The sequence below is a fragment of the Streptacidiphilus jeojiense genome (assembly GCF_000719095.1).
Classification (GTDB): domain Bacteria; phylum Actinomycetota; class Actinomycetes; order Streptomycetales; family Streptomycetaceae; genus Streptacidiphilus; species Streptacidiphilus jeojiensis.
The window spans coordinates 1-110,819 of sequence record NZ_JOEH01000027.1; the positions used below are offsets into that span (position 1 = coordinate 1).

The 110,819-nt window shown below is 72.3% G+C and carries 108 protein-coding genes and 1 pseudogene (1 of these 109 running past the window's edge); 50 read left to right on the forward strand and 59 right to left on the reverse strand.

Annotated elements, in window-relative coordinates:
* Positions 1-3,016: hypothetical protein (locus tag IF29_RS0131350; protein WP_030261906.1), on the reverse strand; the 3,016-nt coding region annotated here is incomplete at its 3' end.
* Between the two features lie 223 nt (positions 3,017-3,239).
* On the opposite strand from IF29_RS0131350, the gene IF29_RS0131355 reads away from it, so the two are divergent.
* Complete coding sequence (locus IF29_RS0131355) at positions 3,240-4,121, forward strand: sterol desaturase family protein (RefSeq protein WP_030261909.1); 882 nt, start codon at positions 3,240-3,242, stop codon at positions 4,119-4,121.
* Positions 4,118-4,798: a lysoplasmalogenase gene (locus IF29_RS42535; protein WP_037597299.1), complete on the forward strand. Its 681-nt coding sequence runs from the start codon at positions 4,118-4,120 to the stop codon at positions 4,796-4,798. Before IF29_RS0131355 ends, IF29_RS42535 begins: the two co-directional genes overlap by 4 nt.
* Here the strand turns inward: IF29_RS42535 and IF29_RS0131365 are convergent.
* Both IF29_RS0131365 and ggt read right to left on the reverse strand, forming a co-directional pair.
* Positions 4,723-5,553 carry an exodeoxyribonuclease III gene (locus IF29_RS0131365; RefSeq protein ID WP_030261912.1) on the reverse strand — a complete coding sequence of 277 codons (831 nt, stop codon included), beginning with the start codon at positions 5,551-5,553 and terminating at the stop codon, positions 4,723-4,725. The genes IF29_RS42535 and IF29_RS0131365 overlap by 76 nt on opposite strands.
* 104 nt (positions 5,554-5,657) lie before the next feature.
* Complete coding sequence (gene ggt / locus IF29_RS0131370) at positions 5,658-7,490, reverse strand: gamma-glutamyltransferase (RefSeq protein WP_051726269.1); 1,833 nt, start codon at positions 7,488-7,490, stop codon at positions 5,658-5,660.
* Between the two features lie 191 nt (positions 7,491-7,681).
* Between ggt and IF29_RS0131375 the strand changes: the two genes are divergently transcribed.
* Positions 7,682-8,686, forward strand: coding sequence for a cytochrome c oxidase assembly protein (locus IF29_RS0131375; protein WP_030261917.1), 1,005 nt, complete (start codon positions 7,682-7,684; stop codon positions 8,684-8,686).
* Positions 8,687-8,774: 88 nt separating this feature from the next.
* Here IF29_RS0131375 and IF29_RS0131380 read toward each other — a convergent pair whose 3' ends face one another.
* From IF29_RS0131380 to IF29_RS0131405, 6 genes are all read right to left on the reverse strand, one after another.
* A complete protein-coding gene (locus IF29_RS0131380) occupies positions 8,775-9,557 on the reverse strand; it encodes an ABC transporter ATP-binding protein (protein WP_030261919.1) in 783 nt (260 codons plus the stop codon).
* A complete protein-coding gene (locus IF29_RS0131385; RefSeq protein WP_030261920.1) occupies positions 9,550-10,443 on the reverse strand; it encodes an ABC transporter permease in 894 nt (297 codons plus the stop codon). Before IF29_RS0131385 ends, IF29_RS0131380 begins: the two co-directional genes overlap by 8 nt.
* Positions 10,444-10,538: 95 nt before the next feature.
* A complete protein-coding gene (locus tag IF29_RS0131390) occupies positions 10,539-11,432 on the reverse strand; it encodes a glycosyltransferase family 2 protein (protein WP_030261922.1) in 894 nt (297 codons plus the stop codon).
* A gap of 50 nt (positions 11,433-11,482) precedes the next feature.
* Entirely contained in the window at positions 11,483-12,214 is a 732-nt protein-coding gene (locus IF29_RS0131395) for a CDP-alcohol phosphatidyltransferase family protein (RefSeq protein ID WP_030261925.1), read from the reverse strand.
* A 91-nt stretch (positions 12,215-12,305) separates the two neighbouring features.
* A complete protein-coding gene (locus IF29_RS0131400; protein WP_030261928.1) occupies positions 12,306-13,373 on the reverse strand; it encodes an iron-containing alcohol dehydrogenase family protein in 1,068 nt (355 codons plus the stop codon).
* The gene (locus IF29_RS0131405) at positions 13,361-14,116 is read right to left on the reverse strand and encodes a phosphocholine cytidylyltransferase family protein (protein ID WP_030261931.1); all 756 of its coding nucleotides are present in this window, start codon (positions 14,114-14,116) and stop codon (positions 13,361-13,363) included. Before IF29_RS0131405 ends, IF29_RS0131400 begins: the two co-directional genes overlap by 13 nt.
* Before the next feature lie 277 nt (positions 14,117-14,393).
* Between IF29_RS0131405 and idi the strand changes: the two genes are divergently transcribed.
* Entirely contained in the window at positions 14,394-14,966 is a 573-nt protein-coding gene (idi, locus tag IF29_RS0131410; protein WP_030261933.1) for an isopentenyl-diphosphate Delta-isomerase, read from the forward strand.
* A 147-nt stretch (positions 14,967-15,113) separates the two neighbouring features.
* Here the strand turns inward: idi and IF29_RS0131415 are convergent, their stop codons facing one another.
* Positions 15,114-17,225, reverse strand: coding sequence for a beta-galactosidase (locus tag IF29_RS0131415; protein ID WP_030261936.1), 2,112 nt, complete (start codon positions 17,223-17,225; stop codon positions 15,114-15,116).
* Between the two features lie 61 nt (positions 17,226-17,286).
* Positions 17,287-18,711: a GH1 family beta-glucosidase gene (locus IF29_RS0131420; protein WP_030261939.1), complete on the reverse strand. Its 1,425-nt coding sequence runs from the start codon at positions 18,709-18,711 to the stop codon at positions 17,287-17,289.
* A gap of 374 nt (positions 18,712-19,085) precedes the next feature.
* Between IF29_RS0131420 and IF29_RS0131425 the strand changes: the two genes are divergently transcribed.
* The 6 genes from IF29_RS0131425 (at position 19,086) to IF29_RS0131450 (ending at position 26,362) form a co-directional block, all read left to right on the forward strand.
* Complete coding sequence (locus IF29_RS0131425) at positions 19,086-20,090, forward strand: LacI family DNA-binding transcriptional regulator (RefSeq protein WP_030261941.1); 1,005 nt, start codon at positions 19,086-19,088, stop codon at positions 20,088-20,090.
* Positions 20,091-20,262: 172 nt separating this feature from the next.
* On the forward strand, positions 20,263-21,945 hold the full coding sequence (locus tag IF29_RS0131430) for an ABC transporter substrate-binding protein (RefSeq protein WP_030261944.1): 1,683 nt from the start codon (positions 20,263-20,265) through the stop codon (positions 21,943-21,945).
* 114 nt (positions 21,946-22,059) lie between these two features.
* The gene (locus tag IF29_RS49100) at positions 22,060-23,283 is read left to right on the forward strand and encodes an ABC transporter ATP-binding protein (protein WP_030261946.1); all 1,224 of its coding nucleotides are present in this window, start codon (positions 22,060-22,062) and stop codon (positions 23,281-23,283) included.
* A complete protein-coding gene (locus IF29_RS0131440) occupies positions 23,280-24,260 on the forward strand; it encodes an ABC transporter permease (RefSeq protein WP_030261949.1) in 981 nt (326 codons plus the stop codon). The genes IF29_RS49100 and IF29_RS0131440 overlap by 4 nt, the downstream gene beginning before the upstream one ends.
* Positions 24,261-24,263: 3 nt before the next feature.
* The gene (locus IF29_RS0131445) at positions 24,264-25,337 is read left to right on the forward strand and encodes an ABC transporter permease (RefSeq protein WP_030261952.1); all 1,074 of its coding nucleotides are present in this window, start codon (positions 24,264-24,266) and stop codon (positions 25,335-25,337) included.
* Positions 25,334-26,362: an ABC transporter ATP-binding protein gene (locus tag IF29_RS0131450; RefSeq protein WP_232242683.1), complete on the forward strand. Its 1,029-nt coding sequence runs from the start codon at positions 25,334-25,336 to the stop codon at positions 26,360-26,362. The genes IF29_RS0131445 and IF29_RS0131450 overlap by 4 nt, the downstream gene beginning before the upstream one ends.
* A 116-nt stretch (positions 26,363-26,478) precedes the next feature.
* On the opposite strand, the gene IF29_RS0131455 is transcribed toward IF29_RS0131450, so the two are convergent.
* From IF29_RS0131455 to IF29_RS0131465, 3 genes are all read right to left on the reverse strand, one after another.
* A complete protein-coding gene (locus tag IF29_RS0131455; RefSeq protein ID WP_157624021.1) occupies positions 26,479-26,715 on the reverse strand; it encodes a hypothetical protein in 237 nt (78 codons plus the stop codon).
* Positions 26,716-26,891: 176 nt separating this feature from the next.
* Entirely contained in the window at positions 26,892-27,572 is a 681-nt protein-coding gene (locus IF29_RS0131460; protein WP_063757660.1) for a DedA family protein, read from the reverse strand.
* Complete coding sequence (locus IF29_RS0131465) at positions 27,569-27,781, reverse strand: hypothetical protein (protein WP_157624022.1); 213 nt, start codon at positions 27,779-27,781, stop codon at positions 27,569-27,571. The genes IF29_RS0131460 and IF29_RS0131465 overlap by 4 nt, the downstream gene beginning before the upstream one ends.
* 154 nt (positions 27,782-27,935) lie before the next feature.
* Between IF29_RS0131465 and IF29_RS0131470 the strand changes: the two genes are divergently transcribed.
* Entirely contained in the window at positions 27,936-29,075 is a 1,140-nt protein-coding gene (locus IF29_RS0131470) for an NAD(P)-binding domain-containing protein (protein ID WP_051726270.1), read from the forward strand.
* Here IF29_RS0131470 and IF29_RS0131475 read toward each other — a convergent pair.
* The gene (locus IF29_RS0131475) at positions 29,065-29,919 is read right to left on the reverse strand and encodes an SAM-dependent methyltransferase (RefSeq protein WP_030261970.1); all 855 of its coding nucleotides are present in this window, start codon (positions 29,917-29,919) and stop codon (positions 29,065-29,067) included. The two genes, IF29_RS0131470 and IF29_RS0131475, sit on opposite strands and share 11 nt — an antisense overlap.
* Before the next feature lie 394 nt (positions 29,920-30,313).
* Here IF29_RS0131475 and IF29_RS0131480 point away from each other — a divergent pair, with 394 nt between their 5' ends.
* The 4 genes from IF29_RS0131480 (at position 30,314) to IF29_RS0131490 (ending at position 34,923) form a co-directional block, all read left to right on the forward strand.
* Positions 30,314-31,480 (forward strand): DUF5925 domain-containing protein, encoded by a 1,167-nt coding sequence (locus tag IF29_RS0131480; RefSeq protein ID WP_051726271.1) that lies wholly within the window; start codon positions 30,314-30,316, stop codon positions 31,478-31,480.
* A 282-nt stretch (positions 31,481-31,762) separates the two neighbouring features.
* Positions 31,763-31,942 carry a hypothetical protein gene (locus IF29_RS46375; RefSeq protein ID WP_157624023.1) on the forward strand — a complete coding sequence of 60 codons (180 nt, stop codon included), beginning with the start codon at positions 31,763-31,765 and terminating at the stop codon, positions 31,940-31,942.
* Positions 31,943-32,068: 126 nt separating this feature from the next.
* Positions 32,069-33,130, forward strand: coding sequence for a methyltransferase domain-containing protein (locus IF29_RS0131485; protein ID WP_030261976.1), 1,062 nt, complete (start codon positions 32,069-32,071; stop codon positions 33,128-33,130).
* Between the two features lie 83 nt (positions 33,131-33,213).
* Positions 33,214-34,923 (forward strand): ATP-binding cassette domain-containing protein, encoded by a 1,710-nt coding sequence (locus tag IF29_RS0131490; RefSeq protein ID WP_084715284.1) that lies wholly within the window; start codon positions 33,214-33,216, stop codon positions 34,921-34,923.
* A gap of 15 nt (positions 34,924-34,938) precedes the next feature.
* On the opposite strand, the gene IF29_RS0131495 is transcribed toward IF29_RS0131490, so the two are convergent.
* The gene (locus IF29_RS0131495) at positions 34,939-36,411 is read right to left on the reverse strand and encodes an aminotransferase class V-fold PLP-dependent enzyme (RefSeq protein WP_084715286.1); all 1,473 of its coding nucleotides are present in this window, start codon (positions 36,409-36,411) and stop codon (positions 34,939-34,941) included.
* 77 nt (positions 36,412-36,488) lie between these two features.
* Positions 36,489-38,435: a sigma-70 family RNA polymerase sigma factor gene (locus IF29_RS0131500; RefSeq protein WP_051726272.1), complete on the reverse strand. Its 1,947-nt coding sequence runs from the start codon at positions 38,433-38,435 to the stop codon at positions 36,489-36,491.
* A 245-nt stretch (positions 38,436-38,680) separates the two neighbouring features.
* Here IF29_RS0131500 and IF29_RS0131505 point away from each other — a divergent pair, with 245 nt between their 5' ends.
* The 4 genes from IF29_RS0131505 to IF29_RS0131520 all read left to right on the forward strand — a co-directional run bounded on the left by IF29_RS0131505 (position 38,681) and on the right by IF29_RS0131520 (position 42,207).
* Positions 38,681-39,685 carry a thaumatin family protein gene (locus IF29_RS0131505; protein WP_051726273.1) on the forward strand — a complete coding sequence of 335 codons (1,005 nt, stop codon included), beginning with the start codon at positions 38,681-38,683 and terminating at the stop codon, positions 39,683-39,685.
* A gap of 108 nt (positions 39,686-39,793) precedes the next feature.
* A complete protein-coding gene (locus tag IF29_RS0131510; protein WP_030261989.1) occupies positions 39,794-40,276 on the forward strand; it encodes a peroxiredoxin in 483 nt (160 codons plus the stop codon).
* Between the two features lie 109 nt (positions 40,277-40,385).
* Positions 40,386-41,468, forward strand: coding sequence for an aminotransferase class V-fold PLP-dependent enzyme (locus IF29_RS0131515; protein WP_030261991.1), 1,083 nt, complete (start codon positions 40,386-40,388; stop codon positions 41,466-41,468).
* 34 nt (positions 41,469-41,502) lie between these two features.
* The gene (locus IF29_RS0131520; protein WP_030261994.1) at positions 41,503-42,207 is read left to right on the forward strand and encodes an MBL fold metallo-hydrolase; all 705 of its coding nucleotides are present in this window, start codon (positions 41,503-41,505) and stop codon (positions 42,205-42,207) included.
* A 12-nt stretch (positions 42,208-42,219) separates the two neighbouring features.
* Here the strand turns inward: IF29_RS0131520 and IF29_RS0131525 are convergent, their stop codons facing one another.
* The gene (locus IF29_RS0131525; protein ID WP_157624024.1) at positions 42,220-44,610 is read right to left on the reverse strand and encodes a terpene synthase family protein; all 2,391 of its coding nucleotides are present in this window, start codon (positions 44,608-44,610) and stop codon (positions 42,220-42,222) included.
* Positions 44,611-44,914: 304 nt separating this feature from the next.
* On the opposite strand from IF29_RS0131525, the gene IF29_RS0131530 reads away from it, so the two are divergent.
* On the forward strand, positions 44,915-46,117 hold the full coding sequence (locus IF29_RS0131530) for a hypothetical protein (RefSeq protein WP_232242684.1): 1,203 nt from the start codon (positions 44,915-44,917) through the stop codon (positions 46,115-46,117).
* A 30-nt stretch (positions 46,118-46,147) separates the two neighbouring features.
* Here the strand turns inward: IF29_RS0131530 and IF29_RS0131535 are convergent, their stop codons facing one another.
* From IF29_RS0131535 to IF29_RS0131545, 3 genes are read right to left on the reverse strand one after another with little or no spacing between them, the layout of a single operon-like run.
* Positions 46,148-46,372, reverse strand: a complete 225-nt coding sequence (locus tag IF29_RS0131535) for a hypothetical protein (protein WP_030262002.1) — start codon at positions 46,370-46,372, stop codon at positions 46,148-46,150.
* 28 nt (positions 46,373-46,400) lie between these two features.
* Positions 46,401-46,703, reverse strand: a complete 303-nt coding sequence (locus tag IF29_RS0131540; RefSeq protein WP_051726275.1) for a hypothetical protein — start codon at positions 46,701-46,703, stop codon at positions 46,401-46,403.
* 56 nt (positions 46,704-46,759) lie between these two features.
* A complete protein-coding gene (locus IF29_RS0131545; protein ID WP_030262007.1) occupies positions 46,760-47,131 on the reverse strand; it encodes a VOC family protein in 372 nt (123 codons plus the stop codon).
* An 81-nt stretch (positions 47,132-47,212) separates the two neighbouring features.
* Between IF29_RS0131545 and IF29_RS0131550 the strand changes: the two genes are divergently transcribed.
* Positions 47,213-47,842, forward strand: a complete 630-nt coding sequence (locus IF29_RS0131550) for a LysE family translocator (protein WP_030262010.1) — start codon at positions 47,213-47,215, stop codon at positions 47,840-47,842.
* Positions 47,843-47,876: 34 nt separating this feature from the next.
* On the opposite strand, the gene IF29_RS0131555 is transcribed toward IF29_RS0131550, so the two are convergent.
* The 5 genes from IF29_RS0131555 to IF29_RS42545 form a co-directional block, all read right to left on the reverse strand.
* Positions 47,877-48,620, reverse strand: coding sequence for an ABC transporter permease (locus tag IF29_RS0131555; protein WP_030262013.1), 744 nt, complete (start codon positions 48,618-48,620; stop codon positions 47,877-47,879).
* 71 nt (positions 48,621-48,691) lie between these two features.
* Positions 48,692-49,666 carry an ABC transporter ATP-binding protein gene (locus tag IF29_RS0131560; protein ID WP_084715288.1) on the reverse strand — a complete coding sequence of 325 codons (975 nt, stop codon included), beginning with the start codon at positions 49,664-49,666 and terminating at the stop codon, positions 48,692-48,694.
* A gap of 194 nt (positions 49,667-49,860) precedes the next feature.
* Positions 49,861-50,853, reverse strand: coding sequence for an ABC transporter permease subunit (locus IF29_RS0131565; protein ID WP_030262016.1), 993 nt, complete (start codon positions 50,851-50,853; stop codon positions 49,861-49,863).
* On the reverse strand, positions 50,850-51,788 hold the full coding sequence (locus IF29_RS42540; RefSeq protein ID WP_051726276.1) for an ABC transporter ATP-binding protein: 939 nt from the start codon (positions 51,786-51,788) through the stop codon (positions 50,850-50,852). The genes IF29_RS0131565 and IF29_RS42540 overlap by 4 nt, the downstream gene beginning before the upstream one ends.
* Complete coding sequence (locus IF29_RS42545) at positions 51,788-51,985, reverse strand: hypothetical protein (protein ID WP_037597307.1); 198 nt, start codon at positions 51,983-51,985, stop codon at positions 51,788-51,790. The genes IF29_RS42540 and IF29_RS42545 overlap by 1 nt, the downstream gene beginning before the upstream one ends.
* 118 nt (positions 51,986-52,103) lie before the next feature.
* Here IF29_RS42545 and IF29_RS0131580 point away from each other — a divergent pair, with 118 nt between their 5' ends.
* The 4 genes from IF29_RS0131580 to IF29_RS46380 all read left to right on the forward strand — a co-directional run bounded on the left by IF29_RS0131580 (position 52,104) and on the right by IF29_RS46380 (position 54,628).
* Positions 52,104-53,273 carry a sensor histidine kinase gene (locus tag IF29_RS0131580; protein ID WP_198037603.1) on the forward strand — a complete coding sequence of 390 codons (1,170 nt, stop codon included), beginning with the start codon at positions 52,104-52,106 and terminating at the stop codon, positions 53,271-53,273.
* Positions 53,270-53,953 carry a response regulator gene (locus IF29_RS0131585; RefSeq protein WP_030262021.1) on the forward strand — a complete coding sequence of 228 codons (684 nt, stop codon included), beginning with the start codon at positions 53,270-53,272 and terminating at the stop codon, positions 53,951-53,953. Before IF29_RS0131580 ends, IF29_RS0131585 begins: the two co-directional genes overlap by 4 nt.
* 86 nt (positions 53,954-54,039) lie before the next feature.
* Positions 54,040-54,246, forward strand: coding sequence for a hypothetical protein (locus tag IF29_RS0131590; RefSeq protein ID WP_030262023.1), 207 nt, complete (start codon positions 54,040-54,042; stop codon positions 54,244-54,246).
* A gap of 208 nt (positions 54,247-54,454) precedes the next feature.
* Positions 54,455-54,628, forward strand: coding sequence for a hypothetical protein (locus IF29_RS46380; RefSeq protein WP_157624025.1), 174 nt, complete (start codon positions 54,455-54,457; stop codon positions 54,626-54,628).
* Between the two features lie 62 nt (positions 54,629-54,690).
* Here IF29_RS46380 and IF29_RS0131600 read toward each other — a convergent pair whose 3' ends face one another.
* A complete protein-coding gene (locus IF29_RS0131600; protein ID WP_030262024.1) occupies positions 54,691-55,557 on the reverse strand; it encodes an ABC transporter permease in 867 nt (288 codons plus the stop codon).
* Positions 55,554-56,465, reverse strand: coding sequence for an ABC transporter ATP-binding protein (locus tag IF29_RS0131605; protein WP_030262027.1), 912 nt, complete (start codon positions 56,463-56,465; stop codon positions 55,554-55,556). Before IF29_RS0131605 ends, IF29_RS0131600 begins: the two co-directional genes overlap by 4 nt.
* 132 nt (positions 56,466-56,597) lie before the next feature.
* Here IF29_RS0131605 and IF29_RS0131610 point away from each other — a divergent pair, with 132 nt between their 5' ends.
* Positions 56,598-57,818 (forward strand): sensor histidine kinase, encoded by a 1,221-nt coding sequence (locus IF29_RS0131610; RefSeq protein WP_030262029.1) that lies wholly within the window; start codon positions 56,598-56,600, stop codon positions 57,816-57,818.
* Positions 57,815-58,504, forward strand: a complete 690-nt coding sequence (locus IF29_RS0131615) for a response regulator (protein WP_030262032.1) — start codon at positions 57,815-57,817, stop codon at positions 58,502-58,504. The genes IF29_RS0131610 and IF29_RS0131615 overlap by 4 nt, the downstream gene beginning before the upstream one ends.
* A 16-nt stretch (positions 58,505-58,520) precedes the next feature.
* On the opposite strand, the gene IF29_RS0131620 is transcribed toward IF29_RS0131615, so the two are convergent.
* Entirely contained in the window at positions 58,521-59,135 is a 615-nt protein-coding gene (locus IF29_RS0131620; RefSeq protein WP_030262034.1) for a DUF4865 family protein, read from the reverse strand.
* Between the two features lie 23 nt (positions 59,136-59,158).
* A complete protein-coding gene (locus IF29_RS0131625) occupies positions 59,159-59,710 on the reverse strand; it encodes a GNAT family N-acetyltransferase (RefSeq protein ID WP_030262038.1) in 552 nt (183 codons plus the stop codon).
* A gap of 442 nt (positions 59,711-60,152) precedes the next feature.
* Here IF29_RS0131625 and IF29_RS0131630 point away from each other — a divergent pair, with 442 nt between their 5' ends.
* The 3 genes and pseudogenes from IF29_RS0131630 to IF29_RS0131640 form a co-directional block, all read left to right on the forward strand.
* Positions 60,153-60,995, forward strand: coding sequence for a class I SAM-dependent methyltransferase (locus IF29_RS0131630; RefSeq protein ID WP_030262042.1), 843 nt, complete (start codon positions 60,153-60,155; stop codon positions 60,993-60,995).
* A gap of 172 nt (positions 60,996-61,167) precedes the next feature.
* The gene (locus IF29_RS0131635; protein WP_030262045.1) at positions 61,168-63,090 is read left to right on the forward strand and encodes an RICIN domain-containing protein; all 1,923 of its coding nucleotides are present in this window, start codon (positions 61,168-61,170) and stop codon (positions 63,088-63,090) included.
* A gap of 51 nt (positions 63,091-63,141) precedes the next feature.
* Positions 63,142-63,576 (forward strand): annotated as a pseudogene (locus tag IF29_RS0131640) (RpiB/LacA/LacB family sugar-phosphate isomerase); the annotation flags it as partial.
* Positions 63,577-63,760: 184 nt separating this feature from the next.
* On the opposite strand, the gene ppk2 reads toward IF29_RS0131640, so the two are convergent.
* Positions 63,761-64,567, reverse strand: a complete 807-nt coding sequence (gene ppk2, locus IF29_RS0131645; RefSeq protein ID WP_030262050.1) for a polyphosphate kinase 2 — start codon at positions 64,565-64,567, stop codon at positions 63,761-63,763.
* Positions 64,568-64,706: 139 nt separating this feature from the next.
* Here ppk2 and IF29_RS0131650 point away from each other — a divergent pair, with 139 nt between their 5' ends.
* Positions 64,707-64,988 (forward strand): DUF3099 domain-containing protein, encoded by a 282-nt coding sequence (locus IF29_RS0131650; protein WP_037597310.1) that lies wholly within the window; start codon positions 64,707-64,709, stop codon positions 64,986-64,988.
* 17 nt (positions 64,989-65,005) lie between these two features.
* Here IF29_RS0131650 and IF29_RS0131655 read toward each other — a convergent pair whose 3' ends face one another.
* Genes IF29_RS0131655 through IF29_RS0131665 form a run of 3 tightly spaced genes read right to left on the reverse strand, consistent with a single transcriptional unit; the run spans position 65,006 to position 67,219 of the window.
* Positions 65,006-65,905 carry an ABC transporter permease gene (locus IF29_RS0131655; RefSeq protein WP_030262056.1) on the reverse strand — a complete coding sequence of 300 codons (900 nt, stop codon included), beginning with the start codon at positions 65,903-65,905 and terminating at the stop codon, positions 65,006-65,008.
* Positions 65,865-66,749 (reverse strand): ABC transporter ATP-binding protein, encoded by an 885-nt coding sequence (locus IF29_RS0131660; protein ID WP_030262059.1) that lies wholly within the window; start codon positions 66,747-66,749, stop codon positions 65,865-65,867. The genes IF29_RS0131655 and IF29_RS0131660 overlap by 41 nt, the downstream gene beginning before the upstream one ends.
* The gene (locus IF29_RS0131665; protein ID WP_030262063.1) at positions 66,746-67,219 is read right to left on the reverse strand and encodes a MarR family winged helix-turn-helix transcriptional regulator; all 474 of its coding nucleotides are present in this window, start codon (positions 67,217-67,219) and stop codon (positions 66,746-66,748) included. The genes IF29_RS0131660 and IF29_RS0131665 overlap by 4 nt, the downstream gene beginning before the upstream one ends.
* Before the next feature lie 175 nt (positions 67,220-67,394).
* On the opposite strand from IF29_RS0131665, the gene IF29_RS0131670 reads away from it, so the two are divergent.
* Positions 67,395-68,462, forward strand: a complete 1,068-nt coding sequence (locus IF29_RS0131670; protein ID WP_084715294.1) for a trypsin-like serine peptidase — start codon at positions 67,395-67,397, stop codon at positions 68,460-68,462.
* Positions 68,463-68,490: 28 nt separating this feature from the next.
* On the opposite strand, the gene IF29_RS0131675 is transcribed toward IF29_RS0131670, so the two are convergent.
* Both IF29_RS0131675 and IF29_RS0131680 read right to left on the reverse strand, forming a co-directional pair.
* On the reverse strand, positions 68,491-69,069 hold the full coding sequence (locus IF29_RS0131675) for a PadR family transcriptional regulator (RefSeq protein WP_051726279.1): 579 nt from the start codon (positions 69,067-69,069) through the stop codon (positions 68,491-68,493).
* A 44-nt stretch (positions 69,070-69,113) separates the two neighbouring features.
* Complete coding sequence (locus tag IF29_RS0131680; protein WP_030262073.1) at positions 69,114-71,120, reverse strand: NADPH-dependent 2,4-dienoyl-CoA reductase; 2,007 nt, start codon at positions 71,118-71,120, stop codon at positions 69,114-69,116.
* Between the two features lie 154 nt (positions 71,121-71,274).
* Between IF29_RS0131680 and IF29_RS0131685 the strand changes: the two genes are divergently transcribed.
* Complete coding sequence (locus tag IF29_RS0131685) at positions 71,275-72,186, forward strand: SDR family oxidoreductase (protein ID WP_030262076.1); 912 nt, start codon at positions 71,275-71,277, stop codon at positions 72,184-72,186.
* Positions 72,187-72,345: 159 nt separating this feature from the next.
* Positions 72,346-72,654, forward strand: coding sequence for a hypothetical protein (locus IF29_RS0131690; RefSeq protein WP_030262080.1), 309 nt, complete (start codon positions 72,346-72,348; stop codon positions 72,652-72,654).
* A gap of 15 nt (positions 72,655-72,669) precedes the next feature.
* Here IF29_RS0131690 and IF29_RS0131695 read toward each other — a convergent pair whose 3' ends face one another.
* The 7 genes from IF29_RS0131695 to IF29_RS0131725 form a co-directional block, all read right to left on the reverse strand.
* Positions 72,670-73,188 (reverse strand): NUDIX domain-containing protein, encoded by a 519-nt coding sequence (locus IF29_RS0131695; protein WP_051726280.1) that lies wholly within the window; start codon positions 73,186-73,188, stop codon positions 72,670-72,672.
* Complete coding sequence (locus IF29_RS0131700; protein ID WP_030262085.1) at positions 73,188-73,970, reverse strand: urease accessory protein UreD; 783 nt, start codon at positions 73,968-73,970, stop codon at positions 73,188-73,190. Before IF29_RS0131700 ends, IF29_RS0131695 begins: the two co-directional genes overlap by 1 nt.
* On the reverse strand, positions 73,967-74,641 hold the full coding sequence (ureG, locus tag IF29_RS0131705; protein WP_030262088.1) for an urease accessory protein UreG: 675 nt from the start codon (positions 74,639-74,641) through the stop codon (positions 73,967-73,969). The genes IF29_RS0131700 and ureG overlap by 4 nt, the downstream gene beginning before the upstream one ends.
* A gap of 25 nt (positions 74,642-74,666) precedes the next feature.
* Positions 74,667-75,347 carry an urease accessory protein UreF gene (locus IF29_RS0131710; protein ID WP_030262091.1) on the reverse strand — a complete coding sequence of 227 codons (681 nt, stop codon included), beginning with the start codon at positions 75,345-75,347 and terminating at the stop codon, positions 74,667-74,669.
* Between the two features lie 24 nt (positions 75,348-75,371).
* On the reverse strand, positions 75,372-77,126 hold the full coding sequence (locus IF29_RS0131715) for an urease subunit alpha (protein WP_051726281.1): 1,755 nt from the start codon (positions 77,124-77,126) through the stop codon (positions 75,372-75,374).
* A complete protein-coding gene (locus tag IF29_RS0131720) occupies positions 77,119-77,430 on the reverse strand; it encodes an urease subunit beta (RefSeq protein ID WP_030262095.1) in 312 nt (103 codons plus the stop codon). Before IF29_RS0131720 ends, IF29_RS0131715 begins: the two co-directional genes overlap by 8 nt.
* A gap of 74 nt (positions 77,431-77,504) precedes the next feature.
* Entirely contained in the window at positions 77,505-77,807 is a 303-nt protein-coding gene (locus IF29_RS0131725) for an urease subunit gamma (protein WP_030262098.1), read from the reverse strand.
* An 851-nt stretch (positions 77,808-78,658) separates the two neighbouring features.
* On the opposite strand from IF29_RS0131725, the gene IF29_RS0131730 reads away from it, so the two are divergent.
* On the forward strand, positions 78,659-79,132 hold the full coding sequence (locus tag IF29_RS0131730; RefSeq protein WP_030262101.1) for a C40 family peptidase: 474 nt from the start codon (positions 78,659-78,661) through the stop codon (positions 79,130-79,132).
* Positions 79,133-79,171: 39 nt separating this feature from the next.
* Here IF29_RS0131730 and IF29_RS0131735 read toward each other — a convergent pair whose 3' ends face one another.
* The gene (locus tag IF29_RS0131735) at positions 79,172-80,164 is read right to left on the reverse strand and encodes a Gfo/Idh/MocA family protein (RefSeq protein WP_030262103.1); all 993 of its coding nucleotides are present in this window, start codon (positions 80,162-80,164) and stop codon (positions 79,172-79,174) included.
* A 91-nt stretch (positions 80,165-80,255) separates the two neighbouring features.
* Between IF29_RS0131735 and IF29_RS44010 the strand changes: the two genes are divergently transcribed.
* On the forward strand, positions 80,256-81,200 hold the full coding sequence (locus IF29_RS44010) for a hypothetical protein (protein ID WP_051726282.1): 945 nt from the start codon (positions 80,256-80,258) through the stop codon (positions 81,198-81,200).
* Here the strand turns inward: IF29_RS44010 and IF29_RS0131745 are convergent.
* The 3 genes from IF29_RS0131745 to IF29_RS0131755 are packed head-to-tail and all read right to left on the reverse strand — an operon-like array spanning position 81,178 to position 83,602.
* A complete protein-coding gene (locus IF29_RS0131745) occupies positions 81,178-82,386 on the reverse strand; it encodes an 8-amino-7-oxononanoate synthase (RefSeq protein WP_084715296.1) in 1,209 nt (402 codons plus the stop codon). The two genes, IF29_RS44010 and IF29_RS0131745, sit on opposite strands and share 23 nt — an antisense overlap.
* Complete coding sequence (locus IF29_RS0131750; protein ID WP_030262111.1) at positions 82,383-82,613, reverse strand: hypothetical protein; 231 nt, start codon at positions 82,611-82,613, stop codon at positions 82,383-82,385. The genes IF29_RS0131745 and IF29_RS0131750 overlap by 4 nt, the downstream gene beginning before the upstream one ends.
* Before the next feature lie 32 nt (positions 82,614-82,645).
* Positions 82,646-83,602 carry a hypothetical protein gene (locus tag IF29_RS0131755; RefSeq protein WP_157624026.1) on the reverse strand — a complete coding sequence of 319 codons (957 nt, stop codon included), beginning with the start codon at positions 83,600-83,602 and terminating at the stop codon, positions 82,646-82,648.
* A 177-nt stretch (positions 83,603-83,779) separates the two neighbouring features.
* Here IF29_RS0131755 and bioB point away from each other — a divergent pair, with 177 nt between their 5' ends.
* From bioB to bioD, 3 genes are all read left to right on the forward strand, one after another.
* The gene (gene bioB / locus IF29_RS0131760) at positions 83,780-84,946 is read left to right on the forward strand and encodes a biotin synthase BioB (RefSeq protein ID WP_030262117.1); all 1,167 of its coding nucleotides are present in this window, start codon (positions 83,780-83,782) and stop codon (positions 84,944-84,946) included.
* A 74-nt stretch (positions 84,947-85,020) separates the two neighbouring features.
* Positions 85,021-86,253 carry an adenosylmethionine--8-amino-7-oxononanoate transaminase gene (locus tag IF29_RS0131765; RefSeq protein WP_380522177.1) on the forward strand — a complete coding sequence of 411 codons (1,233 nt, stop codon included), beginning with the start codon at positions 85,021-85,023 and terminating at the stop codon, positions 86,251-86,253.
* A gap of 6 nt (positions 86,254-86,259) precedes the next feature.
* Entirely contained in the window at positions 86,260-87,000 is a 741-nt protein-coding gene (gene bioD / locus IF29_RS0131770; protein WP_030262122.1) for a dethiobiotin synthase, read from the forward strand.
* On the opposite strand, the gene IF29_RS0131775 is transcribed toward bioD, so the two are convergent.
* The gene (locus tag IF29_RS0131775; protein WP_051726283.1) at positions 86,990-87,931 is read right to left on the reverse strand and encodes a chitinase; all 942 of its coding nucleotides are present in this window, start codon (positions 87,929-87,931) and stop codon (positions 86,990-86,992) included. The two genes, bioD and IF29_RS0131775, sit on opposite strands and share 11 nt — an antisense overlap.
* A 247-nt stretch (positions 87,932-88,178) precedes the next feature.
* On the opposite strand from IF29_RS0131775, the gene IF29_RS0131780 reads away from it, so the two are divergent.
* Together IF29_RS0131780 and IF29_RS0131785 are read left to right on the forward strand one after the other, a co-directional pair.
* A complete protein-coding gene (locus IF29_RS0131780) occupies positions 88,179-89,012 on the forward strand; it encodes an ABC transporter ATP-binding protein (protein WP_084715298.1) in 834 nt (277 codons plus the stop codon).
* A gap of 7 nt (positions 89,013-89,019) precedes the next feature.
* Positions 89,020-91,587 carry an ABC transporter permease gene (locus tag IF29_RS0131785; protein ID WP_030262127.1) on the forward strand — a complete coding sequence of 856 codons (2,568 nt, stop codon included), beginning with the start codon at positions 89,020-89,022 and terminating at the stop codon, positions 91,585-91,587.
* A 31-nt stretch (positions 91,588-91,618) separates the two neighbouring features.
* On the opposite strand, the gene IF29_RS0131790 is transcribed toward IF29_RS0131785, so the two are convergent.
* The 3 genes from IF29_RS0131790 to IF29_RS0131800 are packed head-to-tail and all read right to left on the reverse strand — an operon-like array spanning position 91,619 to position 93,998.
* A complete protein-coding gene (locus tag IF29_RS0131790; protein WP_030262128.1) occupies positions 91,619-92,038 on the reverse strand; it encodes a GNAT family N-acetyltransferase in 420 nt (139 codons plus the stop codon).
* 53 nt (positions 92,039-92,091) lie between these two features.
* On the reverse strand, positions 92,092-93,030 hold the full coding sequence (locus tag IF29_RS0131795; RefSeq protein ID WP_157624027.1) for a hypothetical protein: 939 nt from the start codon (positions 93,028-93,030) through the stop codon (positions 92,092-92,094).
* Between the two features lie 5 nt (positions 93,031-93,035).
* A complete protein-coding gene (locus tag IF29_RS0131800; RefSeq protein ID WP_157624028.1) occupies positions 93,036-93,998 on the reverse strand; it encodes a hypothetical protein in 963 nt (320 codons plus the stop codon).
* A 139-nt stretch (positions 93,999-94,137) separates the two neighbouring features.
* On the opposite strand from IF29_RS0131800, the gene IF29_RS46385 reads away from it, so the two are divergent.
* The gene (locus tag IF29_RS46385; protein ID WP_232242685.1) at positions 94,138-95,370 is read left to right on the forward strand and encodes a type ISP restriction/modification enzyme; all 1,233 of its coding nucleotides are present in this window, start codon (positions 94,138-94,140) and stop codon (positions 95,368-95,370) included.
* Between the two features lie 45 nt (positions 95,371-95,415).
* Positions 95,416-96,408 (forward strand): MerR family transcriptional regulator, encoded by a 993-nt coding sequence (locus IF29_RS0131810; protein WP_030262140.1) that lies wholly within the window; start codon positions 95,416-95,418, stop codon positions 96,406-96,408.
* Here the strand turns inward: IF29_RS0131810 and IF29_RS0131815 are convergent.
* Positions 96,354-97,391, reverse strand: coding sequence for an EamA family transporter (locus IF29_RS0131815; protein ID WP_051726284.1), 1,038 nt, complete (start codon positions 97,389-97,391; stop codon positions 96,354-96,356). The genes IF29_RS0131810 and IF29_RS0131815 overlap by 55 nt on opposite strands.
* A 46-nt stretch (positions 97,392-97,437) precedes the next feature.
* Between IF29_RS0131815 and pdxR the strand changes: the two genes are divergently transcribed.
* Both pdxR and IF29_RS0131825 read left to right on the forward strand, forming a co-directional pair.
* The gene (gene pdxR, locus IF29_RS0131820; RefSeq protein WP_030262146.1) at positions 97,438-98,937 is read left to right on the forward strand and encodes a MocR-like pyridoxine biosynthesis transcription factor PdxR; all 1,500 of its coding nucleotides are present in this window, start codon (positions 97,438-97,440) and stop codon (positions 98,935-98,937) included.
* Positions 98,938-99,038: 101 nt separating this feature from the next.
* Positions 99,039-100,283: an ROK family transcriptional regulator gene (locus IF29_RS0131825; protein WP_084715304.1), complete on the forward strand. Its 1,245-nt coding sequence runs from the start codon at positions 99,039-99,041 to the stop codon at positions 100,281-100,283.
* Here IF29_RS0131825 and IF29_RS45410 read toward each other — a convergent pair.
* Positions 100,187-100,975, reverse strand: coding sequence for a GntR family transcriptional regulator (locus tag IF29_RS45410; RefSeq protein ID WP_084715306.1), 789 nt, complete (start codon positions 100,973-100,975; stop codon positions 100,187-100,189). The two genes, IF29_RS0131825 and IF29_RS45410, sit on opposite strands and share 97 nt — an antisense overlap.
* Before the next feature lie 91 nt (positions 100,976-101,066).
* The gene (locus tag IF29_RS0131840; protein ID WP_030262157.1) at positions 101,067-101,555 is read right to left on the reverse strand and encodes an SRPBCC family protein; all 489 of its coding nucleotides are present in this window, start codon (positions 101,553-101,555) and stop codon (positions 101,067-101,069) included.
* 124 nt (positions 101,556-101,679) lie between these two features.
* Between IF29_RS0131840 and IF29_RS0131845 the strand changes: the two genes are divergently transcribed.
* Entirely contained in the window at positions 101,680-102,219 is a 540-nt protein-coding gene (locus IF29_RS0131845; protein ID WP_030262160.1) for a gamma carbonic anhydrase family protein, read from the forward strand.
* A gap of 30 nt (positions 102,220-102,249) precedes the next feature.
* Here IF29_RS0131845 and IF29_RS42555 read toward each other — a convergent pair whose 3' ends face one another.
* Together IF29_RS42555 and IF29_RS0131855 are read right to left on the reverse strand one after the other, a co-directional pair.
* Positions 102,250-102,552 carry a Nif11-like leader peptide family natural product precursor gene (locus tag IF29_RS42555; RefSeq protein WP_037597317.1) on the reverse strand — a complete coding sequence of 101 codons (303 nt, stop codon included), beginning with the start codon at positions 102,550-102,552 and terminating at the stop codon, positions 102,250-102,252.
* The gene (locus IF29_RS0131855) at positions 102,549-102,884 is read right to left on the reverse strand and encodes a hypothetical protein (RefSeq protein ID WP_030262166.1); all 336 of its coding nucleotides are present in this window, start codon (positions 102,882-102,884) and stop codon (positions 102,549-102,551) included. Before IF29_RS0131855 ends, IF29_RS42555 begins: the two co-directional genes overlap by 4 nt.
* A 583-nt stretch (positions 102,885-103,467) precedes the next feature.
* Here IF29_RS0131855 and IF29_RS0131860 point away from each other — a divergent pair.
* The 4 genes from IF29_RS0131860 to IF29_RS0131875 all read left to right on the forward strand — a co-directional run bounded on the left by IF29_RS0131860 (position 103,468) and on the right by IF29_RS0131875 (position 109,076).
* Positions 103,468-104,955, forward strand: a complete 1,488-nt coding sequence (locus IF29_RS0131860; RefSeq protein WP_030262169.1) for an aldehyde dehydrogenase family protein — start codon at positions 103,468-103,470, stop codon at positions 104,953-104,955.
* A 3-nt stretch (positions 104,956-104,958) separates the two neighbouring features.
* Complete coding sequence (locus IF29_RS0131865; protein ID WP_232242686.1) at positions 104,959-106,224, forward strand: low temperature requirement protein A; 1,266 nt, start codon at positions 104,959-104,961, stop codon at positions 106,222-106,224.
* Between the two features lie 157 nt (positions 106,225-106,381).
* Positions 106,382-107,395 (forward strand): alpha/beta fold hydrolase, encoded by a 1,014-nt coding sequence (locus tag IF29_RS0131870; protein WP_030262175.1) that lies wholly within the window; start codon positions 106,382-106,384, stop codon positions 107,393-107,395.
* A 49-nt stretch (positions 107,396-107,444) separates the two neighbouring features.
* Positions 107,445-109,076: an FAD-binding oxidoreductase gene (locus IF29_RS0131875; RefSeq protein ID WP_030262179.1), complete on the forward strand. Its 1,632-nt coding sequence runs from the start codon at positions 107,445-107,447 to the stop codon at positions 109,074-109,076.
* 77 nt (positions 109,077-109,153) lie between these two features.
* Here IF29_RS0131875 and IF29_RS0131880 read toward each other — a convergent pair whose 3' ends face one another.
* From IF29_RS0131880 to IF29_RS0131895, 3 genes are all read right to left on the reverse strand, one after another.
* The gene (locus tag IF29_RS0131880) at positions 109,154-109,540 is read right to left on the reverse strand and encodes a hypothetical protein (RefSeq protein WP_157624029.1); all 387 of its coding nucleotides are present in this window, start codon (positions 109,538-109,540) and stop codon (positions 109,154-109,156) included.
* 199 nt (positions 109,541-109,739) lie between these two features.
* Complete coding sequence (locus IF29_RS0131890) at positions 109,740-110,414, reverse strand: class F sortase (RefSeq protein ID WP_051726286.1); 675 nt, start codon at positions 110,412-110,414, stop codon at positions 109,740-109,742.
* Positions 110,401-110,819 carry the 3' portion of a hypothetical protein gene (locus IF29_RS0131895; protein ID WP_157624030.1) on the reverse strand. Its footprint extends 142 nt past the window's final position, so 419 of the gene's 561 nt are visible here — the last part of the coding sequence; its start codon lies off the right edge, out of view — the gene reads right to left on this strand; it ends in the stop codon at positions 110,401-110,403. Before IF29_RS0131895 ends, IF29_RS0131890 begins: the two co-directional genes overlap by 14 nt.

A 110,819-nucleotide genomic window follows, 5' to 3' on the forward strand; every position in this document is an offset into this window, starting at 1 on the left:
CACCCGCCACCTGCAACCGCACCGTCCCACCCGCGACAACCCGCGCCTTCGACGCACCCCTACCCGACCGCGTGTCCAGGATCCGCGAAGGACCAACCGGAACCAGCCGGCTGCCGGGCGGAACGGTCGGTGCGGCCGTGACCCGGAAGGCCGCCGGCAGGTAGCCCGGCGACGGCGTCCCCGGGACGTAGCTCGCGCCGTCCAGCACCAGGTCATAGCTGCCCGGACTGACGCCGTAGGTGATCAGCTGTCCGGTCAGCGCGGTACCTGACGAGTTGACGGACACCGGCCGGTAGTTGCCCGCGCTGATGCCGCCGGTGGCGAGTGACACCGCGGTGCCCATGCTCAGACCGGTGCCGTGCAGCACCACCTGGTCGACGCTCCCGGCCGGCCCGACGGCCGGCGAGACCGAGCTCAGCGTCGCGGCCGGGGGACGGGTGCAGCCGCTCCGGCAGACGCCCTGGAGGTAGTAGGAGAACGGGGTCGCTGACGTGTAGGGAGTGACCAGCAGAACCTCCTGCCCGGCCGGGTCGGTCGACTGGGTGCCGCAGCTGTAACTGAAGCTGCCCACGTTGTCGCCGTGGCAGAGCCCGATGGGGTCGGTCCAGGAACCGCTGGCGGAAACGCTCACCCACGGAAGGCCCGAGCCCGATCCGTACACCCCGATCGTCTGCGAGGGCTTCATCTGGACCACCGCGCAGTAGGCGGTCGTGGTCTCGGTGAGGGTGCCGCTCTGCGGGCCGAAGCCGTTCACGGACAACGGGTGCGCGGTGCACTGCGGAGCCCATCCGGCCGCGGTGCCCACCCGCCAGGTGTCCACATGGGCGGAGATCCCGATCCCCGAGTAGTTCTCGGCGGTCACGATGACCTGGTACGAGGTCGATCCGGTGACCTGGCAGGAGACACCCCACTGGCGGCAGACGATGGCGCCCTTGGCGTCCGCGACCTGCAGCACCGCACCAGCCGGGTGCGGAGCAGTGGCGCGCACGTCGATCCAGAGCTTGTCGGCGGCCGCCGCGGTGACCCGCTCGCAGACGGTGTCCAGGGCGGAAATCAGCACATGCGCGGTGGACGGTCCGCCGACCGTGGTGGAGACCGGCGCGGAGCACGAGGCCGTCTGCGAGACGTCGCGGCGCACCACCCGGTAGGTGTCACCGCTGCCGACGGTTGACACCAGCGCGGTGTAGGCGACTCCCGGGGTGTAGGAGCAGATGCCTGTGCTGTTGCCGAAGCAGATCTGCTTGCCGGTGGGGTCGTAGACGTTGATCGACCCGTTCACCTGGTTCGCGGTGTTGGTGTAGTCGATCATCTCCCCGGTGGAGTGCTGGTTCGCCGGGATGCTCAGGCATCCGACCTTGTTCGAGGCCGTCAGCGTGACCTGGGCACCCCAGGAGCCGCCGTAGCCGGACTGGGGCCAGACCGCGCATCCGGCTGCGGAGTCGGTCCGCTGCACCAGCAGCCGGTAGGAGGTGTTGAACGCCTGCGCCGACAGGACCGCCCGGAACGGCGCGGTACCGCTCAACGTGCAGATCGCGTAGCTGAAGTCGGCGTTCGGGCACTGCGGTACACCGGTCGCGTCGACGACCTGCGTCGGCACGGTGTTCCCGTCGGCGGCGGGCTCGTCGAACATGTAGTCCGCCCGCCCGGAGGCCGTCGGCAGGGTCAGGCAGACCTCCTCGCCGACGCCCTGGAAGCCGCCCGTGGCGGCACCGCTCGCGAAGTCGGTGTCACCGGTCGTCGTGCAGCCGCGACTCTCGTTCGCCGCGATGAAGACCGTGCCGACGTGCGCGGTGACGGCCGGGTCCACGCTCACCACGAGGTTGTAGTCACCGACGGCGAGTTGGCAGAACGGGCCGGAGTTGCTGCAGGTCGGTGTGCCGCCGGGGAGGTAGAGGGTGCTGCCGACGCCGGCGTCGTCCGGGGTCACCGCATGGATCTGGTACTGCCCCGCGGTGCTGACGTGCAGTGCGCTGCAGCGCACCGTGGACGTGGTGTCCGGCACGGTTCCGTAGGTCTGCTGAGCCACCGTCAGACAGCCCTGCGGCTGGGTGACGCTGTTGAGCTGCAGGGAGAGGGTGTCGGCGTTGCCGTAGGTGTCACCGGCCAGCACCCGGTAGGGGGCCGTGCCGGTCAGGGTGCAGTCACCCAGGTCGTCGATGCAGACCTGGGCGCCGGTGGCGTCGAAGACGGCCACGATCGGCTGGAGGAACTGCGCCGACGCCACGGCGGCGTGCAGCACACTGCCGCTGGCCATGGCCAGCGTGTAGCAGGCGCCGGTGGCCCCCGCGGCGAGCGGGGAGTGCAGTGCCGGAGCGGCGAACGAGGGGTCGGCGACGGCGCAGGTGGTGTCGGAGAGCAGCGCGGTCAACGCCAGCGTGTAGGAGGCGACGCCCTGGTTCTGGACCTGCACGGTGTAGCTGCCGGCCTGGGCGGTCGGGCACTGCGGGATCTGGAACCAGTTGGGCTGCCGGCAGCCGACGGCGCTGCCGTCGGGCCCGATGACGCTGATCGGCAGCATGTTGCCGTCGGTCCCTGCGGCGCGCACCAGCAGCAGGTCGGTCGCCGAGGGGAGGGTCAGCGTGTAGCTGTCGGTGCCTGCGGCCGCGGGCGAGGTGCAGGGGTACACGGTGTCCGTCACGACGGTGCCGGAGCAGGTGTCCGGGACGGCGGCGGTGTGCGCGAGGGCGCTGTGCACCGCGGCCGCGCGGAGCTTCTGCTCGTCCGCGGGCCGGGCCGGGAGCTGTGCCTTGGCCGGTGCCGTCGGCTTGACCGCCGCCGTGGCCTTGGCCGCCTTGGCCGCCTTCGCGGGCCCGGCCTGACCTGTGGTCTTCGCCGTCGCACTACCGCCGGCGGCTGCCGGTGCGGCAGCGGCAGCCGTACTGCTGGTGCCCCCGGCGGGCTGGGTCGCGGCCCCGTAGGCGACTCCGGTCGGACCGATGAGTGCGGCGAGGACGCACAGCAGCAGGACACAGAGCCCGGGCAGGCGCCTGGCTCCGCGGGTCGTGGACGGTGGCATGATGGCGCCTTCCCCCTGGATACCGCTCACCCCGCTCCTGTGACAGCCACAGGAGCCGCATAGGGCAGCGGGATCCTAGCAAGGCCGTTCGAGTACCGAGCGGGCACCCCAGCCCATCCGGGAGCGGGGACGGCCGCTGACCGCCGAGCCCGACCCGGTCCGGCGCCTACGCGTCGGTAACAACCCCTGTACAGGGGTTCTCTGCGGCTCTACGCTCCCGTTCATGCCGAACCTGCCCGATGCCGTGCTCTGGTCCGTGCCCGCCTTCGTCCTGTTGACCATCGTCGAGATGGTGTCGTTCCTGGTCCATCCGGACGAGGACGAGCAGGGGTACGCCGGGAAGGACACCGCCACCAGTCTGACCATGGGGCTGGGGAGTCTGGTGACCAATCTGGGGTGGAAGATCCCGGCGTTCGCGCTGTACAACCTGGTGTACGCGCTGACGCCGCTGCGGGTGCCGGTGCTGTGGTGGACCACGGTGCCGTTGATGCTGCTCGGGCAGGACCTCTGCTACTACTGGTCGCACCGGAGCACGCACCGGGTGCGGCTGCTCTGGGCGCAGCACGTGGTGCACCACTCCAGCAGGCACTACAACCTGTCCACCGCGCTGCGGCAGCCGTGGACGGACCTGACCTTCGGGATCTTCTACTTGCCGCTGGTGGTGCTCGGGGTCTCCCCCGCCGCCGTGGCGTTCTGTTCCTCCGTCAATCTGGTGTACCAGTTCTGGATCCACACCGAGCGGATCGACAAGCTGCCCCGCCCGGTGGAGTTCGTGTTGAACACCCCCTCGCACCACCGGGTTCACCATGCCTCGCAGGGCGGCTACCTGGACCGCAACTTCGGCGGGATCCTGATCGTCTGGGACCGGCTGTTCGGCAGCTTCACCGCCGAGGGCGACCGGCCCGTGTACGGGCTGACCAAGAACATCAGCACCTTCAACCCGCTGCGGGTGGCCACCCACGAGTACGCCGCGATCGGCCGCGACCTGGCCGCCGCGCGCAACTGGCGCGAGCGGGCCGGGTACCTGTTCCGGGGCCCCGGCTGGCAGCCGGCCGACCTGACAGAGCGGCAGGCGTCCGCGCAGGAAGCCAAGGTCGCCGCGTGAGGCTGCGTGCGTACGCGGCGCTGTCCCTCGCCCACCTCGTGTTCGTCCTGCTCGGCTGGGGTCTGGCCCGGGACATCAGCAAGCCGCTGCTGATGCCGGTGCTGGCCGCCGCCGTGGTCACCGCGGCGCCCCGGTTGCTGCTCGGCGCGCTGGTCGCGTCCTGCGCCGGGGACACCTTCCTGATCTTCGGCGGCAACTGGTTCCTGCTCGGCATGGGCGGCTTCGCGGTGGCCCACGCCTGCTACGTCACCCACTTCGTCCGCACCGGCGCGCTGCGCGACCGCCGCCGGCTGCTGCGCACCGCGGCGCCCTACGCGGTGGCCTGGGCCGTGCTGATCACGCTGCTGTGGCCGGACCTGGACGCGGGGCTGCGCATCCCGCTGGCCTGCTACAGCCTGCTGCTCACCGGCACCGCCGTGACCTCCGCCTGCGCCGGTCCGCGCACCGGCCTCGGCGGCGGGCTGTTCCTGCTCTCCGACTCCCTGATCGCGAGCGGCCTGGCCCACTGGCCGCAGCCGCCGGCCGCGGACTTCTGGGTGATGCTGACCTATCTGACGGGCCAGTACCTGCTCGCGACCGGCATCGCCGGCCGGTCCGGGCGCTACAGCGCCAGGTCGACGACGACCGGGGCGTGGTCGGAGGTGCCCTTGCCCTTGCGGGCCTCGCGGTCCACGTAGGAGTCGGTGACCGCCTCCACGAAGGGCTTGTTGGCGTAGGTGAAGTCGATCCGCATGCCGTAGTTCTTGGGGAAGGCCAGCCCCCGGTAGTCCCAGAAGGTGTAGGGGTGGTCGTACTTGAGGGCGCGCGGGAAGACGTCCGCGAGGCCGACGTCGCGGAGGTCGGCCAGGGCCTGCCGCTCCGGGGCGGTGACATGGGTCTGGCCCTCGAACTTGGAGACGTCCCAGACGTCCTGGTCGGTGGGCGCCACGTTGAAGTCGCCGAGGACGGCGAACGGGCGGGGGCCGGCGGTGTCGTCACGCACCGCGTCGCGCAGCGCGGCCAGCCACTCCAGCTTGTAGGCGTAGTGGGCGTGGCCCACCTCGCGGCCGTTGGGCACGTACACCGACCAGACCCGGACCGGGCCGCAGGTCGCGGCGATGGCCCGGGGCTCCTGCTCGGGCTCGGGCTCCAGCAGCGAGGGCTCGGCGTCGGGGGCGGGATCGGCCAGGTAGCCGGGCTGGTCGGGCAGGCCGCGCACCACGTCCTCGATGCCCAGCTTGGAGAGGATCGCCACGCCGTTCCAGCGGCCGGTGCCGTGCGCGGCGGCCTCGTAGCCGAGCTCGCGCACCGCCTCGTAGGGGAAGGCGTCGGTGGCGCACTTCAGCTCCTGCAGGCAGAGCACGTCGGGCGCGGCCGAGCCCAGCCATTCGAGCAGCTTGGGCAGCCGGGCGTTGACCGAGTTGATGTTCCAGGTGGCGACGCGGACGGTCATCGGTGGTAGCTCTGCTTCCTTGCGTTGGAACGGCGGGCAGTGGGCGGTGGAACGGCGGGCGGTGGGCCGCTATCAACCTACCGCCCGCCACTGACAGCGGCCCGCTACTGCGCTCCGACCGGCCACACCACCGCGGCCGCGCCACCGCCCCGGCGCACCGGTTCGGCCGCGGCCTGGAGCCGTCCGTCCGGGAGCGCCTGGATGCCGGTCGCCGCGCCGATCTCGGCCGGGCTGGACGAGAACGCCTCACCGAGCGCGGTCAGTGCCGCCGCGTCCGGCGTGGCCAGGAAGGCCGGCTCCACGTCCGAGACGGCCGCGTTGCGCTGGCTGACCCGGGGCGCGGCGATGGCCTGCTCCAGGGTCAGGCCGCGGTCGACGTGGCCGAGCAGGGTCTGCAGCACGGTGGTGATGATGGTGGAGCCGCCCGGCGAACCCAGCGCGAAGTCGAAGCGCCCGTTCTTCAGGACGATGGTCGGCGACATGGACGAGCGCGGCCGCTTGCCCGCCGCCGGCAGGTTGGGGTCGGGCACCCCGGCGACCGGGGCGGTGAAGTCGAAGTCGGTGAGCTCGTTGTTGAGCAGGAAGCCGCGACCCGGGACGGTCATGGCGCTGCCGCCGGTCTGCTCGATCGTCAGGGTGTACGAGACCACGTTGCCCCAGCGGTCGGCGACCGTCAGATGGGTGGTGTTGGTGCCCTCGTAGGTGGTCGGCGCCGGGGTGCCGGCGGTGGAGCAGCCGCTCGACGGGTGCCGGGGGTCGGCCGGGGCCAGCGGGCTGGTGAGGCTGGAGTCCGGCTTGATCAGGCAGGCGCGGGAGTCCGCGAACCGCTGCGAGAGCAGGGCCCGGGTCGGTACGTCGACCTGGCTGGGGTCGCCCACCCAGCGGTTGCGGTCCGCGAAGGCGATCCGGGAGGCCTCCAGGTAGTCGTGCAGGTACTGGGCGGACGAGGCGTCCTTGAGGTCGAAGTTCTCCAGGATGTTCAGCGCCTCGCCGACGGTGGTCCCGCCGCTGGAGGAGGGGGCGATGGAGTAGACGTCCAGGCCCCGGTAGCCGACCTCGGTCGGCGCCTGCTGCTTGACCCGGTAGGCCGCCAGGTCGGCGGCGGACAGCTGCCCCGGCCGGGCGTTCCAGCCCGAGGCCGGGTCCACCTGCGGCTTCTGCACCAGCGAGGTGATGTCCCGGCCGATGTCGCCCTGGTAGAGCGCGGCGGTGCCCTTGGCCTCCAGCTCGCGGTAGGTGGCGGCCAGGTCCGGGTTGCGGAACACGCTGCCCACCGCCGGGGGCTTGCCGCCGGGCAGGAACAGGGCGCGGGTGGCCGGGAAGGCGGCGAAGCGGGTGGCGTTGGCGGCGGTCTGCTGGGCGAAGGTGGCGTCGACGACGAACCCCTTGTCGGCGAGCTTCTCGGCCGGCTTCAGCGAGTCGGCGAAGGAGCGGGTGCCCCACAGCTGCAGCGCCCGGGCCCAGGTCTGCGCCGTCCCGGGGGTACCGACGGACAGCCCGCTGCTGACGGCGTCGGCGAAGGCCAGCGGTTTGCCGTCGGAGCCGATGAAGAGGTTCTGGTCGGCGGTCCGGGGTGCGGTCTCCCGGCCGTCCAGGGTGCTGACCTTGTGGGTGCGGGCGTCGTAGTAGACGAAGTACCCGCCGCCGCCGATCCCGGAGGAGTAGGGCTCGGTGACGCCCAGTGCGGCGGCGGCCGCGACGGCCGCGTCCACGGCGTTGCCGCCCTTGCGGAGCACCGCGATCCCGATGTCGGTCGCCTCCGCCGAGACGCTGGAGACCGCGCCGCCGTACCCGGCCGCCTCCGGCTGCTTGGCCGCCGGAGCAGCGGAAGGGGCGGCGGCTGACGGCGCGGCGGCGGTGGACGGGACCGTGCCCGCCGTCGCGACCAGGGCGACGGCGACGAGCAGGGGTGAGGCCAGGCGTAACGCTGAACTCATGCGTACCTCCGGTGAGGGTGGGAGCGGAGCCTGATGACGGTGTACAGACCATTGCGTCACAGTCCACAGCGATCCCACAAGAACTCCCACGGGTGACAGCACCGGGTCGGTGCGGGCGCCCCGGAGGCCGTCGGTCATGATGGTGGACGGCCGCCCGACGGCGGACGGCAGCACTGAGGAGGGCGACGGCGATGGCGGTACTGGCGGGAGTCGGCTACTCCGGGCCGCCGGCCTGGACGCTGGGCCGGGTGTTCAGCGACTGGCAGGTCGAGCCGGTGGTGCTGGCCCTGGCGGTGCTCGGGACCGTCGGCTACCTGGTCGGTGTCGCCCGGATCCGGCGCGGCGGCGGTACCTGGTCCTTCGGCCGCGGCTTCGCCTACCTGCTGGGCATGGCGCTGTGGGTGTTCACCACCTGCTCCGGACTCGGCGTCTACGAGAAGGTGCTGTTCACCGACCGCGCGGTGCAGGCCGTGGTGCTGCTGATGGTGGTGCCGCTGCTGCTGGCCATGGGCGCGCCGGTGACCGTACTGGTCGAGGCGGCGCCCGAGCGGATGCGGGAGCGGCTGCGGGCCGCGCTGCGCGGCAGGGCCGCGCAGGTGCTGATGTTCCCGCTGGTGTCGACGGTGCTGCTGATCGTGCCGCCGTGGCTGCTGTACTTCAGCCCCTGGTACCGGCTGTCCCTGACCAGCACCGGTTTCAACATCCTCTTCCACGTCGGCTTCGTGCTGTTCGGCCTCGCCTACTTCTGGCCGCGGCTGCAGATCGACCCGGTGGCCCGGCACTACCACCCGCTGCTCGGGATCACCATCACGGTGGCCGAGGTGATCTTCGACGCCGCGCTGGGCTTCATCCTGGTGTTCGGCTCGCATCTGCTGCTGCCGCACTACTGGCAGACCCTGGACCGGCCCTGGGGCATGTCGGCGCGCACCGACCAGTCCTGGGGCGGGGCGGTGCTGTGGGGGCTCGGCGACATCGCCGGGGTGCCCTTCCTGATCGCCCTGATCATCCGGGTGATCAGGGAGGAGCGGGTCCGCACCGCAGAGGTGGACGCCCAACTGGACCAGGAGGCCGAGGCCAGGCACGAACGCCAGCGCACCGAGGGCGTGCTCGCCGAACCCGAGGACATGATGCGGCCCTGGTGGCTGGACGACCCCAACCTCGCGCACCGCTACGGTCAGCAGGAACAGCGGGGGTAGCGCTTTCGGCTGCGGACCGTAGCGGGCTTGTCGCGCAGTTCCCCGCGCCCCTGGGGTGCTGCAACTGAGCCTCCGCGATCCGAACCGCTCAGCGGCGGTCCTTCATGTACTTCTCGTACTCGGCGAGGATCTCCTCGGTGGGACCGTCCGCGCGGATCACCCCGGCCTCCAGCCAGATGGTGCGCTCGCAGGTGTCCCGGATCGAGTTGTTGTTGTGCGACACCAGGAACACCGTGCCCGCCGACTCCCGCAGCTCCTTGATCCGCTGCTCGCTGCGCCGCTGGAAGGCCGTGTCGCCAGTGGACAGCGCCTCGTCGATCAGCAGCACGTCATGGGTCTTGGCCGCGGCGATGGAGAACCGCAGCCGCGCCGCCATACCCGACGAGTAGGTCCGCATCGGCAGCGAGACGAAGTCCCCGCGCTCGTTGATCCCGGAGAAGTCCACGATGCCCTGGTACTTCTCCCGCACCTCGGCGTAGGACATGCCCATCGCCAGGCAGCCCAGCACCACGTTCCGCTCGCCGGTCAGGTCGTTCATCATCGCCGCATTCACGCCCAGCAGCGAGGGCTGCCCGTCGGTGTAGATCGACCCCGAGGCGGTCGGCAGCAGTCCGGCCACCGCCGCCAGCGTGGTCGACTTCCCTGACCCGTTGGAACCGATCAGACCGACCGCCTCGCCCTTGTAGGCGATGAAGCTGATGCCGCGGACCGCGTGCACCTCGGAAATGGCCGGCGACGCCTTCCGCCGCACCATCCGCGACAGCGCCGAGGTCGCCGAACCACGACCGGCACCGGCACCGTAGATCTTGTAGACGATGTGGACCTGGTCCGCGATGACGGTCGGGATCCGCTCGCCCCCGCCGTCAGCCACGGCCGTACTCCTCCTCCGCCTTCCAGAAGAAGAAGTAGCCGCCCAGGCCCACCACCAGGGACCAGGCCAGGCTGGACAGCCAGACGTGGCGCGGCAGGCTGGTCGAGGACACCGAGTCCATCAGCGCGTAGCGCATCAGGTTGTTGAAGATCAGCGCGGGATTGGCGTTCAGCACGTCGGCCACCCACTTGGGGGCGTGGGCGGTGAAGGTGGTGACGCTCCAGAAGACACCCGAGGTGTACATCCAGGTACGCATCAGAAAGGGCATCAGCTGGGCCATGTCGGTGGTCTTGGCCCCGATCCGGGCCATGAACATCGCCAGTCCGGCGTTGAACACCGATTGCAGGAACAGGATCGGCAGGATCAGCAGCCAGCGCAGCGTCAGCGGCTCCCCGGTGACCAGGATGATCACGCCGAGCACGCCCATCGAGAACAGCAGTTCCTGCAGCTGGATCACGGTGAAGGCGATCGGCAGGCAGGCCCGGGGGAAGTGCAGCGCCCGGATCAGACCCAGATTGTCGGCGATCGAACGGGTGCCCGAAAGCACTGCCGACTGGGTGAACTGGAACACGAACACACCAGTGCACAGATACGCGATGAAGTTCGGGATTCCCCGGTTGGTGCCCAGCAGCAGACCGAAGATCAGGTAGTAGACAGCCGCGTTGAGCAGCGGAGTCATCACCTGCCAGACCTGTCCCAGCCGGGCCGCCGTGTAGGTCGCGGTCAGCCGGGCGGTGGCGAAGGCCACGATGAAATGGCGCCGGCCCCAGAGTCTCCGGGTGTACTCCAGCAGCGGGGGCCGCCGCCCGCTGACGGCCAGTCCGTAGCGCTCCGCCAGTGCCGCGCTGCTCAGGGCGGTGTCCGCGCTGCCGTGGTACTCAGTCACCCTCAGACGTTCTCATGCAGTCGGAGGCTCAGCAGCACGGACGCAGCAACGAACACCGAATGGCGCAGTAGTGGACACCTCAGGTTCACCTACCGTCAGACCACCGGCGGGCGCCCCAGCCTGGTCATCCGCCAGACCGTGCGCCAGCGGATCGGCCGGCGCGGGCCGCAGGGGGTGCGCCAGCCCTCGGTGAAGCCGGAGAACCAGGCCCTGAGCGCGGGCCCGGAGGGGCGCCGGGCCAGGGTGAGCAGCAGCCAGACCCCGGTGTACACCGGTACCAGCAGCGCGGGCAGGTTGCGCCGGGCCAGCCAGACCCGGTTCCGGGCGATGTTGTGGTTGTAGACGGCGTGCCTGCTCGGCGGGGTCTTCGGATGGTGCAGCAGGATGTCGGCCCGGTACTCGATGTCCCAGCCCGCGTCCAGGGCGCGCCAGGCCAGGTCGGTCTCCTCGTGGCCGTAGAAGAACTCGCCGGGGAGCTGGCCGGAGGTCGCGAAGACGTCGCTGCGGACGGCGCTGGCGCCGCCCAGGAAGGTGGTGACCTTGGAGGAGTGCATCGGGTCGGCGGCGCGCAGCCGGGGCACGTGCCGGCGCTGGGTCTCGCCGCTCTCCGGGTCGGCGATGCGGAAGCTGACGATGCCCAGCCGCGGCTCGGCGGTGAAGGCGGCGCGGATCCGCTCGGCGTCGTCGTCCTGCGGCAGCAGCCCGTCGTCGTCCAGGAAGAGCACCACGTCGACGTCGGAGCCGTTGCTGCCGAATGCCTCGATCCCGACGTTGCGCCCGCCGGGGATGCCGAGGTTCTCCGCGGTCTCCACGCCCCGGACGCCCTCCGGCAGTTCGGGCAGGTCCGCCAGCGGGACGCCGTTGGCGACCACCACGCTCTGCACGGCGGGGCCGCGCTGGGCGGCGACGGAGTCCAGCAGCGCCTTGAGCTCCACCGGGCGGGTGCCCTGGGTGAGGATGACCGCCCCCAGCCGCAGCGGCGCGCCCATCTCCGCCGGGGCGCTCGCCTGAGCCGGGGCGCCCGCCCGGGCCCGCGCGCTCACTTGAGCCTGCTTGACAGCACAATGCTAACCAAGTGCAGTACGGTCTGGAGCATCGCGATCCCGGCCAGGATCGCGACCGCGAGCCTGGTGAAGAACAGGTCTCCGTGCGCGAAGTCGGCGATCCCGGCTGCCAGGAGCACCAGCGACGCCTCGACCCCGCCGATCAGCCGGTGGAACTTCAGCCCGGCGGCCAGCTTCCGGGCCGTGGCGACACCGGAGACGCGCGGGACCGAGGCGGAGTCCTTGACCGCGGTCAGCCCGCGGCGGATCCGGGCGACGTCGACCAGGTCCGTCTCGGCCTTGATCATGATCGCCCCGAGCGCGGCCAGCGTGCCGAGGAAGGCCCACATCCAGTTGACGGCGCCGACGTGCTTGAACAGGTCGGCGGCCCGCAGTCCGGCGCCGGTGAGCAGCGCGGCCTCGGACATGTAGTGGCCGACCCGGTCCAGGTAGACCCCGGTGGTCGAGGTCTGCTTGCGCCAGCGGGCCAGCTCGCCGTCGACGCAGTCCAGGCAGAGGTAGGCCTGGATCAGCAGCGCGGCGAGCACCGCCCCGGTCAGGCCCGGGACCAGCAGCGCGGCGCCGCCGATGATGCCGGTGAGCATCATCAGCCAGGTCAGCTGGTTGGGGCTGACCGGCGCGTCGATCAGGTGCCGGGTGATCCGGGACGAGATCTTGCGCATGTAGAGGCGCCCGGCCCAGTGCTCGTCGGAGCGGCGCTGGAGCATCCCCTCGGGATGCGCCACGGCGCGGAACTCCGCCAGGGTCGGCTTGCCGCCCTTGGCGCCCTTGCCGTCGCGGTCGCCGTGCTCGCCGTGGTTACGCGGAGGTGCTGACGTGTTTGACATAGTCGGTGTACGCGTCCCGGATGGCAGTGGGGTCGAGGTCGAGGTGCTCCAGGATGGTGAAGCGTCCTGGGCGTGTCTGCGGAGCGTAGTGCACCGCGGCGATGAACTCCTCGTCGGTGAAGCCGATCTGGTCGGCCGTCACCGGCAGGTCGTGCCGGGACAGCACCGTCGCCATCTGCGCGCAGAGGTCCAGATCCCCGCGCAGGAAGGTGGCGAAGGCGCCGCCGAGTCCGACCTGTTCGCCGTGCTGGGCGGAGCGGGTCGGGTAGAGCAGGTCCAGCGCGTGGCTGATCTCGTGGCAGCCGCCGCTGGCGGGACGGCTGCTGCCGGCCACGTTCATGGAGATGCCGGTGAGCACCAGCGCCTCGGCGAGGGCGCCGAGGAAGTCGTCGTCGGCCAGGCTGCCCGGGTGGCGCAGCATCATGTTGCCCGAGGTGCGGGACATGGCGGCGGCCAGGCCGTCGACGGCCTCGCCGGTCTCCCGGTAGGACAGCTCCCAGTCGGCGATGCAGGAGATGTTGGAGACCGCCTCGCCGATCCCGGCGGCGACGAAGCGCGGCGGGGCCTGCCGGATGACGTCCAGGTCGACGATGATGCCGATCGGGCTGGGCACCCCGTAGGAGCCCCGGCCCGCGTCGTTGTCCAGGGTGGACACCGGCGAGCAGAGGCCGTCGTGGGCCAGGTTGGTGGCCACCGCGACCATCGGCAGGCCGACCCGGGCCGCGGCGTACTTGGCCGCGTCGATGATCTTGCCGCCGCCCAGGCCCACCACCGCGTCGTAGTGGCCCGAGCGCATCTGGTCGGCCAGCAGCACGGCCGAGTCCAGGGTGCCGCCGGCCACCGGGAACCAGTCGGCGCCGGGCAGCTGCGGTGCCAGCCGCTCGCGCAGCGCCGCGCCGGAGCCGCCGCTGACGGTGACCGCCAGCCGGCCCGAGGCCGAGATGCGCTGGTCGGCCAGGATCGTGCCGAGGTCGTCCAGGGCCCCCGCCCTGATGTCGACGACCAGCGGGGAGGGGACGAGTCGGGTCAGTACCGGCACGCGATCTCCCGCCCCTTGGCCAGGTCCTCGTGGTTGTCGATCTCGACCCAGGACACCTCGCCGATGGGCTGCACGTCGACGCGCTGCCCCCGGTTCACCATCTCCTGGTAGCCGTCCTCGTAGTACAGCTGCGGGTCGCGCTCGAAGGTGGCCTGCAGCGCGGACGCCAGGTCGTCGGCGGCGTGCGGGTTGATCACGGTGAGACCGATGTACTCGCCGGTGGCCTCGGCCGGGTCCATCAGCTTGGTGATCCGGCGCACCCCCGTGGCCGGGTCGACGACGACCTTCATCTCCTCGTCGGCGAGCTTCTTCACGGTGTCCAGCGCCAGCAGGATGCCCGGGGCGGCGCCGGCCGCGGTGAGCCGCTCGTTGGCGTCCAGCATGGTGCGCTGCACCGAGGCGGGGTGCACGGTGTCGCCGTTGGCCAGCAGCAGGCCCTCGCGGAACAGCTCCCGGGCGCACCACAGCGAGTAGGCGTTGTTCCACTCCTCGGCCTTGTCGTTGTCGACCAGGGTGAGGTTCAGACCGTACTTCCGCTCCAGCCCGGCCTTGCGCTCGTACACGGCCCCGGCCTGGTACCCGACCACGATCGCGACGTCCTTCATCCCGACCTCGGCGAAGTTGCCCAGGGTGAGGTCGAGGATGGTCCGCTCGCCGTCCACCGGCACCAGGGCCTTGGGCAGGGTGTCGGTGTAGGGGCGCAGACGGCGTCCGGCGCCGGCGGCCAGAACGAGGCCGATCATGGGTTTCTCCGGTCCTAGGGGGCGTACGGTGGCTCGCCTGGGGGCGGGCGTTCCGTTGCGATCGTAGGCGCTCCCGGACGTCCGGCCGAAAACGGCGGTGTCGATCATCATCGCGGACGGCGGCACCGGCCGACAAGCTCGGCCCCCGGTCGGGCCGACCCCGCCCGTCCAACCTGCGGTATGTCGCCGACCTCGGTTGCCCGGTACGGCAGACTGTTCCGCAGCAAGGGGCACGCCCGCCACGCCTGCCGCTCGACCCACGCCGAAAGGTCCTGCATTGTCGACCACTGAACCGACCACCCTGACCGCGACCGAGATCCTGCTGGAACTGGTCGACGAGCAGGGGCGGACCATCGGCACAGCGGAGAAGCACGCCGCCCACCAGGCTCCCGGACAGCTGCACCGGGCCTTCTCCGTATTCCTGTTCGACGCCGAGGGCCGGATGCTGCTGCAGCAGCGGGCCCTGGCGAAGTACCACTCCCCCGGTGTCTGGTCGAACACCTGCTGCGGGCACCCCTACCCCGGCGAGACCCCGTTCGCGGCCGCGGCCCGGCGCACGGCCGAGGAGCTCGGCGCCGCGCCGGTGCGGCTGCAGCAGGCGGGGACGGTGAGCTACGACCACCCGGACCGGACCACCGGCCTGGTCGAGAAGGAGTACAACCACCTGTTCGTCGGGATCTCCGCGGCCGAGCAGCACCCCGACCCGGACGAGGTCGCGGACGTGCGCCTGGTGACCCCGGCCGAGCTGGCCGCGCTGCGGGCGGAGAAGCCCTTCTCGGTGTGGTTCGGCACAGTCCTGGACGCCGCGCTGCCCGCGGTCCGCGAGCTCCTGCCGGGGGCGGGCTGGTAGTCCCCTCGGGGGCTCGGTGCGGACCGTAAATGGCTGGGCGCGCAGTTCCCCGCGCCCCTGGATAGTGCAACTTGCCCACGGCGGGAAGTTGCACCTACCTAGGGGCGCGAGGAACTGCGCGCCCAGCCCGGCACAGGCCGCAGATGCCTAGTGGGTCAGCACCCGCAGCCTCCCGCCCACCCGGGCGAGATCGGCCGGAACCTGCCCGACCACCTTCTCCCCGTCCACCGCGACCATCGGGACGACCGCCGAGGACAGGAACGAGTTCAGCCCGGTGAGCAGGAAGTCGCCCAGCCCCCCCGAGACGATCCGCAGCACCGCCGCCCCGCCCTTGGCGCCCTGGACGGTCACCTCCGCGGTCCGGCCCCCGCCCAGCGGCAGCGAGACCGTGACCGGGCCCTCGTTGTCGCTCTGGATGAGGACGGTGAGGTAGCCGGTGTCGGCGGCCCCGGCCACGGTGCGCCAGTAGGCGTCGGCGCTGCCGGTCACCACCTGCGGGCCGTCGAACAGCTCGCTCCCGGCCGCAGCCGCGGCCGCGGCGCGGCCCGGGGCGGCCAGCGCCTGCGCCAGCACCGTGCACGGCCGCAGCAGCTCGTCCAGCTGCGGCACCTCGCCGCCCAGCAGGTCGACCCGGTGGCCGGCCGCCAGGTGCCCGGCCAGCAACTCCTGCACCCGGCGGTGCATGAACGCGCCGCCGTGCAGCACCAGGTGCGGATGGGCGGCCAGCGAGTCCGGGTCGGCCGACTCCAGGTCGACGATCCGGTAGTCCCGGCCCTCGGTGCGCATCCGCTCGTGGAAGGCCCGCAGCGGGCGTCCGCAGGCGGCGCCGCCCAGCGCCTCGGACGGCTGCTCCTCGGGCGTCCAGGCGGCCACCGCGGCGTACGGCGCGTACAGCGCCCAGCTGGGGCCGGTCACCTGACCCGCCGACAGGAACTCGGCGCCGTGCGCGTCGAAGAAGTCCGCCAGCATCCGGACCGTGCCGGCCTTGTCGGTGGGACGGCCCTCGGCGTCGATCGGCGGGCAGTCCGGGTAGGGCGGGGCGTGCATGATGTCCATGTCCTCGCCCCAGCCCGAAGTGGCCACCCCGGTGTACACGTTGATGCCGGTGGCACCGGCCGCCAGCGCCAGCACGCTCTGGTGGAAGCTGGTGGCCCCGGCCGCGTACGCACGGTCGTAGAGTTCCGAGAAGCCCCAGTTCTCCTCCATGTTGGGGCCCGGGGCGCGCTTGGCCGCCAGCACGTAGCGGGCGTGCGAGTCGTGGTCGGTGGAGACCACGCCCATCCAGTTGGTGAAGCCGTAGTTGATGCCGTTCCAGCGCTCCGGACGGACCCGGGACAGCCAGCTGTCGAAGGAGTACACGTGCTCGGCCGGCGGGTTGACGTTGACCAGCACCGGCACGTCCGGGCCCAGCGCCTCGGTCCAGCCGTGGTAGGCCGCGGCCAGCAGCTCGGCGTGGTAGCGGCCCCAGTCGGCCCGGGCCAGCTGCTCCTGCACCGACGAGGCGGTGCGCCGCTCGCGCGGCGGCTCGACCTGGCCCCAGTCGGTCAGGCCGGTGCCGTGCGCCTGGTTGTAGGCGTCCAGGCTGCCGTAGTGCTCGCTCAGCCCGGTGCGGAAGAAGGCCAGTCCCGAGGCGCTGTAGTCGTAGGCCCACAGCGGCAGCGAACCGTCCGTGAACAGGCCCTCGTTGGCTATCTGCACCAGCACGACCGGACCCTCGGGGGTGGTCGTGGTCTGCAGCACCTCCTTGCCCACGGCCCGCATCCAGTCGCCCACCCGGGCGGTGAAGTGCGCGCCGAGCGGGGCGGGCAGCGGCCAGCGCTCGACCTTGCCGTCGGCGCCGAGCCGGGACCCGGGCCACAGGCCGGGGTTGCCCTCGGCGTCCAGGATCGGCTCGACCTCGGGGTTGTGCGCCGGGCAGATCCAGTCCGGCAGCCCGCCGTAGTTGGTCTCGGCGTGGATGAACGGGCCGGGCTTGACGATCACGCTCAGGCCCAGCTCCGCGCAGATCCGCAGGTAGCCCAGCACGTCCCGGTCCGGGCGGGTGGAGCCGTTGAAGTCCGGCAGCACATCGGGTTCGGGCTGGTGGTGCCGCCAGGGGATGTAGCTGGTGACGATCCGGATCCCGGTCTCGTCACGAAGGGTTCGCAGCCGATCCCGCCACACCGACGGGTTGTCCCGGTAGTACGGATAGTCGGCAGTGGCGAGCAGGCCGGGGGCGCCGTCGGTGTGGAGCACGCCGTCTCGGAGCTCGATGCGCACAGGGGGTCCTCTCGGGGCGGGAAGTCGTGGTCGGTCGTTCTGCTGGACTGCTGATGGGCCGTCAGCCCTGGCGGCTGCGGCGGATGTTGTCGCGGAACCAGCGGCCGCTCTGCTTGACGGTGCGCTTCTGCGTCTCGTAGTCCACGTGGACGATGCCGAAGCGCTTGTCGTAGCCGTAGCTCCACTCGAAGTTGTCCAGCAGCGACCAGGCGAAGTAGCCGCGGACGTCGGTGCCGGCGTCGCGGGCCGCGGCCACCGCCTCGATGTGCTCGGCGAAGTACGCGGTGCGGTCGGCGTCCTCGACCTCGCCGTCCTGGTCCGGCGCGTCGTCGAAGGCGGCGCCGTTCTCGGTGACGTAGAGCGGGATGCCGGGGTAGTCGGCGCCGAGCCTGGTCAGCATGCCGGTCAGGCCGAACGGGGTGATCTCCCAGTCCATGGCGGTGACCGGGTAGCCCTGCGGCACCAGCCGGGTCAGCGCCACCCCGTCGGCCGTGGCCTCGACGCCCGAGTCGTCCTCGGCGGTGCCCGAGAAGTAGTGGCTGGTGTAGTAGTTGACGCCGAGGAAGTCCAGCGGCTGGGCGATCACCGAGAGGTCGCCGTGCTGCACCGGCAGGTGCACTCCGCGCGCCGACAGCTCGTCGACCACGTCGGTCGGGTAACTGCCGAGCACCAGCGGGTCGGTGTAGATCCGGGTGCCGAAGCCGTCGGCGCGGCGCGCCGCGGCGCGGTCGGCGTCGCTGTCGGTGGCCGGCAGGGCGTGGGTGGTGTTCAGCGTGATGCCGACCTGGATCGGCTCCGGCGCGGCCTCCCGCAGCCGCTGGGTGGCCAGTCCGTGGCCGAGCAGCAGGTGGTGCACGGCGGCCATGGAGTCGCCGAAGTCCTGCCGGCCGGGGGCGTGCCGACCGGTGTCGTAGCCCAGGACGGCGGAGCACCAGGGCTCGTTGAGCGTGGTCCACCAGCGCACCCGGTCGCCCAGCCGGTTCATCGCGATCTCGGCGAAGTCGGCGAAGCGGTAGGCGGTGTCCCGGGCCGGCCAGCCGCCGGCGTCCTCCAGCTCCTGCGGCAGGTCCCAGTGGTAGAGCGTGACCCAGGGCAGCACCCCGCGCTCCAGCAGCCGGTCGACCAGGCGGTCGTAGAAGGCGATGCCGCGCTGGTTGACGGCGCCCCGGCCGCCCGGCTGGATCCGCGGCCAGGACAGCGAGAAGCGGTACGAGTCCACGCCGAGGCCGGCGATCAGGTCCACGTCCTCGGGCATCCGGTGGTAGTGGTCGCAGGCCACGTCACCGTTGTCGCCGGCGTGCACGGCTCCGGGCACCCGGCTGAAGGTGTCCCAGATGGAGGCGGTCCTGCCGTCCTCGAAGGCGGCGCCCTCGATCTGGTAGGCGGAGGTGGCGACGCCCCACAGGAAGTCCACGGGGAAGCGGGAGCCCGCGTCGGAGCGCGGCTCGGGCGCGGACGCGGACGAGCGGTCGAGGCTGGTCGTCATGGTTCTCCAGTTCGGGCCGGGATGGCGTACTGCGGCAGGACACTGCGGGAGAGCGCTCTCTCGCATATGGGGAGTGTTGCGCCCAGCCTCCGTGACCGTCAAGAGCCCTGCTGGAAGACCTGCTTGTCCGCGACTTGTCTCCGAGAGGTGAAGCCAGGTCACATCCGTGCAACACCGTTGACTTCGAGTCTTGACAGCAACCACGCCCGGGGGCAAGCTCCGGGCAAGCGGAGAGCGCTCTCTCTGCTCGGTCGGCGAGTTAACTCTTTGTTGCCGGAACGTGATTGACGTGACGCAGATTACCCTGCTTGACTCCCCGACGAAACCGGTTACGGAACCGGTTCCCCACCGATCAATGACGAACGGAGGCGGACGTGCCGATCACCATCGCCGACGTGGCCAAGCACGCCGGGGTCAGCAAGACCACGGTCTCGCGGGTCCTCAACGGCAAGGGTGAGCTCAACGCGGCCACAGCCGCCCGGGTGCGCCAGGTGATCGCCGAGCTCGGCTACGTCCCCAGCGCCGGCGCGGTCGGTCTGGCCCGTGGCCGGACCCAGATCGTCGGCATGCTGGTCCCCTCGCTGACCTGGCCGTGGATCGGCCAGGTGCTCCAGGGCGTGGTCGACGTCGTCGAGGCGGAGGGCTTCGGACTGCTGCTGTTCACCTGCAACCGCGGTGAGGAGTCGCTGCGCCGCTTCGCCCAGCAGGTCTCGGCGAAATCCTTCGACGGACTCCTGGTGATAGAACCCGAGGGCACCCTCGACTACATCACCGAACTCCACCAAGCAGGCCTCCCGGTCGTCCTGATCGACGACCGCGGCCACCAGCCGATCTTCCCCTCGGTCGCCACCACCGACCGCTCCGGGGGCGCCTCGGCCGCCCGTCACCTGCTGGAACTCGGCAGGCGGCGCCCGGTCGTGGTCACCGGACCCGAGAGCTTCGGGTGCGTCCAGGACCGGCTGGCCGGATTCGCCGACGAGTACGCGGAGGCGGGCCACCCCCTGCCACCGGAGCACGTGCTGCTCGGCGACTTCACCTTCGAGCAGGGCCGCAGCGCGGTGGGCCGGCTGCTCGCCTCGGGCGCCTCCTTCGACGCGGTGTTCGCCCAGAACGACCTCTCCGCCTCCGGCGCGCTGCTGGCCCTGCGCGAGGCCGGGCTGCGGATCCCGGAGGACGTGGCCGTCGTCGGCTTCGACGACGTGCCGCTGGCCGCCTACAGCGAGCCGGCGCTGACCACCGTGCACCAACCGCTGCGCGAGATGGGCGACGCCGCCGCCCGGATGCTGCTCGCGCACTTCAAGGGCACCCCGCTGCCGACCGCCGCGGAGGTCCTCCCCACCCACCTGGTCGTCCGCGACTCCACCCGGTCCCGGACCTGATCGCAGCGCCTGTCGGCCGCTGCACCACGAGCCGCACCACCCGAGAACCGAACCGCAGTACCGACACCGCAGTAACGCAGTCGCACCACCCCCTTGAACAGGCAGGACCGCCCACGGTGCCCTGCCGCAGTGAGCCACACCCTCAATCCGACACCTTCCGAAGTGGGGATCAATGCGCGTCAACCGCACCGCCACCGCACTCTTCGCCGGCGGCCTGGCGATAACCTGCCTCGCCGCGTGCAGCAGCAGCAACCCGGGGACCAAGAGCAACAACGGCTCCTCCAGCGGCGCCACCGTCCTGAAGATCGGCATGCCCGATGCGACGCTGACCGCCAACAACAACCCCTACCTCAACTCCTCCGCGGCAGCGGCCCTCGGCTACCGCTTCATGATCTACGAGCCCATGGCGATGCCCAACGACGCCAACCCCGCCGCCGCGGCCAAGCCGTGGCTCGCCACCAAGTGGGACTGGACCAACAACTACAAGACCGTCACCTTCACGCTGCGTAGCGGTGTGACGTTCTCCGACGGCTCCCCGATGACCGCCGACGACGTGGCCTACTCCTTCCAGATCCTGAAGGACAAGCCGGCGCTGAACTTCAACGCGCTCGACATCGCCAGCACCAGTGCCAGCGGCAGCACGGTCACCGTCAACTTCAACACCTCCCAGTTCGTCACCCAGGCCAAGGTGCTGAAGACCTTCGTCATCCAGAAGAAGCAGTGGTCCGCGATGTCGGACCCGACCACGGACGTGGTATCCAACCCGATCGGCACCGGCCCCTACACGCTGAAGTCGATCAACACCCAGAACGCCATCCTGGACGCCCGGGCCAGCGGCTACTGGCAGACCGCGCCGAAGGTCAAGGAGCTGCAGTACACCTCGTACTCCGGCAACGACACCATGACCACCGCGCTCACCAGCGGTGCGGCCGAGTGGTCCTACGTCTTCATCCCCAACGCCAAGACCATCTACGCGGCCAAGGACCCGGCCCACAACCACCTGTACTTCCCGCCGAACCTGAGCGCGGACGGCCTGTGGATCAACACCACCGTCAAGCCGTTCGACAACCCGGCGCTGCGCGGTGCGATGGCCATGGTCATCAACCGCGAGGACATCTTCAACCAGGGCGAGTCGGGCTACTTCAAGCCGCTGGTGAACAGCGTCACCGGGCTGCCCACCCCGGCCGGCAACTCCTTCATCGCCCCGCAGTACCAGGGCAAGACCGCCACCGTGGACGTGGCCGGCGCCAAGGCCAAGCTCACCGCCGCCGGCTTCAAGTACAACGGCAGCAACCTGGTCGACCCGAGCGGCAAGCCGGTCTCGATCACCCTGACCGACCCGGCCGGCTGGTCCGACTACCAGACCGACCTCAGCATCATCGCCGACAACTTCTCCAAGATCGGCATCAAGACCACCATCGACAAGGCCGACGAGAACGCCTGGACCAAGGCGATCGGCGCCGGCAACTTCCAGGCCGCGATGCACTGGACGAACGGTGGCTCCACGCCGTACGACTTCTACGAGAACATCATGGACGGCGCCAACCTCAAGCCGATCGGCACCGACAGCCCCAACGGCAACTACGGCCGCTTCAACAGCCCGCAGGCCACCCAGGCGCTGAAGGACTACGCCAACGCCTCCGACGACGCCTCCCGCGCCAAGGCTCTCAGCACCATCGAGGACATCATGGTGCAGCAGACCCCGATGATCCCGACCTCGGCCGGCAACGTGGGAGCCGAGTACTCCACCAAGAACTGGAGCGGCTGGCCGGACGACTCCAACGAGTACGCGGGCGGGCAGCCGACCATCCCCAACGCGCTGCAGGTCGTCCTCTCGCTGACCCCGGCCAAGTAGCACGCCCCACGGCAACACCCGCACCACCGCACAGATCGCCCTCCCGCGCTCCGGTCCCGCCCCGTCTCCCCACGGGGCGGGACCGGGGGCACCGACCCACGAATGGATACCGGGATGACGCTGACTCACACGTCAGATCAGCCACCGGCGCCGCCGGACAACGACACCGTCCTCGAGGCCGACGGGCTCACCAAGCACTTCGCGGTGCGCAGAGTGGGACGCCAGGCCATGACCCGCGCTCCACGGGTGGTCCACGCCGTCGACGACGTCACCCTGACGCTCCGCCGGGGACGGGTCACCGCCCTGGTCGGCGAGTCCGGATCCGGTAAGTCCACCGTGGCGCGGCTGCTCGCGCAGCTCTACCCGCGCACCGGCGGCGACATCCGGCTGCACGGCACGTCGGTGACGGTACGCGGGGGCAGGCGCTTCCGGGCGTACAACCGCAAGGTCCAGATGATCTTCCAGGACCCGTTCGCCTCGCTCAACCCGGTCCACACCATCCGCTACCACCTCAGCCGGGCGCTGCGGATCCACGGCCACGGCGGCAACGGAGCGGCGGAGCTGCAGCAGGCGCTGGAGGAGCTGCTGGAGCGGGTCCAGCTCACCCCGGCCACCCGCTACCTGGACAAGTTCCCGCACGAGCTGTCCGGCGGCCAGCGCCAGCGCGTCGCGATCGCCCGAGCCCTCGCGGCCGATCCCGAAGCGCTGCTCGCCGACGAGCCGGTGTCCATGCTGGACGTCTCCATCCGGCTCGGCGTGCTCAACCTGCTCCGGGACCTCAAGGAGCGGCTGCACCTGGCCATCCTCTACATCACCCACGACATCGCCTCGGCCCGCTACTTCGCGGACGACACCCTGGTGATGTACGCGGGGCGGATGGTGGAGGGCGGCGACAGCGAGACCGTCACCCAGAACCCGGCGCACCCCTACACCCAGCTGCTGATCAGCTCGGCGCCCGACCCGGACCGCATCGTCGGCGAGGGCACCCCGGACGACACCGTGGACGCGTCGGGCGGCGAGCCGCCCAGCCTGATCGACCCGCCGGCCGGCTGCCGCTTCAACCCGCGCTGCCCGCACGCCATGGACATCTGCCGCACCGAGCTGCCGCCGCGGCTGCCGGTGGACGGCAACCCGGACCACTGGGCCTCCTGCTGGCTCTTCGACGCCGAGCACGGCCCCGCCAAGGCGGAGTCCGCGGCGAAGGCGGAAACCCCTGCGGAAACCCCCTCGGAGGTGTCCGAGTACTCCAACTTCCCGGGGAGCGACCCCCCGGACCCCCACGAAACCCGCTCGGGGTCGGAGTCCGACCAGGGATCAGCTGAGGGCGGCGCCCGATGAAGTACTTCCTGCAGCGGCTGGCGTTCTACCTCTTCACCGCCTGGGCCGCGATCACCATCAACTTCTTCATCCCCCGGCTGATACCCGGCGACCCGGTGATGGCCCTGATCAACAAGAACCGGGGCCAGATCGACTCGCACGCGATCGCCTCGCTCTACATCCTGTTCGGGCTGAACAAGCACCAGAGCCTGTGGGACCAGTACACCGCCTACCTGGCCAAGCTGGCCCACGGCGACCTGGGCATCTCCTTCTCCAACTTCCCCACCCCGGTCTCCACCATCCTGGCCAACGCGCTGCCGTGGACCATCTGCCTGGCCGGCGCGGCGACCATCATCAGCTTCGCGCTCGGCACCTTCCTGGGCGTGCTGTCCGGCTGGCTGCGCGGCTCCCGGCTGGACTTCGTGCTGCCGGTCACCACCTTCATCTCCTCGATCCCGGCGTTCTGGCTGGGTCTGCTGACGGTGGCCACCGTCATCGCGGTGGGCAGCACCTTCCCGGTCTCCGGCGGATACGACCCCGGGCTGATCCCGCACGCCGACACCACCTTCATCGGCAGCGCCATCGAGCACAGCTGGCTGCCGCTGGGGATGCTGGTGATCACCACCATGAGCGGCTGGATCCTCAGCATGCGCAACATGATGGTCACCGTGGGCTCCGAGGACTACATCACCGTCGCCCAGGCTAAGGGCCTGTCCGACCGCCGGGTGATGTTCAGCTACGCGGCCCGCAACGCGCTGCTCCCCAACGTCTCCGGGTTCTCGCTGGCGATCGGTCAGATCCTGGGCTCCACCGTGCTGGTGGAGATCGTCTTCAACTACCCGGGCATCGGCTACGAGATGCTCCAGGCCGTCGGCTCCACCGACTACCCGCTGATGCAGGGCGTGTTCCTGTGCATCACGCTGGCCGTCCTGGTGGCCAACCTGCTGGCGGACATCGCCTACCTGATCCTCGACCCGCGCACCCGCAAGGAGGGCTGAGCGATGGCCACCGCCGCGTCCAACACCGCCCTGACCTCGGGTGGTTCGGTAACCCCGCACGATCCGGAGGCGACCGCGCCGGACTCCACCCGGTCCAGGCGCCGCCATCTGCGCTTCCTGTCCAGCCCCAAGGCCGCCGTCGGCGCCGGACTGCTGCTGTTCTTCACGATCCTGGCGATCGTCGGCCCCTACATCACCCCCTACGACCCCAGCGCGCGCAGCAACGACCTGCTGCAGGCGCCGTCCTGGCACCACTGGTTCGGCACCACCCACCTCGGCCAGGACATCTTCAGCCAGGTCGTCGACGGCACCCGCAGCGTGATGTACGTCGGCTTCCTGGCCGGCCTGGTCGCCAGCGCGCTGGCGGTGCTGATCGGGGTGACCTCCGGCTACCTGGGCGGCTTCGCCTCGGACCTGCTGTCCGCGCTGACCAACGTGTTCCTGGTGATCCCGGCGCTGCTGCTGATCATCATCATCACCTCCAGCCTGCCCACCGGCGGCGAGACCGTGGTCGGCCTGGTCATCGGCTTCACCTCGTGGGCCTGGGGCGCCCGGGTGCTGCGGGCGCAGACGCTGTCGCTGCGGCGGCGCGACTTCATCGAGGCGGCCCGCGCCACCGGCGAGTCGACCTGGCGCATCATCGCCTTCGAACTGCTGCCCAACCTCAGCGCGGTGATCATCTCCGGTTTCATCGGCACCATGATCTACGCGGTGATGAGCGAGATCATCCTGGCCTTCATCGGCGTCCCCGGCCTGGCCGACTGGAACTGGGGCACCGTCCTCTACTGGGCGCAGAGCCAGCAGGCGCTGGCCCAGGGCGCCTGGTGGTGGTTCGTCCCGGCCGGGCTCGCCATCGCGATCCTGGGTACCTCGCTGTCGCTGGTGAACTTCGGCATCGACGAGTTCGTCAACCCGCGGCTGCGGAACAACGGCGAGCGCGGGGCCAAGGGCGCCGACGGCCGCCCGGTGCGGATGCGGGTCGGCTTCACGCCGGTCGTCATCCCGATCCCGGACGAGCCCGAAGCCGGCACCGGCGTGATCGGATCCACCAGCACGAGTGAGGATGTCGCCCAGTGAGCAGCAAGGTGTCCGGCAAGGAGCCGGTCCTGGAGATCCAGAACCTGTGCGTCGACTACGGCCTCGGCAAGGAGTCGGTCCAGGCGGTCCGCGACGTCAGCCTGACGCTGCACCGCGGCGAGGTGCTCGGCCTGGCCGGTGAGAGCGGCAGCGGCAAGTCCACCCTCGCCTACGGCCTGACCCGGCTGCTGCCCCCGCCCGGGGTGATCACCGGCGGCAAGGTGATCTACCACCAGCCCGGCGGCGACCCGGTGGACGTGCTGCGGCTGAGCGACGCCGGCCTGCGGCAGTTCCGCTGGGCCGAGACCTCGATCGTCTTCCAGGGCGCGATGAACTCGCTCAACCCGGTGCACACCGTGGCCTCGCAGCTGATGGACGTCATCGCGGCGCACGAGCCGAAGATGAGCAAGTCGGCACGGCTGGCCCGGGCCAAGGAACTGCTGAAGCTGGTGGGCATCTCCCCCGACCGGCTCGGCAGCTACCCGCACCAGCTCTCCGGCGGCATGCGCCAGCGGGTGATGATCGGCATGGCCCTGGCACTGGAGCCGCAGGTCGTCATCATGGACGAACCGACCACCGCGCTCGACGTGGTGATGCAGCGTCAGATCCTGCGCCAGCTGGTCGACCTGCGCGAGCGGCTGGGCTTCTCGGTGCTGTTCATCACCCACGACCTGTCGCTGCTGGTCGAGTTCTCGGACCGGATCGCCATCATGTACGGCGGCCGGATCGTGGAGGAGGCCCCGGCGGCCAAGCTCTACAAGGACCCGCTGCACCCCTACAGCCACGGCCTGCTCAACGCCTTCCCGCCGCTGCGCGGGGAGCGGCGCGAGCTCAGCGGCATCCCCGGCTCCCCGCCGGACCTGCGCTCGATGCCCACCGGCTGCGCCTTCCACCCGCGCTGCCCCAAGGCCTTCGACCCGTGCCGCACCGATCTGCCGCTGCTCGCCGCTCCGGCGGACCGGACCGAGGAGGACCGCACCGGCGGCGAACGCACGGTCGCCTGCTGGCTGCACCCCGGGGCCTGAGGGCCCCGCACCAGCCCGACCCGGCCGACGGCTCTTGAGGGGGAGCCGCCGACCGGGTCGTCCCCTTTTCCCGGCCAGCTCCCGTGGGTCAGTTCGAGCAGGTCAGCTCCCGCGGGTCAGCCGCTCGACACGTCGCAGGCATCGGCAGCCGGCACGGGTACGTGCACGGCCACGGGTACCGCCACCGGCCGCCGGCTGGGGAACTCGGTCAGTGCGTGCTGCGCATGGGCCTTGCCGTGCTGCGCCGGTACCGAGCGGGGGTCGGGCGGTCCGTCGGCCCGGGCGGCGTGCACGGGCCAGAACGCCAGCAGGGCGGCGAGGGCCAGGGAACCGATCACGCGAGCAAGGCTCACGGTCTACCTCCAGAGGTGCCGGTACGGGGGGCCGGATGGGTTCCGGGGCTGCACCCGCACGTGGCGAAGGTAGGGGAACCGATTCTCCGGGCCTCCTGGACACACTCAACGACGCATCAATTTGTCGACAGATGGGCGAATAGGCATTCATTGTCACTAATTGCACCCGTACGGCGTCACTCCGCAGGATGACCGGCCAGCGAGGGTTCGAGCTCCCGGGCGGGGACGGTCTGCCGCGGAATCGCCAGGGGCTCGGCAACCCGCGCACGCGCCCTGCGCCGCAGCACCAGTACGGTCGCCAGCACCAGGACCGCAGCAGCCGCTCCGAGCAGCGGTCCCAGCGAGGTCAGTCGGCTGTACGAGGCGCCGACCTCGTACCCCGTCACCGACTCGGCCGAGGCCCAGACCACCGCGGCGACCAGGCTGTACGGCGCGATCCTGCGGTACCCCAGTCCGGCCGCGCCGGCCAGGTGCGGCGCCAGGGTCCGTACCACCGGCATGAACCGGCAGACCAGGACCGCCGCTCCCCCGCGTCGGGCCAGCAGCCGGTAGGTGCGGGTCAGCATCGCCGCGGGCACCCGCCGCCCGATCCGGCCGGTGCCCAGCCGGGGCCCCAGCGCCCGTCCGGTGCGCTGCGCCAGCAGGTCCCCCAGCAGCACCGCGGCCACCGCGGTGGCGATCACCAGCGGCAGCTGCACCGTTCCGCTCCGGGCCAGGAAGCCCGCGATCAGCAGCGTGGTCAGGCTCGGCGCGAAGGCGCTCAGCAGCAGCACCGACTCGGCCAGCACCACGGCCGCCACCGCCCCGTACACCGCCGGCGGCGGCAGTTGCAGCAGCACCTGCTGGACCCAGCTCATCGCGGGGCTCCTCCGGACACCGGTGGCACCCGGGCCGGCCGCCGCCGACCCGGGGGCCCCGGGCGCAGCGCCGACTTCCAGGCCGTCCGCAGCGCCACCAGTCCGCCCTGCGCCGCCTCGACGAGGAACAGCCACCCGTCCGCGTCCCGCTGGGCCAGTACCCGACGGTCGATGATCGCCTGCTCGCTCGTACGCTCCATGGATCCCATGGATCCAAGCTAGGAGCAGGCGGCGCTCAGGTGATCCGCCCTGAGGACCCGGCCTACCCCTAGGAATCTCGGGGTCCCCCCGTACGGCGTCCTACCACCCGAGGACTACGCGGAGCGGAAGAAGCTCACCCCTGCGGATTGTTCAAGCTGTGTGATGGTTGCCCAGGAAGCAGTACAGCATCGAAGCGACGCCCGAAGCAGTGACGTCGTGGTGATCGGCGCCGGGCAGGCGGGCCTGTCGGCGGCGTTCCATCTGCGGCGGCGCGGTCTGCTGCCCGGCACCGGCTTCACCGTGCTGGACGCCGGCGCGGCCCCAGGCGGGGCCTGGGCGCACCGGCCGCCCACCCTCACCATGGCCGCCGTGCACGGCTTCCACGAGCTGCCCGGCATGCCGCTGCCGCCCTTCGCCGACCAGCGCCCGGCGCGCGAGGCACTGCCGGAGTACTTCGCGGCCTACGAGCGCGCCCACGACCTCGAGGTGCTGCGTCCGGTGCGGGTCCGCGCGGTACGGGAGGGCGGTGCCGGGCGACTGCTGGTGGAGACGGACTCCGGCACCTGGACCACCAGGGCACTGATCAACGCGACCGGGACCTGGACCAGGCCGTTCGTCCCCGCGGTCCCCGGCGCCGCGGACTTCAGGGGCCGGCAGCTGCACAGTTCGCAGTACCTGGGTCCGCAGGAGTTCGCCGGGCAGCGGGTGCTGGTGGTGGGCGGCGGGGCCTCGGCGATCCAGGTCCTGGCCGAGACCGCGGCCGTCGCCGACACCCTCTGGGTGACCAGGCGTCCACCTGTGTTCCGCGAGGACCGGTTCACCCCCGAGATCGGCCGCGCCGCCGTCGCCTTGGTGGAGCGCCGGGTCCGCGCCGGGCTGCCGCCGGCCAGCGTCGTCTCGGTCACCGGGCTGCCGCCGACGCCGGCGCTGCTCCGGGCCAGGGAGCTGGGTGCGCTGCACCGGCTGCCGATGTTCGAGCGGCTCACCCCGGAGGGGGCGGTGTGGCCGGACGGCCGCACCGAGCGCTTCGACGTGGTGGTCTGGGCCACCGGATTCCGCCCCGAGGTGGGCCATCTGGCACCGCTGAACCTGCGCTCCCCCGGCGGCGGCATCCGGCTGGACGCGACCGGGACCGGGGTCGTCGCCGACCCCCGGGTCCAGCTGGTCGGCTACGGCCCCTCCGCCAGCACGGTCGGCGCCAACCGGGCCGGCCGCGCGGCGGCCGTGGCGGTGCACCGACTGCTGCTCGCGGAGGAGGCGGGGAGCGGAGCCGCGACCACCGGGCTCGCCGCTACAGCTTGAGCGCCACGCCGCCGTAGGCGTTGGCGTGCGAGCGGGGCAGCACGGTGTCCTCCAGGTCGCCGTCCGGGCGCCACTCGTGGACCGGCACCACACCGGGCTCCAGCAGTTCCAGGCCCTCGAAGAGGCGCAGCACCTCGGCATGGGTGCGCGGGGTGAGGCTCACCCCGGAGCTGTTCACCGTCTGGAGCGCCGCCGCGGCCGCGGCCAGCTTCTCGGCGTCCATCAGGTCACCGGTGGCGTGCGAGAGGATCACCACGCTGCCGGGCGCCAGCTCGGAGGTGTAGCGGGCGAGCACGTCGGCCGGGTTCTCGTGGTCCGGGATGAAGTGCAGCAGCGCCACGCAGATCAGCGCGAGGGGCTGGCTGAAGTCCAGCAGTTCGCGGCTCTCGGCCGAGCCGAGGATCTTCTCCGGGTCGCGGACGTCCGCGTCCACGTAGCCGGTGCGCCCCTCCTGGGTGCCGCGCAGCAGGGCGCGGGCGTGGGCGAGCACGATCGGGTCGTTGTCGACGTAGACCACCCGCGACCGGGGGTCGACGGCCTGGGCCACCTCATGGGTGTTCCCCGCGGCCGGGATGCCGGTGCCGATGTCGAGGAACTGCCGGATGCCCAGCTCAGCCGCGGAGCGCACGGCCCGTCCCAGGAAGCGGCGGTTGGCCCTGGCTCCGGCCGGGACGTGCGGCAGCAGTTCCACCACCTGGGCCGCGGCGGCGCGGTCGGCCGGGAAGTTGTCCTTCCCGCCCAGGTAGTAGTCGTAGAGCCGGGCCGAGTGCGGTATGTCCGGCCGCAGATCGTGTGAGGGGGCCCGGTCCGGGTCGCTGTCCTCGTGCAGGTGATCGGCTGACATCTCGGACACGCTGTCCCTACCCTCTTCCACCGGACGGTTCAACTGATCGTACTGTCCCTCGAAATGATCCCGCATCACGGGTCGCCCCGTAGCGAAGTCGGCGCAGGAGGGGCGCCCGGGTCACCCCGTCCGGCGTCTGATGTGTTCAACTCATGAATAATGACAACGCTATTGACGATGCATCACGTTGATGGCTTGATGTGAGTCACGTCGCACCGCCCTTCCCGGCGACGAGCCCCGAAGCGCGGCCCGACCCAGCCGAGCCACCCCTCGGCGCCCCCTCGTGACGGCTTCCCACGCCACCTGGGGGCTCCGGGCCGGCCGTCGGCAGCACGCGGTGATCGACTCCAAAAACCGCTGTGCCGAGGGCTGCTCGTAGCGGATCATCTCCTGCATGACTCTTCTGCATCAGGCCGGTCCGAGCGACGGGACGGCCGCCTCCGTCGAGCCCGCCGACCTGCTGCCGCTGCGCATCAGCCTGGACGACGGGGACGGCCCCGGCGACGTCGTGGACGCCCTCGCGCTCGCCTCCTTCAGCACCGGTGCCCAGCCCTGGGCCAGGTCGGCCTCGGTCAGCCCGGCCAAGCCCGACGCGACACTGCTGCCGCCCGGGGCCCGGGTGATCCGCCGCAGTGAGGCGGACAGCCGTACGGTGCTGCTGGCGGACGGCCCCGGCTGGACCCTCAAGGCGTCCTGGTGGCGCAACGGCGGGACGGTCAACGCGGACGTCACCGTCACCGCCGCCGACGACGAGCTCGCCCGGGACATCCTGGCGCAGGCCATCGACGGCGCGGAGGAGGAGAAGCCCACCGAGGAGGACGTCGTCGCCATGGGCTTCTGGCACCTCGCCGCCGGCCGCGGACCGGTACGCGCCCGGCGCCGGATCGAGGCGCCCGGCTGGGACGCGGTCCGCGCCAACTACACCCGCAGCGTCGTCGACTCCTTCGACGGCCTGATGCGGCTGCAGCCCGACCAGGTGATGGGCCGGCTGCTGCTGATGCACGGTCCGCCCGGCACCGGGAAGACCACCGCGCTGCGGACCCTGGCCCGGGCCTGGCGCGAATGGTGCTCGGTGGAGTGCGTGCTCGACCCGGAGCGGCTGTTCTCCGACCCCGGCTACCTGATCGAGGTCGCCCTGGGCCCGCAGCGCCAGCACCACGGCGGCAACGACGACAGCGGCGAGGAGCAGTGGCGCCTGCTGCTCCTGGAGGACTGCGACGAACTGATCCGCGGCGGCGCCAAGCGCGCGGCCGGCCAGGCCCTCTCCCGGCTGCTGAACCTGACGGACGGTCTGCTCGGCCAGGGCCGCAAGGTGCTGGTCGCGGTGACCACCAACGAGGACCTGGAACGGCTCCACCCCGCCGTGGTCCGCCCGGGCCGCTGCCTCGCCCGCATCGAGGTCGGCCCGCTCACCGAAGCCGAATCCACCACCTGGCTCGCCTCCGCAGCCCCCACCCCACCGGGCGGCGCGACCCTCGCCGAGCTCTACGCCCTCCGCCAGGGCCCGGGAATGCTGCTCCAGCCCCAGACCGCGGTGGCCCGGGACGGGTTGTACCTGTGAGGTGAGTGCGGGGGCGGCGCGTTCCAGGGAGGGGTCCTGTCTCCGTTTCGGGGACAGGTTCGGGTGCGGCGTAGCTGGTGTGCGGCAGCTGCGGGTGGCTTACGTGGCGGGTTCGTTGCCGCCCTCCGCCGTCCGTGGCTTGTTGCTGTTGCTCGCTGCGCTCGTGCGGCGGGTCGAGTTGCCTGAACTGGGGTCACTTCTCGTACATCGGGTCACTCGTCGTACGGAGATGTCGGACATATCCGGGCATTCACGTAGATCAACTGACCCAATGTCCGAAGATTGACCCAACGTGTAGAGGACACCTACCTGGCGAATCGTTTCTCCAGCCCCACCACCGACCGCCCGCCGCCCGGCAACGGCGAGACCCCGCACCCCTCCCCCGCCCTTGTCGCCGCGAGCGAAGCGAGCAACAGCAACAAGCCACGGACGGCGGAGGGCGGCAACGGTGGCGCCATGTAAGCCACCTACAGCTGCCGCAAGCAACCGACTACGCCACCCCGCCTCCCCCACCCCGCCCCATCCCCATAGTGCATACTCCTCCCCAACCACTAACACGCACCGCGTGTCATTGAGGGGGCAACAGCCATGCGCACCAACGATGCCCAGATGCTCGTCCTGTTCGTCCTCGCCGACGGTCCACCGCTCCACGGATATGCGATCAACACCGCCATCGAGAAGCTGACCGGTGCCCGCCTGGGCCGTGGGAGTCTGTCGGGGGCCCTCGCCCGGTTGGAGGCCAAGGGGCTGATCGAGCGGATGGAGCTGCGGGGGCGTCAACTCCCGTTCCAGCTCACGCCTTCCGGACGGGAGACGCTCGAACGGGAGTTGGCTTCCACGGCCCGGGTCGCCGAGCAGCTCTTCGAGACCGCGGTGCCGGACCGGATCGGCTACCAGGACCGGATCGCCGCAACGGAGTTCGCGCAGTCGTACAAGCAGCTGGCGGTGGAGGCCCTGAACGTACGTCCGGGGCAGACCGTGCTCGACCTGGGTTGCGGCCCGGGAACCGACCTGGCAGCACTCGCCGAGGCCGTCACGCCGTCCGGGGCGGTGTTCGGGATCGACGCCAACCCCGGGATGCTGGAGCGGGCGCGGGCCAGGACCGCGGAACTGACCCAAGTGACGGTGCAGCAAGGTGACATCCATGCGCTCCCGTACGCGGACGCGAGCGTCGACCGGGCGCACACCGACCGGGTGCTGCAGCATGTGGCCGACCCGGGCCGGGTGCTGGCCGAGGCCCGGCGGGTGCTGCGACCCGGCGGGCGGCTGGTGATGGCCGAGCCGGACTGGGAGGCGCTCGCCATCGACCACCCCGACCTGGAACTCTCCCGCGCCTACACCCGCCACATCGCCGAACGGATCGTCCGCAACGGCGCGCTGGGACGGCAGTTGGCCCGACTGGCGACAGAGGCCGGGTTCACCGTCTCCGCCGTCCTCCCCGTCGTCACGGTGATCCGGGACGTCCGGGAGGCCGACCAGGTGCTCGGCATCCAGCGCAACACAGAACGGGCAGTCGCAGCCGGCTATCTCAGTGACGGGGAGGCGCAGCGCTGGCTGGAGCATCTCGCTGAAGGGCCCTTCCTGGCATCGGCGACGCTCTACCTGACCGTCGTCGACGTCCCGGCGGGAGGCGGCTCGCACAGCGGCTAGGCTCTGGCCCCGACCGGAACAGGGTGACTGGTCCGGCGGTGCAGCGGCAGAGGTGGCGGGGAGTCAGATGCGGGGATGTTCAGATGCAGGGATATGACGAGACCACCCGGTCCGGGGCGGTGCCCGGGCCGACGCGGATCGTGGCCCGGGGGGTGGGGGTCGTTGCCCGGGGCGGTGGGGAGATCCTGCGTGGGATATCGCTGGCGGTCGAGCCGGGACGGCTGCTGGCGCTGGCGGGGAGCAGCGGGGCCGGGAAGACCACGCTGCTGGAGGTCCTGGCCGGGGTCCGCGCGCCGGACCGGGGGACGGTGCTGCGCGCGGACGTACCGGCGGGCGACTCGCAGGCCGAACTCGGGTTCGTGCCGCAGGACGACATTATCCACCGTGACCTCCCGCTGGCCCGGACCCTGGCGTACGCGGCCCGGCTGCGGCTCCCGGCCGGGACGGGCAGCGCCGAGGTGCAGTCCGCCGTGGACCGGGTGCTCGACGCACTCGGGCTGACCGGGCGCGCCGGGGTGCGGGTCGGGCTGCTGAGCGGGGGCGAGCGCAAGCGCGCGAGCATCGCGGTCGAGCTGCTGACCCGCCCCGCCGTACTGTTCCTGGACGAGCCCACCTCCGGCCTGGACCCCGCCACCGGGGCCGAACTCATCACCCTGCTCCGGGATCTGAGCCGCCGGGGTACGGCGGTGGTGCTCACCACCCACACCCCCGCGGACCTGTCGCGCTGCGACACCGTGGGCTTCCTCAGCCCGGACGGGCGCCTGGTCCACCTGGGTCCGCCGGAAGGGCTCGGCGCACACTTCGGGGTGGACACCGTCGAGGAGGTCTACGGCGTGGTGACGGCGGACACGCCCGACCTGGCCGATGAAGGGCCCGGAGCCGACGTACCCACGGCCGAGGCCCGGTCCGCGCCCGCTCAGCCGCTCCGCCCGCTCGGCGCGTTGGGCCAGTGGGCGCTGCTCACCCGGCGGAGTGCGGACATCATGATCCGCAACCGGCTCTCGGTCGCGGTGCTGGCCGGATCGCCGGTGATGATCGTCATCATGTTCGTGATGCTGTTCCGGGCCGGGGCGTTCGACCCGGCCGATCCGAGCCCCGGCACGGCGGCGATGATCCTCTTCTGGATCGCCTTCGGTGCCTTCTTCTTCGGCCTCACCTACGGCCTGCTTCAGATCTGCACCGAGATCGCCGTGGTCCGCCGGGAGCGCCTGACGGTGCTTCGGCTTGGCCCGTACGTGCTGGCCAAGGCGACCGTGCTGCTGCCGGTGCTGGCGGCGGCCGATGCGCTGCTGCTGGCGGTGCTGCGGGCACTGGACCGGCTGCCGGCCGCCGGCTGGTCCGTCTACGGCTCGCTGTTCGCCACCACGGTGCTGGCCTCGGCCGCGGCGCTGGCCCTGGGCCTGCTGGCGTCGGCGGCGGTGTCGGAGCCCGGACAGGCCACGCTGATGCTCCCGTTGCTCTGCTTCCCGCAGGTGCTGTTCTCCGGGGCGTTCGTCCCGGTGCCGCAGATGGCCTGGCCCGGCTGGGCGTTGAGCTGGGCGATGACCAACCGCTGGGCGTTCGAGTCCCTGGGCAGCGGCATCGGCCTGAACGCGCTCTGGGCACACGGCCGTTCACCGCTGGGCCCACCGCTGCTGGCCTCCTACGGGGACACCTTCGGCGGGCCGACGGCGCGCGGCTGGATCTGGCTGGCCGGCTTCACCGTGCTGTTCCTGACCGGGGCTTGGGCGCTGCTGGCCCGGAGCTGCCCCCGGGCCCGCGCCGTCGCCGTGACCGTCGCACCGTCGCCGTGAACGTCGCGCCGCCGCTCAGCAGCGCAGTCGCGGACTGAGCTGTTCGTCCCCGCGCCGCCGGTCCCGGTAGACCTCGGCCAGGAAGCCGAGGAGGGCGTCGACGTCGGCCTGGTTGGAGCTGAGCCCCAACGAGACCCGGACCGCGCCGCCGGAGGGCAGTCCGAGCCGGGTCAGGTAGTCGTCGATGGTGCCGGTGGTGCGGCGGACCGCGCCGGAGAGCAGCCGGCGCGGGATGCCGAAAGCCCCCTCCCCCGCGCCCGGATTGCAGAAGCAGCCGGTCCGCAGCGAGATGCCGCGCGCGCTGCTCTCCCGGCTGACGATGCGTTCGTCCACCACGGTGCCGTCCGGGTGCAGCAGGTTGAGGGTGACGCTGCCGCCGCGGCGCTCGGTGGTCTCCGGGCCGTAGAGCCGGACCAGCGGCGCGCCGTTGCTGTGGCGAAGGGCGCTCAGCCCCTCCAGCAGACCGGCAGTCAGTCCCGTCACATGGTCGTGCACGGCGTCGATCCCGATGCCCTGGACGTAGCCGAGCCCGGTGGCCACGTCCGGGATGCTGAGGAAGTTGAGGGTGCCGTCCTCGAACGCGGTCTCGTCGTCGGTCATCCGGTGCCACTCGCCCTGGGCGCTGACGACCTGGATGGTGCCGCCGGAGAACCAGGGGCGGCGCAGCCGGGCCAGCGCCTCGCGCCGGGCGACCAGGCAGCCGATGCCGGTGGGGTAGCCGAAGACCTTGTACCAGCTGACGGTCACGAAGTCCGGGTGCACCCGGCCGAGGTCCAGCCGGTTGCTCGGCAGATAGGCGGCCGCGTCCAGCAGCACGTCGTAGCCCAGCCGTTGGGCCGCCTCGATCCACTCCAGCGGGTGCTGCACCCCGGTGAAGTTGCTCTGCGCGGGGTAGGCCAGCAGGCCGTTGCGCGCCCCGGCGCGTGCACCCGGCCGACGCAGCAGCCCGCGCGGACCCGGTCGCGGGCCGAGGGCTTGCAGCAGGGCCTCCTCGGAGATCCGCAACTCCTGCCCGGCGAACGGCACATGGACCGTGCGGGCGCCCTTGGCACGGGCGAACTCGCGCAGGCCGTTGACCGAGTTGTGGTTGTCCAGCGGCAGTACCAGCCGGCTGCCGCGGCCGAACCGGTACGCCTCGCCGACGACCCGGCAGGCACCACTCGCGTTGGCGGTGAACACCGCCGCGTACTCGTCCGGGTCGGCGTTGAGATGCCGCAGCACGGCCGCGCGGGTCTCCGCGACCAGCCGGTCCGAGGCGGCCGCGGTGGGGTTCTCCGAGTGGGGATTGCCGAAGCAGTCGCCGGTTATCCGCGCGGCGTGGGCCGCGAGTTGTGACTCGGCCGGCAGTCCGGCGCCGGTGTGGTCGAGGTAGACGTGACCCTTGCGGTCCAGGTAGCCGTACTCCTCCGCGCGCAGCCGCGCGAAGGAGGCGCCTGGACCACCGGAGGTACCGGATGATCCGGACGCGGGTACGGAAGTGACGGACATGACTCCTCCTCCGGCAGGGCGGTCTGAGCCCCCCTCAGCACCGGACTCCGCAGCCCGTCATCCCCGCCGCACCCGCATTATCCACCCGCGCTCTCGAACGCCTTTCCGGCATCGGTGGCCACCGGGCCGCTGCGGAACAGCCCGGTGCTGGGCGCCGTGTCCGAGGCGGGGAGGGCGAACCAGGCGTAGCGCTGCAGATAGGACAGCCCGGACAGCATCTTCGTGGACGCGGTGACGAAGGCTGCCTGCTGCGGCCCGGTCGGGTAGCTGGTGCCGCCGGAGAAGTTGATCAGGGCGTACTCGGTCAGCCAGATGGGGAGGTGGTAGCGGTCGTAGACGGCCTGGAGGTAGCCGCGCAGTTGGGACACCGCGTCGGTGGTGGTGAAGTCGCTGCCGTACCAGTGCAGGGCGATGAAGTCGACGCGGTAGCCCTTCGCCTTGGCCCCGCTCATGAACCGGTCCAGCCATCCGCCGGCGGTGTCGCCCCCGTAGGCGACCGCGGGGCTGCCGAGGATCTTCCCGGTCGCCTCCAACTGCGGCCACAGCTGCAGTGCCTGATCGACCGTCATATTGGACTGCGCGGACATGTCCGGCTCGTTGAAGCCGAGCAGGTAGGGTCCGGCGCTCTTGGCCTGCGCCAGCGCGGTCGAGGTGACCGACCCCGACCCCCAGATCATCGGGACGAAGCCGACGTTCGCCGGTGTGCTGATGCCGGAGTGGGTGGTCGACCAGGTGTAGTACCAGCTGGCCCCGGACTGGGTCAGCGCGCTGTCGACGCCGGAGAAGCTCCAGGCGCTGACCCCCTTCTTGGACGAGCTCACCGGGGTGACCGGCGCCTGCACCGCCGGGGCGGCCGGCGACGCGGACGGGGTACGGGACGGGCTCGCGCTGCGGGAGGCGGTGGCGCTGTGGCTGGCCGCGGAGGGCGAGGGCTTGGCCGAGGGCGTGGTCGGCACGGGTGCCGCCGACGGGGCAGAGGCCGCCGCGGTGGACCGGTCGGCCGCGATCGGCCGGGTGGCCGCGGCCGGGCTGCCGCCCAGCCCCGACACCACCAGCGCACCCGCGGCGACCGCGGCCACCCCGGTGGCTGCGGCCGAGACCGCCAACGCCTTCCCGTGCAGCAGCGCTCGGCCGCGGGTCAGCGCCCGTCCCTTCGGCGCCGCACGGTGCCCGCGCCGCAGCGAGGCGATCTGCGGCAACGTGCTGTGCGTGCCCGCTACGCCCCAGGCGGCCAGGGTCGGCGGCACCGGGAGCAGCGGCAGCCCGCCGAGCAACTGCCCGACCGGGTAGAGCGACGCGCTCTGTCCGTTGCAGACCGAGCACTCGCGGATGTGCCGGGCCAGCCGCTTGCGCCAGAGCGGTCCGGGTACGCCGTCCCAGCCCCGGGTGAGCTCGTACAGGCCGGGGCAGCCCGGCTCGGCCCGCAGCGCCCGGACGATGGTCCGGGCGGTCTCTATCTGCTCCTTCATCCGCTGGACCCGGACCGCGGTGTGCCGACCGGAGAGTCCCAGCGCCTCGGCCAGCTCGGCCCGGTCGATCTCGCCGGTCTCCTCCAGCCACCAGAGCGCCAGCAGCTCCCGGTCGCCCTGGTCGAGCCAGCGGGTCGCCTCGGCCACCTCGCGGCGCTGGTCGGTCAGGCCGAGCCTGAGCACGGTGAGCGCGGTGAAGTCGGAGGCCGGGTCGGGCACCTCCGCCACCGTGTCCAGACCGGCCTGGTGGCCACGGGAGCTGCTCCGCTCCCGCTCCCGATCGCGCACCTGGCGCACCGCGATGGCCACCAGCCAGGACCGGTAGGCCTCGGGCTCGCGCAGGTCGCCCAGTCCCCGGACCACCCGCAGCAGGGTCTCCTGGACCACGTCGTCGGTGTCCGGATGCCCGTCCAGGGCACGGCCGACGATGTTGTAGACCAGCGGCAGCGACTCGGCCACCAGCAGGTCCAGGGCCCGGGCGTCGCCCGCGCGGGCGGCCAGCACCGTGCCTTGGCTCGCCGGGCCGTTCCTCCTGGTCCGTCCGCCTGCGCTCATCTCGCTCCGTATCCCTTCGGCCGGTGTGCGGGGCCCCGTGCTGCCGGATGGTCCGCTGCACCAGGGGGCCCCGCTGTAACAGGAGACGGAGCGCGGCACGGCCGACAACGGAAATGTCCGAGGGTTCCCGGGGGATTTCTGTTGTCGCGCGGTGCCCCGCACGTCTCCTGTGCATGGGAACCAGAGGACTGGGCAGTTCAGGACTGGGCGGCACAAGACGCCGTTCCGGAAGCTGGAAGTGGTGGGTGGCCCTGGCCGCCGCCGGGGTGGCGGCGTTGTGCCTGGTCATCGCCAACACGTCGGGACGACCCGGCTCCGCCTCGGCCGGCGTCGCGGTGGTGGATCCGCCGGTCGCGAGTGTCTCCAAGTCCCCGCCGGCCTCCGCCTCCCCGTCCGCCTCCGCCGCCTCCCCCGGCGCTTCTGCCTCCGTGCGGGCAAAGGCTACCCCCGCCCGATCCTCCGGCTCCCCGGCAACCCGTACCTCCGCCGCCTCCTCCTCCCGCGCACCGTCCGCTGCCACGGGAGCCACCTCGGCCTCCCCCGCCGCAGCGGGCCACCGCAACGTCACCTTCGTCAACGCGGTGTCGCAGACCATCTGGGTCGGCTCCGGCGAGCAGACCGCCCAGCCCGCGCTGAACACCACCGGATGGGTGCTGAAACCGGGCCAGTCGCTGACCGTCTCGGTCCCCGACCACTGGAACGGCCGCTTCTGGGGCCGCACCGGATGCACCTTCAGCTCCTCGGGGACCGGCCACTGCCAGACCGGCGACTGCGGCGGCAGGTTCCAGTGCACCGGCTACGGAACCATCCCGGCCACACTGGCCGAGTTCAACCTCAACTCCTGGGACGGGCTGGACTTCTACGACGTCAGCATGGTCGACGGCTCCAACCTGCCGATGTGGATCAACCAGGTCGGCGGCACCTCCAAGGACGCGATCAGCGCCGACGGCTGCTCGGCCGCCGGCTGCACCAAACCGGTGGTCTGCCCGGCCGCGCTGCAGATCCACGCCGGCGGCGCGGTGGTCGGCTGCGAGTCGCCGTGCGGGGTGTTCGGGACGGACCAGTACTGCTGCCGGGGCCAGTGGGCGGCACGCTCGGCCTGCGACCCCACCAAGTGGCCGGTGGACTACGCGGCCGACTTCAAACGGGCCGAGCCGTTCGCCTACTCCTACGTCGACGACGACGCCACCAGCACCTTCACCGCCACCGGGGAGGCCGGCTACCGGATCACCTTCGGCCTGTCCCCATGAGCACCCACGGGTCGGCCGGCGCCAGGGCGGCGGGCTGGTCTTTTCGGTTCCGCAGGAGAATGATCCGTTTGACCCTCACTCCTGCGTGATGTGCTTACGGAGATCCGAATGGCGAAATCCCCCGAGGTCGGCAGCCCCGCCCCCGACTTCACCCTGCCCGCCGTGCAGCTGGTCGACGGCGAGCTGGTCCACTCCGACCTCACCCTCTCCGCCGAGCGCGGCCACCCGGTGGTGCTGGCCTTCTACCCCGGCGACGAGACGGCCGTCTGCACCAAGCAGCTGTGCTCCTACTCCTCCGGCTTCGAGGCCTTCACCGACCTGGGCGCCACGGTCTGGGGCATCAGCCCGCAGGGCATCGAGAGCCATGAGAGCTTCGCCCGCAAGCACCAGCTGCGGATGCCGCTGCTCGCGGACACCGGGCGCACCGCGGTGGCCGCGTACGGGATCGGTCTGGGCAGCATGCTGCGCCGGGCCGTCTTCGTGGTGGACGCAGACGGTGTGCTGCGCTGGAAGCACGTGGCCGCGCTCGGCCTGACGTTCCGTGACGTCCCCACGCTCACGGCCCAGCTGGAACTGCTGAAGCAGCCCTGAGGCAGCGCTGAGGCAGCCCTGAACCAGCGCTGAAGCATAAGCGTTCCTTGGTGTCGACATGGACAAATCGCCGTTGTCTTATCGATCGGCGGCGGCGATGCTGGATTCCATGAGCCCTGACCCGATCCCCTCCCTCGCACCGGACGAGTTCGCGCCGGAGACCGCCTACCTCAACACCGCCTCGATGGGCCTGCCGCCGGCCCGCACCCGGGCCGTGCTGGCCGAGGACCTCGCCGAGTGGGCGGCCGGGCGCGCCAACCCGGTGCGCTACGACATCCCGGTCGGCACCTCCCGTGCCTGCTTCGCCCGGCTGGTGGGGGCGCGACCCGAGCAGGTGGCGATCGGCTCGCAGGTGTCGTCGCTGGTCGGGCTGATCGCGGCGGCCCTGCCCGCCGGGGCCGAGGTGCTGCTGGGGCAGGGCGACTTCACCTCGCTGACCCAGCCGTTCCACGGCCGCGGCGACCTGAAGGTCCGCACCGTGCCGCTGGAGGAGCTGGCGGCCTCGGTCGGACCGGCCACGGCCCTGGTCGCGGTCAGCGCGGTGCAGTCGGCGGACGGACGGGTCGCCGACATCGCCGCGCTCAGGGCCGCGACCACCGCGCACGGGGCCCGGCTGCTGGTGGACGGCACCCAGGCGGTCGGCTGGCTGCCGATCCGCGCCGACCAGGTCGACTACCTGGTCTGCGGCGCCTACAAGTGGCTGCTGGCGCCGCGCGGCACCGCCTTCCTGGTGGTCTCCCCCGAGGCGGCGGCGAACCTGCGGCCGATCGCCGCCGGCTGGTACGCGGGCGAGGACCCCTGGGCGGAGTGCTACGACACGGTCCGGCTGGCCACCAGCGCACGACGGTTCGACGTGGCCCCGGCCTGGCACGCCTTCGCGGGCACCGCCCCCTCGCTGGCACTGATCGAGGAGCTCACCCCGGCCCGGATCGGCGCCCACAACCTGGCCCTGGCCGAGCGCTTCCGGGCCGGTCTGGCCGGGCTGGGACACCGTCCGGTGCCCGGCGAGTCCGCCATCGTGTCGACCCCCGGCCTGGGCACCGCGGCGGCCGAGCTGGCCCGGGCCGGAGTGGTGATGTCCAACCGCGCAGGCAACCTCCGCGCCGCCTTCCACCTCTACACCACCTCAGCAGACGTGGACCGCGCCCTGGACGTGCTCTCCGGACTCCCTTCGCCCGCAGCAGAAGGGTAGGGGAGCGGCCGGGGCGGCGGCCTAGGCTGCTGTCATGGATGCCTCCGTGATCGTCCCCGGCCTCTTCCACCTCCCCTTCCCCGTCGGCCACGCGTACCTCTGGAACGACGGCGGCGAGCTGACCCTGATCGACACCGGCATCGTGGGCTCCGGCCCGGCCGTCGCCGAGGCGATCAGGGGTCTGGGCCTGGACCCGGCCGGGCTGCGCCGGGTGGTGCTGACACACTGTCACCCGGACCACTACGGGGCCGCCGCCGAGATCGGCGCCTGGGCCGCCGACACCTCCGTCCTGGCCCACCGGGCGGACGCACCGGTGATCCGCGGTGAGATCCCCATCTCGCCGCCGGTGCTGCTCGACTGGGAGCTCCCGATCGCCGCCGGCCTGCCCGCGCTCCCGCCGACCCCGCCGGCCCGGGTCGACCGCGAGCTGGACGACGGCGACGTCCTCGACTTCGGCGGCGGGGCGCGGATCGTCGCCGTGCCCGGACACACCGACGGCAGCATCGCCGTCCATCTGCCGCTGCACGGGGTGCTGCTCACCGGGGACGCCGTCGCCAACGTCGACGGCCGCACCATGCTGGGGGTGTTCAACACCGACCGGGAGCGGGCGATCGCCTCCTTCCACCGTCTGAGCGCGCTGGAGGACGTGGACACCGCCTGCTTCGGGCACGGCGACCCCCTGGTCGGCGGGGCCGCCGAGGTGCTGCGCGAGGTGGCGGCCGCACTGCCCCGCCCTTGAGCACCGGCCCGGTCAGCGCTGCGCCGCCAGCCCGCGCTGCGCGGGGAGCCTGACGGTTCCGGCGCCGGCACCGGCTCGGAGCGCGTCGGCGAGACCGGCCGCCGAGGTGCCGAATCCGGTCGGCCGCAGTGCGGCGCCCCCCGCGGGGAGCGGAGGAACTGCCACCCCCGCGCGGCGCAGCAGCGTGGCCTCGTCGTAGCGGTAGCAGCCCCGGTGCCAGTTGAGGATGCCGGCCAGCCAGTCCTTGAGCCCGGCGGCATAGCCGGCCAGCGTGCTCCTGGCCTCCTCGGACAGGTCGAAGTCCTGGTAGAGCGCCGGCAGTTCCAGCTCGACGATGTGCTGGAACTGCTCCATCCTGGCCGTCATCAGGTTGTTGACGACCTCGGCCGCGGCCTCCCGGTCGCAGTCCAGGAAGTTCTCGACGACCAGCACCCCGTTGTGGACCTCGCCCTCGAACTGGATCTCCTTCTGGTAGGAGAAGACGTCGTTGAGCAGGCAGGCGTAGTCGGCGGCGGCGTTCTCCATGGCGCGCACCGGACGGCTGCGGTAGACCTCGGGCGGCACCGTCCCGCCGTGGGAGATCCGCGACAGACTCATCGTCAGGTCCGAGCCGAAGGTCCTGCGGCGCATCTCGATGTAGTCGACCGGGTCGGGGATGCGGTTCAGCCGCTGGTTGTCCAGCTCCCACAGCCAACTGCTGGTCATCGCCTCGACGGTGTCCCGGAAGCGGCGCCGCGCCGGCACGTCCATCGGCGCGGCGGTACGGGCCCACAGGTCCGCCAGGCCGGTCTCCAGCGGACTCGTCGGCACCGGCGTCGACAGCGGCACCGGGCCGTCCGTCTCCAGTGGCATGAACAGGGACAGCCGCTCGGTGCACGCCTTGGCCGCGACCGCACCGCCGGCGCCGCGGCCGAACAGGACCGGATAGAGGTCGTCGCCGTAGGTGCCCCAGGCGAGCCAGTCGCTGGTGAGGTCCAGCTGCTCCCGGGTCGCGTCCGGGTGGATCCCGGCCGAGCACAGCGCGAAGTCGTAGCCGCGCATCTCCTCCACCGTCCAGATGCCGGTCCCGGTCAGGCCGATCCGTGCGGCCCAGTCCAGGGTGTGCGCCCGGGAGGCGTCCAGGTGCGGGCTCATCCGCAGCTCGAAGGGCATGGTGAAGTCCGGCAGCGGCAGGTGGCCGACCGGCCGGTGCGGGACGTTGCCGTGCTGCCGGGCCCGGCGCGGCAGCGACTCCGCGATCGAGCCCAGCAGCCGGGCCGCCGAGGTGCCGATCCCGAGCGGCCCGGCCAGCAGCCGCGCGGCCGCGGCGTCCGTACCGCCGGCTCCGGTCACGCCGGCGGTACCCGTCACGCCGGCCGCACCGGCGAGACCGCCCGCAGCACCCGCAGCACCCGCGTGGCCGTTCATGTACCGGCTGGAACGCATGTGCCACTCGTGGCCGCCGGCCTGCCAGTCCTGAAGGCCCTTCACATACAGCCCGACGTCCAGGCAGGACTGCGGGTCGGCCCCGCTGTCCAGCAGCAGCGGCGGCACCTCGGCCAGCGCGGTGTGCTCGAACTGCCGCAGCCGCGAGCTCAGCAGGTCATTGGTGGCCTCGGCGGCCTCCTGGGTGCTGCAGCCCAGGAACTTCTCCAGCACCAGCACGCAGTTGGCGAGCTCGCCCTCGTCCTCGACCTCGCGCTGGTAGGAGAACAGGTCGTTGCGCAGGTGCACCCCGTCCGCGAAGGTGTCCTTGAGCACCTGCATCGGCCGGCTGGCCGCGATCGCGGCCGGTACCTCGGCGCCGACGGCGTGCTCCACCAGGTCCGCCGACCAGGGCGCGCCGCCGACCTTGCGCCGCATCTCGATGTACTCGACCGGGTTGGACAGCCGGCCCTCGTTGATGTTGCCCAGCTCCCAGAGCGACTCCTCCAGCAGCGCCCGGGTGCTCTCACGGAACCGGCCGCACCAGTCGGCCGACATCGACGGCACGGTCCGGGCCCAGAGGTCGGCCAGGCCTTGTTCGACGGCGTTGCCCGGCTCCGGCGCGCCGCCGGCTCCCGCCGCCGCCCCGGCCGCGGGCTCGGGCATGAACAGCGGCAGCCGGTCCAGATAGGCCTTGGCCCCGGCCATGTCCCGGGTGCGCTTGAAGATGTCCAGGAAGTGGTCGTCGAAGAAGAACACCCAGACGTACCAGTCCGTGACCAGCGCCAACTCCTCGGCCGAGCAGTCGGGGTGGGTGTAGGCGCAGAGCAGGGCGTAGTCGTGGGCGTCGAAGGTCGCCTCGTCCCAGATCCCCGATCCCTCGATCATGACCATGTCGCGCGCCCAGGCCTTGGAGTGCTCGCGGGCGCTCTCGAGATGCGGGTTGAGCCGTGCCGGGTACGGCATGTAGAAGTCAGGAAGCGTGAAGGGCTGAGGCATGCGCGGGCCGGGCCTTTCGTCGAGCGGTCCCACCATGGGATCCGTACGTGGATTCCGTACCTGGGATCCGTACCTGGATCTCTCCTCACGCTAGGTCGCACACACCTCGCCGGGTCCCCGGTCCGGGAGAGCTCGCCCGATCAGGTGAAATCCCGGCCCGACCGTTTCGGAGCCGGTTGCACCGTCCCTGCGGGCCGCATGTGGAAAGCTGAGTCCCGTCCCGGGCAGCGGGGCGACTCCCAACCGACCGACCCCACGCAACCGACCCCACCCGACCGACCCGACCCGAACGGCTCGACCGACGATGACCAGCAGCACCACCGAAGCGGACGCCGCCGCGGCCGGCGATGCCCCGGCAGCGCAGCACGCCGCGCCGCCCCGGAGCCGGACACGACGGGTCGCCCTGCTGGTCTGGCCCGCGCTGGCGGTCTACGCCGCGTCCACCGCCGCGCACCTGCTGCTGCTGTCGGCCATGATCCCGGCCGGCGGTCCGAGCCTGCGGAACCGGCTGACCACCTGGGACGGCGGCTTCTACCTGGACATCGCCACCCACGGCTACCCGCACGGCTTCAGCTACGACCCCTCGGGCAAGCTCACCGGCAACACCCTGGCCTTCTTCCCGCTCTACCCGATGCTGGTCCGAGCCGTGCACGAGGTCACCCGGCTGGACATCCCGATGGCCGGCATCGTCACCGCCAACCTCGCCCTGATCGCGGCGCTGATCGTGGTGCTGCAGCTGTTCACCCGGCTGTACGGGCGGCGCACCGCGGTCGTCGCCATCGTGCTGCTGGCTGGCGCGCAGCCGATGGCGCTGGTCTTCCTGATGTCCTACAGCGAGTCGCTGTTCCTGGCGCTGGCCGCCGGCATGCTGCTCGCCGCCCACCGGCGGGCCTGGCTCACCGCCGGGCTGCTCGCCCTGCTGGTCGGCCTGACCCGGCCGGCCGCCGTCGCCGCCGTGGTGGCGCTGGGGGTGGCGGTGCTGCTGCACCTGGTGCGGGAGCGCCGGATCAGCTGGCGGCCGCTCGCCGCGCTGGTGCTGGGCTGTGCCGGGACCCCGCTCTACCTGCTCTGGGTGGCGCTGCGGGTGGGCCGGGTCGACGCCTGGTTCCAGATCCAGGGCGCCGGCTGGGGCACCCAGTGGGACAACGGCCGGGCGATCTGGGACTTCCTGGTGCAGACCCTGGCCACCGGCGACGGCTGGGTCCCGGTCAGCACCGCCGTCCTGCTCATCGCCCTGGTCTGCGCGACCCTGGTCACCTGGCAGCGCGGCAGCTGGCCGCCGCTGGTGGTCTACGGCACCAGCATCGTGGTGCTGACGCTCTGCCAGAGCAACTACTACCACTCCAAGCTGCGGCTGCTGCTCCCGGCCCTGGTGTTCCTGGTCCCGCTGGCCCGCTCGATCGCCCGTACCCGCAGCCGTACCGCGGTGCTGACGCTGGCGGCGGCCACCGTCTTCGGGTGCTGGTACGGCGCGTACATGATCACCGTCTGGAGCTACGCGATCTGACCGCGGCGGCCCGGGCGCTGCGGGTGCGGGTCAGTTGGTCGCGACCCAGGTCACCCGTCGCGGCTCGCCCTGCGGCATCCCGATGCCGATGGTGCCCGCGTCCGCGAGGTCGCGCAGCGCCTGCTCGGTGGCCTGCCCGTCGTAGGACTTGAACCGGCACAGGTCGGTGACCGTGGGATGGAAGACCACGCCGGCGCTGAGGAAACTGCGGATCGACTTCAGGACGTCCGCCCGGATCTCTGCGGTGCTGTTCATGCCACCCACGCTAAGCCGGATCGACTCGTCACGCCTGGTCAGCGCCGTCCGAGGGCCAGGAGATCGGACCGCCGTCGGGCCAGCTGCCGCCCGGTGCCGACGGCCCCGGCTGCGCCGCCGGCCAGTCGTCCGGGCCGCCGAGCCGCCACTCGACGATGGTGGGGTCCAGCTCGAACCACTCGGTGAGACCGGCCATGTCCAGCAGCTTCTCGACATCGGCCAGGCTCTCGGCCAGCGCCACCACGTTGTGGCCCAGCTGGACCCTGCGGCCGGTGCCGTCCGGACCGGTCTCAGGCGGGAGGACGATGACGATCGGGTCGGGATTCTCCATGGATCAAGGCTGCGCGACCCCGGCACGGTCCGCACCCGGGAAGATCCACCGGTGTCTCAGGAGATCAGCGTCCGCTTCTCGCGCAGCACGCAGAACTCGTTGCCCTCGGGGTCGGCCAGCACCGTCCAGGACTCCGTTCCGGTCTGGCCGATGTCCACCCGCCGGGCCCCCAGCGCGAGGATGCGGGCGATCTCCGCCTCCCGCTCCCCCGGGCCGGGGTTCAGGTCGAGATGGAGCCGGTTCTTGCCGGCCTTGCCCTGCGCCGCCGGCATGAAGCAGATCCCCACCGCGGCGTCGGGAGCCGGCCCGATCACCACCTCGCGCTCGCGCTCGGAGAGGATCCGCCAGTCCAGCACCGCCGCCCAGAACCGGGCCAGCCCGGGCAGATCGGCGGTGTCGACCACGATGTGGTGCAGTGAGACGGTCATACCGCCAGTGTGCGGGTGGCGCGGCGTCTCGTTCCCCGAATATGGCTTGCCCGGCCGCATCCCCGGCGCAAGCATCGGCCCATGCCAGTCGACCAGCACCTCTTCGTCCTGTTCCTGCTCACCACCCTCGTCGCGATGGTCAGCCCCGGCCCCGACATGCTCTTCGTGCTCGGCTGCGGCATACGCGGCGGTGCCCGTGCCGGGCTGCTCGCCACCGCCGGGGTCGCCACCAGCGAGGTCGTCCACATCACGCTCGCCGCCGCGGGACTCTCCGCCTTCTTCGCCGCCGCGCCGACCGCCTTCACCGCGCTGCGCATCGTCGGCGCCGCCTACCTGGTCCACCTCGGCGTCCAGGCGATCCGCCACCGCGGCCAGGACCGGCCGGAGGCCGCCGGTGCGACCGGGATGTCCGGCCGCCGCGCCTACCTGCGCGGCCTGCTGACCAACCTGGTCAACCCCAAGATGGTCACCTTCACCATCGCCTTCCTCCCGCAGTTCGTCGACCCCGGACTCGGCCGGGTCTGGCTGCAGTTCATGATCCTCGGCGCGGTCTTCGTCGCCCTGGAGTTCCTGGTCGACGGAACCGTGGGCCTCTTCGCCGGCCGCATCGGCAGCTGGCTCGGCCGCCGCCGGACCGCCCGCCGCCGCCTGGACGTCGCCACCGGCGGCGTCTTCATCGGCCTGGGCGTCCGCCTGGCAGCCGAGCGCTGACGCTGCAGCCGGCCCCACTCCTCGGCCCCCGGACTCAGGCGTCGCGGCGGCGGAGGACGAACCAGCCGCCCAGGAGTGCGGCGGCCACCCAGAGGACGGTGATGAGCAGGCCGGTCCAGGGGCCGTAGGCGTCCTTGGACTGGTGGTGGATCTGCAGGAAGCGCTGTCCGGCCTGGTCGGGCAGGTACTGGGTGGCCGCCGTGACGCCCGGGATGGCCTGCAGGATGCCGGACACCAGGAAGAAGAACGGGACCAGGATGCCCAGGGCCAGGGTCTGCCGTCGGAGCATCGTCGCCACGCCCAGCGACAGCAGGGCGATCAGCATCAGGTAGACGGCGCCGCCGAGCACCGCCCGCAGCACGCCCGGAGCGCCGAGCGACACGCCGTGGTCGCCCAGCATCGCCTGGCCGACGAAGAACGCCGTGAACGCGGCGACCAGACCGACCAGGAAGGTCACCCCGGCCAACACCGCGGCCTTCGCGGCGTAGAAGACCGTGCGGTTAGGGACCGCGGTCAGCGAGAGCCGGATCATCCCGCTCGCGTACTCCCCGCCGATCATCGTCACGCCGAGGACGACCATGGCGAGTTGGCCCAGGACCAGGCCGGCGAAGCTGGTGCGCACCGGTTCGAACGGCTTGCCGTCGGAGACCACGCTGGCGAAGTTGCGGTTCATGAAGAAGCAGATCAGGGCGCCGACGCCGACGGTGGCCAGCAGACCGGCGAGCAGGGTCCAGCGCGGGCCGCGCAGGGTGCGGAGTTTGGTCCACTCGGCGTTCATCGCGTCGGACCACCGGGGTGGGGTCGCTGCGCGTGCGGGCTGATGCGCCGCCCCGTTGAGGATTGCCGTGGTCATGAGGTGGCTCCCGTCGTTGTCGTCGCCGATTCGGTCAGGTCTGCGGCAGGCCGGACGCCGTTGAGGGTGGCGTCGGCGTGGTACTCCACCGCGTCCGCGGTCATCCGCATGAACGCCTCCTCCAGGGAGGCGCGTTGCGGGCTGAGCTCCTCCAGGACCACACCGCCGGCGCCGGCCAGCGCCGCGATCGCGGCCGGGTCGCTGCCCTCGACCTCCCAACTGCCGTCCGGGGCGCGGACGGCAGTGATGCCCCGGGAGTCGAGTGCGTCCAGCAGGGCCTGCGGCTGCGGGGTGCGGATCCGCACGTAGCTGCGGGCGTTGCGGTCGATGAACTCCTCCATCGGCACGTCCGCGAGCAGCCGTCCGCGTCCGATGACCACCAGATGGTCGGCGGTCAGCGCCATCTCGCTCATGAGGTGGCTGGAGACGAAGACCGTGCGGCCCTCGGCGGCCAGCCCCTTCATCAGGTTGCGGATCCACAGGATGCCCTCGGGGTCCAGCCCGTTGACCGGCTCGTCGAACATCAGCACCGGCGGATCACCCAACAGCGCCGCGGCGATCCCGAGCCGCTGCCCCATGCCCAGCGAGAACCCGCCGGAGCGCTTGCGGGCCACGTCCTGGAGGCCGACGGCGGCCAGCACCTGGTCCACCCGCCGGTCCGGGATCCGGTTGCTCCGGGCCAGCCAGAGCAGGTGGTCGCGGGCGGTCCGTCCGCCCTGCGCGGCGGACGCCTCCAGCAGCGAGCCGATGTGCGTCAGCGGAGCGGGCAGCTGTGCGTAGGACCGCCCGTCCACCAGCACCTGGCCGCCGGTGGGCCGGTCCAGGCCCAGGATCAGGCGCATGGTGGTGGACTTGCCCGCGCCGTTGGGGCCCAGGAAGCCGGTGACCTGGCCGGGCCGGATGGCGAAGCTCAGCGAGTCCACCGCCGTCTTGTCTTCGTAGCGTTTGGTCAGCTCCCGTAGCTCGATCATCGGTGGTCCGCCCCTGCGGGTGGCGTGCTGAGGTCCATGGCGGTAACTCCTTCACGCGCGGTGTGCAACTGTCCCTTTCAGGAGACCGCGCGCAGGGGTCGACCCGCGTCGGGCCACGGGCGACACCTGGGCTACTCCCTGTGCGGTACGGGATGTGCCGCACAGGGGCGACGTGGTGCGGCCTCGGGCCCGGCTCAGGCGAGCCGGCCGCGGATCCGCCAGTAGCTCAGGCCGACCAGCACCGCGGTGGCCAGCGCGAAGAGACCCGTCTCGTACCACTGGAAGCTCCAGTAGCGGCGGGCGGGCTGGACGGTCAGGTCCACATGCAGATTCGCCCTGCTCAGGCAGGCGAGCATCGCCGACTGGACCGAGTTGTCGATGCAGCCGGCGTACATGGCGGTGTGGCCGACGTTCGCCCCCGCGGCATTGAGCATGGGGCTGGTCGACACCACCCAGTCGCCGCTGGGCACCTTGAGGCCGCCGACGGTCCCGTACTGCCCGAGGAAGTTCAGCGTCGACAGCTCGGACGAGGTGAGCCGCACCGAGGATCCGACCGGAGCGGCCAGGTTCGGACGGATCAGGTTCGGGACGACGATCTGGACCACGGTGAACAGCACCATGGCCAGCGCCATGGCCGGCAGGGTCCGGCGGACCAGCAGCCCCAGGGTCACTCCCAGGGCGCAGGCGAAGGCGGCGTAGCCCACCGGTGCAATGTTGCGCGCGGCGAACAGCGAAGGGGAGAACCGATCCGCCTCGACCTGGTCGAACGGGCTTGCCGCCCAGGTCAGCAGCAGACTGAGCACGCCCGCCGCCGCCATGCTGGACAGGCCGACGATGCCGAGCTTGGCCGCCAGCCACCTCCCCCGGGTCACGCTCTGGTTCCACACCAGGCGATGGGTGCCGAGCTCCAGCTCACGGGTGATCAGCGGGGCGCCCCAGAACATTCCGAGGACGCCGGGGACGATGAGCAGGACGTAGCCCAGCAGCGAGACCTGGAGCTGGAACTCGCTGGTGAACGAGGCCAGCAGGCCCGGGCAGTTGCCATGGCTGCGGCACTGGGCGAGCACGCTGTGGTGCCGGCTCCGGATCTGCAGGCCGAGCAGCACCAAGTAGGTGCCGAGCAGCAGCACCGCGGCGAGCGCGACCTGTGCCTGGGTTCGGAACTGACGCCAGGTCAGCCAGATCATCGCGGTACCCCCGGAACCGTCGAGGCGGAACGGGCGGCCGGGAGGCCCGCCCGGGTCATGTAGGCCAGCACCAGCTCCTCCAGGTCGACGGGCTCGACGCTCCAGCCGACGGGCGGACGCGGGTCGTCGACGCGCACCACCAGGGTGCTGCCGCCCCGGGTGCGCTCGGCCGCGATGACCTGGACGCCGGGCGGCAGGCTGCCGCCGCTGTCGATGCCGCCACCGGTGCCGCTGCCGCTGCCGCTGCCGCCGGAGAAGCGGTAGTGGCCGGCGAGCAGCTCCTGCACCGTTCCGGCGACCTGCACCCGGGCCCCGGACAGCACGATCAGGTAGTCGCAGACCCGTTCCACATCGGCGAGCAGGTGCGAGGAGAGGACGGCGCTGGCGCCGAGGTCGGCGACGAACTCCATCAGGTTCTCCAGGAACCCGCGCCGGGCCAGCGGATCCAGCGCGGCCGCGGGCTCGTCGAAGATCAGCAGTTCGGGCCGCTTGGCGGCGGCGACGGTCAGGGCGAGTTGGGCGCGCTGGCCGCCGGAGAGCCGGCCCGCCTTCTGCACGGGGTCCAGGCCGATCCGTTCGATCCGCCGTTCCGCCAACGCGGCGTCCCAGGCCGGGTTGAGCCTGGCGCCCATCCGCAGGTGCTCCCCGACGGTCAGCCCGGCGTACACCGGCGTGTCCTGTGCGACGAAGCCGACCTTGGCCAGGTGCGCGGCGTCCGCCGCGGGACGAGCGCCCAGCACCCGGATGCTGCCCGAGGTCGGCGCGATCAGTCCGCAGGCGAGCTGCAGCAGCGTCGACTTCCCGGCGCCGTTCGGCCCCACCAGGCCGACGACCCGTCCCCGCGGGACGGTCAGGTCGCAGTCGGTCAGGGCCTGACGGCGGCCGTAGCGCTTGCTGAGGGCCCGTGCTTCGAGCACCGGAGTCCCGGGAGTCATCAGTTCTCCCCGTTCCACGACGATCCGCCGTGCGAGCGGCGGTCCATGCGTCGGAGCAGGAAGCGGCCGACGGCGAAGAAGACGATGAGGAAGGCGATCACCACGACGCCGCAGAAGACGTAGAACACCGGGCCGTAGTGGACGCTGTTCGGATCCGACGCGGCGACGAGGGCGCCGGGTGGCAGTGAAGGAGGCATGGCCCGAGCCTTCTGCGTGCGGCCGGGCCGCCGCATCGGCCGAAAGCACACTCGCCCGCGCCGCGGATCGTACTTTCGGCCCCTCTGGCGCAGCGCCCCGGCCGCGTAGCCTGGCCGAGTGCTCGTGGACCTGATGGTGGACGCCGAAGAGCGGCCGGCCGTGCGGCCGTGGACCCCGGCCGACCTCGGGCTCGGTCTGCTGTTCGCGGTCACGCTCGCCGCCTTCGCGCTGCGGATCGCCGGCGAGGGCCGCGCCTGGATGTTCGGCTGCTGCGTCGGCCTGGTGGTGTGCACAGCCGCCCTGTACCGGGAGCGCCACCGGATCGGAACGGCAGCGGTCGGCATCGCCGCCGCCGCGGCCGGCGGTGTGGTCGCCAGGATCGCGGACCTGCCCCGCGAGCCCGGCGCCGCCTCGGCCCTGGCGCTGCTGGTGATCGTCGGCAGCGCGGCGCGCACGCTCCCGCCGCGCACGGCGGCCGGAGTCACGGTCGGCGGGATGGCCGCCATGGCCGTCGACTGGGTGACCGTCGACCCGCGCTCCGGGGTCTGGCACGGACCGCTCCAACTCGGCCTGCTGAGCTGGGCCGTCGCGCTCGGGACCGGGTTGTGGCTGCGCCTGCTGGACTACCGCCGCCACGCCGCCGTCGAGGCGGTGCGGCGCGAGGAACGCCTGGACCTCGCCCGCGAGTTGCACGACATCGTCGCCCACCACCTCACCGGCGTGGTGCTGCAGACCCAGGCCGCACGTATCGTCGCCCGCCGGAGTCCCGAAGCCCTGGACGGCACCCTGGCCGGGATCGAGCAGGCCGGTGCGGACGCACTGGCCGCCATGCGCCGCGTGGTCGGCCTGCTGCGGGACGCCGAGGAGGGAGCGGGCACCGCGCCGGGACCGGAGCAGCTCACCGATCTCGTCCGGCGCTTCGAGGGGCAGGGACACGGGCCCGCCGTCCGGCTGAACCTGCCCGCCGACAGCACGCCCTGGCCGCCCGAGGTGACCAGCACCGTCTACCGGGTCGTGCAGGAGGCGCTGACCAACATCGCCCGGCACGCCCCGCACGCGCGCTCGGCCACCGTCGACGTGGCCCGGGCGCCCAGCGGCCTCTCCGTGGAGGTCGTCGACGACGCCCCGCCCGGTGCGGCCCGGCATCCGCACCGCAGCGGGTTCGGCCTGGTCGGGATGCGCGAACGGGTCGAGGCGCTGGGCGGGACGCTGCAGGCCGGCCCGCGCCCCGAGTCCGGCTGGTCCATCCGCGCTACCCTGCCCGTGCCCGAGGGGGACCGCTCGTGAGCATCAGGGTCCTGATCGCCGACGACCAGGCGATCATCCGCAGCGGCCTGCGGCTCATCCTGGAGGACCAGCCCGACATCACCGTGGTGGCCGAGGCGGCCGACGGCGTCGAGGCGATCGAGGCGGCGCGCCGACTGCGCCCCGACGTGTGCCTGGTCGACATCCGGATGCCGCGACTGGACGGCATCGAGGTCACCCGCGCCCTGGCCGGCGCAGCCGTCGCCGACCCCCTGCGCGTGGTCATCGTGACCACCTTCGACCTGGACGAGTACGTCTACGGCGCGCTGCGCTCCGGTGCGGTCGGCTTCCTGCTCAAGGACGCCGGCCCGGCCCTGCTGGTCGAGGCCGTCCGGGCCGCGAGCAGCGGGGACGCGCTGATCTCGCCGTCGGTCACGGTGCGGCTGCTGCGGGATTTCGCACCGGCCCGGGCCTCCCGGGCCGCCCGGCCCGCCAAGCCGCTCTCCGCACGCGAGACCGAGGTGATCAGGGCCGTCGCCAGGGGCCGCACCAACCAGGAGATCGCCGCCGAACTGTTCATCTCGCTGAGCACGGTCAAGAGCCATGTCGCGAGCGTCCAGACCAAGCTGGGCGCGCGCAATCGCGTCGAGATCGCCTCCTGGGCCTGGGAGAGCCGGACCGTCGACTCCGCCGGTCACGGTCACCAGGTCAGCGGGGGCTGAGGGTCCGGGGTCCACCGTCCGGTGGACGGGGGCGGTCCACCGTTCGCTGCTCATGGCGTGGTGGTGGCCCCGGGCATGCTGAGTCCATGGACATCCAGGGACCTTCCGCCAACCGCCGCTCCCACCTCCTCATCGGCATCTGCGCCTCCCTGCCGCTGAGCATCACCTGGTCGGCGCTGCTGCTCACCCACGCGGTCTCCGGTGGGGCGCTCACCGGAGTCGCCGTCTCCGTGGCCGTCACCGGACTGCTCTCCGCGCTCATCGTCAGGTCACGGTTCCACTGCGACAACTGAGCTCTGCTGAACGACTGCTGACCCTCCGTCAGTCAGGGTGGGCCACAACACCCCCGGCCCGTCGCGCCGGAGCGGTGCCAACCGCCGCCCCCGGGGTAGTAACGCTGCGTAACGCTTCGAGATGCGGACCGCCACGGCTGCTGCCACGGTGGGAATGCACCTGCCCCATGCGGGTGCTGTGCATCCGAGACCATGCAGGAGACATCTCATGTCGAAGGTCAAGAACCGCGAACGCAAGCAGCAGAAGGCTCTCGCCACCGCCGCCCGTCCCGGGCAGTACGCCCAGGACCCGGCGCTCGAGAACACCGAGCCGATGCTGATGCCGTCCTCCATGCCGCAGCCGGTGGCACGGAAGAAGGAGAAGCGGTACGGCCACAACTGACCGTCCGCGGTGACCTGTGAGGTGTGCGGGCCGGCATGCCGGCCCGCACACCTCCGTCGCGTTCACAGATCGCGGCGGTGCACCACCGTCAGCGCGACCACGACGGCGACCAGCGGCCAGACCGCGTAGACGGTCCAGGAGCCGGCGACCGTGGCCAGGTGGTAGCCGGGTGTTCCGGGAGGAAGGTACTCCGGGCCGACGTCCTTGAGCCGCTGCCAGGCGCGCAGCACCAGGGCGTGGTTGAGGTCCGCCTCCCAACGGTGGTTGTCGGTCAGCAGGTTGGGCACCAGCAGCAGGAGCACCACCACCGTCACCATGGTGGTGGCACTGTGCCGGATCAGCGCGCCCAGGCCCATCCCGACCAGCGCGCTCACCGGCGCCAGCAGTGCGGAGACCAGCACGAAGCGCACCGCGCCGGGATAGCTGACGGAGATCCCGGCGTGCCGTCCGGACAGGATGGCCTGGGTGATCCAGAACGACGTCCCGGCGACGACGAGGCCGTAGGCCGTCATCACCGCCGCGACCACGGTGATCTTGGCCGCCAGCAGCGACCGGCGCGCGGGGACCGCCGCGAAGGTCACCCGGATCAGTCCGGTGGAGTACTCCCCCGCGACGGTGATCGCGCCGATGCAGCCCGCGGCGAGCAGCAGGCAGATCCCGGTGTTGTTGCTGAAGGCGTCGCCCAGCGACCACCCCGGGACGAAGGCGGCCCTGATCGACCGGGAGTAGTGGGGCCAGTTGTTGTAGTCGGCCAGGGCGCCGTTGGCGTTCATGGCGACCAGGGCCAGCCCGCTGAGCCCGATGGCCCACCAGGTCGACCGCAGCGTCCACAGTTTGAGCCACTCGGCGGCGAGCAGGTCACGGAACCGGGCCGGCGGTTCGCCGGCGGACGGCGCGGCGGCTCGGGGGGCGTGCGTGACTGCGGTCATCGGGGGTCTCCGGCGAGGTATTCGACGCTGTCGGCGGTGAGTTCCATGAACGCCTCCTCCAACGAGGCGGTACGGGTGGCCAGTTCACGGAGCAGGATCCGGTGCTCGAAGGCCAGTTCGCCGATCCTGGCGGCGTCGAGCCCGGCGACCGAGAGGCCGCCTTCGCCGTCGGGCCGCACCACCGCGCCCTCGGCCGTGAGCAGTCCGGTCAGCACCCCGGCGTCGGGCGTCCGGACGGTGACGCTCAGCCGGGTGCCGCGGGCGGCGAACTCGGCCAGCGGCTCGTCGGCGATCAGTTCGCCACGGCCGATGACCACGAGCTGGTCGGCGGTGTTCTCCATCTCGCGCATCATGTGGCTGGAGACGAGCACGGTGCGGCCCTCCCGGGCCAGCCTGCGGAACAGGCCGCGCACCCAGAGCACCCCTTCCGGGTCCAGGCCGTTGAGCGGTTCGTCGAACAGCAGCACCGGCGGGTCCCCGAGCAGCGCGGCGGCGATGCCGAGCCGCTGCTTCATGCCCAGCGAGAAGCCGCCGACCCGGCGCCGGGCGGCCTCGGCCAGGCCGACCTCCCGCAGCACCTCCTCGACCCTGGCCGACGGGATGGCGTTGCTGCGGGCCAGGACCGCGAGATGGGCCCGGGCGCTGCGGCCGCCGTGGACGTCGCCGGCGTCGAGCAGGCCGCCGATGTGGCGCAGTCCGCGCGGGTGGTCCCGGAAGCGGTGCCCCAGCACGGTGACGCTGCCGCTGGTCGGCTGGTTCAGACCGAGGATCATGCGCAGGGTGGTGGACTTGCCCGCCCCGTTGGGGCCCAGGAACCCGGTGACCCGGCCGGGGCGGACGGTGAAGGTGAGGTTGTTGACGGCGGTGGTGCGGCCGTATCGCTTGGTCAGCTGATTGACTTCGATCACCCGGCCAACGCTGCCCGGTCGCGGTGGTGCACGGCATCGGACCGGCGTCGGCATTCGCGTCCCCGGATCGGACCGCGGATGTACAACCACGGTCCGATGCCCCGGGAAGAGCGCCGCGGTTAGCATCGGCCCATGTCCGCCACTGCGCCCCGTCCCCTGCTCAAGCGTGTTCCACCGGGTGCGTGGACGGCACTCGCGTGGAGCGCGGCCACCGCGTACTCGATCATCGTGCTGTTCAGGCTGCCCGGCGAGGGGTACTTCCCGCGCCACTACAACCCGTTGGAGATGCCGCCGGGGAACCGGCTGAACCTCCTGATCGCCACGGTCCTGGCCGTTGCGGGCAGCGCCTGGCTGCGCCGCCGGCCGATGGCGGCGCTGTCACTGCTGCTCCTCGGCGCGGTGGCCGGAGCGATGGTGCTGAACTCGACGGAGATCAACTTCCTGCAGTTCCTGACCGTCGACGTCGCCCTGTGCCACATCGCGGCCACCCGGCCGCGGCGCGTCTCGGTCCCCGCCGCCGGTCTGGCGATCGGTGTGCTGGTCGTCTACGCGGCGGTGCGGGTGCTGGTCCACTTCGTGATCGGCACCTCGACGATGCTGACGGTCGCCCTCACCGTCGCCGTGGCCTGGCTGATCGGCGACTCGGCGCGGCAGAACCACGAGCACGCGGAGACGCTGCGGGCCCAGGCCGCGGCCCAGGCGGTCACCGCCGAACGGCTGCGGATCTCGCGGGAGCTGCACGACATGGTCGCGCACAGCATCGGCATCATCGCGCTCCAGGCAGGAGCGGCCCGCCGGGTCATCGAGACCCAGCCGACGGCCGCGCGCGACGCGTTGGGCGCCATCGAGGGCGCGGGACGGGAGGCGCTGGCGGGGCTGCGCCGGATGCTCGGGGCGCTGCGGCAGGCCGAACCGGAGGCCGCCGGGGAGGGGTCGGCGCTGCGACCGGCGCCGGGGCTGGCCGATCTCGACCGGCTGGCGGAGGCGACCACGGCCGCGGGGGTCCGAGTCGAGTTGGAGTGGCACGGGGAACGGCGGCCACTGCCCCCGGACATCGAGCTGTCCGCCTACCGCATCGTCCAGGAGTCGATCACCAATGTGGTGCGCCACTCGGGGACGGCCTCCTGCCTGGTGTCCATCGGCCACGGGCCCGAGGAGCTCTCCATCGAGGTGCTGGACCGCGGGTCCGGACCCGGCGGGCCGGGACGGGAGGGCGCCGCGGCGGCCGGCTACGGCCTGGTCGGCATGCGGGAGCGGACCGCGCTGCTGCACGGGGAGTTCCGCGCCGGCCCCCGCCCCGAGGGCGGCTTCCGGGTGGCCGCCCGGCTGCCGCTGCCGGTGGGGGTCCGGTGACGGTCAGGGTGGTGCTCGCCGACGACCAGCCGCTGGTGCGCGCCGCGCTGGGCATGGTGATCGCCGACGCCCCGGACATCGAGGTGGTCGGCGAGGCCGGGACCGGCGCCGAGGCGGTCGCCCTGGTCCAGGAGGTCCGGCCGGACGTGGTGGTGATGGACATCCGGATGCCGGGGATGGACGGGATCGAGGCCACCCGACGGGTCACCGGCGGCCCCGGCTCGACCCGTGTCGTCATACTGACCACCTTCGACGATGACGACTACGTGTACGGCGCGCTGCGGGCCGGAGCGTCCGGCTTCCTGGTCAAGGACATGGCCCTGGAGTCCATCCTGACCGCGGTGCGGGTGGTGGCGGCCGGCGACGGCCTGATCGCGCCGAGCGTCACCCGGCGGCTGATCGCCGAGTTCGCCGGCCGCCCCGAACCGTCCCGCACCCGGACCGCCCCCGGTGCGCCCGGGACCGCCGGGCGCAGGCTCGACGGCATCATCACCGAGCGCGAGTACGAGGTGCTGACCCTGGTCGGACGCGGCCTGTCGAACACCGAGATCGCCGCCGAACTGGTCATCAGCATCGCCACGGTGAAGACCTATCTGACCCGACTGCTGGCCAAGCTCGACGCGCGGGACCGGGTCCAGCTGGTGATCATCGCCTACGAGGTCGGCCTGGTGGCCCCGAACTCCTGACGCCTCGCCATCCTCGCTACCAGTGACGGCCGTTCGGCAGCTCGGCGAGGCCGGGGGCGGACAGGTGCAGCACCTCGTAGCGCTCGGTCCCCTGCTGGTCCGGCGGGACCGAGTCCTGCCACAGGACGAACCTGACCAGTTGCCAGTGCTGGGTGTCCACGGCCAGGGCCGCGGTGTGGACGTCCTCGCGACGCGCCAGTTCGGCGAGCGCGTCGATCTCCTGCTGGATCCGTGTCGCCAGGGCCAGGCCGGTGGACTCGGGATCGGCCTCCGGCGGCAGTACGGTGAGCTGCCGGGACGCCGCACGGGGGGTCGTGCCGCGAGCGGGCCCCGACAGGCAGGCCAGGCCGCTCCACTGGCGCACCGCCGGGCGGCCGAAGAAGCGGATGATCCGCTCGAACCCTCCGCCTCCGACCAGGAAGCCGGCCATCGCCCCCGGATCGTTCCAGAGGTAGAAGCAGGAGTACTCGTTCACCGGAGAGCCGTCCCTGCCGCGCTCGCGGAACAGGTAGGCCTTGAGCCCCAGTCCGTCGAGGTCGTCCAGGGTGTGCCAGGCCGCGGCGATGCGCTTGCGCAGCATCGGGAGGTCGTAGTCGGCGGGCAGGGTCATCTCGTACTGGGAAGCCAGCATGCCGTACATACTAGTAGGTACAGTCAAGACTTCCGGGTCACCGCGTACTCCTCCCTGGTGATCGCCAGCACCCGGACCGGCTTGTCATGGGCGGGGACGGTGGTGAGCCGGTCCTGACGCAGGCCCAGCTTCTCCATCACCCGGCGGGAGGGCTCGTTGTCCACGTGGCAGATGCTGACGACCCGGTCCAGCTCCGCCTCCTCGAAGGCGAAGCGCAGCGCCTCCCGGGCCGCCTCGGTGGCGATGCCGCGGCCCCAGTGGCGCGGCAGCAGCCGCCAGCCGATCTCCACGGCCGGCATGATCTCGGGCAGGAACCGGGGCACGGCCAGACCGACCCAGCCGGTGAGTTCACCGCTCTCCGCCAGCTCCACCGCGAACAGGCCGTAGCCGAGCTCCGCCCAGGCCGCCCGGATCCGGTCGAACCAGGCGGCCGCCTCCTCCCGGCTCTTGACCTTCCCGTCCCCGACGTAGCGCATGACCTCGGGGTCGGAGTCCAGCTCGACCAGCATCTCCAGGTCCTCGTCCCGCCAGCCGCGCAGCACCAGCCGCTCGGTACGCAACACGACCTCGGCCATCGCACCCACCCCATCTCTCCATCCTCCGACCTCGGGAGACTATCCCGGCGTCCGGGTCGATCCGATGGACGGTCACGAGGCGGATTCCTGACGGCATGCCGTGATTCTTTCGTGACTCGACTGACAGTCGGCCCGTGACCATGCATACTGGTTGGCATGTCAGCTGATGCTGATCGCCCGGCCCCGTCGCATCCCCCGTCGACGGGGCCGACGCATGTTCCGGCCCTTGAGGCGCACCGCAAGCGTGTGGCGCCCCGCACCGGGCGTTGACGGGGCGCCACCAGCAGCATGGCATGTACGCGACCGATTAGGCCAGACACGAGCCCACCGAACCGGCGGATCCGTGCAGCGGCGCGCCGCTGGGGTCCGGAAGGAGAAGTAGCGGGGGCGGGTGGGATTGAATGGGTCCCCGTCAGGACGGGCGAGCGGACGGGGTGGCACGGTGGCGGACGGGGAGAGCTGGAAGGTGCAGCTGGACGGGGTTCCGGAGACGCTGCTGTGGAACCTCTACCACCGGGCCCACGAGGCGTCGCAGCCACGGCCGGTGCTGGCGGACCCCAAGGCCGTCGAGCTGGTCCAGCGCATCGACTACCCGTTCCAGGAGACCTTCGGCCCCGCCAACGACTGGCTGGCGCAGGGGCAGGCGCTGCGGGTGCGCAGCTTCGACCTCGCGGTGCGGTCGTTCCTCGCCGAGCATCCGGACGGGACCGTGGTCGCGCTCGCCGAGGGACTGGAGACGCAGTACTGGCGCGTCGACAACGGACGGGCCCGCTGGCTGTGCGTGGAACTGCCGGAGACGGCCGAGGTGCGCCGGTCGCTGCTGCCCGAGGAGGACCGGCAGCGGATCCTGGCCCGCTCGGCGCTGGACCTCTCCTGGCGCGACGAGGTCGACCCCTCCCGCCCGGTGCTGGTCACCGCGCAGGGCCTGCTGATGTATCTGCGGCCGCCGGAGGTACGGGAGTTGATCGCCGGCTGCGCCGAGCGCTTCGGCGGCGGCGCACTGGTCTTCGACGCCGTTCCGCGCTGGTTCAGCGCCCGCACCCTGCGCGGCGAGATGCGGACCACCGCGGGGAACGGCTACACCACCCCGCCGATGCCCTGGGGGCTGGACGCCGGTGAGCTGCAGCGGGTCCGCACCGCCCACCCCGCCGTCGCCGAGGTCCGCGCCCTTCGACTGCCGCGCGGCCGGGGACTCTACTACGGCGCGGTGGCGCCGGTCCTGGGCCACGTCCCCGCCGTCCGCAACCTGCGCCCGACGATGACCGCGATCGCCCGGTTCAGCTGACCCCTGTTACATCATTTTGTTTCACCCGCGGACACCCGCGCCCTTCCCAGGTTCCGGAACCGGCCTTCCCGCGTCAGCTATTGACAGAACTCTGCCAACTGGTCTTTGCTCTGTTTCAGTTGGGTTCCAGAGGTGTTTCATTCTGTTTCAGGAACGTCGGGAAAGGAGCACTGTGTCCCGCATCAGGTTCATCTCCGCGTCGCTGGCGACGGCCGCGCTGTTCTCGGGGTCGGTCATGGCCCTGGGAGCCGCCCATGCCGCCACGGCGGCGGCAGCGACCGCCGTCTCGGTCTGGGAGACCACCGCAGACCAGTCCAAGTTGCTGGCCCCCCAGGCCGGTGCGGCCTTCGCCACCGGGGCCGGGACGGCCAGTCAGACGATCACGGTCAACCCGTCCAGCACGTACCAGACCATGACCGGGTTCGGGGCGTCACTGACCGACTCCTCGGCCTGGCTGATCGCCAACTCCCCGCAGCGCAACACCATCATGTCCAAACTGTTCGACCCCTCCGCGGGCATCGGACTGGACTTCCTGCGCCAGCCGATCGGGGCCTCGGACTTCGCCCGCTCGCTCTACAGCTACGACGACGTGGCCGCGGGACAGACCGACACCGGCCTGTCGCAGTTCTCCATCGCCCACGACAACGCCTACATCATCCCGCTGCTGCAGCAGGCCCTTCAGCTCAACCCGTCCACCACGGTGATGGCCACCCCCTGGAGCGCCCCGGGCTGGATGAAGACCAGCGGCTCGATGATCGGCGGCACCCTCAACACCGCCGACTACCAGGCCTTCGCCAACTACCTGGTGAAGTTCCTGCAGGCCTACAAGGCGGCCGGGGTACCGGTTTCGCTGATCACCCCGCAGAACGAGCCCGAGTACTCGCCGTCCAACTACCCCGGTTCCACCTTCACCGCGAGCGCCGAGGCGACGCTGATCGCCAACTACCTGGGCCCGGCGATCAAGGCGGCCGGTCTCAGCACCGGCATCCTGGCCTACGACCACAACTGGGACGACACCACCTTCCCCTCCACGATCCTGGGCAACTCCGCCGCCGCGCAGTACACCGCCGGCGTGGCCTGGCACTGCTACGGGGGCGTCCCCAGCGCGCAGACCACCGTGCACAACTCCTTCCCGACCAAGGACACCTACTTCACCGAGTGCTCCGGCAGCCAGTCGGCCAACACCGCCAACACCTTCTCCGACTCGCTGGACTGGCAGACCGAGAACCTGATCATCGGCGCCACCCGTAACTGGGCCAAGTCCGTGGTCACCTGGAACATGGCGCTGGACCCGAGCGGCGGCCCGTCGATGAACTGCACCACCTGCACCGGGGTGGTCACCGTCAACAACAGCACCGGCAGCGCCGCCTACAACGCCGAGTACTACGTGCTCGGGCAGGCGAGCAAGTTCGTCAAGCCGGGCGCGGTGCGGCTGGACTCCAACACCTTCGGCAGCGGCAACGTGGAGGACGTCGCCTTCCGCAACCCGGACGGGTCGACCGCCCTGGTGGTGCTGAACTCCGACACCGCCAACGCCCACACCTTCAACGTCTCCGAGAGCGGACAGTCCTTCAGCTACACCCTGCCGGCCAAGGCGGTGGCCACCTTTACCTGGCCCGCGCTGGGCACCGGCACCGGGACGGGCATCAACTCCAGTGCCTGGTACCAGGTGGTGAACACCAACAGCGGCAAGTGCGTGGACGCCACCGGCGGCGCCACCGCCAACGGCACCGCCGTGCAGCAGTGGACCTGCGGCAGCGGCAACACCAACCAGCAGTGGCAGTTCCAGCCCACCGACAGCGGCTACTACAAGGTGGTCACCCGCAACGCGACCACCGTCGGCTGGGACGTGACCGGCGGCTCCGGGGCGACCGGGGACGGCGTCCCGATCCAGCTCTGGTCCTACGGCGGCGGGACCAACCAGCAGTGGCTGCCGGTCCAGCACGCGGACGGGAGCTACAGCTTCAGCCCGCGCAGCAGCACCGGCGAGTGCCTGGACGTCACCGGGGTCTCCACCGCGGACGGCGCCCGGCTGCAGCAGTGGAGCTGCACCGGCGGCACGGCCCAGAGCTTCACCCTCAGCGCCCAGGGCTGAGCCGCCCTGGGCTGAGCCGCCCCGGCGGCTGACCGGCACTAGAGTCGGGCCATGCGAATCTCGGTCTCCTCGGACATGAACGAGGGCGTGGCCCGACTGCTGGCGGGGGAACTGGAACGCCGCGGGCACTCGGTGCTCCCGCACGGCGCGCTGCGTCCGGACGAGCGGGACGACTGGGCCTACTGCAGCGAGGCCGCGGCACGGGACGTGGCCGAGGGCCGGGCCGAGCAGGCCGTGGTCTGCTGCTGGACCGGGACCGGGGCATCCATCGCCGCCAACAAGGTGCCCGGGGTGCGTGCGGCACTGTGCACCGACGCCTACACCGCCGGCGGAGCCCGCCGCTGGAACGACGCCAACGTCCTGGCCCTGAGCCTGCGGCTGACCTCCACCGCGTTGCTGGCCGAGATCCTGGACGCCTGGTTCGACGCCGCCCCCAGCCAGGAACCCGACGACCGCGAGAACATCAGCCACATCACCGGCATCGAGCAGCAGCCCGCCGCCGCTCCCGGCCCGGCCGCCTTCGTGCTGATGCGCCAGGACGACAACGGCAACCGCTATGTCGTGGCCCGCTTCGCGGAGCACGCCGAGGCCGAGGCCGCCGCCGAGGAGTTCGAGTCCCGCGGCCACAAGCAGCTCTACTGGGTGCAGGCCGCCGAGGCCTAGCCCCGGGCTAGCTCTGTTTGCCCAGGCCGGCGGCCACGTCGGGGACGTAGTGCTGTTCGTCGCGCGGGGGGCGCTGGTAGCCGCGGGACCGCGGGCGCTCGGGGAACTCGATCGGCGTGGTGGGGATCTCCTCGTAGGGGATCGCGGAGAGCAGGTGGGAGATCATGTTGATCCGCGCGCTGCGCTTGTCGTCGCTCTCCACCACGTGCCAGCGGGCCTCGGGGATGTCGGTGTGGACGAACATCTCGTCCTTGGCCCGGGAGTAGTCCTCCCAACGGGTGATGGACTCCAGATCCATCGGGGAGAGCTTCCAGCGGCGCATGGGGTCGTCCCGGCGGGCCCGGAACCGGCGCTCCTGCTCCTCCAGGCTGACCGAGAACCAGTACTTGAGCAGGTGGATGCCCTCCTCGGCCAGCCCCCGTTCGAAGATCGGGCACTGGTGCAGGAAGCGGTGGTACTCGTCCGGGGTGCAGAACCCCATCACCCGCTCGACCCCGGCCCGGTTGTACCAGCTGCGGTCGAACAGCACGATCTCCCCGGCCGCCGGCAGGTGCTCGATGTAGCGCTGGAAGTACCACTGGGTGCGCTGCCGCTCGGTGGGCGCGGGCAGGGCGGTGATCCTGGCGACGCGGGGGCTGAGGTGCTCGGTGACCCGCTTGATCGCACCCCCCTTGCCCGCGGCGTCGCGACCCTCGAAGACCACCACCACCCGGGCCCCGGTGCTGCGGACCCATTCTTGAAGGACCACCAGTTCGGTCTGCAGCCGGAAGAGTTCACGCTCGTAGGGCTTCTTCTTGAGCCTGGTCTCCGCCACGCCTGGGGCACCCCTGTCCGCTCGCCGGTTCGACTGATCGTCACACCGTACGTCCGAACCGGGGGCCGTCGCCCGCATCGCCGCGCCGTTCGTTGCGCCGTTCGTCGCGCCGGAGGACCCGCGGTCGTAGCCTTGAGGTGTGCAGGCTCACCGGCGCCACGTCCGCTATTTCGTCATGATGGGCGTCTGCATCGGGCTGTTCGTCATGGCGTGGGGAGTCGTGCGCTTCTACTCGGTCGGCGCGGCCATCGGCATGTGCGTGGTGGCGATGGTGATCCCGCCGGTCGCCGCGGTCCTGGCCAACTCCAGGGACCGCGACGACGACTGGTGGGACGACCCCCGCTGGGACGACCCGCGCTGGAACGACAAGGGTCACGACCGGGATGCGCCCGACCACGAGGAGCGACCCCCGCACCCCTGACCTCTGACCCCTGACCCCTACTTGGCCAGCCGGCCCAGCAGGGCCGAGGCCGCGGAGATGCCCAGCACCGCGGCGAGCGCCAGCACCGCGATGTCCGTGCCCAGGTGCGCCGGACTGCCGAGCAGCAGCCCTCGCAGCGCGTCCACCTGGTAGCTGAGCGGGTTGGCCTTGCTGACCGCCTGCAGCCAGCCGGGCATGATGCTGACCGGGTAGAGCGCGCTGGAGCTGAAGAACAACGGCATGGTGATGGCCTGGCCGATCCCCATCAGCCGGTCCCGGGTGAGCACGATCCCGGCGATGGTCACCGACAGGCAGGAGAAGAACGCCCCGCCGAGCACGACCACCAGCACCACGCCGAGCAGCTTCAGCGGGTTCCAGGTCATGCCGACCCCCAGGATCGCCGCGAAGACGATCACCACCAGGGCCTGGATCACCGACTTCACCCCGGCCGCGAAGGCCTTCCCGGTGACCAGGGCGAACCGCGGGGTCGGGGTGACCAGCAGCTTGGTGAGCACGCCGGCGTCCCGCTCCCAGATGATCTGGATGCCGTAGAAGATGGCGATGAACATCGCGGACTGGGCGATGATCCCGGGGGCCAGGAAGTCCAGGTAGGGGACGGAGCCGGTGGGGATGGCGTGGATCCGGTTGAAGGTCTCGCCGAAGATCAGCAGCCACAGCGCGGGCTGCACCGCCCGGGTGTAGAGCTCGGTGCGGTCGTGGCGCAGCTTCTGCAGCTCCACGATGCACATCGCCAGGACCCGGGCCGGCACCAGCTGCCAGCCGGTACGGGCCCGCGGCGGCACCAGCAGCAGCGAGAGCGAGGCGGTCGATCCGGCGGCGGCCACGGCCCCGGCGGGGGCGGGCCCGGCCGGGGCCTCAGCCGACACGGGTGGCGGTACGGCGGGTACGGCGGACATCGCGGAAATCCTCTCCGTCGCTGGAGTCGGCGGACGACCCGCCGTGCAGGCCCTGGCCGGCGTGGTGGCGGAAGACGTCCTCCAGGGTGGGCGCCTCCAGCTCCCCGGCCAGGTCGGCCTTGAGCTGCTCGGGGGTGCCGAGGGCGCGGATCCGGCCCCGGTGCATCAGCGCGACCCGGTCGCAGTACTGCTCGGCCTCGTCCATGTAGTGGGTGGTGACCAGCACGGTCATCCCGGTGGCCTGCCGGATCTCGTCGATCCGGTCCCAGACGCTGGTGCGGGCGATCGGGTCCAGGCCGATCGTTGGTTCGTCCAGGATCAGCAGGCGCGGGGCGCTGACCAGGGCCTGGGCCAGTTCCAGGCGGCGGATCATGCCGCCGGAGTAGGTCCCGGCCAGGCGGTCTGCGGCCTCGGTGAGGGCCACCGCCTCCAGCGCCTCGGCGACCCTGGGGGCCCGCTCGCGGCGCGGCACGTCGTAGACCCTGGCGAACAGCGAGACGTTCTCACGCCCCGTCAGGCCGCCGTCCGCGGACAGCTGCTGGGGCACGTAGCCGAGCAGCCGGCGGACCGCCATCCGGTCCCTGGCGGTGTCGTGGCCGAAGACGGTGACCATCCCGGCGGGGACCGGGAGCAGTGTGGTGATGGCCCGGATCGCCGTGGTCTTGCCGGCCCCGTTGGGCCCGAGCAGGCCGAACACCTCACCGGTGCGCACGGTCAGGTCGAGGTTGTCCACCGCCCTGGTGGCGCCGAAGGCGTACTCCAGTCCGCTGCAGCGGACGGCCGCGGCGGCGCCCTCCGCAGCGGCCTCGTCGGTGGGTGGGTTCTCGGGCAGCCGTACGGTCATATCGCCTCCAGCTCGTCGTGCAGTCCTTCGGTGAGCCTGCGCAGCGCCGGCAGCGCTGCGGTCAGGGCCTTCCGGTCCTCCGCCGGGAGTGCGGCGACATGGCGGGTGATCAGTTCGCTGCGCCGGGCGTCCCACTCCCCCATCCGCTGCCGGGCCGCCTCGGTGACGGTCAGCTGCGCGGCCCTGCGGTCCCTGGGGTCCGGCCTGCGCTCCAGGTATCCGGCCGCCACCAGCTGGTTGACCAGGGTGGAGACCGAGTTGCCGGCCAGGTGCAGCTCCTTGGCCGCCGCGGCCACCCCGATGCCGGGCCGGCCCCGCACCAGGCGCAGCAGCTCCACCTGCGCGCCCCGCAGCCGCGCGCTGCCGAGATCGTGGCGCAGCCTGCGGCGCATCAGCCGATGGATGCCCACGAGCAGCTCGGCGAGTTCGTTCGCGTCCTCGGCTTGATCGGTTCGATCGTGCTCGGCCATACCTGGATTTTACCTCCTTAGGAGAGGTAATTTTCCAGACCTTCCGCGATGATCAGACAGTTCTTACTTTTCTCACACAGCTGTCTCAGCACCGCCCACCAGGATCGGATGGTGCTGTCCGGTTCGACCCTGCCCCCGAAGGTGTCGATTCCGGCGCCGAGGTAAGGAGCAGCCCATGAAAGACGCCGAACCAGGAAGTCGTCTCACCCGGATCCGATCCGGGCGCAGGTCCCGACGCCGCATCGTGATGGGGATCACCGCCGGGATCATGGTCGGCGGCGGACTCGTCGTCGCGACGACGGGGACGGCGGGCGCGAGCGTCAATCTGCTCCGGTCCATCGACACGGCCAAGAAGGTCTCGTCGACCACGGCAGCGGCTGCGGGCACCGGCGCGAGTGCCGCCACCAGCGCCAGCCCGAGCGCCAGTGCGAGTGCCAGCGCCAGCGCGTCGGCGGGCAGCAGTGACAGCACGACCAGGAGCGCGAGCAAGGCCGCGACCACCAAGGCGGCATCCTCCGCTGCGACGGCCTCCGCGAGCGCCACCAAGTCCACCGCCGCGGCGCCGATCACCACCACCGGCCAGTCGGTCACGCTGACCAGCGACGAGCAGCCCAGCCAGGTCGGCGCGATCTTCTCCGGCAGCATCTCGGACGGCCACACCTGCACCGCCAGTGTGGTGGACAGCCCGGCCGGCGATCTGATCGTCACCGCCGCGCACTGCCTCAGCAGCGGCAGCAGCACCGCGACCTTCGTCCCCGGCTACCACGACGGCACCGCTCCGTACGGCGAGTGGAAGATCACCGACGTGATCGAGAGCTCGGCCTGGACCGACAACCAGTCCGAGGACGACGACGTGGCCTTCGCCGTGGTGCAGCCGCTGAACGGCAAGAGCCTGCAGTCCGTGGTCGGCGCCTACAGCCTGGACACCAGCGGGGTCACCGACACCACCGTGCAGATCACCGGCTACCCCTCCGACACCGACGAGCCGATCACCGGCACCTGCCTCAGCAGCGCCTTCAGCTCCACCCAGCTGCAGGTCGCCTGCACCGGCTACCCGGGCGGCACCAGCGGCAGCGGCTGGCTGGAGAACTACGACGCCAGTACCGGGTCGGGCACCCTGATCGGTGTCATCGGCGGCTACCAGGAGGGCGGCGACACCGACGACGTCTCCTACGCGGCCCTGTTCGACGACTCCGTGCAGAGCCTGTACCAGCAGGCCGTGACGGCGGCGGCCAACGGCTGACCGGTCCGGGGGACGACGTCGCCGCAGGTCAACCGGCGATCCCCGGCTTCCCGGGCTCGGCGACCTCCTCGGCGGCCGGTTCCCCGGCCAGCTCGCCGACCGCCTCGGCCAGCCACTGCACCCAGAACGTCTCCAGCGCGATCCCGGCCTTCAGCACCAGGTGGTGCAGCCGGTCGCCGCCGCCCGACCCGTCCGCCGGGAAGTCCCGCTGCTCGATCTCCAGGTACTCGTCCAACTGCCGCCGGTGCTCCGCCAGATGGCGCTGCAGCTCGACGTCCAGCCCGGCCGTCCCGACCACCGCGGCGGCCCGCAGCCGCAGCAGCAGCGGGTCCCGGACCGGCTTGGGGTCCTGCCCCTCGGCCACCCAGCGCACCAGCTCGGCCCGGCCGTCCGGCAGCACCCGGTACTCCTTGCGCTGCCCCCGCGACGGCGGCTGCGGCACCGCCTCGATCAGGCCGCCCTGCTCCAGCTTCCCCAGCTCGCGGTAGATCTGCTGGTGCGTGGCCGACCAGAAGTAGCCGATGGACCGGTCGAACCGCCGGGTCAGCTCCAGACCCGAGGACGGCCGCTCCAGCAGGGCGGTCAGAATGGCGTGCGGCAGCGACATCGACGAGGGCTCTCCCGTGTTCCCGGCAGCTGCAGGACGGCTGCCTACAGGGCTGCTGCCAGCGTGGTCCCCTGCAGTATGGCCCGCTTGGCGTCCAGCTCGGCGGCGACGTCCGCGCCGCCGATCAGATGCGCCCGGACCCCGGCCTCCAGCAGCGCCGCGTGCAGGTCCCGGCGCGGCTCCTGCCCGGTGCAGAGCACCACCGTGTCCACCGCCAGCACCTGCCGCTCGCCCTCGGCCGTCGTCAGGTGCAGGCCCTCGTCGTCGATCCGCTCATAGGTCACCCCGGCGACCATGACCACGCCCCGGTGCTTCAGCTCGGTCCGGTGGATCCATCCGGTGGTCTTCCCCAGCCCGGCGCCCACCTTGCTGCTCTTGCGCTGCAGCAGGTGCACGGTGCGCGGCGCGGTCCCGCGCTGCGGACTGCGCAGCCCGCCCCGCTCCCGGTACCCGGTGTCGATGCCCCAGGCCCGGTAGAAGTCGCCATCCTGATCATGCGTCAGGAACTCGGCGACGTCGAACCCGATGCCGCCCGCCCCCAGCACCGCGACCCGCTCCCCCACCGGCGCGCCGTCCCGCAGCACGTCCAGGTAGCCCACCACGCTGGGGTGGTCCACCCCCTCGATCTCCGGAACCCTCGGCAGCACCCCGGTGGCCAGCACGATCTCGTCGAACCCGCCCTCCAGCAGCGTGCCGGCGCCGACCTCGGCGCCCAGCCGCAGCTCCACCTGACGCAGCGCCAGCTGGCTCCGAAAGTAGCGGACGGTCTCGTCGAACTCCTCCTTCCCCGGCACCCGCCGGGCGGTGTTCAACTGGCCGCCGATGTCCGCCGCCGCGTCGAACAGGGTCACTGCATGGCCGCGCTCGGCCGCCGACACCGCACAGGCCAGCCCGGCGGGCCCGGCCCCGACCACGGCGACCCGCTTGCGCGTCCGGGTCGGCGTGAGCACCAGCTCCGTCTCGTGGCAGGCCCGTGGATTGACCAGGCAGGAGGTGATCCGACCGCTGAAGGTGTGGTCCAGGCAGGCCTGGTTGCAGCCGATGCAGGTGTTCACCGTCTCGGCCCGCCCCTGCGCCGCCTTGGCGACGAACTCGGGATCGGCGAGCAGCGGACGCGCCAGCGACACCATGTCGGCGGCGCCGTCCGCGAGCAACTGCTCGGCCAGTTCCGGGGTGTTGATCCGGTTGCTGGCGACCAGCGGGATCCCGACCGACCCCATCAGCTTCTTCGTCACCCATCCGAACGCCCCGCGCGGCACCGAGGTGGCGATGGTCGGGATGCGCGCCTCGTGCCAGCCGATCCCGGTGTTGATCAGCGTCGCCCCCGCCGCCTCGACCTCCTTGGCCAGTGTGGCCACTTCGTCGAAGGTCGAGCCCCCGGGCACCAGGTCCAGCATCGACAGCCGGTAGACCAGGATGAAGTCGGCCCCCACCCGCTCACGCACCCGGCGCACGATCTCCACCGGGAAGCGGATCCGGTTCCGGTAGTCGCCGCCCCAGCGGTCCGTCCGCCGGTTGGTGCCGGCGGCGATGAACTCGTTGATCAGATAGCCCTCCGAGCCCATCACCTCGACCCCGTCGTACCCGGCGAACCTCGCCAGCTCGGCGGCGCGGACGAAGTCCTCGATGGTCCGCTCGACCTCGTCCTCGCCGAGCGCACGCGGAGTGAAGGCGCTGATCGGCGCCTGCAGCGCGCTGGGGGCGACCAGGTCGGCGTGGTGGGCGTACCGGCCGAAGTGCAGGATCTGCATGGCGATCCGGCTGCCCTCCCGGTGCACCGCCTCGGTGACCACCCGGTGCTGCTCCGCCTCCGCCTCGGTGGTCAGCTTCGCCCCGCCGGACCACGGCCGGCCCTCCTCGTTAGGCGCGATCCCCCCGGTGACCATCAGGCCGACCCCGCCCCGGGCCCGGGTCGCGTAGAACTCCGCCATCCGCTCGAACCCGCGCTCGGCCTCCTCCAGCCCGATGTGCATCGACCCCATCAGCACCCGGTTGGGCAGCGTGACGAAGCCCAGGTCCAACGGCTCCAGCAGATGGGGGTACGCGCTCATGTCCGAGCCTCCTCGCACGGTGGTGTCCGGCCACGGTAGACCGGACCGCCTCACTTCTGCAACAAAGTGCATAACGGTTTTCGGATGCCCTGGCTGCCGGACCGTGCGAGTCTCGACCGGTCGACAAGTTCCCGCCGAGCGTTGGAGGCGCAGCATGACCGACCCGAACCGGCCCCTGGACGGGACGGTGGCCCTGGTCGCCGGCGGCACCCGGGGCGGCGGGCGCGGGATCGCGGTGGAGCTCGGCGCGGCCGGGGCCACCGTGTACGTGTCCGGCCGGAGCAGCACCGCGGGCCGCTCCGACCTCGACCGCCCGGAGACCGTCGAGCAGACCGCCGACCTGGTCACCGCCGCCGGAGGCACCGGCATCGCGGTCCGCACCGACCACAGCCGGCCGGACCAGGTCCGCGCGCTGGTCGAACGGATCGCCACCGAGCAGGACGGCCGGCTGGACCTGCTGGTGAACTGCGTCTGGGGCGGCGACCCGCTCAGCGACTGGGAGCACCCGATCTGGGAGCAGGACCTCGACCAGGGCTTCCGGCTGCTGCGCCGGGCCGTGGACACCCACATCATCACCAGCCGCTACGCACTCCCCCTGCTGGTCGCGCGGGGCCGCGGCCTGGTCGTCGAGGTGACCGACGGGAACTCGGCCCGCTACCGCGGCTCGCTCTTCTACGACCTGGCGAAGTCCTCGGTGATCCGGCTGGCCGTGGCGCAGGCGGCGGAGTTGCGTCCGCACGGTGTCGCGGCCGTCGCGCTCACCCCGGGGTTCCTGCGTTCGGAGGCGATGCTGGACGGGCTCGGGGTGACCGAGGCGAACTGGCGCGACGCCGCGGCCAAGGACCCGCACTTCGCGCAGTCCGAGTCGCCCGCCTACCTCGGCCGCGCGGTGGCCGCGCTGGCCGCCGACCCGGACGTCATGGCCAGGACCGGCCGGGCGCTGGCCACCTGGGACCTCTCCAAGGACTACGGCTTCACCGACGCGGACGGCAGCCGACCCGACTTCGCCGCGTACTGGGCCGAGACGCTGGAGCCGGAGTACGGCCCGATGGGTGAGGCGCTGTAGCAGGCACTGGCCGGCGGTGCGGTCGGCACTGCGGCCGGCGCCGGATGTCCGAACCTCTGGATTCGATCAAATCAGGTGGGATCGTGCGTACGGCTGGGCACCCTGATCCCACGCCGCACCGACGACCGGTCGGGGCGCCGTTCAGGGGGATGATCGTTCATGGTCTTCATCATTGTCGTCGGTGTCCTGGTCGGGCTCGCCTTCCTCAACTTCATCGTCAAGTCCATCGTGCGCGCCGGACGCCAGACGGGTCCGTACGCGGACACCCGCCGCACCCGGGGCGTGTGGGAGGACGGCACCACTCCGTACGGCATCGACACGGCGGTGCCGCCGCACGGCGGTCACCACGGCGGGGGTCACCACGGTGGCGGTCACCACCACGGCGGTCACCACCAGCACCACGACGTCGGCTCCACGCCCACCCACACCAGCCACGACATGGGCGGTGGCGGCCACCACCACGGCTGACCCGGCAGGTGCCCCTCAGCGCGGCCCGTTGGGGACGTACCCCAGATCGATCGGCTGCGCCGGCGGCCCCTCGCGGCGCAGGTCGGCCAGCAGCCGGACCAGCTGAGGGGGCCACAGCACCTCGGCGCAGTCGGCGAGTTCGTCCGGGGTCCACCAGCGGCAGGTCATGATGCCGTCGTGGGCGAAGGACTCGGTGAGATCGCCGATCGGGTCCCGGCGCGGGGCCGAGCCCAGAAAGATGACCTCGTGCTGGCGGGTGGGCACGCCCGACCGGGTGTAGTCGTGCTCCCAGATCCACAGCGCCGGGCCGGGGACCACGTCCGTCCAGCCGGTCTCCTCGACGGTCTCCCGCAGCGCTCCGGCGAGTTCGTCCTCGCCCTGGTGCAGGCCGCCGCCGGGGAGCACCCAGTGCGGCCCGACCTCGATGTCGTCGTGGAGCTGGAGGAACACCGCGCCCTCCGGGTCCAGCACCAGGATCCGGGCGGCGCGGCGGGAGATCCGCCCGCGCTCGTTCTCCTCGGTCTCGTCGCTCATCACAGCACCCTATCGATCGCCCTGCGCAGCCGCAGGCCGTCCGGGGCCGCAGCGGTGACCAGCAGCGCCGGGGCTCCGGCGAGCGGGAGCAGCGCGGCCTCCGCCGCCCCCTCGGCGAGGAACCGGGCCGTGGCCGGCTTCTCAGTCAGGGACGGTTCGCAGAGCAGCAGTTGGCCGAGCGCCCGGTGCTCGGCCAACACGGCGGGGCCGTCCCAGCCCGGGGCGCCCGGCCCGAGGTCGGTCTGCTGGTCCAGCACCGTCCGGCCGTCGTGACGCAGGGTCAGCCGGGCGGTGAGGCGGCCCGGGGCCTCGCCGCTCCGCCCGAGGACCTGCTCCTCGCGCAGCAGCAGCCGGGCGCCCGCCGCCAGCGTCACCCTGGTCGTCATCCGCAGCACGCTGCCCTGCGCGGCGATCACCGGCTCCGGCAGCCACTCCAACTCGCCGCCCTCGGCCACCGTCAGATCGAGGTCGTAGTGCGCCGGCGCCGGAATCCGTCCCGGCAGGCTGACCGTGGCGGCGGCGCTGGTGACCCGCAGTCGGGCCCCGGCCGCGACGGTGACCTCGATCCGCAGCCGGTCCCCGCCGAGCGGGGCGGCCATCGCACCGACGATCGTCACCTGGGCCGCGCCGCCGCCCTCCGGGTGCGAGGTGCGCCGCAGCGCCAGCGGTCCGTCCCCGGTGAGCAGCGGCAACGCGGTCCCGCCGCGGCCGTCCGGCCGGGCCGCGATCCGCGCCACGGCCCGCACCGACGAAGCGCCGCCCGGGGCACCGCCACCGCTCACTTGGTCCACTCGAGCAGCCGGCCGCGGACCCACTCGGCGATCGGGGCGACGCCGTCGGCCGCCGCGAGCGAGCAGAACACCACCGGCAGGTCCCCGCGCTGCGCCCGGGCGTCGCGGTCCATCACCCCCAGGTCGGCGCCGACCAGCGGGGCCAGGTCGGTCTTGTTGATGACCAGCAGGTCGGAGGTGGAGACCCCGGGGCCGCCCTTGCGGGGGATCTTGTCGCCGCCGGAGACGTCGATGACAAAGATCTGGTAGTCGACCAGCCCCTTGCTGAAGGTCGCGGTGAGGTTGTCGCCGCCGCTCTCGACCAGCACCAGGTCCAGCGGCCCGACCTCGTCCTCCAGGTCCTCGACCGCCTCCAGGTTGGCGGAGATGTCGTCGCGGATGGCGGTGTGCGGGCAGCAGCCGGTCTCCACCGCGGTGATCCGCTCCGGCGGCAGGACCGCGTTGCGCAGCAGGAACTCGGCGTCCTCGGTGGTGTAGATGTCATTGGTGACGACGGCCAGCGAGAGTTCGTCGCGCAGCACCCGGCACAGCGCGGCGACGGTCGCGGTCTTGCCGGAACCGACGGGTCCGCCGAGGCCGATCCGCAGGGCGCGGCGGCGGCCGTCGGCGCGCAGCGGCTCCGCCCCGGGCAGCGGGGCGGGGAGGTCGTGGTCACGATGCATGGTCGGTCTCCTCTGTGAAGAAGGGTCAGGAGGCGAAGAGGCGCACGGCCCAGCCGGCGTGCTGTTCGGCGTAGAGGTCCAGCAGCGGGGCCGAGGCGGCGGGGAGGGCGTCGAGGTCCCCGGTCGCCCCGGCCTCGGCCGCCGCCTCGCCGGCCCGCGCCGCGACCTCGGCGAGTTCCGCGGTCAGCCCGGCCAGGACCGCGGTGGCCCGGAACGGGTCGAGTCCCAGCAGCCGCACGCATGCGGTGACCGGCCCCGAGACGCTCTCGTAGGCCGCGGCCGACGCGGCGTCGGCCGGGGTGAGACCTGCCGCCGCCGCGGTGAGGCCGAGGACCACCGGCTGGTGCACCCCGCGCGGCCGTTCCGCCGCCAGCCGCTCCAAGGCCGCATCGGGCCAGACCGTCCGGGCGGCGCGGATCAGCTGCCGGCCCAGGCGGCGCGAGGCGGCCCGCAGCGCCGGGGAGGGCATCCGGGCGTCCGCGGCGCGGTCCAGGTCCAGCGGGTCGATCCGGCCGCCGGCCGCCGCCGCGGCGAGCGCGGCGGCGGTCAGTCCGGCGGTGTGCAGCCGTCCGGCGCAGAACGCCGCGAGGCCGGCGCTGTCCCGGATCCGCCCGGCCTTGACGGCGGCCTCGGCACCGCCCGAGTGGGCGTGGCCGCCGGCCGGGAAGCGTCCGTCGGCGAGGACCAGGAGGGCTGGGTTCATCATGCGGGCACCTGTCGCCGTCGCTCGTCAGAACAGGAAGTAGCGCTGGGCCATGGGCAGTTCGGCCGCCGGCTGCGGCTCCACCACCTCGCCGTCGATGCGGACGGTGAAGGTGTCCGGTTCGACGGTGACCTCCGGCCTGGCCGTGTTCTCGTGCAGGTGGTCCTTGGTGACGCCGCGGGTGTTGCGGGTCGCCGTGAACGTCTTGCCGATGCCCAGTTCCTCGGCGAGCCGCTCCGGCAGCTGGTCGTCGAGGGCGGTCTGGGTGACGAAGTTGAGCGAGTTGGCGGCCGGGGCACGGCCGATGGCGCCGAACATGGGCCTCGGCAGCACCGGTTGCGGGGTGGGGATGGAGGCGTTGGCGTCGCCCATCTGGGCCCAGGCGATCTGACCGCCCTTGACCACCAGATCGGGCTTGACGCCGAAGAAGGCGGGGTTCCACAGCACCAGGTCGGCCAGCTTCCCGGCCTCCACCGAGCCGATCTCGCCGTCCAGCCCCTGCGCCACCGCCGGGTTGATGGTGTACTTCGCGACGTAGCGCCGGGCCCGCCGGTTGTCGGCGCGGCCGTCGCCGGGGAGCGAGCCGCGACGGCGCTTCATCACATGGGCGGTCTGCCAGGTCCGCATGATCACCTCGCCGACCCGGCCCATGGCCTGGGAGTCGGAGCTGATGATCGAGATCGCGCCCAGGTCGTGCAGGAAGTCCTCGGCGGCGATGGTCGAGGGACGGATCCGGGACTCGGCGAAGGCCAGGTCCTCGGGCACGCTGGGGCTGAGGTGGTGACAGACCATCAGCATGTCCAGGTGCTCGTCCACGGTGTTGCGGGTGTGCGGACGGGTCGGATTGGTCGAGCTGGGCAGGACGTTGAGCTGCGAGACCACGGTGATGATGTCCGGGGCGTGCCCGCCCCCGGCGCCCTCGGTGTGGTACGCGTGCACCCCGCGGCCGGCGATGGCCGCCAGGGTGTCCTGGACGAAGCCGGCCTCGTTCAGGGTGTCGGTGTGGATGGCGAGTTGGGCGCCGGACTCCTCGCAGACCCGCAGGCAGGCGTCGATGGCGGCCGGGGTGGAGCCCCAGTCCTCATGGATCTTGAAGCCCAGCGCGCCGGCCCGCAGCTGCGCGCGCATGGACTCGGTGGAGACGGTGTTGCCCTTGCCCAGCAACCCGAAGTTGACCGGGTACTGCTCGGCCGCCGCGAACATCCGCGCCAGGTGCCAGCTGCCGGGGGTGATGGTGGTGGCCTTGCTGCCCTCGGCCGGTCCGGTGCCGCCGCCGAGGAGCGTGGTGACGCCGCTGGCCAGGGCCTCCTCGAAGATCTGCGGGCAGATCAGATGAACGTGCGCGTCCACCGCACCGGCGGTGAGGATCCTGCCGTTGCCCGCGATCACCTCGGTGTCCGGGCCGATCACCAGGTCGGGGTGGACCCCGTCCATGGTCTCCGGGTTCCCGGCCTTGCCCAGCGCGGTGATCCGTCCGTCGCGGATGCCCACGTCGGCCTTGACGATGCCCCAGTGGTCCAGCACCACCGCGCCGGTGATGACGGTGTCCGGGGTGCCTTCGGCCCGCGAGGCGCGGGACTGGCCCATGGACTCGCGGATCACCTTGCCGCCGCCGAACACCGCCTCGTCGCCGCCGGCGCTCAGGTCCTGCTCGACCTCGATCAGCAGATCGGTGTCGGCCAGCCGGATCCGGTCCCCGGTGGTCGGCCCGAAGAGCTGCGCGTAGCGGCGCCGGGTCAGCGTCAACGCGGCGGCCGGGCGTGGTGCGGTCGGGTCAGTCATCGAGGCTCCCCTTCGTCTCGCCGCGCAGGCCCAGCACCTCGCGGCGCCCGCCCAGCGGGATCAGCTCGACCTCGGCCGGAATGCCGGGCTCGAAGCGCACGGCCGTGCCGGCCGGGATGTTCAACCGCTGCCCGCGGGCGGCCGCGCGGTCGAAGGACAGCCCCGGATTGGCCTCGGCGAAGTGGTAGTGCGACCCGACCTGGATCGGCCGGTCGGCGGCGTTGACCACGGCCAGCAGGGTGACCTCACGGCCCAGGTTCAGCTCGATGTCGCCGGTGCCGAGCAGGATCTCACCGGGGATCAGGGGCGCGTCGGCGGCGCTGCGTTCGGCGGCCAGGTGTTCGGCGTCGCTGCGTTCGGCGCCGGTGCGGTCCGCGCTCATGCGATCGGCTCGTGCACGGTGACCAGCTTGGTGCCGTCCGGGAAGGTCGCCTCGACCTGGACGTCGTGGATCATCTCCGGGATGCCCTCCATGACGTCCTCCCGGGTGAGCACCTTGCGCCCCGACTCCATCAACTCGGCGACGGTGCGCCCGTCCCGCGCGCCTTCCAGGACGTGCACGGTGAGGATGGCGACGGTCTCCGGATGGTTCAGCCGCAGCCCGCGTTCGCGCCGGGCCCGGGCCACGTCGGCGGCCACATGGATGAGCAGGCGTTCCTGCTCGTGCGGGGTCAGTCTCATCGGCGTACACCTCTTGCGGGGCGTCCCATGCATGCTGCCTGGGGAGTGGGACGCGGGCACGCCCTTGTGCCGCGGAATGAGCCGACGACCCCACCCGGTGCGCAGCGGGGGTACCGGCCGCGGACGGCGTCGCACACGGGCCGCACTGCCCGCCGCCGCCACGGCCGATCCGCGCCCGTGGCCTGGATCGTGTGCCGACACGTTAGCGGAACGAAAGGGTTTCCGGTGAGGGGGCGCGTCACACGGAGGCGTTCTGCCGGCGCCGGCACAGCAATGGCGTGCGCACGCCATGTCGTCCGCAAAAGCGGAACCCGGACGGCCGGAATATGAGGCTCCGTCATTTGTCGCCCCGTTCGGACGGACGAGAACCGGACACGCAGAATGGCGCATCATCACCCCTCGCACTCCGCATTACCGTTGACATCAACGCAGGTCAGGCGGTACTTCCGGGAGCAGTGTGATTTTTGCCAACTCCCCTGAACAATCCCAATAAATGATCGTCAGAGCGCTGATCGTTCATGTTGTGGACGCATAGGAAACGCAAAGTGACAAGAGTCACAGATATCCGTTGGATCGTGAAGATCCCATAAAAACGTGCCAATACTGTCGGCCGAACGGAGAAGTCCTCGCCGCCGTGGCGAGGCGGTCCGGCCGGACGCCGAGTCTCGCCACCGGTCGGACGCCAGGTGCCCACACACCTGACAGGCGAGAGCGGGAGACCCGATCAGGGCGGGACGGCTCGACCGTCCCTTGGGGTGAAGCCGCCGCGTGAACCCACGCGGCGGACGGGCAGCTTTCGGAGCCCGAACCCGACAGGGAGAACTTTCGTAGGCGGTTCCGGAAGGAAACGCATGACTGCGTCCGTGCTCAACCATGCCCCCAGCCGCCGCTGGCGGGCCGGCGTCACCACCGCGCTCACCGTCGCCGCCTTCGCCGGCAGCACCCTGCTGGCGAGCAGTCCCGCCGACGCCGCCACGATCGAGGCCAAGGCACTGAACATCGCCGCGTCCAAGCACGGCGACCCCTACCGCTACGGCGCCGCGGGACCCAACCGGTTCGACTGCTCCGGTCTGACGTACTACTCCTTCAAGCACGCGGGCAAGTCCCTGCCCCGGACCGCGCAGGCCCAGTACAACAGCGTCCAGCACATCTCCAAGGCCGCCCTGCGCCCCGGGGACCTGGTCTTCTTCCACTCCGGCGGCTCGGTCTACCACGTCGGCATCTACGCCGGCGGCGGCAGGATCTGGCACGCCCCCTACACCGGCTCCTACGTGAAGCTGGAGAAGATCTGGACCAGCGCGGTCTGGTACGGCCGCATCCGCTGACGGCCGGTCCGAACCGAGGCGTCCGGACCGGCCGGTCCGCTACTCGCCGGGGTAGCGGACGCCGATCCGCTCGCGGGCCGCGTCCAGGACCTCCATCACCTCGACGGTGTCCTGCCAGGTCACCAGGGGGCTCTCGACCAGCCCGGCACGCAGGCAGCGCATCGCCTCCTCCGCCTCGTGGGCGAAGCCAATGCCGGTGACCGGCAGGTTGAACTCCTCCGGCCGGTCGTCGTCACCCCCGTTGCGGTAGAGGGTGAACGAGTCCGGCCGCAGGAACAGCGGCGGTACCTCGATCCGTCCGAGGGATCCGCCGACATAGGCGCGGCCGGGGCTGCTGGCGACGATGCCGCAGCTCAGGGTCGCCAGCGCGCCGGAGTCGTAGCCGAGCACCAGCCCGGTGTTGAGGTCCACCCCCTCCGGGGAGATCGAGGCGTGGGCCGCGACGGTGTCGGGCTTGCCCAGCAGCAGGTGCGCGAAGGAGACCGGGTAGACGCCCAGGTCCAGCAGGGCTCCCCCGCCGAGCTCCGGATTGCGCAGCCGGTGCAGCGGGTCGGTCGGGCCGGGGAAGCCGAAGTCGGCGTGCACGATGCCGACCTCGCCGATGGCGCCGTCCGCGATCAGGTCGAGCATCTTGCGGATCGCCGGGTTGCAGCGCATCCACATGCCCTCCATGAGGAACACCCCGCGCTTGCGGGCGAGCTCCACCAGCGCCCGGGAGTCCGCGGCGTTGAGGGTGAACGGCTTCTCGCACAGCACGGCGCGCCCGGCCTCCAGGCAGAGCGCGGTCGCCTCGTAGTGGGCCTGGTGCGGGGTGGCGACGTAGATGATGTCCACCTCGTCGTCCCCGGCGAGCTCGGCCCAACTGCCGTGCGCGCGCGGGATGTCGAAGCGGTCGGCGAAGGCCCGGGCGGAGGCCTCGGTACGCGAGCCGACCGCCACGAGCTCGGCGTCGGGGAGCAGCTTCAGGTCATGGGCGAAGTCGGCGGCGATGCCGCCGGTGGCCAGGATGCCCCAGCGAATGGTGTCGGTCATGGGCCTATCCCACCTCGCTGACCTGCCACTCGTCCAGGGGCGGTGTCGCCGGACGGCGTGCCGTGGCGCGAGGAGCGGCGTTAGGCAGGGCATGTCCGATCATCGATGGTCCCCCATCGCCCGTCTGGTCCCGGCAGTGGGACTGCTGCTCGCGGCCTGTGCCGCGCAGCCGACCACCAGCGGCCCCCCGGCCGACCGCACCCCCGCGGTGGCACCGCAGGCCGTCCCGGCCGCGGAGTCGCCCGCCCCGGCCGCGGCCGACGGACCCACCGTCACCGCGGCCGGCCTGGCCGTGACGGCCGGAGGCTACTGGCTCGAATCGGTGGGCGAGCAGCCCACCGGCGCGGTCCGCTCGCTCGACTACCTCTTCCGGGTGCTGGCCCCCGACGGGAGCGCGGTCACCACCTTCCGCGGCGGTCCGGACACGGCCCGGGCCTACCTGGTCCGCTCGGACCTGACCGGGTTCCGCCGGGTCGTGCCGGCCGATCTCGGCGAAGGGGTGTGGAGCGCACCGCTGGGCGAGGTGGACCCCGGCCGCTGGCGCGTCTACCTGGCCTTCGCCCCGAGCAGCAGCCGGCTGCCCCCGGGCCGCTCCGCCGAGCTGCTGCTGGGCCGTGCCCTGCAGGTGCCGGGCGCCTGGGAGACCAGCCCGCTCGACCCGCCGTCGGACACCGCCTCGGTCGACGGCTACACCCTCCGCCTCAGCGGCAGCCCGGCGGCGGGACAGCCGGTGCTGCTGCGGCTGGCCGTGGACGCGCCGGCCGGCAGCGATCCGCTGCGGCCGCTGGACGGGGCTCCCGCGCAGCTGACCGCGGTCCACCCCGGCGACCTGGCGCTGGTCCCGTTCACGCCGCTGCCCGGACGGGGGATCGCCTTCCGGGGCACCTTCCCCGAGGCGGGCGACTGGCGCCTGTTCGTCCAGTTCCGGACGGCCCGTCAGGGCGCCGCAGCCGCAGCCGTTGCCGGCACCGGCACCGGTACCGCCGCCGGGTTCGACGACCACACCGCCGTCCTCACCGTGACGGTTCGGCCCTGACCAGTACCTCCACCGCGTGGGCGATCTGCTCCCGGGTCAGGTCCGCCCGGGCCGTCAGCCGCAGCCGCGACCAGCGGTCGGGGACGGACGGCGGCCGGAAGCAGCCGACCAGCACGCCCTGCTCGCGGCAGGCCGCGGCCCAGGCCAGCGCCTTCTCCGGAGCCGCCACCCGGACCGACACCACGGCGGCGTCGGGGACCGAGGCGTCCAGCCCGGCCGCCGTCAGCCGGTCGGACAGCTCGCGGCCCACCGCACGGGCCCGCTCGGCGCGTTCCGGCTGCTCGCGCAGCAGCCGCAGCGCGCCGAGCGCCGCGCCGACCGCCGCCGGCGCCAGGCCGGTGTCGAAGATGAAGGTCCGGGCCGACTGGACCAGGTGTTCGATCACCCGGCGCGGACCGAGCACCGCACCGCCCTGCGAGCCCAGCGACTTGGAGAGGGTGACCGTGGCGACCACGTCCGGCGCCCCGGCCAGACCGGCGGCGGCGAGCGCACCCGCGCCGCCCGGGCCGAGGACCCCCAGCCCGTGCGCGTCGTCCACCAGCAGCGCTGCGCCGTGGTCCCGGCAGGCGGCGGCGTGGCCGGCCAGCGGGGCGGCGTCGCCGTCCACCGAGAAGACCGAGTCGCTGACGACCAGGGCCCGCGGCTCGGCCCTGGCCGCGAGTTCGGCCCGGACCGCGTCCGGCGAGCGGTGCGCGGCGCGGGCCACCCTGGCCCGGGACAGCCGGCAGCCGTCGATCAGCGAGGCGTGGTTCAGCGCGTCCGAGACGATGACGGTGTCGGCGTCGGTGAGCGCGGTGACCGCGGCGAGGTTGGCGGTGTAGCCGGAGGAGAACACCAGGGCCGCCTCGGCGCCGCAGAAGGCCGCGAGTTCGGCCTCCAACTCGGCGTGCAGCGCCGTACTACCGGTGACCAGGCGCGATCCGGTGGCGCCGCCGCCCCAGCGCAGTGCGGCGTCGGCGGCGGCCCGGGTGACCCGGGGGTGGCGCACCAGGCCCAGGTAGTCGTTGCTGGCCAGGTCGAGCAGCGGCTCGTCGGCGGCGCGCGGACGCAGCGTGCGGACCAGCCCGGCGCTGCGGCGCCGGGCGGCGGCCTCGTCCAGCCAGTCGAAGGGGGCCGGGCGCTGCGGTGCCGGCGCCGACGGCAGGGCGTCCGGCAGCGTCTCCGGGCGGGGGGAGTCGACGGTCATCCGGAGCACGCCCCGCGCTGGGCCTGCTGCCACTCGCAGAGCGCGCACAGCGGAGCGCCGGGCGCGTCGGCCGGGTGCTCGCTGGGCTCGCCGCACAGCACGCAGTCGGCCACCGGCTGCCCGGGCGTCACGGCCACGGGGGCGGCGGGGGCGGCGGGGGCACCGGTCGCGCAGTACCCGGCGGCGTCGCCGTCGGCGCGGGCATCGGGTTCGGTTTCACTGTCCACGGCGCCGATCCTACGCGGGGCGCTCGGGCCGCTCAGGGCGCCGTCGAACCCGAGCCGGTCTGGTCCGGCTCCCAGGCCAGCGCCTCGGCCAGGGCGTAGGAGAGGTACCAGGTGGGGGTCTGCAGGTCCGCGGTCAGCGGACTGCTGTCCTGGTAGGCGGTCTGGACGACGGTCACGGCCTGGCCGACGGCCGCGACGTGGACCAGGGTGGCGCCGTTCGCCGGGTCCTGGGCCACCGGGGGCGCGGACGAGGCGGAGGCGGAGGCCGAGGGATGCGCCGACGCCGAGGCGGTGGCCGACTTGGAGTCGGGGGTCGACGACTGGCTCTGCGGCGCCTTCGAGGAGGACCCGGCACCCGCCGTCGGAGAGGCGCTGGGTTGCGCGACGGTCGCCGCCAGCCCCGCACCCGGCTGCCGGAACTGCAGCGCGGACTGGGCGGTCTGCCCGACCAGCAGGGCGCTCGCGGCCCGGGCGGCCGCCGCGCGGTCCGGGTAGTAGAGGACCGTCACCGAGGAGTACTCCACCGGCTTGCCGTCCCGTACGTAATCGGCCGTCAGATACCCGGTGCAGTGGGCGGTCGCGGCCGCCGGGGCGGATGCGGCGAAGGCCGGGCCGCAGGATCCCTTGGGCTGGTCGAGCACGGCGTAGCGGGTGCCCAGGTAGCCCTGCGGGCTGGTCGCCGTGGCCGGGTAGTCGACCTTCTTCGGCAGCAGGAAGTCGACCAGGTTGGCGTTGGCGTCGCTGCCCGAGGCGGCGGCCCCGCCCTGCTGCCCCGCGGAGTCCTGGGAGATCCCGTCGGCCGCCGCCTGCTGGTCCAGGTGCGAGGGACCCAGGTACTGCACCTCGGCCCAGGTGACCCCCGTCGCGGCCACCACCAGCACGCCGACCAGGGCCCACCGCCGGGGCTTGCGGCGCCGGTGCCGACGGGCCGACGACCGGGCCTGGGGCGTGCTCTGGTGTGCCCCCGGCTGCTCCCCCGTCGTGGTCATGCGGATGAGTGTATGGGGTCCCCCCGCGCGGTGATCAGGGGGTGCGGGGGACGGGTTGTTTTTCGCCCGCGACGCCGTGACTGTGTGGTTCTGTCACCTCGGGACCAATCCTCACGGCGATCTTCTGGCAGGTTCCGACGTGGCGGCGGGACCCTCCCGGGAGGCAGGATCACCACCATGGATCTGCTCGAAACCCTCGTCGCCAAGGGCCTGCGCCGCGAACTCCCGACCCGGGAGGAGGCCCTGGCCGTGCTCGCCACCCCGGACGAGGACCTGCTGGACGTGGTCGCCGCCGCCGGACGGGTGCGCCGCCAGTGGTTCGGCCGCCGGGTGAAGCTCAACTACCTGGTCAACCTGAAGAGCGGGCTGTGCCCGGAGGACTGCGGCTACTGCTCGCAGCGGCTCGGGTCCAAGGCGGAGATCCTCAAGTACACCTGGCTGAAGCCGGACCAGGCCGCCGCGGCCGCCAGGGCCGGCCTGGCCGGCGGCGCCAAGCGGGTCTGCCTGGTCGCCAGCGGGCGCGGCCCGACCGACCGTGACGTGGAGCGGGTCGCCGACACCGTCTCGGCCATCAAGGCCGAGAACGAGGACGTCGAGATCTGCGCCTGCCTCGGCCTGCTCTCCGACGGCCAGGCCGAGCGGCTGCGCGACGCCGGGGTGCACGCCTACAACCACAACCTCAACACCTCCGAGGACACCTACACCGACATCTGCTCCACCCACACCTTCGCGGACCGGGTGGACACGGTGCAGCAGGCGCAGGCCGCCGGGCTGTCCGCCTGCTCGGGCCTGATCGCGGGCATGGGCGAGAGCGACGCCGACCTGGTCGACGTGGTGTTCGCGCTGCGCGAGCTGAGCCCCGACTCGGTGCCGGTGAACTTCCTGATCCCGTTCGAGGGCACCCCGCTGGCGAAGGAGTGGAACCTCACCCCGCAGCGCTGCCTGCGCATCCTGGCCATGGTCCGCTTCGTCTGCCCGGACATCGAGGTCCGGCTCGCGGGCGGCCGCGAGGTGCACCTGCGCAGCCTGCAGCCGCTGGCGCTGCACCTGGTCAACTCCATCTTCCTGGGCGACTACCTGACCAGCGAGGGCCAGGCCGGACAGACCGACCTGGACATGATCGCGGACGCCGGCTTCGTGGTGGAGGGCTCGGACGAGAAGACCCTGCTCCGCGACCGCGAGCCGACCGCCGCCGACGCCGACCCGGTCGCCGACGGTGACCTCGTCCCGGCCCACGGCCCCGCCGCCGACGCCGACCTGCCCGAGCAGCTCGCGGACCGCCGCCGGGACCTGGTCTCGGTGCGCCGCCGGGGCGCCGGCACCGACCTGCCCCCGAACGCGTGACCGGCTTCGACCCCGGCGACACCGAGCAGTTGCTCGCACTGGACCGCGCGCACGTCTGGCACCCCTACGGCGCGATGCCGGCCGCCGTCCCCCCGTTCGCGGTCGAGTCCGCGCAGGGGGTGCGGCTGCGGATGGCGCAGCCGGTCGAGGGCCGGGGCGAGCTGGTCGACGGCATGTCCTCGTGGTGGTCGGCGATCCACGGCTACCGGCACCCGGTGCTGGACCAGGCGGTCCGCGACCAGCTGGGCCGGATGAGCCATGTGATGTTCGGCGGCCTCACCCACGAGCCGGCGGTCCGGCTGGCCGCCCGGCTGGTGGAGATCACCCCGGAGCCGCTGCGCCACGTCTTCCTGGCCGACTCCGGCTCGGTCGCGGTCGAGGTCGCCGCGAAGATGTGCCTGCAGTACTGGCGCTCGGTCGGCCGCCCGGCCAAGCAGCGGCTGCTGACCTGGCGCGGCGGCTACCACGGCGACACCTTCCACCCGATGTCGGTGTGCGACCCCGAGGGCGGGATGCACCAGCTCTGGACCGGGGTGCTGCCCCGTCAGATCTTCGCCGACGCGCCCCCGGACGGCTTCGACGCCCCGCTGGACCCCGGTTACGCGGCCCGTCTCGACGAGCTGATCGGCCGGCACGCCGCCGAGACCGCCGCTGTGATCGTCGAGCCGGTGGTGCAGGGCGCGGGCGGGATGCGGTTCCACTCCCCCGCGCTGCTGCGGGAGTTGCGACGGCTCTGCGACCTGCACGGCGTGCTGCTGGTGTTCGACGAGATCGCGACCGGCTTCGGCCGCACCGGTGCGCTGTTCGCCGCCGACCACGCCGGGGTCTCCCCCGATGTGATGTGCGTGGGCAAGGCCCTGACCGGCGGCTATCTGACGCTGGCCGCGGCCCTGTGCACCACCGAGGTGGCCGCTGGCATCAGCGGCGGCGAGGTCCCGGTGCTCGCGCACGGCCCGACGTTCATGGGCAACCCGCTGGCCTGCGCGGTGGCGAACGCCTCGATCGAGCTGCTGCTGAGCCAGGACTGGGCGGTCGAGGTGAAGCGGATCGAGGCCGGTCTGCGGGCCGGTCTCGCCCCCGCCGCCGACCTCCCCGGCGTCAGCGACGTCCGGGTGCTGGGCGCCATCGGGGTGGTCCAGCTGGACCACGAGGTGGACGTGGCCGCGGCGACCCGCGCCGCCGCCCGCGAGGGCGTCTGGCTGCGCCCGTTCCGCGACCTCGTCTACACCATGCCGCCGTACGTGACCGGCGACGACGATCTGGCCGCGGTCTGCGCGGGGGTCGTCGCCGCCGCCGGGAAGGGCTGATCCGCGATGACCATCATGCTGGTGACCGGCACCGGGACCGAGATCGGCAAGACCGTGGTGACGGCTGCCGTCGCCTCGCTGGCGCTGGGTGCGGGCCGGCGGGTCGCGGTGCTCAAGCCCGCGCAGACCGGCGTGGCCCCGGACGAGTCCGGCGACGTCGACGAAGTCGTGCGCCTGGCGGGCGAACTGACCACCAGTGAGCTGGGCCGCTATCCGGAGCCGCTGGCCCCGGCCACCGCCGCCGCCCGCAGCGGTCTGCCGCCGGTCTCGCCGGAGCAGGTCGCCGAGGAGGCGGCCCGGCTGGCCCTGGACCACGACCTGGTGCTGGTCGAGGGGGCGGGCGGGCTGCTGGTCCGCTACGACGAGCAGGGCTCGACGCTGGCCGAGGTGCCGGCGGCACTGGCCGCGCTGGGGCACGCCTGCTCGGTGCTGCTGGTGACCACGGCGGGTCTGGGCACGCTGAACACCACGGCGCTGACCGCGGAGGCGCTGCGGGCGCGCGGCGTCCCGCTGCTGGGACTGGTGATCGGCGCCTGGCCGGCCGAGCCCGACCTGGCCGCCCGCTGCAATCTGGCCGACCTGCCGGTGGTGGCCGGCGCCCCGCTGCTGGGGGCGCTGCCGGCCGGATCGGCAGGCGACGGAGCGGACCGTGTCTCCCTCCGGACCACGGCCCGCTCCTGTCTCGCGCCCGCCCTCGGCGGGGTGTGGGAGGGGCCGTTGCCGGCCTCCCCCGTGCTCAGCCGGTGATCTTGTTGAAGATCTTCGAGTAGGCGTACTTGGTGGCCTTGTCGTAGCTGTCGACCTCCCAGAACGCCAGCTCCTGAACGCCCTTGGAGGCCGCGAAGGTCTCCAGGGTGGTCGCGTTGGCCTGGGTGAAGTTCTCGTTGTCGTCGTTCCGGCCGGCGATCGGGGTCAGGCCGATCTTGTTCCAGGTCGCCGACGCGCTGGTGCCGTAGAGCGAGGCCAGCTGCTTCTCGGTGGCGGTGGCCCCCGACTCGGCGTCCTTGAGCGCGTTCTCGCCGTCGCCGAAGTCCATGGTCATGATGTTGACCAGGTTGACGTTGACGCCCTTGCTCTTGGCGTCCTTGAGCAGGGTGAGCGCGTTGGACTCCAGGCCGGTGGGGTCGACCGGGAGGGTGTAGTCCACCTGCACCGAGGGGTTGGACTTCTGCAGCGCGGCCAGGGCCTGGTCGCGGCGGGAGTTGGCCGCGGTGTTGTTCAGGTAGTCGCCCTCGATGTCGAAGTCCAGCCGGGTGATCCCGTAGGTGTTCACGACGTTGGCGTAGGCGGCGGTGAGGCTGCTGACGGAGGTGCAGGTCTGGGCTATCTCGCCGCCGGACGCGCCGCCGAAGGAGACGATCACGTTCCCGCCGGACGACTTCAGCGAGTTGACCTGCGAGGTGAACGCGCCGAGCGAGGCGTCGCCGTCCTCCCACTTGGGCGTGCAGCCGGACTTGGGGATCAGGAAGGCCAGCGTGTAGTACTTGTCGCCGCTCGCCTTCAGGTCCGCCGCCATGTCCCCGGCGCTGCTGCTGGACAGCTCCAGGTACGGCGCGGAGTAGTGGGTGGGGAAGGAGCCCGAGGCGTGGGCCGGGAGGGCGCCGGCGAGCAGGGCCAGCACGGGGGCGAGGGCTGCGGTGGCGGCGAGGGCGACGGAGCGTGTGGGGGTCTTCGCCATGACGACCTTTCAGTTGCTTCAGTTGCTGGTCGGATTCTCGTTAGGAAGGTTTCCTAACTGCATGGGGAGGATCGTGGCCCTTTGCCAGGGCACTGTCAAGAGGTCGCGCCGAAGCGGCAGCTGACTGCGTGTAAGGGACACCCGTAGCCGACGGGTGTCCCGCAGGAGGATGCCGACTGTCAGTGGCCCCGCATAGGCTCCTCCCAGGCGCCGCACAACCGGCGGCGGACCGACTGGGGGTGGGTCAATGCCTGCGATCTCCGAGCCCGTACCACCGGACCGGAAGCCGGAACCAGGGCCGGAACCGGGGCCGCTGCCGCCGGCCGCCCGGGCCGAGCAGCTGACCAAGGCCTACGGCGAGGGCGACACCCGGGTGGTGGCGCTGGACGCGGTGGACGTGGAGATCGGGCGCGGCCGCTTCACCGCCATCATGGGCCCCTCGGGTTCCGGCAAGTCCACGCTGATGCACTGCCTGGCCGGCCTGGACACGGTCAGCTCCGGCCGGATCTGGATCGGCGACACCGAGATCACCGCTCTCAACGAGAAGCAGCTGACCCGGCTGCGCCGCGACAACGTCGGCTTCGTCTTCCAGGCCTTCAACCTGCTGCCCACCCTGACCGCCGAGGAGAACATCACCCTGCCCGGCGACATCGCCGGGCGCCGCACCGACGGCGACTGGCTCAAGCGCGTCATCGAGACCCTGGGCATCGGCGACCGGCTGCGGCACCGCCCGTCCGAACTGTCCGGCGGCCAGCAGCAGCGGGTCGCGGTGGCCCGCGCGCTGGCCTCCCGGCCGCAGATCATCTTCGCCGACGAGCCGACCGGCAACCTGGACTCGCGCAGCGGCGCCGAGGTCCTCGGCTTCCTGCGCGGCAGCGTGGACGAACTGGGCCAGACCGTGGTGATGGTCACCCACGACCCGGTCGCCGCCTCCTACGCCGACACCGTGCTGTTCCTGGCCGACGGCCGGATCGTCGAACAGCTGGTCGCGCCGACGGCGGACGCCGTGCTGGAGCGGATGGGCCGCCTGGACGACCGCGCCTCCGGGACCACCGAGAACCGCCGACCGGGGGGACGGTGACCGCACCATGCTGAAGGCGACCCTGCGCGGCTTCCTGGCCCACAAGGGCCGGCTGGTCCTCTCGCTGCTGGCCGTCCTGCTCTCGGTGGCCTTCGTCGCCGGGACGCTGATGTTCACGGACACCATCAGCGGCACCTTCGACCGGCTGTTCCGCAGCACCTCCCCCGATGTCAGCGTCACCCCGCACAGCGAGGTGGGCAGCGGCCGGCAGGACCTCTCCGGCGCGGTGGCCACCGAGTCGGACGCGCTGGTGGCGAAGGTCGCCGCGGTCCCCGGGGTGGCCTCCGCCCGGCCCGGGGTCGGGGTGTCCAACATCGTTCTGGTGGACGCGGCCAACCACAACATCGGCTCGGTCGGCGGAGCGCCGACCATCGGCGTCAACTGGGTGCCCACGTCCCGCTCGGTGGTGGACCTGACCTCCGGCAGCGCCCCGGCCGGCGACGGCCAGGCCGTCATCGACGCCGACACGGCCCGCAAGCACCATCTGACGATCGGCCAGCAGCTGCGGGTGATCGCCGGCCCCGGCAGCTTCCCGATCCGGATCACCGGCATCGCGACCTTCAACACCACCAACCCCGGTGCCACCCTGCTCTTCCTGGACACCGCGACCGCCGAGCAACGGCTGCTCGGCCGCACCGGGCTGGTCACCTCGGTGGACGTGACCGCGGCGAAGGGCGTCTCCGACGACGTGCTGAAGCAGCGGATCCTGCCGGTGGTCGGCGCCGGATACGACGTCAAGACCGCCGCCGAGACCGCCAAGGACTCGGCCCAGCAGCTGGGCACCTTCCTGTCGGTGATCAAGGACGCGCTGCTGGGCTTCGCCGGGATCGCGGTGCTGGTGGGCGTCTCGCTGATCCTCAACACCTTCTCGATGCTGGTGGCCCAGGGCACCAGGGAGCTCGGCCTGATGCGCGCCCTGGGGGCCAGCCGACGGCAGGTGAACCGCTCGGTGATGGTGGAGGCGGTGCTGCTCGGGGTGGTCGGCTCCACCCTGGGGCTGCTGGTCGGGGTGGGGCTGGCGCAGCTGCTGATCAAACTGATCGGCGGGGTCGGCATGGAGCTGAAGGGCAGTGAGATCGCCTTCCGCTGGCCCACCCCGGTGGCCGCCTACGCGGTGGGCGTGATCGTCACCGCGGTCTCCGCCTACCTCCCGGCCCGGCGCGCCGCCTCGGTGTCGCCGATGGCCGCGCTGCGCGAGGCCGACACCCCGGGCCGCGGCGCGCCGCTGCGGCGGCGGGCGCTGCTCGGCGGCACCGTGCTGTTCCTCGGCGCCGCCGCGCTGGCGGCAGCGGGCACCCTGCACGCGGCCGGGGCCGCGGCGGGCTACCTCGGCCTGGGCGTCCTGCTCAGCCTGATCGGCCTGATCATGACCGGTCCGCTGCTGGCCCGGCCGGTGATCCGGGTGCTGGGCGGCTGGTTCCCCCGCGCCTTCGGGTCCATCGGCTCGCTCAGCCAGCGCAACGCGCTCCGCAACCCGCGCCGGACCAGCGCCACCGCCTCGGCCCTGATGATCGGTCTGGCGCTGGTGGCGGCGCTGTCGGTGGTGGGCTCCTCGATGGGCGCCTCGTTCGACCAGCAGGTCGACAAGACCGTCGGCGCGGACCTCATCATCCAGAACGGTCAGGGCCAGCCCTTCCCGGCCGAGGTGGCCCGGTCCGTCCAGGCGGTCCCCGGGGTCGGCCTGCTGGTGCGCACCCAGGCCGTCCCGGTGACCGAGATCGCCGCCGACGGCAGCGCGACCAAGGTCTCCATGCTCGGCAGCACCGACGGGCTGGACCAGGTGGTCCACCTGTCGCTGCGCTCCGGCACCGTCGCCGCGGCCACCGCCCCGGGCGCGGTGATGATCGCCTCCACCTACGCGGACGACCACCACCTCACCCTCGGCAGCACGCTGACGGTGCTGTTCCCCGACGGCACCCGGGTCCCGCTCACCGTCGCGGCCATCGACAACGTCGACGACAGCCTCACCGGCATCGGCAAGAACCCGGTCACGGGCACCGCGACGCTACAGCGGTACGCCCCCGGGGTGCAGGACGACGGCGTGTTCGTCAATGTCGCCGCCGGCGCGGACAAGGCGCAGGTCAAGGCCGCGATCACGACGGCGATCGCCAAGGACCCGCAGGTCCAGGTCCGGGACCAGTCCGACTACAAGAAGCTGATCCGGCAGCAGATCGACATCCTGCTCAACCTGGTCTACGGCCTGCTGGCGCTGGCGATCATCATCGCCGTGCTCGGCGTCGTCAACACCCTGGCCCTGTCCGTGGTCGAGCGGACCCGGGAGATCGGCCTGCTGCGCGCCATCGGACTGTCCCGCCGTCAGCTACGCCGCATGGTGCGGCTGGAGTCGGTGGTCATCGCCCTGTTCGGCGCCGTCCTCGGCCTCGGCCTGGGCCTGGTCTGGGGGCTGGCGGCGCAGCACCTGCTCTCGCTGAAGGGCATGCAGGCGCTCTCCATACCCTGGACCACGGTGATCGCCGTCGTCCTCGGCGCCGCCCTGGTCGGCCTGCTGGCCGCCCTCGGGCCGGCCCTGCGCGCCTCCCGGCTGAACGTCCTGGCCGCCATCGCCCACGAATGACGCCCACGAATGACCGAAGGGAGTACCGGGCTCAGAACTTCTTGACCCAGCGCCGCCACTGCGGCTCGGGCGCGTACCCGGCGGCCCGCCAGGCCCGCTGCCCGAGCTCGTTGCGCTCCAGCACCATCGCGTCACCGCGACGGCCGCCGAGCGCGGTGAAGCGCTGCTCGGCCGCCTCCAGCAGCGCGCCGCCGATCCCCTGACGGCGCGAACCGGGGTCCACCGCGAGCCGGTAGAGGTGGCAGCGCCAGCCGTCCCACCCGGCGATGACCGTCCCCACCATCCGGCCGTCCCGCTCGGCGATGATCACCGCCTCGGCGTCCCGGGCGATCAGACGGCCCACCCCGTCCTCGTCGTCGCTGATGCTCGTCCCCTCCGCGGCGGTCCTCCAGAACTCCAGCAGTGCGGTGACGTCGTCGGGGGTCGATGAACGGATGATCAGATCGGTCATGGCCAGAGACTCGCACACCGCACCGATCCCCCGCGAGCCGTTTCCCTGCCGCGTCAGCCCGCCCGACCTGGGAAGGTCAGCTTCAGCAGACTCAGGATCTGCTGACTGGAATCGGCGAGTGCGACCCCTTGCGGCACACCCCTGACGCTCAGCAGGGTGCCCCCGCAGCCGCCCATGCGGTCGACCACCACGGCCGCCGGCGACGTGCCGTCGGTGTCGCCGTGCCCCCGGTAGAAGTCGAGGGTGAGCTCGGCCCCGCCGTCGTTCGGGCAGTTGAACACCCCGACCGGCGCGGTGGGCAACGCGTTGACCACGGCCACCGTCCTTGCCACCAGTGTGGGGTCGGTGACGGTCGCCAGCGTCCGCTGCCCGGGCAGAGCCTTGCTGGGGTTGGATCCCGGGGACGCGATCACCACGAGCCGGGTGACCCCGGCCGGGATCACGGCCGCAGCGGGATGCGCCGGACGCCAGGTGTCCTGGGCGTCGACCCGCAGCAATGTGCTCCCGTCGTGCACCGCCACCTGGACGTCCAACTCGCGCGACTGCAGCAGCGCGGTGGCCGGGCGGCCGAAGGTGACGAACGGTACGGAATTCATCGTGCCCGTGCCGGTGCGGGTGGTACCCGGAGGGACATGGGACATGAACCAGCCGACGGCCTGGTCGGGCGTCCCCGAGTAGCTCCACCACCCGGTCGTGACCACATCGTTCTTGTCGCCGAAGGAGAACGGCGGGAGCAGGTTCGCGGATCCGGCGGGCGCGCCGGCCAACCGCCGTGCGCCGGGCGGTGCGACGAAGGCCTTGGCCATCGCCGACACGTCCGCCCGGGCGGTCTGCTGCGGCGACAGGGTCGCCGGTCGGGAGGGGACCACCGAGGTGGCGGGACGCGTGGACGGGGAGGCCGAAGCGGCGCCGGGGCCGGGTTGTGAGGCACACCCCGCGAGCAGTGCTGCGCCGGCCGCGAGGAGCGCCGTACGGATCACGGTTCGGGTCATCACCATCACTGCACCTGGCTCGGGAGGGTCAGCTTCAGTGCGGCCAGGATCTCCTGCTCCGACCCGACCAGTGCGACCTTCTGCGGCCCACCGCGCACACTCAACTCCGTGCTCCCGCACCCGGCGGCGCTGTCGACCGCCACGGCCACCGGTGTCGTGGCGGTCGCACCGCCACTGTCGCGGTAGAAGCTGACGACGATCCCGCCGCCGGCGCCTCCCGGGCAGGGGATGCCCCACACTGGCGTGGGCAAGGCGTTGACCAGGGCCACCACCTTCGCCACCGGCCCGGGGTCGGTGACCGTCACCTGGGTCCACGACCCGGACGTGGCCGCGCTGTTCGCGGGCCCGGGAACACCGGCTGCCGCGCTCGACGACGCGGGGTCGGCGGTGACCACGATGCGGGTCACCCCGGACGGGATCACGGCCGCCGCCGGGTGCGCCGGCCGCCAGGTGTCCACGGCGTCGATCCGCAGCAGCGTGCTCCCGTGGAAGGTGGCCAGATCGATCTCCAGTCGACGCTGGGACAGCAGCGCGGTCGCCCGCTGTCCGTAGAAGACCGAGTCGACCTGGGCGACACCTCCGGCCGCTCCCTTGCGTCCCCTACCGCTGGACCCCGTCCCGACGGTGCCCCGGGGGACATGGGACGTCAACCAGTCGGCGGCCTGCTGCTGCGTCCCCGGATAGGTCCACCATCCGACGGCGGCCACCACCTTGCCCCCGACCGTCAACGCCGGGAACAGGCCCGCCGAGCCCGCCGGAGCACCCGCCAGCCGCCGCGCACCGGGCGGCGCCACGAAGGCGCCGAGCCGCGCGGCCACATCCGCCCGCGCGGTCTGCTGCGGCGACGCGACAGCCGCCCGGGACGGGGCCACCGAGAGCGACAGCCGCGAGGTATCGGAGGAAGTATCGGGAGCGCTCTGCGCGGCACACCCCAACAGCAGCGCTGCGCCGGCCGCAAGGAGCGCCATAAGGTTCGCAGTTCGAGTCATGGCCCTGTGACGCGGCAATCCCCTGTCCGGTTCCTCTTCCGCTTTCCGGCGGTTCCCACCCGGCTACCACGGCGCCGTGTCGGACCGGCTCGGTACGATGACCGGTGGGAGGTGCCAGGTGGCCGGAGTGCCGCTGCTCAGCGAGCTGATGCCGTGGTCGGTGGCCGGGCTGCGGGTGGGGCGGGGGTGGGTCAGGTCCGCTCATCCCGAGGTGCTGGCCGCGCGGTGGCGCAGATTGGCCGAGGCCGATCCGGTGCAGCGGGCCGAGCTGTTCCGGCCGAGCCGCTCGCGGACGGTGGACAGTGCCGTCCCGCAGCTGCCCGGGCAGGCGACCTCGACCCGGCGGCTGTCCCAGGAGCCGGGCTCCGCGCCCGAGCCGGTACGGGTCCGGCACGGCGCGTTCGACCGGCAGTGGCTGCTCGCCGACCAGCGGCTGCTGGACCAGCCCCGGCCCGAGCTGTGGCGGGTCGCGGACGGCCGGCAGCTCTTCGCCGCAGTCCAGCCAGTCCAGCCCGTCCAGCCCGTCGACGCCGAGGACGGCCCCGCCGTCGCCTTCTCGACCGAGCTGCCGGACGGCGCCCGGCCCAAGGGTGTCGGCCGGATCCATCCGCTCTACCGCCGCCCCGGCGGCCTGGAGCCGAACCTGACGCCCGGTCTGACCGCGCTGCTGAGACGGAAGTTGGGGGTCAAGGTCCGGCCCGAGGAGTTGCTCGCCTGGATCGCGGCGGTGACCGCGCACCCGCTCGGCCGCACCGGCGAGGACGTCCCGGTGCCGCTCCCCGCCGACCCCGGCCTCTGGGCGGAGGGCCTGGACCTGGGCCGACGGGTGCTCTGGCTGCACACCTTCGGTGAACGCTCCACCACAGGGCTCGGCCCGCTGCGGATGCCGGGCGGGCGCCGTCCCTTCGTCCGGGAGCGGGTGACCGGGCTGCCGGACGCCCTGGAGCACGACCCCGAGGACGACGCCCTGCTGATCGGCACCGGCCGGCTCTCCCCGGTCGCCCGCAGCGCCTGGGGGTTCCGCGCCGCCGGCGAACCGGTGCTGACCCGCTGGTTCGCCGAACGCTGCGCCGACCCCGAGGCCCGGCCCGGCACCCTGGAGGCCCTGGCCCTGACCGGCTGGCCCCAGCAGTACACCGCCGACCTCGTCGACCTGGTCACCGTGCTGACCCTGCTGGCCGAACTGCGTCCGGCCCTGACCGACCTCACCGCCCGGGCCGCCGAAGGCGGAGTCGGCACCGCCGACCTCACCGCCGCCGGAGTCCTCCCGGTCCGCGACCACTCCCGCCGCCCGGCCTCGGTCCTGCTCCACCACGAGGAAGGCCCGGACGGCCAGTTCGCCCTACTGTGACTGCGGCTTGCACCTCCAGCGGCTGGAGGTCGCAGACTCTGGGGCATGGACGGCAGGCAGGGAGCAGCCGCGGTGCTGCTGACGATCGGTGAACTCGCCCGGCGCACCGGGCTTCCGGTGCGGACCATTCGGTACTGGTCCGAGGTCGGAGTGGTGCCCGAGGCGACGCGCAGTGCGGGTGGGCATCGGCTGTACGACGCGGCCGGGGTGGCCCGGCTGGAGTTGGTGGCCACGCTGCGCGAGCTCGGGTTCGGCCACGCCGAGGTGCGCCGGGTGCTGGACCGCGAGAGCACGGTGGCCGAGGTCGCGGCGACCCATGTCGCGGCGCTGGACACCCAGATCGCCACGCTGCGGCTGCGCCGAGCGGTGCTGTCCGCCATTGCCGCAGGAGATCGGGAGGAGCCAGGGAACATGGACCGCTTGAACCGCATGGCACGGCTGTCGGCGCAGGAACGGCAGCAGATGATCGAGGACTTCGCCGCGCGGGCCTGCGCCGGCCTGGGCGTCGGGCCGGAGCTCCGCGACCGGCTGCGCGGTGACGTCCACCGGCTGCCGGACGACCCGACGCAGGAGCAGTTGGAGGCCTGGCTGGAGCTGTCGGAGCTGGTGTCGGACCCGGGGTTCCAGCAGCTGGCGCGTCGAGCCGTACAGCAGAGCGCGGTGACGCGGGGCACCGATCCCGAGCCGGGGCCGGGCACGGGACCGGGCACGGGGCCGCAGCCGGATCGGCACAGCCGGTTCGCGGAGAGCCTGGAGCGGACCGTCGGCGCCGCGCTGCGGGAGGGCGTCGCGCCCGACTCGCCCCGGGCGGCGGCCGTCGTCGACCGCCTGCTGGGGGCCGGCTCCGGACCCGAGCGCCGAGCGGCGGTACGGGCCCGGGTCGGGGGTGTCCTCGAAGCCGGCCTCGACGGGCGGCTGGAGCGCTACCGCCAACTGCTGGCCGTACTGCAGGACCAGCAGCCGCCCACCTCCCGCGCCGCCGTCTACACCTGGCTCGTCGAGGCCCTCGACTCCGCCGAGGCCGCACCCCGGCGCTGACGCAGCCTCAGCCCGGCCGGACGGCCCGGGCGGTGGGCGACGGCTCCGACGCCCGCTCCAGCTCCCGCTCCCGCGACCAGCCCGGCGACCACCCCGCCCGCCACCAGCAGGCTGCCCGCGAGCTGGCCGACCCCGGGGGTGCCGGTGCCGACCAGCGGCGCGGTCGCCGCGGCCGCCACCGGGATCACGCCGGAGAAGAGACCGGCACGTTCCGGGCCCAGCCGCTGGACGCCGGTGTACCAGGCCCAGAAGGCCAGGACGGTGACCGGCAGCGCCATCCAGGCCAGCGCCAGGGCCTGGGTCGCGGTCGGCAGCCGCAGCACCGCCGGGCCCTGCAGCAGCAGGCCCAGCAGCAGGGCCTGGACCGAGCCCGCCGCGCAGGCGCAGCCGGACAGCAGCAACGGGCCCAGCGGCGGGATCAGCGGTACCGCGACCAGGCCGAAAGCGACCTCGCCCAGCAGGGCGAGCAGCGAGAAGCCCAGTCCGGCCGCGTCGGTGCGGCCGAAGCCCTGGACCACCGCCGCCCCGGCGACGACCAGCAGCGCGGCCCCGGCGATCCGGGGCGAGGGACGGCGGCGGTCCAGCAGCGGTGCCAGGACCGCGATGGCCAGCGGGGCGCAGCCCACCACCACCCCCGGCACGGCCGGCTCCGCGCTGCGCTCGGCGGTGAGGACGGCGAGGTTGAAGCCGACCATCCCGGTGGCGGCCAGCAGTGCCAGTCGCAGCCACAGCCGGAACGGAAGCGCCCTGGCCGGGGCGAGCCCGCGCGGTCCCCGGGCGGCGAGGGCGAGCAGGACCACGGCAGCGGCGCCGTAGCGCAGGCCCTGGCCGCCGAGGCCGGGATAGCCGCCGAGCAGGCTCATCGCCACGAAGCTGGTGCCGACCAGGAAGGCGGCGACACCGGCGAGCGCCGCGCCGGACGCACCGGACGCACCGGACGCGGCGGAGCGGGGGCGGGTACGGGGGCGGGTCGGTCGGTTCATACCGGCAGCATCGTCCGCGCAGTGGTCCGGGTTAAGGTCCACTTCCATGCGGAGTTCCTGGACCACTTCGACCGGAGCCACCCCCACCGATCCGGCCACCGGCGAGCCCGCCGACTCCCCCGCCTGGGAACTGCTGCTCCCGGCCGCCTCGGGCCCGCCCCGCGGTCGGGGGCGGGAGCTGGGCGCCGCGCTCCGGCAGTCGGTGCGCGAGGGCCGGCTGGCGCCGGGGACCAGGCTGCCGTCCACCCGCGACCTGGCCCGGGACCTCGGGGTCTCCCGCGGCCTGGTCAGCGAGCTGTACGCGCAGCTCACCGCCGAGGGCTATCTGACCAGCCGTCAGGGCTCGGGCACCTGGGTCGCCGCGCTCACCCGTACGCCCCCGTCGCCCGTCGCGGCCCGCCCCGGGCCGCCGGCCGCGCCGGTCACCGACTTCCGTCCCGGCCTGCCCGACCTCGCGCTGTTCCCCCGGGCCGCCTGGTCCGCCGCGCACCGCAGCGCCCTGGCCGGACTGCCCGACGCGGCCCTGGACTACCCGCCCCCGCAGGGCCTGCCGGAGCTGCGCGCCGCCCTGGCCGAGCTGCTGTCCCGCCGCCGCGGTGTGGTGGTCGCCCCCGAGGGGGTGCTGGTCTGTTCCGGGGTGGCCCAGGCGCTGACCCTGTTGGGACGGGTGCTGCGGGCCCGCGGCCACCGGGTGGTCGCCCTGGAGGACCCGGGCAGCCTGTCCCAGTACCCGCTGCTGTCCGCCGCCGGGCTGCGCCCGGTCCCGGTCCCGGTGGACGCGGAGGGGCTGGACCCGGGCGCGCTCGCCGCCAGCGGCGCCCGCGCGGCCGTCATCACCCCGGCGCACCACTTCCCCACCGGCGTGGTCCACTCCCCCGCGCGCCGGGCCGCGCTGCTCGACTGGGCGGCGGACCGCCGCGGCCTGCTGGTGGAGGACGACTACGACGGCGACTTCCGCTACGACCGGGCCCCGGTCGGCGCGCTCCAGGGTCTGGCACCGGACCTGGTGCTCTACACCGGCTCGGTGAGCAAGTCGCTGGCCCCGGGACTGCGGCTGGGCTGGATGGCGCCGCCGGCGGAGCTGCTGGACGAGCTGGTGGAGGCCAAGCGGGTCACCGACCTGGGCAACGCGGTGGCCGAACAGGCCGCCTTCGCCGGGTTCCTGCGCTCCGGGCGCTACGACCGGCAGCTGCGGCTGTGCCAGCGCCGCTACCGCGAACGCCGGGACGCCCTGATCGAGGCGCTGACCGCGGCCGCGCCCGGGGTCCGGATCAGCGGCGTCGCCGCCGGGCTGCACCTGATCGCCGAGTTCCCCTTCCCGGTCCCCGAGGCCGTCTGCGCCGCCGCCGGGGTCCGCCTGCGCCCACTCAGCGACTACTGCGCCACCGCCCCGGCAGCGGACGCGACGGACGCGGCCCCTGCGCCAGCCACCGCCGCACACGCCGCCCCCGCCCGCTTCGTCCTCGGTTACGCCCATCTGACGCCTTCCGAGATCCAGCGGGCGCTCGGCAGACTGGCCGAATCTTTTCGCAGTGTTGCCGTTTGATACCGAAGCCGTTCATGAGCTGCACAAATGCTCGCGGGCGCGCACACCGCCCGGATACGATCCGGCTACCCCCGGGCATCCAGGAGAGGGAAGGCGAAGAGTTGGCACAGCTCACCGGCGGCGACTCGTCGCTGCTGCGACGGATCAACTCCGCCGTGACCCTGCACGCCCTGCGCGGCGGCGACGCGCTGACCCTCACCCAACTGGTGGGTGACACCGGCCTGTCCCGCCCCACCGTCGAGGGCGTCATCGAGGGCCTGATCGAGTCGGGACTGGTCGTCGAGGTGCACCCGGACCCGGACTCGCGCCGCGGTGACTCCACCCGCCAGCGCGGACGCCCGGCCCGCCACTTCCGCTTCCGTGCCGAGGCCGGGCACCTGCTCGGCATCGAGATCGGCACCCACGGCACCCGGGTCGCGCTCGCCGACCTCACCGGCCGGCTGATCGACTCCTACGCCCGCCCCATCGACGAGTCCACCGGCGCCACCGAACGCCTGGGCCTGGTCCGCGCCACCGTCGCCGAACTGCTGCGCCGCGCCAATGTCTCCCGGGACACCCTGTGGGCGGTCGGCGTCGGCACGCCCGGAGTGGTGGACGCCGAGGGCGTGGTGCGACTGGGCACCGCACTGCCGGGCTGGACCGGTCTGGAGCTGGGCGCCCGGCTGCGCCGCTCGTTCCGCTGCCCGGTCCTGGTCGAGAACGACGCCAACCTCGCCGCCATCGGCGAGCACTGGAAGGGCGCGGCGGCCGGCATGGGCGACGTGGTCTTCGTGCTGGCCGGGCTCAGCCCCGGCGCCGGATCGCTGATCAACGGACGGCTGCACCGCGGCTTCGGCGGCGCGGCCGGCGAGATCGGCTCGCTGCACCTGCTGGGACGCGAGTCCAACCCGGCCCAGCTGCTCTCCGCGCCCAGCAAGCCGATCGACCCGCTGGACGAGGCCGCCGTGGCCCGGGTGCTGCGGCTGGCCGAACAGGGCGACCAGGTCGCCCTGGACGTCCGGGACCGCTTCCTGGCCCGGCTGGTGCGCGACGTGGCCGCGCTGGTGCTGGCCATCGACCCGGAGATCGTGGTCGTCGGCGGCTGGGCCGCCGGGCTCGACGGGGTGCTGGACCCGCTGCGCGAGCAGCTGACCCGGATGTGCCTGCGCCCGCCGGTGGTGCGGCTGTCGGCGCTCGGTGACGACGTGATCGCCACCGGCGCCCTGCGGCTGGCCCTCGAACACGCCGAGGAGCAGCTGTTCTCGGTGGATCAGGAAGCGGTGCGGACCTCGGCGGCCGGGGCGGCCGGGGTGACGTCGACGACGCCGGAGGCACCGAAGGTCAGCCGGCACATGTCGGCGCGGTAGGTGGAGACGGCGACCGCCGCCGTACCGCCCTGCGCCTGGTAGCGGGTCGTCAGTACCAGCACCGGGGTGCCCGGCGGCCGCTCCAGCATCCTGGCCTGCTCCTCCTCGGCGACGCCCAGCTCGACCGTGCGCGACTCGCCGTCCAGCTCCAGCCGCTGGAGCTGGCGCAGCACCGAGCGGGCCCGGCTGGAGTCGGCGATGCTGGACTTCGCGAAGATGGCGGGGACGTGCGGCACCACCGCGTCGGGCACGTAGAGGGTCTCGGCGCCGATGGCCTGACCGTGCATCATCCGCAGCCGGCGGACGGCGTGCACCGGCTCGTCGGCCGGGATGCCCAGGGTGGTGGCGACGGCGGCCGGGGCCGGCGCGTACCCGGCGTCGACGATCCGCCAGCTGTCGCGCCCGGCGGTCTCGGCCACCGGGACGCCCATCCGCGGTGCGGCGACCAGCGTACCGATGCCGCGGCGGCGCACCAGCCTGCCCTCCAGCTCCAGCTGGTCCAGCGCCTGGCGCAGGGTGGCCCTGGCCACGCCGAAACGCGCCGAGAGGTCCCGCTCGTTGGGCAGCACCTCGCCGGCCTGGAACTCCGAGTCGAGCGCCCGCACCAGGACGGTGCGCAGATGCCAGTACTTGGGTTCGGGCGCGTCGGCGACGGCAACCCCGTTCCCGCGCGCGGCCTGTGTGGTCCCCACCCTGTCCTCCGCCTGTGAGCCGGTGCCCGTATTTATGAGCCCTTATTTCTTAAAGGACCCTGCACTATGGCGACAGTAGGGGTTTCGCGGATCATTGGTCAAGACCAATGCAGAGGACGTCGCACACGGCAAGATACCGTGTCAAGCCGGTCATTCCGCTTCTCATCATCAGCGCGTGGTTGATCCTGAAGGCCGGCCGGCCGGGCAGTGCGAGCCGTCGCATCAGCGGCTTGCGGACCTCGACGTCCTCGTCGAACACGGCCACCGCCGCGCCGTCGCCCCTGCTGGTGACGGTCCAGCGGGTGCTTCCTTCCAGGTCCCCGGTGAGCCGCGCCTCCAGCACTCCGGCCGCCGGATCCTGCCGCGCCTCATGCGCGGTCACATGCAATTCATACGGGAGCAGCGACCGGAACCGCATCGCCCCGGTGTGCTCGTCGAGCTGCCGGACCTCGCGGATCTCCGGCCACCACACGGGATAGGTACGCGGATCGGACAGCACGTCGTACACCCGCCGCGGCGGCGCGGGCAGGTCCCAGACGGTGGTGAAGCGGTAGCGGTGCAGAGCGGGTCGAGAGGTCATGCACCGAAGTCTCGCGGCTGCGGGCGGCCCCGCGGAGGCGGCGTGCGGCGTCAGCGGTAGCGTGCAACCGAACCGTCTGCCGTCACCGTTCGTCGTCCGAACCTGATCCGTCCGGGAGCACCCCATGACCGAACCCGTAGCCCGACCGCTGATCGCCGCCGTCGCCGGACGCACCCCGGAGGTGGACGAGCAGGCGTTCGTCGCCCCGACCGGGACGGTGCTGGGCTCGGTGCGCCTGGCCGCCGGGTCCAGCGTCTGGTACGGGGCGGTGCTGCGCGGCGACTGCGAGACGATCACCCTCGGGGTGGACAGCAACATCCAGGACAACTGCTCGGTCCACGCCGACTTCGGCTTCCCGGCCACGGTCGGCGCCCGGGTCTCGGTGGGCCACAACGCCGTGCTGCACGGCTGCACCGTCGAGGACGACTGCCTGGTCGGCATGGGCGCCACCGTCCTCAACGGCGCGGTCGTCGGCGCGGGTTCGCTGGTCGCCGCGAACGCGCTGGTGCCGCAGGGGATGCGGATCCCGCCGGGCTCGCTGGTGGCGGGCGTCCCGGCGAAGGTCAGGCGCGAACTGACCGACGAGGAGCGCGCCCACATCCAGCTCAACGCCGAGTGGTACACCGCCCTCAGCGGTCAGCACCGCGAGGCGTTCGGCGGCTGAAGCCGAGCAGTGGACGGGGCGCGCCCGCGGTCAGGGCAGCAGCGCGGTGTCCTGGAGGGCCGGCAGCAGGTCGAGCACCAGGTACTCGAGGTAGTAGCGCCCCCACATCACGTGCCACAGCGAGAACCGTTCGCTGAACGGCTCGTGGCGGCGGTCGGCCAGCTTCTCCTCCAGGCTCCAGATCAGGCTGTCGAACTGCGCCTCGGTGAAGGGCAGCCCCAGCACGGCGGCGGCCTCCAGCACCTCCGCCTTGCTCAACGGCTGCAGCCGCTCCAGGAGTTCGGGCTGTTCCCCGAGCCGGCCGAGGAACTCGACGACGTTGTTCTCGCTCACTTCGCCTCCCCCGCACCCGGAGTCGCCAGTTGGGCGAGTTCCTCGGCCGTGTGTCGACTGATCAGGTGCCGCACCACGTAGTCCAGGTGTCGGCGTCCCCACATGGAGCGCCACAGGCTGCTGCTGCCGTCGAACGCCTCGTTGTCCTTCTTGATGATGACGTTCGCCTCCAACTGCCCGACCACGCTCTCGATGTCGGGCACGTTGAACGAGTAGCCCTCATTGCCGCTGTGGAAGATGAGCTGGGCGAGGCTGTAGCGGTCGTAGCGGGCCAACCGCTGCGGGTCGTCCCCGACCTCCGAGAGGAACCGCAGGAAATCCGTTTGGGACATGGTGGCCTTCTCTCCTTCTTCTGCGTGTGCGCTTCTCTGACACCCTCCAGCCAACGTCAGATGTCCGGCCGGCGGACCGACAGGCCGGTCGGGAACGGCACTTACCGGATTGAGCGGATGCATTGCGGCAAGTCGGCAGCGGGTGGCCGGCGGGCCGGGGGCCCGACGGGGACCCGCACCGGGCCGGCCGGGACGCCGCGGCCGGCAGGACGTGCCGGAGCAAACGGAACGACCTGACGCAGTACCCGGCGATCCGGTTCCCCGCCCGCCCACCAGCTGCACCGCGGCCGAGGATGGGGTGAAGTCTGCGGTGCCTCCTGCGCCGCGACCCGAGCCCCTGACCACCTGGCAGCCAGGCACGTCACGACGGTGCCGCGCGAACGGCTGGAAGGCGGCTGCCACCTGAGAACGGAGAGCCCCGATGGAGACTCATCCGCCGGAGACCGGCCACCGGGCCGGTGCCGTGCAGACCAGGCACCTGTCGCCGGGGCCCCCGCCCCCGGGAACGCGTACCTCGTGCGACCTCACCCCGGTGGTGTCCGGTCGCTGACGGCCGGTCACCACATTCACCGAAGGAGAGAGCATGTCCATCACCGAAGCACGCCCCCACCTCCGTACGGTCCGACCCGGTCAGCTCTTCATCGACGGCGCCTGGGCGGACGCGGCCGAGGGCCGCACCATCCCGAACCTCAATCCCGCCGACGGCACCGTGACCACCCAGGTGGCCGCGGCCGATCCGGCCGACATGCAGCGCGCGGTGCGAAGCGCCCGGCGCGCCTTCGACGAGGGACCCTGGCCGCGGATGTCCGCACACGAACGGGGTCGGGTGCTGCTGCGCGCCGCCGAGCTCATCGAACGCGACGCCCAGGAGATCGCCTTCCTGGAGACCATCGACATGGGCAAGCCGATCAGCGTCTCCTCCGGCATCGACCTGCCCTTCGTCACCCAGGCGTACCGGTACTTCGGCGGTCTCGCCGCCCATCTGGACGGGGCGACCCGGTCCACCGGCACCCCGACCTTCGCCTACACCCTGCACGAGCCGGTCGGTGTGGTCGGCGCGATCACGCCGTTCAACTTCCCGCTGATCCTCTCCACCAGCAAGCTCGCCCCCGCCCTGGCGGCCGGCAACACCGTGGTGCACAAGCCCGCCGAGCCGACGCCGCTGACCGCCCTGAAGATGGCCGCGCTGCTGGCCGAGGCGGGCCTCCCCGAAGGCGTGCTGAACGTGGTGACCGGCCCCGGTCCCGAGCTGGGCCAGACCCTGGTGGACGACCCGGGCGTCGACAAGATCGCGTTCACCGGGTCGACCGCGGTCGGCCAGTCGATCATCCGCGCGGCGGCCGCGACCTTGAAGAAGGTCACCATGGAGCTGGGCGGCAAGTCCGCGAACATCCTCTTCGCCGACGCCGACCTGGACCGGGCCGTGGACGACGCCTTCTGGGCCGCCTTCTTCAACACCGGCCAGTACTGCATGGCCGGCACCCGACTGCTGGTGCAGCGTTCCGTCCTGGCCGAGGTGACCGAGCGCCTGGTCGCGCAGGCCGAGGCGGTCACCCCCGCCGACCCGCTGCTGGACACCACCTGGTTCGGGCCGATCGCCCACCAGGCCCAGTACGACAAGGTCGTCGAGTACGTCGGGATCGGCCAGGCCGAGGGCGCCCGCCTGGCCACCGGAGGCACCGCCTTCCACAACCCGGATCAGCCCGACGGCCTCTACTGGCGGCCGACCATCTTCACCGACGCCACCCCCGACATGCGCATCTCCCAGGAGGAGATCTTCGGCCCGGTACTCACCGTCCTGCCGTTCGACACCGAGCAGGAGGCGGTCGCCCTGGCCAACAGCACCAAGTACGGTCTGGCCGCCGGTGTGCACACGCGCGACGCCAAGCGGGCCCACCGGGTCGCCGGGGCGCTGGCCGCGGGCACCTGCTGGGTCAACACCTACTCGCAGTTCGACCCCAGGATGCCGATGGGCGGCTACAAGCACTCCGGCTACGGCCGCGAGTTCGGACCCGAGAGCATGCACAACTACACCCAGGTCAAGAGCGTCTGGATGGACTTGCGGGAGTAGCACGTGCGGATACCTTCCAACCCGCCGCCGCCCGCGCCGGTCTCCGAGAGGAGTCCGGCACGCGGTGCGGCCGAGCCCGCACCGCGCGGGCGCGCCGCGTTGCGGCCCATGGTGGCCCGCGACCCCGCCGAGGAGCACCGGGTCTCCACGCCGCTTGAATGCCTGTTCGATCTCTGCTTCGTCGTGGCCGTCTCCCAGGCGTCCACCCAGTGGCGCCACGCCCTGGCCGCCGGGCACCTGGGCACCGGACTGGCCGGCTACACCGCCGTGTTCTTCGCGATCTGGTGGGCCTGGATGCACTTCACCTGGTTCGCCTCCGTCTACGACAACGACGACCTGCTCTACCGGGCCACCACGCTGGTCCAGATCACCGGCAGCCTGATCCTGGCCGCCGGCATCCCGCTGGTGTTCGCGCACGGCGACTTCACCGTGCTGGCCGTCGGCTGGGGCATCCTGCGGCTGGGCCTGATCGCCCACTGGCTCCGGGCGGCCCGGGAGTACCCCGTGGGCCGCAGCATCGCGCTGCGCTACGCGGGCGGCCTGGCGCTGTGCTGGGCCGGTTGGATGCTGCTCCTGGTCGCCGGCAACCGGCTGTGGCCCGAGCTCGCACCGGTCATGGTGCTGGCCGAGCTGGCCGTCCCGCTGCTGGCCCGCCGCGCCGGAGCCAACCCCTGGCACCCCCGCCACATCGCCGAGCGCTTCGGCCTGTTCACGCTGATCGTGCTCGGCGAGTCGGTGCTCGCCTCCACGGGCGCGCTGCAGGCCGCGCTGGACGGCACCCGTTCCGGGGAGCTCGACGAGACGGCCGTCGGCGGACTGCTCACGCTGTTCTCCATGTGGTGGCTGTACTTCGCCCGTCCCGCACACCGCTTCCTGCACTCCAGCCGGATCGGGTTCGCCTGGGGGTACGGACACCTGCCCGTCTTCTCCGCGGCGGCGGCCGTGGGCGCCGGGCTCGCTGCCAACGTCGACCGCACCACCGGGCACTCCGTGCTCAGCGCGCACCAGGCGGGTGCGGTCTTCACCGTCCCGGTCGCCCTGTTCGTCGCCGCCGTCTGGGTGCTGCAGCTCCGCCCGCACCACGCCGCCGCCGGCAGCCCGTTGTTCGCCCTCGCCGCCCCGGTCATCGCCGGGCTGGGGTTCACACCGCATCCCATCCTCGGCACGGGGATCGCGATGACCGCGCTGACGGGTCTGCTCGTGGTCACCTCCGGGCCCGCCCCCGGGGCCGTCCTGATCGCGGAACCGGACGACGACGTGTCGGACTGACAGCCCCGGCGCCGGGGCGCCGGGGCCCGACCTGCCGAAGTACCCGCAGGAAATCCCGTGAATCGCGGTCGGCTCGTGCTCCGACCGGGCCCGGCCGTCCCCGCTGAACTAGACAGGAACTGACCCGCCATCACCCGTACCCAGTGAAAGGCACACCATGACCACCTTCGACTTCTTCGAACTGGGCGACTTCTCCCTCGCCGGCGGGGCGACCGTGCCCGACGCCAAGCTCGCCTACCGGACCCTGGGCACGCTGAACGCCGCCAAGGACAACGCCATCCTCTTCCCGACCTTCCTGGCCGCACCGCCGGAGGCACTGGACGTCTGGATCGGCGAGGGGCGCCCGCTGGACCCCACGAAGTACTTCATCATCCTCCCCGGCCACTTCGGGCTGTCCCCGAGCACCTCGCCGGAGAACACCCCGGCTCCGTTCGAGCGCGGCGCCTTCCCCGCGGTGCACATCAGCGACGACGTGATCGCCCAGCACCGGCTGGTCACCGAGAAGTTCGGCATCAGTGAACTGCAGCTCATCCTGGGCTGGTCGGTCGGGTCCCTGCAGATCTGGGAGTGGGCCGTGCGCTTCGCGCCCATGGTCAAGCGGCTGGCCTCGATCGCGGGATCGCCGCGGCCCCGGCCCTGGACCAAGCTGTGGCTGCGCTACGCCGTCGAGGAGCAGATCACCAGCGACCCGGCCTGGCAGGGCGGGTTCTACCCGAGCATCGAGTCGGTCCAGGCCGGCCTGCGCCGGGTCGGCCGGGTCACCGCCATCACCGCACCGACCACGGGCTTCTACCGGGAGGGCGAGGAGCTGTGGCGGCCGCTCGGATTCAGCTCCGACGGCGACGTCGTCAGCCGCCTGTTCGAGGGCCTGTTCATCGGCCAGGACCCCAACGGCGTCATCGCCCAGGCGCGCAAGGCCGCGCTCGCCGACCCGGCCCACGGCGGGGAACTCGCCGACGCCCTGGGCGGCATCACCGCCAAGACCCTGGTCGCCGGCTTCACCGGCGACTTCCTCTTCCCCCCGGAGGAGAGCCGCCGCGCCGCTGCGCTGGTGCCCGGAGCGAAGTACCAGGAGATCCCCAGCTCCTACGGACACCTGGCCACCTTCGCCCTGTCCGAGCAGGACGTGAAGAACGTCGACCAGTTGCTGCGCGACCTCCTCTCCGACTGAGCGCCGTCCCCGTGCCCGCGCAGCAGACCCGAGGAGAGGAGACTCCACGATGACAGAACTGACCCGACGACACTTTCTGGGCACCTCCGCCGCAGGCGGAGCGCTGGCCCTGGCGGGCGCCGGCATCGCCAGCCCGGCGGCCGCGGCCGACTCCACCAGCACCACCGGCAGCGCCGTCGCGGTCCCGGGCGAGGTCACCGTGCAGCCGGGCGACCCCGGCTACGGCTACCTGACCACCCGTGGCCTGAACCGGCGCTTCACCGGCGCACCCGCCCGGATCAACCAGGTCTTCACCGCCGACCAGACCCGCCAGGCGGTCCAGCAGGCCGTCGACGCCGGGCAGCAGATCGCGGTCCGCAGCGGCGGCCACTGCCTGGACGCCCTGGTCGACAACCCCCAGGTGACGGCGCTCATCGACGTCTCCCAGCTGAACGCGATCGGCTACGACCCGGTCCACCAGGCGATATCGATCCAGGCCGGCGCCCAACTCGGCGTTGCGTACAAGCAGTTGTACCTCGCCTACGGGATGGTGGCCCCGACCGGCTCCTGCCCCACCGTCGGGGTGGCGGGATTCACCACGGGCGGCGGCTTCGGCCCGCTCTGCCGTGACCAGGGACTGGTCGTCGACCACCTCTACGGCGTCGAGGTGGTCACCGTCGACCGGAACGGACAGGCCCACCTGCAACTGGCCACCCGCAGCAGCACGGACCCCAACCGGGATCTGTGGTGGGCGCACACGGGCGGCGGCGGAGGAAGCTTCGGCGTCGTCACCCGCTTCCTGTTCCGCTCCCCGCAGGCCACCGGTGCCGGCCCGGCCGGCCTGCTGCCCACCCCGCCCAAGGCGGTGATCACCGCCACCGTGGTCTGGCCCTGGTCCGGCCTGACCGAGACGGCGTTCGAACGCCTGGTGGCCAACCACGGCGCCTGGCACGCCGCCAACAGCGCCCCGGGCACCCCCTACCGCACCCTCTACAGCGAGTTCGCGCTGACCTGCCGCAACGCCGGAGTCATCGCCCTGGTGGCTGAGATCGACGCCGGCGTGCCCGGCGCCCAGAACCTGATGAACTCCTATCTGGGCGCCGTCAGCCAGGGGGTGAGCGCCCCGAGCAGCACCTCGACGGCCACCATGAACTGGCTGACCGCCCGGATGGCCGGCCTCTACCCGGAGGCACCCGCCTCCGACAACCGCAGCAAGAGCAAGGGCTCCTACCTGCGCCGCCCCTTCACCGCCGACCAGGCGGGCACGCTCTACCAGTACCTGAGCGCTCCCCCTGCGAACGCCATCACCACCCTGGTGGTGTACGCCTACGGCGGCCAGGTCAACAGCGTCGCGCCCGCCGCCACGGCCGTGGCCCAGCGGGACTCGATCCTGAAGACCCTGTTGGTCACGGCGTGGGCCGACCCCGCGGACGACGACACCAACGTCGCCTGGACCCGGTCCTTCTACCAGGACCTGCACAGCGCCACCGGCGGGGTGCCGGTGCCCGCCACGGCGACCGACGGCTGCTACATCAACTTCCCCGACACCGACCTGGCCGATCCCGCACAGAACACCTCGGGGACGTCCTGGCAGACCCTCTACTTCAAGGACAACTACCCGCGCCTGCAGGCCGTCAAGGCCGGCTACGACCCGACCGACCAGTTCCACCACGCCCTCTCCGTCCGACTGCCCAACGGGTAGCCGACGGCGGCGGCACGAACAGTGGCGCGAGCAGGACCCGATCACCGGGGTCCTGCTCGCGCCACTGTCGTCGTGCGTCAGGCGGATTCGGTCTGCGGCGACCGGCTGACGCGGGTGCCGTTCACCACGGTGTTGACCGTCTTGGCGAAGGCCCCCTCCTGGTCGTACACCTGCGACTTGCCCCGGCTGGCGAAGGTGTCCCCGTCCAGCTCCATGTGCTGGTCGATGAGGACGTGTCCGGGCAGGCCCGGTCCCTCCTGGTACACCTCCTTCCCCACCCAGTGGACGCTGTTGCCCTCCGCACTCCAGGTGCCCGTCGCCCGGCTCACCGGCGTGGTGATGCCCAGCGTGCCGTCCGCGCTGAGCGACATCGTCGCGGTCGGGAACGACGTCCCGTCCACCGTCACCTCCGCCGACCAGGTCCCGACCGGCAGGTCCGTCGCCGTGCTCGTCTGATCCGACATACCCGTATCCCTTCTGGTGCTGCCAGCAACCGGGCCCGGGCCGCTGTCCAAGCCGGTCCGGGCCCGCCAACACCCTCACCGTAGGAGCATCGGTGGAGGCCACGGACCTGCCGTCCGATCCACCGCGGGACAATCCGGAAAGCCGGGCCACACAACGCCAACTCCGCGACCCGATCCGTCAATCGGCGCGATCCGCGCCTCAGGGGGACGCGGCGGTGACGAGGTGCGCGAAGACCACCACGTTGCCGAGGTAGCCGCTGGCCCGGGTGTAGCCGCCGCCGCAGGTGATCAGGCGCAGCTCGGGGTAGGGCGTGGGCCCGTAGACCTTGCGGTCCGGGAAGGACTTGCGCGAGTAGACGTCGATGCCGTCGACGCGGAAGGTCGCGGTGCGCCGGTCCCGGCGCAGGATGCTGACGGTGTCGCCGCGGTGCAGCGAGCCCAGACCGTAGAAGACCGCGGGGCCGTGGGCGTTGTCGACGTGTCCGGCGATGATCGCGGCCCCGACCGTGCCCGGGGCGGCACCGCCGGTGTACCAGCCGGCCAGGTTGCGCTGCTCGTCGGGCGGTGGCAACAGGTGGTGCTGCCGGTCCAGGTGCAACCCGGTCAGCGGGGCGTCCACCGAGATCGCCGGGATCCGGATCCGCAGCGGCGCCGAGGCCGGCAGCGGCGCCGCCGGCGGGGCGTCGGCCCAGTCGGGGTGGGCGGCGAGGGCCTCCGCCGAGGTGGGTTGCGGCGGGGCCCCGCCCAGCAGACCGTGGTAGATCAGCGCCACGCCGAGGAGCACCGCAGCGGCCAGTTTGGGGAACCCGGCCTTCCTCGCCCGTGGGGAGGCCGCCTCCGTGGAGGCAGCGGCCGGATCGTCAGGAGACCCCATCCGCGCCGCCGCGCCCGGCCCGCCGACGCCGCCACACCGCCGTCCCGCCGGCGCCGAGCACCAGCGCCGCGCCCGCGGCGATCTGGCCCGGGCTGGCGGAGTAAGTGCTGCCGCCGACCCCGGTCCGCACCGGACCGACGACGCCCTCGCGCTCCCGGCGCGGACGCTCGGTCTCGGTGCGGCCGACCGTCAGCGTGGTCACGAACCCCGAGGAGCGCGCATCGTCGGGCTGGCACGATCCGGCGACCGTGTAGCTGCCGGGCCGGACCGAGGTGCGGATGGTGGCGGCCGCGGAGAAGTGGCCCAGCGCACCGGCGACCGGGTGCAGCAGCACGGTGGAGCTGAAGGCCTGCGAGGAGACGCCCGAGGGCCGCGGGGTGTTGTAGGCGGTGCAGTCGACCTCGA

What these genes read in the sequence shown, in the direction of transcription:
- IF29_RS0131890 (WP_051726286.1), bottom strand. Translation starts at nt 110,414, where the DNA reads ATGGGGTCTCCTGACGATCCGGCCGCTGCCTCCACGGAGGCGGCCTCC.
- IF29_RS0131560 (WP_084715288.1), bottom strand. Translation starts at nt 49,666, where the DNA reads ATGATCGAGCTACGGGAGCTGACCAAACGCTACGAAGACAAGACGGCG.
- IF29_RS0131625 (WP_030262038.1), bottom strand. Translation starts at nt 59,710, where the DNA reads ATGGCCGAGGTCGTGTTGCGTACCGAGCGGCTGGTGCTGCGCGGCTGG.
- IF29_RS0131665 (WP_030262063.1), bottom strand. Translation starts at nt 67,219, where the DNA reads ATGGCCGAGCACGATCGAACCGATCAAGCCGAGGACGCGAACGAACTC.
- IF29_RS0131600 (WP_030262024.1), bottom strand. Translation starts at nt 55,557, where the DNA reads ATGACCGCAGTCACGCACGCCCCCCGAGCCGCCGCGCCGTCCGCCGGC.
- pdxR (WP_030262146.1), top strand. Translation starts at nt 97,438, where the DNA reads ATGCGGAGTTCCTGGACCACTTCGACCGGAGCCACCCCCACCGATCCG.
- IF29_RS0131710 (WP_030262091.1), bottom strand. Translation starts at nt 75,347, where the DNA reads ATGATGAACCCAGCCCTCCTGGTCCTCGCCGACGGACGCTTCCCGGCC.
- IF29_RS0131485 (WP_030261976.1), top strand. Translation starts at nt 32,069, where the DNA reads ATGCGCACCAACGATGCCCAGATGCTCGTCCTGTTCGTCCTCGCCGAC.
- IF29_RS0131565 (WP_030262016.1), bottom strand. Translation starts at nt 50,853, where the DNA reads ATGATCTGGCTGACCTGGCGTCAGTTCCGAACCCAGGCACAGGTCGCG.
- IF29_RS0131715 (WP_051726281.1), bottom strand. Translation starts at nt 77,126, where the DNA reads ATGACTGACCCGACCGCACCACGCCCGGCCGCCGCGTTGACGCTGACC.
- bioB (WP_030262117.1), top strand. Translation starts at nt 83,780, where the DNA reads ATGGATCTGCTCGAAACCCTCGTCGCCAAGGGCCTGCGCCGCGAACTC.
- IF29_RS0131875 (WP_030262179.1), top strand. Translation starts at nt 107,445, where the DNA reads ATGACAGAACTGACCCGACGACACTTTCTGGGCACCTCCGCCGCAGGC.
- IF29_RS0131655 (WP_030262056.1), bottom strand. Translation starts at nt 65,905, where the DNA reads ATGTCCGCCGTACCCGCCGTACCGCCACCCGTGTCGGCTGAGGCCCCG.
- IF29_RS0131680 (WP_030262073.1), bottom strand. Translation starts at nt 71,120, where the DNA reads ATGAGCGCGTACCCCCATCTGCTGGAGCCGTTGGACCTGGGCTTCGTC.
- IF29_RS0131670 (WP_084715294.1), top strand. Translation starts at nt 67,395, where the DNA reads ATGAAAGACGCCGAACCAGGAAGTCGTCTCACCCGGATCCGATCCGGG.
- IF29_RS0131555 (WP_030262013.1), bottom strand. Translation starts at nt 48,620, where the DNA reads ATGAACGCCGAGTGGACCAAACTCCGCACCCTGCGCGGCCCGCGCTGG.
- IF29_RS0131545 (WP_030262007.1), bottom strand. Translation starts at nt 47,131, where the DNA reads ATGACCGTCTCACTGCACCACATCGTGGTCGACACCGCCGATCTGCCC.
- IF29_RS0131755 (WP_157624026.1), bottom strand. Translation starts at nt 83,602, where the DNA reads ATGACCACGACGGGGGAGCAGCCGGGGGCACACCAGAGCACGCCCCAG.
- IF29_RS0131675 (WP_051726279.1), bottom strand. Translation starts at nt 69,069, where the DNA reads ATGTCGCTGCCGCACGCCATTCTGACCGCCCTGCTGGAGCGGCCGTCC.
- IF29_RS0131550 (WP_030262010.1), top strand. Translation starts at nt 47,213, where the DNA reads ATGCCAGTCGACCAGCACCTCTTCGTCCTGTTCCTGCTCACCACCCTC.
- IF29_RS0131355 (WP_030261909.1), top strand. Translation starts at nt 3,240, where the DNA reads ATGCCGAACCTGCCCGATGCCGTGCTCTGGTCCGTGCCCGCCTTCGTC.
- IF29_RS0131775 (WP_051726283.1), bottom strand. Translation starts at nt 87,931, where the DNA reads ATGGCGAAGACCCCCACACGCTCCGTCGCCCTCGCCGCCACCGCAGCC.
- IF29_RS0131725 (WP_030262098.1), bottom strand. Translation starts at nt 77,807, where the DNA reads ATGAGACTGACCCCGCACGAGCAGGAACGCCTGCTCATCCATGTGGCC.
- IF29_RS0131515 (WP_030261991.1), top strand. Translation starts at nt 40,386, where the DNA reads ATGAGCCCTGACCCGATCCCCTCCCTCGCACCGGACGAGTTCGCGCCG.
- IF29_RS0131540 (WP_051726275.1), bottom strand. Translation starts at nt 46,703, where the DNA reads ATGGAGAATCCCGACCCGATCGTCATCGTCCTCCCGCCTGAGACCGGT.
- IF29_RS0131690 (WP_030262080.1), top strand. Translation starts at nt 72,346, where the DNA reads ATGGTCTTCATCATTGTCGTCGGTGTCCTGGTCGGGCTCGCCTTCCTC.
- IF29_RS0131530 (WP_232242684.1), top strand. Translation starts at nt 44,915, where the DNA reads ATGACCAGCAGCACCACCGAAGCGGACGCCGCCGCGGCCGGCGATGCC.
- IF29_RS0131840 (WP_030262157.1), bottom strand. Translation starts at nt 101,555, where the DNA reads ATGACCTCTCGACCCGCTCTGCACCGCTACCGCTTCACCACCGTCTGG.
- IF29_RS0131470 (WP_051726270.1), top strand. Translation starts at nt 27,936, where the DNA reads ATGGTTGCCCAGGAAGCAGTACAGCATCGAAGCGACGCCCGAAGCAGT.
- IF29_RS0131735 (WP_030262103.1), bottom strand. Translation starts at nt 80,164, where the DNA reads ATGACCGACACCATTCGCTGGGGCATCCTGGCCACCGGCGGCATCGCC.
- IF29_RS0131810 (WP_030262140.1), top strand. Translation starts at nt 95,416, where the DNA reads ATGGACGGCAGGCAGGGAGCAGCCGCGGTGCTGCTGACGATCGGTGAA.
- IF29_RS0131880 (WP_157624029.1), bottom strand. Translation starts at nt 109,540, where the DNA reads ATGTCGGATCAGACGAGCACGGCGACGGACCTGCCGGTCGGGACCTGG.
- IF29_RS0131660 (WP_030262059.1), bottom strand. Translation starts at nt 66,749, where the DNA reads ATGACCGTACGGCTGCCCGAGAACCCACCCACCGACGAGGCCGCTGCG.
- IF29_RS0131475 (WP_030261970.1), bottom strand. Translation starts at nt 29,919, where the DNA reads ATGTCAGCCGATCACCTGCACGAGGACAGCGACCCGGACCGGGCCCCC.
- IF29_RS0131520 (WP_030261994.1), top strand. Translation starts at nt 41,503, where the DNA reads ATGGATGCCTCCGTGATCGTCCCCGGCCTCTTCCACCTCCCCTTCCCC.
- IF29_RS0131430 (WP_030261944.1), top strand. Translation starts at nt 20,263, where the DNA reads ATGCGCGTCAACCGCACCGCCACCGCACTCTTCGCCGGCGGCCTGGCG.
- IF29_RS44010 (WP_051726282.1), top strand. Translation starts at nt 80,256, where the DNA reads ATGTCCGATCATCGATGGTCCCCCATCGCCCGTCTGGTCCCGGCAGTG.
- IF29_RS0131765 (WP_380522177.1), top strand. Translation starts at nt 85,021, where the DNA reads ATGCCGGCCGCCGTCCCCCCGTTCGCGGTCGAGTCCGCGCAGGGGGTG.
- IF29_RS42540 (WP_051726276.1), bottom strand. Translation starts at nt 51,788, where the DNA reads ATGACTCCCGGGACTCCGGTGCTCGAAGCACGGGCCCTCAGCAAGCGC.
- IF29_RS0131780 (WP_084715298.1), top strand. Translation starts at nt 88,179, where the DNA reads ATGCCTGCGATCTCCGAGCCCGTACCACCGGACCGGAAGCCGGAACCA.
- IF29_RS0131460 (WP_063757660.1), bottom strand. Translation starts at nt 27,572, where the DNA reads ATGAGCTGGGTCCAGCAGGTGCTGCTGCAACTGCCGCCGCCGGCGGTG.
- IF29_RS0131870 (WP_030262175.1), top strand. Translation starts at nt 106,382, where the DNA reads ATGACCACCTTCGACTTCTTCGAACTGGGCGACTTCTCCCTCGCCGGC.
- IF29_RS0131845 (WP_030262160.1), top strand. Translation starts at nt 101,680, where the DNA reads ATGACCGAACCCGTAGCCCGACCGCTGATCGCCGCCGTCGCCGGACGC.
- IF29_RS0131390 (WP_030261922.1), bottom strand. Translation starts at nt 11,432, where the DNA reads ATGGGCGCGCCGCTGCGGCTGGGGGCGGTCATCCTCACCCAGGGCACC.
- IF29_RS0131745 (WP_084715296.1), bottom strand. Translation starts at nt 82,386, where the DNA reads ATGACCGTCGACTCCCCCCGCCCGGAGACGCTGCCGGACGCCCTGCCG.
- IF29_RS0131420 (WP_030261939.1), bottom strand. Translation starts at nt 18,711, where the DNA reads ATGACGACCAGCCTCGACCGCTCGTCCGCGTCCGCGCCCGAGCCGCGC.
- IF29_RS0131685 (WP_030262076.1), top strand. Translation starts at nt 71,275, where the DNA reads ATGACCGACCCGAACCGGCCCCTGGACGGGACGGTGGCCCTGGTCGCC.
- IF29_RS0131490 (WP_084715284.1), top strand. Translation starts at nt 33,214, where the DNA reads ATGCAGGGATATGACGAGACCACCCGGTCCGGGGCGGTGCCCGGGCCG.
- IF29_RS0131510 (WP_030261989.1), top strand. Translation starts at nt 39,794, where the DNA reads ATGGCGAAATCCCCCGAGGTCGGCAGCCCCGCCCCCGACTTCACCCTG.
- IF29_RS0131500 (WP_051726272.1), bottom strand. Translation starts at nt 38,435, where the DNA reads ATGAGCGCAGGCGGACGGACCAGGAGGAACGGCCCGGCGAGCCAAGGC.
- IF29_RS0131365 (WP_030261912.1), bottom strand. Translation starts at nt 5,553, where the DNA reads ATGACCGTCCGCGTCGCCACCTGGAACATCAACTCGGTCAACGCCCGG.
- IF29_RS0131590 (WP_030262023.1), top strand. Translation starts at nt 54,040, where the DNA reads ATGGACATCCAGGGACCTTCCGCCAACCGCCGCTCCCACCTCCTCATC.
- IF29_RS0131730 (WP_030262101.1), top strand. Translation starts at nt 78,659, where the DNA reads ATGACTGCGTCCGTGCTCAACCATGCCCCCAGCCGCCGCTGGCGGGCC.
- IF29_RS0131695 (WP_051726280.1), bottom strand. Translation starts at nt 73,188, where the DNA reads ATGAGCGACGAGACCGAGGAGAACGAGCGCGGGCGGATCTCCCGCCGC.
- IF29_RS0131445 (WP_030261952.1), top strand. Translation starts at nt 24,264, where the DNA reads ATGGCCACCGCCGCGTCCAACACCGCCCTGACCTCGGGTGGTTCGGTA.
- IF29_RS42545 (WP_037597307.1), bottom strand. Translation starts at nt 51,985, where the DNA reads ATGCCTCCTTCACTGCCACCCGGCGCCCTCGTCGCCGCGTCGGATCCG.
- IF29_RS0131855 (WP_030262166.1), bottom strand. Translation starts at nt 102,884, where the DNA reads ATGTCCCAAACGGATTTCCTGCGGTTCCTCTCGGAGGTCGGGGACGAC.
- IF29_RS0131860 (WP_030262169.1), top strand. Translation starts at nt 103,468, where the DNA reads ATGTCCATCACCGAAGCACGCCCCCACCTCCGTACGGTCCGACCCGGT.
- ureG (WP_030262088.1), bottom strand. Translation starts at nt 74,641, where the DNA reads ATGCATCGTGACCACGACCTCCCCGCCCCGCTGCCCGGGGCGGAGCCG.
- IF29_RS0131495 (WP_084715286.1), bottom strand. Translation starts at nt 36,411, where the DNA reads ATGTCCGTCACTTCCGTACCCGCGTCCGGATCATCCGGTACCTCCGGT.
- IF29_RS0131440 (WP_030261949.1), top strand. Translation starts at nt 23,280, where the DNA reads ATGAAGTACTTCCTGCAGCGGCTGGCGTTCTACCTCTTCACCGCCTGG.
- IF29_RS46380 (WP_157624025.1), top strand. Translation starts at nt 54,455, where the DNA reads ATGTCGAAGGTCAAGAACCGCGAACGCAAGCAGCAGAAGGCTCTCGCC.
- IF29_RS0131480 (WP_051726271.1), top strand. Translation starts at nt 30,314, where the DNA reads ATGACTCTTCTGCATCAGGCCGGTCCGAGCGACGGGACGGCCGCCTCC.
- IF29_RS0131815 (WP_051726284.1), bottom strand. Translation starts at nt 97,391, where the DNA reads ATGAACCGACCGACCCGCCCCCGTACCCGCCCCCGCTCCGCCGCGTCC.
- IF29_RS0131610 (WP_030262029.1), top strand. Translation starts at nt 56,598, where the DNA reads ATGTCCGCCACTGCGCCCCGTCCCCTGCTCAAGCGTGTTCCACCGGGT.
- IF29_RS0131525 (WP_157624024.1), bottom strand. Translation starts at nt 44,610, where the DNA reads ATGCCTCAGCCCTTCACGCTTCCTGACTTCTACATGCCGTACCCGGCA.
- IF29_RS0131790 (WP_030262128.1), bottom strand. Translation starts at nt 92,038, where the DNA reads ATGACCGATCTGATCATCCGTTCATCGACCCCCGACGACGTCACCGCA.
- IF29_RS0131405 (WP_030261931.1), bottom strand. Translation starts at nt 14,116, where the DNA reads ATGATCGGCCTCGTTCTGGCCGCCGGCGCCGGACGCCGTCTGCGCCCC.
- IF29_RS0131800 (WP_157624028.1), bottom strand. Translation starts at nt 93,998, where the DNA reads ATGGCGCTCCTTGCGGCCGGCGCAGCGCTGCTGTTGGGGTGTGCCGCG.
- IF29_RS0131375 (WP_030261917.1), top strand. Translation starts at nt 7,682, where the DNA reads ATGGCGGTACTGGCGGGAGTCGGCTACTCCGGGCCGCCGGCCTGGACG.
- IF29_RS0131785 (WP_030262127.1), top strand. Translation starts at nt 89,020, where the DNA reads ATGCTGAAGGCGACCCTGCGCGGCTTCCTGGCCCACAAGGGCCGGCTG.
- IF29_RS0131535 (WP_030262002.1), bottom strand. Translation starts at nt 46,372, where the DNA reads ATGAACAGCACCGCAGAGATCCGGGCGGACGTCCTGAAGTCGATCCGC.
- IF29_RS0131620 (WP_030262034.1), bottom strand. Translation starts at nt 59,135, where the DNA reads ATGCTGGCTTCCCAGTACGAGATGACCCTGCCCGCCGACTACGACCTC.
- IF29_RS0131795 (WP_157624027.1), bottom strand. Translation starts at nt 93,030, where the DNA reads ATGACCCGAACCGTGATCCGTACGGCGCTCCTCGCGGCCGGCGCAGCA.
- IF29_RS0131395 (WP_030261925.1), bottom strand. Translation starts at nt 12,214, where the DNA reads ATGCTCCAGCGCCGCTCCGACGAGCACTGGGCCGGGCGCCTCTACATG.
- ggt (WP_051726269.1), bottom strand. Translation starts at nt 7,490, where the DNA reads ATGAGTTCAGCGTTACGCCTGGCCTCACCCCTGCTCGTCGCCGTCGCC.
- IF29_RS0131465 (WP_157624022.1), bottom strand. Translation starts at nt 27,781, where the DNA reads ATGGGATCCATGGAGCGTACGAGCGAGCAGGCGATCATCGACCGTCGG.
- bioD (WP_030262122.1), top strand. Translation starts at nt 86,260, where the DNA reads ATGACCATCATGCTGGTGACCGGCACCGGGACCGAGATCGGCAAGACC.
- IF29_RS49100 (WP_030261946.1), top strand. Translation starts at nt 22,060, where the DNA reads ATGACGCTGACTCACACGTCAGATCAGCCACCGGCGCCGCCGGACAAC.